The organism is Streptomyces sp. R41 (assembly GCF_041053055.1).
Taxonomy (GTDB): domain Bacteria; phylum Actinomycetota; class Actinomycetes; order Streptomycetales; family Streptomycetaceae; genus Streptomyces.
On record NZ_CP163443.1, the window covers coordinates 904,974 to 1,017,239 of the forward strand.

Genomic DNA, 112,266 nt, shown 5'->3' on the forward strand with positions numbered 1-112,266 from the left:
AGGACACCGCCGAAAGCCTCCTCGCCCATGGCATCGGGACAAAGACCGCCTCGTAACCGACCGACGTGGCAGCCCTCCGTCGGCCGGGTGACGGCGTTGGCGTCGTGGCCGGGGAGAGGTGGCACCCTGCGCACCATAAAGCACTCGACATGGCTTTCAGGGAATTGGCGAGCTCACCAGTTTCAGCAGTTTCAGCCCCGGCTCCCGCCCCGCAGCCGCCGCGGGTGCCAGGTGCAGGCTCGGCGTGATCACTTGAGGAGAGGACTCGCCCGTCCCGATCGAAGCACTGTTGGCGCGGGCGGGTGGTCATCCCGAAAGGGGATCAGGGCGTGTGCCCGCGGGGTGGGCCGCGCGAAGGTATTTCATGGCCGTGACCGGGGACAGCCCGAAGAGCCGGATGAGATGCACTGGATCCCGGGTGTGTTTCGCTTCCTCGAGGATGCGGTCCACGCGCAGGCTAGTGATCTGCAGGCCGAGACGGTGCAGGGCCTTGGTGATGGCCTGCGGGTTGACCTGGGGGTGGGAGTCGTCCGTGGCGGTCCGCGCGGTGACCAGCAGGTGGGGGTTGGTGGTGGTCGGCCATCTCCGGTGACGTTCGGTCAGCCACCGGGTGAGGAGGCGGAAAGTGACTTCGTCCAGGTAGACGGTGTGGTGGAGTCGTCCGGGGCGGCGGACGGTGAGGCGCCCACGGCTGCGGTCTACATCATCGAGCAGCAGCCCGCGCTGGTCGTGACCGCTCAGGGCGTGAACGGCGGCCAGCACGAAACTGAGCTGGTTGCGTGCCTCGGGAAGCTGGTCGAGGACGCCATGGAGGTGGTTGTCGGGCAGCGGGACGGGCAGCCGCCGACTGCCGGACAGCACGATGGAACGGGTGGGATCCCGGAAGATCAGCTTCTCGCGTTTGAGCGCGCGGAAGAGCGAACGCAGCGGCGTAGCAAGGCTCTTGGCCTCCTCGCCCTTCAACGCCTTCAGTGTCTGCTGGACGTGCTCACCCGTTACGGCGCGCAGATCGCCGATCCCGGCCTCGCACCAGGCTCGAAGACACGGCGAGACGCGGCGTGCGTAGGCGCAGACCGTCGTCGGGGCCAGCGGCACGCTGGGCCGGGCCGCCTGGCCGTAGAGGACATCGATCCACCGGTGCACTGCGGCACAGAACGGCTGCGGGGCCATGTCGGCGAGGCGGCGGGCGCGGGCCGAGGCGGCATCGGAGCGGCGGTCGGGGACGAGCCGGCCCGTCACCCGCAGGTAGTTGACGACCCGGGCGCCGTTGAAGTCCTGGCGGCGCGAAAGCAGCCGGACGTCCTCTTCCCGCAGGGGTGTTTCGGCGCCCAGTTGGGCGACCAGGACCCGCAGGGTGCGGATGCTCGTACTGAGGGCCCGCCGCTTCCAGCCGCGCTCGCGGATGTGGGCGACGAAGCCGTCCAGGACCTCCTTCGCCGAGGGAGTCAGCGCCGGAAGCCGCCGTTCGTCGACCCGCGACCAGTCGCGCGCGAGAGGGAACAGCTCCAGCTGCCCGGGCAGCGCGAGATGCGGGGAGACGGGGCGGGCGGCACGCGAGGTCTGGACGGCGGTGCGGCGTTTGGCCTGCAGACGGCGCCGGCCGTAGAGGCCGTCCTGCTCGCCGGATCGGTTGGGGGCGACCCTGAGGTGGGGTGCGAACGGCCCGCCGAACCAGAGCTGGTCGCCGCCGTTGAGAGCGACGCCGTCAAGGTCGTAGTGGGTCTCGGCGAGGAAGAGGACGCACCGGCGGCAGTGGTCGTCGCGCAGCGGCACAACGCGCCCGCAGCGATGGCACGCACCGGCTGCGCGGTCCATACCCCAGCTGAGACAGGGGGCGCAGCGTTGGTCCCGGTCGTTCGTCCAGGCCAGGCACTCCCGGCAACTGCCGTGCCCCCGCGACGTCCAGGACGGTACGAGCCGCGGCCGCCGCCGCGCGAGCAGGCCGGCCCGGCACAGGGCTTCCAGTAGCGTGGGACGCATCTGCGCCAGATGTCCCGCTTCGCCGCCACCCAGCGCAGATTCCACTTCACGGCCTCACGCCTTCCCGCTCAGTCGGCGTACTGCGCGCTGGGACGACTCCAGACTCGCGCGCTCCGGATCCCCCTTCGCCGTCGCCAGGTACCCCACGGTGGTGGTCGGCCACTCGTGCCCCAAAAGCACTTGAACATCCCAAAGCGGCATTCCGACCTCGTAGTTGTGGGTTGCGCACGCGTGGCGCAGGAGATGCGGGAAGAGCACGGTCACCGTGCCCTTCAGATGCGCGAGCGAGGCACGGCGCAGCGACCGGCGGAAGGTGTCGGCGCACATCGCCGGCGCGATCGGCAAGTCCGCGCCGAGCGCGGTGGGCAGCCGCTCGGACGGGAAGAGCGGGGCATACAGATCGAGGCAGTTGTCCGGAAACAGCCCTCGGACGTTCTCGACGTACCACCACAGCAGTTCGCGCCCCTCGGCGAACATGAACGCCTCCCGCTCGCGTGGCCCGGACCCACGGGCGCCTTTGCCTCGGACCAGGAAGCGGCCCCACTGGCCGTTGTCCCAGTGCAGGTCCCCGAGCCGGACCAGACACAGCTCGGTGGCGCGCGTGCCGGAGAGGTAGGCCGTCTTCGCCATCACGTAGTTGCGGACGGCCACCGGATACTTGCGTGCCGCCCCCAGTTCCTGACGCCAGGAGCCGAAGAACGCCTCCATCTCGGCCCGGGACGGAGGAATCCGCAGCCCGAAGTCCCCTCGGTGGCGTGGCTGGTTGAAGGCGTCGACCGGCGACTCGACGGCCGCCCCGAACCTGCGCAGGATCTCGCCTGCCTATCGCTGTTCCAGGAACGCGAAGTACCGGTCGATACTCGTGATCTTCTTGCGGACCGTGGAATGAGCACGCTTGCCGCGCCCGGCGAAGTACTGGTCCAGCATCCGCGACGACAGTTCCCACGGCAGGACGCCGTGGAAGGTGCAGATCTCGATCACGGGCTGCACCAGCTGGTTCAGGGTCGTCGCCGCGAGTCCGGCAACGTCACGGGCCCAGCAGTACTCGGCGAGGGTGTCCTGGTAGAGCGCTTCCTCGGCGTCGCGGGACCAGGGGTGGAAACCGCGGCGTTTCAGGGTGAGGACGTCCGCCAGGCCCTCTTCCTGCCCGGCGGTCCCGCTCGGCGTATCGCGACCGCTGATCAGCGTGAAGCGATGGGTTTCGGAATCCACCACGGGCATGCAAATTACGGAACTATCTCCTGGAATCTGCGAGTTACTGGCACATCTTCACCCATTCGAGTGGTCGACGAGCAGGTGCAATCAGCCAGGGTGAACAGCTCGAACGCCCGCAGATCACCCGCCGACGAACCCGTCGACACTCCACTTGACGCTCGCCGCCATGGCCTGTGCCCTCACCCCGCCCGATCGGCGGACCGTCGTCGACGACTCCCCCGAGGCGATCAAGGCCTTCCTGCCGCCGCGCCCCGTGCGTGAACTGCCCGGCGTCGGCGCGAAGGCGGCCGCCATGCTGGCCGAGTACGGGCTGCACACCGCAGGGGCGTCGCCGACGTCCCCCAGCTCACCCTGCAGCGACTGCTCGGCGCCGGCGCCGGCCGCACCCTCCACGAACGCGCGCACGGCCACGACACCTCCGTCGTCGACCCGGGCCCGGCACCCCCAAGCATCAGCGCCGACCATCCCTTTGCCAGGAGCGCCTGACGGCCAGCGGTCAGGCGCCGCCAGCGTGTGCCGATCTCCAGCCGCCGGGCGATGAGATGACCGGTCAGGTACCTCAGGGTGCGGGTGGACAGATCTATTGATGATGGGTAGGCAAGCACGCGAAGCTCGTGGCGGCACGGGTGATCTTGGTCGAGATACCGTCTACCAGGAGCTTCGTTGCGTCTATGCACTGCTGTCGGCCCTCAACTCCCGTCACCTGCAGTCAGGTCGGAAGTTGATCTCAGTGGGTTGGGCGCTGCGGTGCGCTGGCCACCCCTGTCTCCCGACCGCTGAGCGAGGCGTCCAGGGTCTCCTGGGCCGTGCGCATCGCCTCGGCGTACTTCGGCTCGGACATTCGCTGCCAGGCCAGGTTCGGTGCGATGTGCTCGACCCGGCTCATCACCCACCAAATGTTGCCGAACGGGTCCCGCACCCTGCCGCCGCGATCCCCCCACGCACTGTCAGCAGCCTCGGTGATCACTAGTGCCCCGTGCGCAACAGCAGCAGCCATGGCGGCGTCCGCGTCCGGGACATAGACCCGCAACAGGGAGGGCATCACCGGCCAGTCGGGCCGTCGGTCGAAGGCCAGCACGACCGTGTCGCCGACTCGGATCTCGCCGTGACCGATGGTGCCATCCTCGACCGGCACCCGTGCAATCTCTTCGCCGTCGAACGCGAGGGTGATGAAGTCGAGCAGTGCGCCGGTGTCGTCGGTGACCACCCATGGTGCAACGCTGGTGTAGCCCTCGGGTGCAGTCTGACTCATCGGTCTCGTCCCTTCCTGTAGTTCTTCGTGACGTGACGACATTAGGGATCAACTAGGACAGTTCTGTTCCTAGATGATCCCGGAATCAGCACGACTTTCGTCAGCGCCCTGGTCATAGCCGTTCTCCCTCTAGAACCGCGCGCTGAGGATGAAAAAGGACTCATTCTCGTTCGCTCTGGCGGATTCCCGTCGGGGTGTGCTCTGAGCGGCGACATTGCTTCGTTCGTGGGGTTTGATCTAACCCGGGAGGTCAAGGCCGATCGGCGATGCGGTGCGCCAACCAGGCAAGGGCGGGCGGCATCCGGTACTCGACGGCGTGGTGGCCACCCTCGAACAGCTCGAAATGCACGATGTCGTCGGCCACTCCGACTTCCGTAAGCGCATCACGGAAGGCCAATGCGCCCAGGTCGAGGAACCACTCGTCGCGGGTGCCGGCGTCGATCCAGATGCCGCGCTGGGAGCGGAGGGCGTCGGCGTGCGTGATGGCCATCCGTACCGGATCCCAGGCCAGCCAGCGCTGCCACTCGTTCTCGCGCAGGGTCCCGGTGCGGGGGTCGAAGGGAAGGGTGGGGGATCCGTCGTGGCCTGGGGAAAAGCAGGCGGAGACGCCGAGGATCTCCAGGAGGTTCAGGTCCTCCTCCTTCGTGAAGGCGGCCCGCGAGCGGAAATCATCCCACCAGCGGAAGATGTCGCCGCCGTAGGGCCGCAGTTGGCGGGCCGCGGTGAGGAAGTGCGGGTGGTACTGGGCCTCGGACAGCGAGTCGCCGGAGTGGGTGGCGAAGGCGCCGAACAGATCTGGGCGGAGCATCGAGGTGACTGTGGCGCCGAGTCCGCCGCTGGACTTGCCCGCGATGGCTCGGTGGTCGCGCTCGGGGAGCGTGCGGTAGCGGGCGTCGACGTACGGCACGACCTCTTCGCACAGGTAGGAGTGGTAGCAGCCGGTGCCGGGTGAGTCGATGAACTGGCTGCCGCCGTAGGCGGTCCAGGCGTCCACGAATACCAGCAGCATCCCGGGCGCCTCCCCGCGGGCGAAGATCTCGTCGGCGAGCTCGGGGACTGGCTTCCGAAAGGCCGTGCGGTTGCGCCAGACCGGGAGCGTTCCCGCGTAGCCGAGCAGCAGATACGTGACGGGGTAGCGGCGTTCGGGCGCATCGTCGTAGCCGGGCGGGGTGTAGACCCACAGCGGACGTTGCGCTGGGTCGTCGAGGGGGTTGCCGCGGAGCAACGCGCTGTCGATGACGTGTTCGTCGATGCGGCCGGCGAGCGTGAAGGTCGACATGCCCCGGGACAGTACTACGATTTCAAAATATCTGAATGCATAATTTCTGGAGGGTAGGGTGACGCCGTGACATCACGGCATTCGGCGGCGGAATCGGCGCAGCCACGGGACTCGATCGACCGGCACATCGCCCGCTGGGGGCATGAAGTCCCCGGGCTGGTAGCGGAGTTGGAGGGCACCGTCACCCGCATGCAGACGCTCGTGCGGCACCTGCAGCAAAAGAAGGAGGCCGCCCTGGCACGGCACGGCCTGAAGCTGTGGGAGTACGAGATCCTGTGGCGCCTGCGCTCGGCGGGAGAGCCCTACCGCATGGCACCCACACGTCTCGCTCAGGGACTCGGCGTCCACCCCGCCACCCTCACCAACCGCCTCGACCGACTGCAGTCGGCGGGCCTGATCACTCGCGAGCACGCGCCAGAGGATCGCCGCAGTCTTCTCGTCGGCCTGACTCCCCAGGGGGCCGCAACGTGGGCGGCGGTGATCGACGACCAGCGGGAGGCCGAGGCCACACTGCTCGCGCCCCTGGCCAAGACGGAGTTGGGGCAGCTGGCCGGCCTCCTGCGGGTCGTGGCCCTCGCTGTCGAGGAGGACGGCCCGCCCCTCATGCCGCACGTCGACTGAACCGGTGGTCGGATTGCATGCGGGCTTCATAGACACCGATTTGGCACGCGGCATCGACGCAGAGAAAAGCCGGCCCGCGACGTCGCGGCAACCGCGCTTGAAGGCCTGGAGAACGGTAAGGAGGAGGTGCTGGCGGACGAGCAGTCGCGGCTGGTCAAGAGCACGCTGGCTGCGTAAGTCTCAATCGAGGCCGCTTGTCGATGAGTTCCGGCATCACTCTTCGTCCGAAGAGCACAGGAATGTCGGTGAGAAGTAAGAGCGCCTGCCGTGGTGCGGGCTCTCTATGACCACGTGCGGAGGCAGCCCGGTCCGTGGCAGGATGACGGCATGTTGATCCGAAAGGCCGATGCCACGTAGGCGTCCGAAGGGGCTGCGCGCGAAGCGTTGGCGGCCCAGAAGAGGGATTCCGGTTCGCCGGGTCCGCGGTGTGTCTGCGGCGACTCGCGTAGCGATCCGGAAGTTGGAAGAGGACCGACTATGGCCAGGGGCTGTGGCTGCTGCCCTGGCCGAGTGCCAGTGGTATCTGAAACAGCCAGGGCGCGTGCTGCCGGATCCGGTGATGGCCTGCGAGTGCTGTGATCCTCTCGTGGCGCGAGACCGCCTGGAGGACGTGCTGCTGTGGCTTCCCCGTGGTGCTCGGAAAGACCTTGGCAGGCTCGTCTCCAGGCTCGATTCCGAATTCGACCGGCGAACTGGTCCCCTCCGTCCTCACCTCATGCTGACAGGTTCGTGGGGTGCGTGCGGGTGGTGGCGTCGGCGGCTTCTGGAGAACTGAGAGGCCGGGTGGTGCCTCGCCACTCAGCCGACCGCTTGCTGCTGTCCGGCGCGGGCGCGGGTGGTGGCGAGGCGGTAGGAGTCTGGGCCGACTCCGCATACGCCGGCCAGCTCGTCACCTGGGCCGAGGACTTCCTCCACATCACCCTCAAGACTCTCCCGCCCCAAGGGAGCCAAAGGGTTCGTCGTCTTCCCGCGCCGCTGGCGTGTCGAACGCACCCTGGGCTGGATGATGAACGCCCGCCGCAACGCACGCGACTACGAACCGCTCCCTCAGCATTCCGAGGCCCACCTGAACTGGTCACTCATCACCCTCATGACCAGGGGCTGACGCGCAAGAAGCCCGCCCCCGGCTGGGCGAAGAAGCCGAAGTCGACGGCCTGAACCAGTGCTGTGCGCGGGCGTCATCAGCCACCGCTACCTCCCCAATCCCAGATAGCCCCTGCTCAGACGATGTGGCGGTTGATGAATGTGTACCAGATAGCAGGAGCGTGTTCCGGGGTGCGGCGGTGTCCGCCCGCGAAGCCATGAAGTTCCTTGTCCGGGCTCGCGAAGGCGTCAAACAGCCGGAGTTGCCCCGAACGTGGAAAGACTTCGTCGTCCCACTGCAGATGGAAGAGGACTGGTGCGGTGATCGCTGAGGCATCGTTCAAGACGCGGTCCGGAGCGTGAAGCCCGGGATTGATGATCGACTGCGTACCGAACTTCCCGAACACGGCGCACTTCAGCTCCGGCCCGAGGGCGCGCGCCGCAGCAAGGCCGAAGCGGGTCCCCATGGACAACCCGAAGTAGGCCTGTCGAGTTCGGTCGGCAATACCCGCCCCGGCCAAAGCGTCGCAAGTGGCGACCCAGTCGTCAGCCATGCGGTCCAGCACCTGACCGAGACCCTCTGCGGCCATCCTGCCCTGGTACTCCGTCGGCGTGAGAGGTGATGCCACCCGCTCACCGTGGAACGGACCATCGATCGCTGCGGCCGCGCAGCCAGAAGACGTGACCAGGTCGGCCATCGACAAGATTCGGTCGCTGTGTCGGTGCCCGCTGCCACCGTGTCCAAGCAACACCAGAGGAACTGGCTCCGACCGACCGCTCGGCGCCCATACGGTGCCAGGAACTGCCGAGAGTGGTCGGTTGATCACGAACGAGCGTTGCGTGGAGTGGCCAGAGATCTGATGGCAGTCGTACCAGCCCACATTCTGACTCACATCGTCATCAAACCACGAGGATGTCGAGAGGGACCGGGGATCAAAAACACTCACTAAGCTTGACTCTGTCGGGGATCTTGGAGTTTCTCGGTGCGGCAGCATGGTCAACGGGCATGCTCGGGCAGTTCCGATGACCGATGCAGTTGTCGAGGTGCCCGTTGTCCCTCCGTCCACGTTCCGGTGAGCAGGTCCCGTCTCTGACTGCGCAGGTCGCGCGGGCGAGCAACCCAGGCGGCACGACGGCGATATGGGTGAGAGACCGGCTGGACGGGCTGTGGCATGACGAGGACTTCGCCGACTGGTACCCGCGTGACGGGCGTCCGGGTCTCTCGCCTGCTCAACTGGCTACCGTCTGTGTGCTGCAGTTCCTGCTCGGCCTGTCGGACCGGCAGGCCGCCGAGGCGGTCCGCTGCCGCATCGACTTCAAGTACGCGATGGCCATGGAGCTGGATGACCCCGGATTCCATCACAGTTTGCGTATCCCTGCGTGACGCCTTGCCGCGGCGTGAAAATTAGGTCGGCGGCTGTCCGTCGACGTCGGCAGCACCTTGGGGGGTAGATCCCGCACCACAGTCTGACGCCGGAGCTGGCCTGAGGGGCCGTGCACTGTTGCCTCGAGCACGCCATTCAGCTTTCCGATGTCCCCTCCCGCTCCATGGGCAGCCGCCGCCTGTCCGGCATCCAAGGGGAAGCGAGGTGAGGATGGTGCCGGAGACACAAGAGCTCGGCACGACTGAGGACTTGGTGGAGAGGGTCGCGGCGATTGATGTCGCGAAGGCGTCGGGGATGGTGTGTATGCGCCTGCCCCACAAGACCCGGACGGGACGTCGGGTCCAGGAGGTGTGGAACGTCCCGTCGACCACCACCGCGACTCTGGAGCTGGGCGACCATCTGGTCTGCCAGGGTGTCACCCGGGTGGTGATGGAGGCCACCGGCGCGTACTGGAAGCCGTACTTCTTCCTGCTGGAAGCCCGCGGCCTGGAATGCTGGCTGGTCAACGCCCGTGACGTGAAGAACGTCCCGGGACGGCCCAAGACGGACAAGCTGGATGTGGTCTGGCTGGCCAAGCTCAGCGAGCGGGGCATGCTCCGCCCTTCGTTCGTGCCGCCGAAGCCGGTGCGGCAACTGCGTGACCTGACCCGCCTGCGCGCGGTCCTCAACCAAGAACGCTGTCGGCACAAGCAGCGGGTGGAGAAGATCCTGGAGGATGCGCAGATCAAGGTGACCAGCGTGCTCACCGACCTGTTCGGCGCCTCCGGCCGGGACATGCTCGCCGCCCTCATCGCGGGCGAACGCAGCCCTCGCGTCCTCGCCGATCTGGCCCGCGGCAATCTGGTCCGCAAGAAGGTCGCCCTGGCCGACGCTCTGACCGGGCAGTTCGAGGACCACCACAGCTTCCTCTGTCAGACGCTGCTGGACAGCGTCGACCACCTCACCGGGCAGATCGCGCGGCTGAACGAGCAGATCACCGCCGCTGTTCAGGACCTGCCCGGGCCGGAGGAACACACACGCCCCGGGCCCTCGCTCGTCGAGCGGCTCGATGCCATTCCCGGTGTCGGACTCACCACCGCCCACATCCTGCTGGCCGAACTCGGCCCGGACATGGCCGTGTTCCCCACCGCGGATCACCTGGCCAGCTGGGCCAAGCTCACCCCGCGGACCACGCAGTCCGGTGCCAAACGCGGGTCCAGCCCGACCGGCCGGGGCAACCCCTGGCTCAAGAGCGCCCTCGGTGAAGCAGCCAGCGCCGCTGCCCGAACCGACACCTACCTCGGCGCGCGCTACAGACGCATCGTCAAACGCCGCGGGCGCAAGAAGGCCCTGGTCGCCGTCGCCCGCTCAATCCTGATCATCGCCTGGCACCTGATCAATGATCCCGACACCACCTTCCGTGACCTCGGCCCCGACTACCACCAACGCCTGATCGACCCGAGACGCCGTACCCGCGACCTTGTGCGCCAGCTCAACGCGCTTGGTCACGATGTCACTCTCGCCCCCGCAAGCTGACCGCCATCTCAAGCTCTGGCCAACGAACGCGTCAGCATGCCCGTGATCTGGGGAATTTTCCATTCAGCGTGCTGGCCGATTTCCGCGACCGTCTCGCCGAAGGCGACCGTGCTGACCGCCTCCTCGACCTCGCGCTGGCCCGTCTCAAGGAGGCCGGCCTGGTGCACGAGCGCACCACTCAGCGCACCGACTCCACCCATGTCCTGGCCGCGGTGCGTGACCTGACCCGTCTGGAGCTGATCACCGAGGCGGTCCGCGCGACACTGGAAGAGGTCGCCGGCACCTGCCCTCACCTGCTGGACGAGCTGGTCGATGAGGGCTGGGGGCGCCGCTACGGCCGACCAGTCCCCCTGGGCAAGAACCCCACCAAGCCCAAGACCAGGATCCTTGCCACTGGAAACGACGCCGTCCGGCTCCTGGAACACCTCTACCGGCACGGAGCAGACCGCAGGACACCTGCGCTGGCGCACCGCCGAGAAGGAAGGCGGACCCGGGCTGCCGCCCTCGTCCCGGGCGGTCGTCTCTCCCTACGACGCCTCGGCCCGCTACGCACGGCACGGACACATCATCAGCTGGAAGGGGTTCTCCGCCCACCTGACCGAGACCTGTGCTCCCGACGGCCCCAACGTGATCACGGACGTGGCCACCACTGCGGCCACCACCCACGACAGCAAAGTCCTGCCCGGCATCCACACCCGCCTCTCCCGCCGCGGACTCCTGCCCGCCGAGCACCTGGTCGACGCCGGCTACACCTCCCTGCCCCACCTGGAACAAGCCACCCGTGAACACCAGGTCACCGTCTCTGGACCACTGCGGAGCAACCCCACCCGTCAGCATCGCCGGGACGAGGGCTTTGCCCGGGACGACTTCCACATCGACTACGACCTTCAGCAGGTCACCTGCCCCCAGGGCCAGGTCAGCCAGGGCTGGCACGGCCCCTACCCGACCTCCTCGCCCACCGCGGCCCCGCTGATCGTGGCCAGGTTCACCAAAAGCCAGTGCCAGCCCTGCCCGGCGCGCACCCAATGCACCACCTCCCGCGAAAGCACCCGCACCGTGGGCTTTCCCCCACGAGAACTCCGCGACCTGCAACTTCGCGTCCGCACCGAGCAACAGACGCCTGAGTGGAAGACCCGCTACGCGGTCCGCTCCGGAGTGGAGGGCACAGTTAACGAGTTCGCCCACGGATACGGCATGCGGCGCTGCCGCTACCGAGGACAAGGAAAGGCCCACATCCAGCACGTCCTGACGGCCATCGCCGTCAACATCGAGCGCCTCAGCAGACTGCCACCAACCGAAGAAGCCCCCACGCCCCGCCGACCGACTGCCTTCCAGAACTACCTCGACCAGCGCGAGATACCCCGGCCGAAGTCCTGGCGAACCCTGGGCAGCTGACCCCGCCAACTCCAAGATCCCCGACAGAGTCAAGCTAGGCCTGTGCCGGTACGGGCAGAGGACCCCTCTCAAACGTGGTACCGAGCGGCTCCGCGTACGGTGCGTCGGGTTCAGTCGGTGATGTACCAATCGTTCTTGAGGTACTCCAGGGTGTAGCTGCCGAGGTCGCTCTCGGAGAAGGTGGCGGAGGCCCTTACCGCTTCGACCGGCATCTCGATCTTGTCGGGCGTGCGCACGGCGATGCGCTGCGGGTCGACCGTCGCGGTTCTCAGGGCCTTCTTCTGCGCGGGCGAGATCATCTGGAACACGGCGGCGTACGTCGACGTGCACGGGCCGAGCCCCTGGTCCTGTGCCTTCTTCGCGGCGGGCCCGGCCACTTCGCAGACCGTGTCGATGTCCTCACGGCCCAGGGCGTGGAGGTACTCCTCGTATCGCTGGATCGCGCCCTCCTTCGTCCTGGGCGCGGGCTGGTCGCCGGTCGGCTCGGCCGACGGCTTCTCGGTCCGAGCGGACACGGACGGCGTGGCCGACGGCTCTTCGGCCCGCGTTGACGCGGGCGGCTGCGAAGGCTTCGCGTCCGTGTCCTGCTTCGCCTTGTCCGGACCGCACGCGCACGCCACCAGCGCCACACAGGCCGATACCGCCACGCTCACCATCGTCCGCGCTCTCATTCGGTCCCCTCACCACCAGCCGACAACACGTCAAGAGATCACGCAGGATCCGGGAGAACGGTTCCCGAGCCGGGTCCAGGCGGGACGCCGGCCGGTTCACGAGCAACCCGCCGCAGGGCCATACCCCCCGAGAACGAGTCCCAAGGGCTCAACGAACCTCCATCACCCACACGTCACACCACAACCCAGCCCACCCCCAGAGAAGGCGGATTGCCGCCTTTGCCGTACTGGTGGCAGTAGCTGTGGCTTCTCTGCACTTCAGCCGAACAGTTCGGCCGCGGCGTACGCGTCGCGAGGTGCACCTGCCGCTCCTAGGCTGGCTGTAGGGTCTCGCGGTTGGTGTCGGGGACCGCCCTCGTGACCTGCTGCTTCTTCCGTTGCCTCACGGCGTGTCGGACATCGGAGCCTCAGCTTCGTGTCGCTTCCTCGGCGGTCTGTCCTGATCGGAGCAGACCGCCGGGCCCGTGACCTGGGCTGTCGCGCGCCTTCCGAGTCAGCAGCCCGCAGGTCTCCCACCTGTGCGGTTACCAGGTGGTTTGGGGACGAGCGCGGTGTCGGGCCGCAAGTGCGGTCACGCGTCGACGCCGCCGGCGAGGGCCTGGACGCGAGCTGCCGGAGCGGAACTCGCGTGGACAAGCCTGCGGGTGTGTGACCCGCTCGATCGCGCCGTGCGGTCGATGCGCTTCCCGGCCGGTCGGACGGGCGGATCAGCGCAGTCCGGCGAAGAGATCGTTCTCGGGTATGGCCGCGCCGGTGGCGTCCTGGACACGTACGAATGTCTCCATGCCCATCAACTCGCCGAACCTCTCCTTGCCCATCTTGAGGAAGAAGATGTTCTCGCCCTGACTGGCGTGCGCGGCCAGCGCGTCGAACTTCTGACCGCTGAACGCGGTGGTATCCACCCACGTGGTGATCTCGTCGTCGGGGAGGCCGATCTTGGCCATCGCGGCGGCCTCGGCAGGATCCGGCTCCGGCATGTCCGGATGGAACTCGCGCATGATCTCACCGAACCGCTGCATGGCCGAGCGGGGCATCGTGGTCCAGTACACCTTCGGTGTCAGCCCGGTCAGCTCTAGCGCCGCCATCGTGATGCGGTGGGCCTGGATGTGGTCGGGGTGGCCGTAGAAGCCGTTCTCGTCGTAGGTGACGACCACATCGGGCCGGTAGTGCCGCATGAGTTCCGCGAGGCGGGCGGCGCCTTCCTCAACGGGGGTCCGCCAGAAGGATCCGGGGGCGTCGTTGCTCGGCCAGCCCATCATCCCGGAGTCGGCATAGTCCAGCATCTCCAGACCGCTGACCTTCAGGACCTCGCAGCTCGCCTCGAGTTCCTGACGGCGCATCAGGGCGACGGCCGCCGGATCGTGCCCGGGATCGCCCGGCTTGACACCCCCCGGTCCATCGCCGCAACCGCCGTCGGTACACGTCACGAGAACCGTGCGGATGCCTTCCGCCGCATACTGCGCGAGGACCCCTCCGGTTCCGGTGGCCTCGTCGTCGGGGTGGGCGTGTACTGCCATGAGCGTCAAGGGCCGGTCAGTCATGAAACAGTCCTCCTGTGGAAATACGTCTTGGTCCAAGTAGCGCGGCGGGCGTACCGCGATCCTGGGGCCCGGATCCTGGTGGGGCGGACGACCTTGTGGTCTCCGTGTTCCCCGCCCGTGCGGCGCCGGTCCCTCGGTCGATGCAACCGTGCCGACCGGACCGGCTGTTCCCGGCGCGGCAGCTTGGCCTTCCAGGCGTCGGCGTTCAACGCGAACGAGGTCCAGGCGCGACCTGCATGGCTCAGCGCCACGTCGGATCCGCCTTCCATCCGGCACCTGCCGTGAGATTCCGACACGAAATCTGAGACCTTACACTGGCCTTCTCGGGGCACGTCGCGGAGACACCTCAGGCGTCCAGGCCGTCAAGCGGCAGCGGACCGTGGTCTGCTCCAGTCGAACAAGCTGATCGTCAGGCGCTGGCGAAGGCGGCCTGAAGGCCGAAGCTGGCGGCCCGCGCTGGAAACTGGGGACCGGCGGCGAGATCACCGGCGCCCGTGGTCAAGAACGGCGTCGTGTACGCGTGCAGCAAGGACCGCAGCGTGTACGCGCTGGACGCGGAGAAGGGGACCGGCACGGCCCGTACGAGGTGAGACGGACCGCTCGACCCTCGCCGGGGCGGGTGCGACGGCCGTGGGTAGGGTGGCGGCATGTACACGCGGGGGCGCAGACTCAGATTCACAGCGGTGTCGGCGATGGTCGTGCTGGCCCTGACCGGGTTCTCGTCGGGCCGTGGTCACGGGAGCCGCAGCCATCACAGCGGTGACGGGGGCGGTTGCAGCAGCTCCAGCCAGGACCACGACAGTTCGTCGACGTCGGACAGCGGTGGCTCGCACGGCAGTTCGTCCAGCGGCTCGTCCGGCAGCGACGCGTATGACTCCGTGCCGAGTACCGGTGGCAGCGGCGGCGGTTCGTACCGTTCGCGGCCCACCGACGGTTCCACCGCCACGGCGTCCTCCTCCAGCGCTACCGCCCGGCCCATGAAGGACGGCACCGCCGTGCTCATACACTGCGCGAGCACGGACGACCCGTACGCGACCGTCGAGGTCAGCAACCCGAACGGACGCGAGGGCCTCTTCACTGCGAAGATCAGCTTCAAGAACGAGCACGGCTTCACCATCATCGACACTGGCGATCAGGTGTCGGTGCCCGCGAAGGACAAGGCAACCGTCCGGGTGCCCGTTGCCAGCACGGGGCGCGTGGACGAGATCGATCACTGCGAGGTCAATCCACGGGCCACTGCCGACCGGTGACGGCCCGCGGAGCTCACCGCGTCCGGAGACCGCCTGGGCGCCGCGCGACGACCAGCTCCGCCTGCCGGTCCCCCGGCAGGTTGCCGAGGAGATGGGCGCCGACTCCTGGACGCGGCGCGCCGTACCCCTCGCCCCCACCGCGGACGTCGGCATCGTCGCCGTCACCGCGGCCGCCAAGGACGCGCCGCCATGTTGGCGGCATGCCGACCACCTCCACGCCGCCCCTGCCTTCCCTTATCCGCCCGGGCATGACCTGGCGTCCGCATGCCCGGCAGCTTCGCGGCTCGACGCCGAGCCATCCGGCTCGGCTGACGATGGTCCCCTGGCTCGGTCAGCCCAGAGGCACTGTGGCGAACGACTCCCACTCGTACATCTGGTGGTCGCGGTGCAACACGATGAGTTCCGCGCTGGAGATCCGCGCCCGGGCCGGTGTGAGGTCAAGGCCGGCGAGGGCCTGGGCGACCGGCTCGGCGGGGCCGTCGCCAGCGCTGTAGGCGACAGAGACGTGCGGGGGGAACCCCTCGGCTCGCTCCGGTACCTCGCCGAGGACGTCACCGATCGCGGAGCGGATGCCATCGCGGATCTGGCGTACCGGCCCGTCCGGGTGGACGCGCAGCAGAATGGCCTCGGGATCGATGACGGCAGAGCCGATCTCGATGTTGAAGGCCGGACGGCGGCGGCGAGCCGCTCGCGGGCCGCCTGCACGATTTCCTGGACGTCCGCTTCCTTGGCCTCGCCGACGAAGCCGATCCCCTGCATGGTGAGATGCAGCCACCGGTCCGGGATAAGCGTGACGTGGTTGCCGAGCGGCGCCAGAGCGGACCGGTATTCGGCGGCGAGCCGGTGCACATCGTCCTGGCCCTCGCATGTCAGGTGCCACGTATAGAAGCGACGGCCCGCACTTCAACCGGGCCGCCACCACCAGTGATTCCGCATGTTCTCGGTGTCAGGTGTCATGACCCGAGATCCAATCAGGCTGCGCCCTGCCCTGGCGAGAGTGCGAGATGCCGCGGAGCCGAGCCCAGGCAGAAGTCCTCGACGGCTGCGCGCAGGCCCACCGCAGCCGATCCGGACGACGTCCCGCGGCCGATGCCCGAAGTCAGCTCGTGCAGCCGCTGGGTGACCGGTGCCAGGCGGTGGTCCGGCGGCAGGGCCAACCCAGGCGCCAGCGCCTCCAGCGCCCCCTCGGCTTCCCCGGTCGCGAGGTGCACGGCAGCCCTGCTGATGTGAATCTGGGCCTCGGTGCCGTAGGCGCGCACGGGCTGTGCGGCCAGCAGCTGGGCGGCGTAGTCAACTACGCGCAGGACATCCGGCCGGTTCACCGATCCGCAGGTGGACGGCGGCCGCATAGTACTCCTGCCGGGCGGGCTGGCAGGAGAAGAGCCCTCCCCCACGTCATCGGCATCGCTGATCGCGTCCCTAGAACTGCTGCGCGCGCTGATCGAGGCCGGTTCACACACCGCCCTCTTCAGCCTCGAGCAGCTCCTGGACGAGCAGGGCCGGAGCGACGCCGCGACATCACTGCTGCCCGTCGCCGCGGAGAACGGCAACGACCACGCCGTTGTCGAGCTGGCGTTGCGCTGGTACCGGACCCAGCCCGAGCAGGCTCGGGCCCTGTTGGAGCGCTGCCGACGCACCGGTCGCATCCGGGTCGTGCTGTCGGCTGCGCGTCTGTTGCTGAAACAGCCCTGGCCTGCCGCACGACGCCTGGCCGAGGATTTCCTCAACCACCTGGCCCAGGACGGCTCGACCGCAGCACAAATGACCCTGGCTACGTGGCAGTTGGACCAGTGGCAGCAGAGCGAACCCGCGGCAGGCGCACCCGTGCCGCCGGTCATCCTCACGCTGGTGGAACAGACATCCGCGCACGTGACCGAGGCCCGCCGGCTGCTGGGCCTGCACGCGCTGACCATTGCCGATACGGTGCAGGCTGACCATTGCCGATACGGTGCAGGCGGAGCACTTCTTCCGCGGCGCCATCGACGGCGGTGACTACACCGTGCTGGCCGATCTCGCCCGGCTCCGGCATCCCCACACCCCGGACGAACAAACCCAGTTGATGCGCTACGGCCTGGAAGCCGACGGCACCACCAGCCCGGCGTGGTAGACCGTGCGCGGGCCAGCGCTGCCGCAGGCGGCCCGGCCCGGTCTTCAACGGCACCACACGACGTCGCCGGGGTCGTGGCTGCCGCGTGCGAAGGAACCGTGACGGGGCGCGCGGCAGACGAGAGGTCGGCGCCCGCTGTCGGGCAGGACTGCGAGACCGGCGCGGCAGACGGGCCACAGTTATGGCATCAACGTCGCTGCTCAAGACCCGTGTTCCGGCACGGACAACGTCAACGGCCAGTTCCACTGGGGCTGTTGTTGCTGATCCCCAGCGCTTTAGCCGATATAACGATCTGCCATGACGAACATCGCAGCGCCGAGCGAGACCTTCTGGACGGCCCTGGGCGCGGTGGGTGCCATGCTCGCCCTCCCGACCGCGCTCTTTATCGGATGGCTCGGCTATCGGGCAGTTTGGCCGCGACGGCGCATCGAGTGGTCGGCACGGGTCAGCCCGCTCACGCACACCGCTGCACACGGTGCATTGACCATCACGCACGGCAGCACGACACTGAGCAACCCGCACGTGGTGGAGGTCGACCTGTCCAACGCCGGCAACAAGGACCTGGAGACCGCACACTTCAACGGCCAGCCCATAGAGATCACATCCACAGCCGACGTGGTCGCCGTCCTCAACCAGACGTCGAGGCCTACCTCGCAGCGTGTGCTGCCCGCCACCCGCCACACCAACGTCCTCAGCCTGACTACCGCAACTCCCCTCCACCAGGGCCAGACACTGACGTACGTCATCCTGGTCGACGGTCCCGACCCACAGATCAACCTGCGCGCGTCGGCGAGCAACACCCACATCAAACGCCAGACCCGGCTGACCCCCGACGAGATCATCCGCATGTACTACAGCCGCATGTCCCAGGTCGTGGGGGCCAGCGCTGGAACAGGTGTCCTCTACCTCATCACGCTGCTGATCTTCAGAGCCTGAGCGTGCGAGGAGCAGACCTGGTCCCGCACGGGAGAGGAAGTTCGTTTTGTGGCCTCGCGCTGCTGTGGAGTCCGCGTGGGAAAGGCGCAGACAGTCGAAGATCATCCCGGCAAGGCCATCACTGGTGCTGCGCGGACGAGGGCTCGATGCGTGCAGGCGAGGGGACGAGATGGGCCGTCAAGAGCCTGCCGGGGGGTGGTGTTCGAGGGGCGGGGTTGGCTCGCTTGCGTGGTGAGATCGGCGCGTCGGCTGCGACAATGAGCAGCCGGACGGGGCGGGTGGGCCGACTGTACGGCAGGTGCGGGTGCGAGACCCGTGAGAGTGGTGGGGAACGTGGGGGCGTGGTTTGAGCGCATGGCGGCGATCCCTGGCATCGCCTTCGCCGGGAGCCCAGGGGTCGTGCGTGCGGCGGTTTCGCCTACGTCCCTGTCGGCACTGCCCCCGACCTCGCAGCAGCCACAGCCTGGGCTCACGGACTCAATTCCCACGAATCGACCGATCAAGAGTAGGGCGGCCTCGGTAGAGGCGCCCGGTGCACCAGCGTCGGTTCGAAGGCCGTCTTTCATATCCCGAACACGACGCCTTTGACCGGCCAGGCCAGCGCCCTGCGCATGGTGGTCCGGCATCCTCGGGGTCAGCCGTGGCCGCGCGGTGTTCGGCCTCCGTCCGTGTCGCCGGGCCGTCGATGTCCCGAGTCCGACGAGCCGGTGGCGGAGGGGTGGCGCAGCCTCAGGCTGTTCGCGGAGCGGGGGCTCCCGGCGCTGCAGGATCGAGCCGGGCGATGAGGGTACAGCCGACCCGCTGGAGTGCCTCGTCGTGATCGATGCTGTGGAACCTGCCGCCGCGTCGGGGCTGGGCCAGTTGCTCGCGGAGCAGGGGCAGGGCCGGTGCCGCGAGGGGGCCCATGCGGTCCAGGCAGTCCACGACGTGGTTGGCCGTCGCGGAGTTTTTGGCCATGGCCTGCAGCAGGGCGTCCAGGACAGCCGGTGCCTCGGCCTGGCCGCCGATCTCCCAGAGCGCGGCCGCGCAGTGCACCCGAACCCATTCGTAGTCCTGCGTCAGGAGGCCGCGCAGGCGCGGCAGTGCGACGGAGGCGGGCGGGCCTATCTCGCCGAGCAGATCAGCCGCGTCACTGATCCGGAAGGTGATGCGGTCGTCGAGGAGGCCGAGCAGGAGCGGCATGACCTCGCTCAGGTCACCGCCGACGGCCCACAGCGCGGCGACGGCGGCAGGCCGTACGTGCGCGTCGGTGGCGGTGGTCAGCGACCGGATCGTGTCCCGTGCGCCGGTCGCCGCCGGGCCGAACGCCCCCAGTGCCTTCAGGGCCGATCGCGTGACGCCGTGGCGCTCATGGCGCACCGCGGCGCCGAGCGTGTCCACAACCACAGGAACCGCAGCCGGGTCGCCCAGCGCGGCCAGGGCGGAGAGGATCGCGTTGGCGCTCATCTCGGTCCACTGCTGGGAGAGGTCGATCCGGCGCAGGTGGTCGCAGAGCCGGGGCACCAACTGGTCCGCCGCCTGCGGCAGATGCCCTGCGACCTGGATCGCGCGCCAGGCGTCGACGTCGCTGTCCAGCGCGGCCAGCAGACTCGGCAGCGCGCGTGCGTCGCCGAGGCGTACCAAGGCCCGGACGGCCTCCTGGTGGCTTTTGCGCAGCAGCGCTTGCGGTGCGGCCCATACGTTAGGGCTGTGCGCCGTGCGTTGGGCGTCGATGTGCGCGGCGAGTGCCTCCCGGGCCGGGGCGGCGATCGGGTGGCAGGACTCCAGGACGGCCGCGGCCTCGGCGGCGACCTCCTGGTCGGCCGTGGTGAGTTGGTCGGTGACCAGCAGAAGGAGCCGGGTGTGGTCCCCGCGCCAGGTCCGCATCAGCTCCCCGCTCATACGGACCGCGTCCAGGCGCGAGCCGGGGTCGGGGCTGCTCAGCTGCTCGGCCAGCACAGCGGTGCGCTCGGGCACCTGGGCCCCCAGGGCTTCGTGGAACGTACGCAGTAGGGCCGTGGTCGGTGCGTGCACGCGCGTGTGCCGGTCGAGATCCTCGAAGGCGGCGACGATCTGGGGCGCAACTGTGTCCGCGGGTGTTGCTGGGCGGTTCGGGGCCGGCGCGATCCGCCGCACGGGTAGGGCGCGGGCGGTCTCGCGCAGCAGGCCGACGGCGGCCGGTACGACGTCCTCGCCGATCTCATCCGGGGCGCAGCGGGCCCGCTGGACCAGGGCCGCAAGCCGGGTCGCCGGGCTCTGGGCCGGGTCGGCGGCTAGCACGGCGAGCCAGTCCATCACCTGTTGCGAGACCGCCGGCAGGCGCAGTGCCAGGGTGGCCGCCGCCTCCACGATCCGCAGCCGCGCCGCGATGCCGCGCTCGGCGGCCAGCCGCTCGCGCAGCACCGCGGCGGCCCGGTCGGCGTCGTCGAGGAAAAGCCCGAGCCCGGGAATCGCGGCCAGACGCACGTCCGGGTCGGGGTCGCGGGCGAGTTCGGCGAACTCCACACCCCGCTCGCACAGGAAGGCGACGGCCTGCGCGCAGCCCATCGGCGGGTAGTACTCGATCTCGGTGCCGTCGTCCTCGAAGCCCCGCTCCAGGGACTCCCGGCCGATGCTGACCAGCAGCGCGACGACGGCGGCCCGGTCGGGCGTGGCGACGTCGGCGGCCAGCTCGAACAGGAAGGGCAGGCTGGCTGCCGTGGGCGGGTACACGCTGCCCTGGTGGTGGACCGCGCCGTAGAAGCGGTCGAGGGCCTTGTGGCGTGCCCCGGCGTCCGAGGAGCGCAGCGCCCACAGCAGCGCCGGTACCTCCTCGGCCGAGCCGTACGCGTGCTCCATCGAGGCCCAGTCGATGTCCTGAAGTCTGTCGAACATGATCAGAACCATGCCAGGCGGCACTGACAACAGGGGCGTCCCAAGCCACATCAAGCGGTCGTCGTAAGGGCCTGTTGAACCAGCGTCGCGAGGTGCCGGAGGGGGACGCATGCCTCGGATACAGGCAGCTCCAGCAGCCAGACGGGCTGGTGATGGGCAGCCGAGGGTGTGAAACATCAGGAGAAGTCGAGGCGGTGGAATTCCCAGATGGCGCCGTCGGGGTCGGTCAGTTCGATCCGGCAGCCGCACCCATCGCCCTTCCAGTCCAGTGCAGTCAGGTCTGCTTCGTCCAGAGAGGGAGCGCGAGGAAGCAACCGGGCACGGTCGCTGAGCAGTTCGGCGGCCGCGCTGAGGGCCTGATGGAGATCGACGTGTGGTCCGCGGCAAGACCGACGGGACCGGTTCGGTCACCGCGGGCGCGTGGCGCGCCCGCGCCTCGACGCGCCCGAAGTCCGTCGGTACCGCACGACGGCGAGCCGATCACCGCGAACGATCGAGCCGGCCGCGCGAGCAGTCCTGCTGACCGCTTCGGCGTCCGGGGCTCCCCCGACTCGCTGCAACCGGAGCAAGGAACTGCTGGCCATGAGTAGGGTTGCACGTCGTCGGCAGACTGATCGGCACTTATGTGACCACTGCGGCCCCGGATCCGGACCCGGCCGGTCAATCGCCCTGGGGTGGTGGTCCAGGCGTTCGCGTCGGGTGACTGTCCCGGCGTGGAGAGGACCGTCGCGGTCCGGCGGGGCGCCACGGCGTGTGGGGAAGCGATCGGCAAGGGAAGCGGTCGACGAGGTTCATGTGTCGGTGCGGGCCTGGCCGTGGTCGGCGCGGCGGGCGCTGAGGGCCAGATTGCCTTCGCCTTGCGTGCGGCGTTCGTCTCAATGCGGGTGCGGACCGCCGTGGGGCGCGCGATCCGGGATCCTGGTCGGCCGGGGGTGCGGCCGTGTTGCTGTGTGGGCAGGCGTCCGGCGTTCCGGAGTGGGGCGGCTCGGGCCGCGTCAGCTGTGGTTCAGGGACCACACGACCTGGTCCTCGTACCAGCGGGCGGCGCTGACACCGTGCCACGAGGCCGCTTCGTCGACCTGGTCCTCGTACCAGCGGGCGGCGCTGACACCGTGCCACGAGGCCGCTTCGTCGACCTGGTCCTCGTACCAGCGGGCGGCGCTGACGCCGCGCCACGAGGCCGCTTCGCCCTCGTGGTCCGCAGCCCGTACGTAGCGCACAGTGTCCTGCCCACGGTGGTCGTCGCGGCGGTCGTCGTCCGTATGGCGGCCGACTTGCTCGCTGCTGGTCGCTGAGGTGGCGGACACGTACTGCGTGTGCTGCGCGGGCACCGAAGTCGTGGCTGCCGACGCCGAGCCGCCGGCTCCGAGAAGGGCTCCGCCGGCCAGTGCCGTGGAGGCGAGTGCGATCGAGACGCGCTTGGTCATGCTGTTCATGGTCATTTCCCTTGCGAGACTGCCGCGGTTTCGCCGAACTGGCGGCCGCCGCTTCTATGTGAACCGAGATCCGGAAATCCCGGGTCAGTCGGCTTGCCGCAAGGTCATCCGGAGGGGTGCCTCACGTTCGGCTCTGCCACCGTACCCGAGGGGTGCCTCATGTTTGCGGTGAGGCTCATCACAGCACGTCGGAGGGGTGAGATTGCGATCGGAAACATGACAACTACCGAATCCGAGGGGTGCCTCATGTTACGCTCGAGCCATGAGCCACCACCACGCCCCGTCCGTGAGGGAGACACCGGCGAAACCCCTGCGCCGTGACGCACAGCGCAACAGGGACGCGATCGTGGCCGCCGCCCGCACGGCCTTCTCCGAGCAGGGCCTCGGGGCATCCCTGGAGGGCGTCGCCCGCGAGGCCGGCGTCGCGATCGGCACGCTCTACCGCCACTTCCCCACCCGGCTCGACCTGGTCGAAACACTCTTCAACGCGAAGTACACGGAACTGCTCACCACCGCGGAAGAAGCCGCGGCCATGGACGACGCCTGGGAGGGGTTCTGCCGCTACCTGGAAAAACTCTGCAAGCTGCAGGCCTGCGACCGCGCCTTCAACGACCTGGTCTCGGCACGGCTGCCCCTTCACGTGGCCGGCCGCGAGATGTACGAACGCACCAAGGAACTCGGCATCCAGATCATGCGCAACGCCCAGGAACAGGGCGTCCTGCGCGGCGACGTCACCGCGCAGGACATCGCCTTCGTGATCTGGTCCCAGGCCGGGATCATCCAGGCCACACGCACCATCGCCCCCCAAGCCTGGCGCCGCCACCTCCACCTGATGCTCGACGCCTTCCGCACCGAGGGCGCCCACGAACTGCCCGAACCTCCTCTGACCAGCGAGCAGGTCGACCAGACCCTCGTCACTCTCGAGTGCACCAAAGAGGACTGCCGCGAGCAGTCCTGACCACACGAGAGACGAGGCCGCGGACAACAGCTGCGCATCACACCGGACCGGCGCCACACCGGACCGGTACCTCCGCCGACCGGCCGGGAAGACCCGGACAGCACTCCGGGCGGCAGGACCACGGGCCGTCCGACCGCCGTCTTCCGGCTGCCCCGGCCCGTGCTGTCACACGCCGCCGGCACCTCACAGGGCATCCGCAGACGCCAGCGGCTTAGGGCCTGTCCGATGCGTCGGCAGGGTTCGCTTGCTGCTTTCTAGGCTGGAGCGGTGGACAACGAGCTCGCTCATGAGGGAAACGCCTTCATCAACGGCGCGGTACCACTTGCCCAGGCGGACCGCGCATCCCAGCAGTGGTGAAAGGGGCCCGCCGCGGCATCGGCATGCGAAAGGCGTTACCCGTCGAGGCCACGTCTCGTCACGGTCCGCAGCCCCGCGCGCAGGGCGCGGTCTGCGCCACGTTGCTCCGCTGGTGCCGTCGCGTCCCCGTCGGAAGTGAGCCATGCTGCGGCAGTGCACGTTCGGCGAGACGATTCCTGCGCAGGGCGTGTCGGCGAGTGTCCTCATCAGCTCTCCCCTCGCGGCACGACAAGCGACCGTAGGCACCTGGCGTTGCTACTGGGGAAATTTCGCTGAGACGGGGATGCGTCGAAGACGAGGCTGAGCAGGCGTGCAAAGCAGATTCAGTGAGATTGAGGCTCAGAGGCCTCCAGCTTCAGCGACATGGGAGCAGGTGGCGTGAGACGGAACACCCACCTCCGCAGCACCTCTCTGAGCGCAACCTCCGCACCTGCTATGGCGGTCGGCATGAGAATGACATGGCCTTTCGTCACTCATGCCACTGAACCTGAAAGCGTGATGTCGGTCCCGTTCGTCGGACATCGGGCCCTCCGAGCCGGTAGTCCAGTGCGGGTGAGGTATGCACAGGGCGGCGGGTTGACCGACGCTGGGAGGACAGCGCGGGAGCGTTTGCGGCTGCAGGCCGTCGAGCGTTTCGAGGGCGGGCAGAAGAACGCGGAGATCGCGGTCGCGTTGCGGGTGAGCCTGCGTTCGGTGGAGCGGTGGCGCCGGGCTTGGCGCGAGCAGGGCGAGGCCGGCGTGCTGTCGAAGGGCTCGCCGGGGCGCTCGAAGCTCAGCGAAGCCCAGGTCGTGAGACTGGAACGGGAGTTGGAGCGCGGTCCGCTGGCTCATGGGTGGGTGGATCAGCGGTGGACGTTGGCGCGGATCAAGACGTTGATCGGTCGGTTGTTCCACGTCTCCTACACCGTCGAGGGCACCTGGCAGCTGCTGCGGCGGCACGGTTGGTCATGGCAGCAGCCCACGCGGCGGGCGATCGAGCGTGACGATGACGCGGTCGAGGTGTGGAAGAAGGAGATCTGGCCGCGGGTAAGAGCACCGCGGCGGAGCGCGGCGCCTACCTGGTCTTCGAGGACGAGGCCGGGCAGTCGATGACTCCGCCGCGAGCCAGGACCTGGGGCCGAGTCGGCCAGACACCGGTCGTACGAGTGCGCGGCCGCGGTTCCGGACGGGTGTCGATGGCCGGGATGACCTGCTACAAGCCCGGCGAGCGATCCCGGCTGATCTACGCGATCCGCGAGTACCGGGGCCGCAAGGGCGAGCCGAAGGGGTTCGGGTGGCGCGACTTCCGCGACCTCATCGTCCGTGCTCACATCCAGCTCGGCACCCCGATCGTGCTCGTGTGGGACAACGTACGCCTCCACCTGACCGCTGGCATGAAGGACTTCATCGCCGCGAACTCCGACTGGCTCATCGTGTTCCAGCTGCCGACCTACGCCCCTGATCTGAACCCGACCGAGGGCATCTGGTCGCTGGTGAAGCGCGACCTCGGCAACCTCGCGGCCGCCGACCTCGGCCAGATCACCCGCGCGGTCAAGCGCAAGCTCAAGATGTTGCAGTACAGGCCGCAGGTGATTGACGGCTGCTTCGCAGAAACGGGACTGAGGTTCAGCGAAGCACCCTCGACCGCTGCCCCCGCCTTCGCGACGACGCGGTGAGCGTGCCCATCTTGATCCTGGGCGGCCGGGATGGGCATGGGCAGGGGTAGCGTGTCGTCGTCGTAGAACGACGTGGGCACCAGGGAGGTCTCGGATGCGGGCGGACTATCGCAGCTTGCCGGGCTTCGAGAAGATCCAGCTCGAGGGCAGCTACGTGTTGGGGATCGAAGCCCGCCCGGGGAAGCTGATGTTCAGGCTGGACCTGATGCTCGATCCAGGGCATCCCAACTTCGGCCCGCCGCTGGGAGACGATCGGGCCTGCTTCCGTCCGGCTCTGCTCTGTTTCGACGCCGTCCGCGGCCTCACCTGGACTGACCAGGGGACTCCGCCGGCCCGGGATGCGAGCGGGGAGATCGACTACGGCACCATCGACGAGTTCACGTGGATCGCCGGGGAGTTCGCGCTCGTCGGAGACTGGGGCCGAATTCAGGTGAACTCCCATCAGACCCCGAAGCTGGAGATCGAAGTCGTCCACGGCCCGCGGCCATGACCGCTCCCGGGTGTCTCCGTGTCGGCCAGCCCACCGCCCGGCGCCACTCGTAGATCGTTGAGCTACCGCACCAACACGCGCGCGTCGGCTGGGTGATCGTCACCGACATCACGCTTTCAAGTTCAGCAGCAACGGGTGAGCACCTTCCGTCAGCGCCAATCACGAGGTCGCTGAGCCTGTGCCACTGACACTCAGATGATGATGTTCAACTGACACTCCCCCGCAGACCACCACCCAGGCCGTGGCCGAGGTCTGCGTGGGAGCCCCGCTGCGGGGCACTCGCAACGTCGCCGGGCCCGAGGTCTTCACCCTCGACGAGGTGGGCCGGATCGCCCTGGCCGCCCGTGGTGACCAGCGCACCGTCATCACCGACAACAACGCGGGCAAATACGCTGTCGCCTCGAGTGACGTTCTCATCGTCAAGGGTGACGCCGTCATCGCCAAGACCACCTATCGGGACTGGCTCGCGCGGTGACTGAGACGGAGCCCGCAGGACCTCCGTGGTGCGGCGCCCCGGCCGTACAGTCGACCGGTCAGGCTGTGCGCCCAGAATCGCAGCACCCATCCTCAAGCTAGGCGAATCCGACCGTGCTGCGGCGGCTTGAGTCGGGCTTCGCGGTGATCGGCGATGTTCAGTTCCTGCCCGGGTACTCAGTTCTCCTCGTGGACGAGCCGGGTGTTCAACGGCTGTACGACCTGTCGAGGGCCAAGCGGCTTTCGTTTCTGTCCGACATGGACCAACTCGGAGAAGCGGTTGAGCGGGCCTGTCGGCTGCTGGACCCTGATTTCCGCCGGTCAACCTGGAGATCCTCGGCAACACGGACCCGTTCTTGCATGCCCATGTCTGGCCGCGGTTCGAGTGGGAGCCGACTGAGTTGGTAGGCAGGCCGGTGGCTGTATCCGCGTGAGCGGTGGAGTGAGGAGCGGTTCAGGCTCGGTCCGCAGCATGATGTGCTGCGGGATGCGATCGGCAGTGAACTGGACGAGTTGCGTTTGAGAACCCATCTTTGAACCGGCCCTCCGGGCCCTCCGAAGCAGTGCCGCTCCGCCGACCTGATCGGCTGCAGCGTCATGGGTTTTCTCGATACTCCACAGCGCGGCCGATGAGTTTGTGGCTCCCAGCCGGTCCAAGCTCGTGACACCTAGGAAAGGACACCGCCATGTCGGAGCTTCTCGTCGACTTCATCACCTCCCTCGACGGCCACGCATCGGGAGAGGGATGGCCCGGGTTCTGGGGCCTCGAGGGCCCGGAGTACCTCGCATGGCTCGGCGAGCAGCCCGAGGCCACCTACCTGATGGGAGCGAACACCTACCGCCTGATGTCGGGCTTCGCCGCAGGCGAGGTCCCGAATGGCCAAGACGAGTTCAGGCCCGAAGAAGAGGCGTCCGTCGACGAGCTCACGCAAGCGTCCAAGGTGGTGTTCTCCTCCTCACTCGAGGAGCCACTGACGTGGGCCAACTCCACGCTCGTCCGCGACGACGCCGTCGAGGCGGTCCGCGCCATGAAGTCGAATGGCTCGGGGCTCCTCAGCACGATCGGCAGCCTCAGCCTGTGCCGGTCCCTGCTACGAGCCGGACTCGTCGACCGCTTCCGGGTCGTGATGTTCCCGGTGATCACCGGGGCCACGGGCGAAGAGCGCATCTACGACGGCTATCCGGACGTTGCCCTCGAGATGATCGAGCACCACACCTTCGACGGCCGCATCCAGCTGGTCGAGTACAAGCCGCGCGTGCTCGAGCACCCGCCGCTCGGCGTCCCTGCGTGACGTCGCCCCGTCCGCCGGTCTGGACGGCCGCCAGGCCGGCGCCGGCGGGCGCGGAGCAAGACCTAATAGGGGGCGAACGGCCAACGTCAGGACGCCCGGTCCAGGTCGTGGCGCGGTTGAGGGAGACAGGGTTCTTCTCGCACCCGGAGGTGATCGCGGCTGTTGCCCGGGATCATCCAGCGCGGCAAGCCGGGCGCGGTGCTGGTAGTCGCGCCGCGCGAACTGGACGTCATCGAGAACGATCCACCGGTCTGCGGCATACAGCTTGGCCAGCGTGGACAGCCGCGGGAACAGATTCGGTTGGTGGATGGCGCACACCCCGCCGGGCGTCCCAGACCGGCGGGTGTCAGCTGTTGATGAGGCGGCTGTCGAAGCCGGCGCCCAGGAGGCGCTCGTAGGCGTCAACCACATCCCCCGGTACGTCCTGCGCGACGGCGAAGCCGAGCTTCGGGTACTCGATCACCCGTTGCAGGTCGCCGGCGAGCATGTCGACGACAAGCTTCTCGTCACCGATGAACTTGATGTAGTCGTCCAACTCCAGCGGTTCGGAGGCGCACACGACGTCCACCTCGGGCCACAGCTTGCGGCAGGTCGCGTACGAGCGGCGCTCCATGTACGGCTTGGAGATCAGCAGCAGCGACTCCACCTGCACGGCGGCCTCGGTCAGCAACTCACGGGACAGGGTGATGTTCTGCCCGGTGTTCGCGGCCTTCGACTCGACCAGGATCGCCTCGTCCGGGACGCCCAGGGCGAGCGCGTGCTCGCGGTAGTGGACGGCCTCGCCGCGCGGGAAGCGGGCGCGGGTGGTGGGGCTGTTGCCGCCGCTGAACACCAGGACGGGAAAGAGGCCGGCACGGTAGAGACCGGCCGCCGTGGTGGCCACACCGAGGTCGTGGCTGCCCAGACCGATCGCCGCCGAGCAGGGGCGCACCTCGTGGCCCATCTGATGGTAGTCCCAAATCAACGTCGCGTCGTGGAACTGCTCGTCGGTGATCTGCCGCTGCTGCTCCGGCACTGGCACTCCCTGACTCATCCCTGCTGGCCCCTTCCGATGCCCAGCTGGTGACTCAGCCCGAACTGCCGGGCCACCAGTGCCGCCTGGTCCAGGACGGACAGCCCATCATTGCGGGTTGCCGCATCCGACAGAAGGATGCACCCGTACGCGGTGTCCAGCCGCACACGCTGCATCGGGGAGTCGACCGTGCCGGCGGTGCGCGCGATGTCGATGTAGTGCAGGGCCTGCTTCAAGTCGCCAGCGCCGCGGTGGGCCAGGGCCAGTTTCTGGTGGGCGACCGACCAGTCCTCCGGCTCGCCCAGGTCCTCGAAGGCGCGGGTGGCGGCCGTCATCACGTTGGTGGCGTACTCGTTGTTGCCCTCCTTACTCAGGGCCGTACCCACCCAGAGCCGAGCTCTGGCCCGGTCGCGGGGGCTCAATCGCTCGTCGGTGGCGAGGAGTTGGTACTGGCGGGCGGAGGCTTCCAGCTGCCCGGACATCTCCTGGACGACGGCGAGGGAGAGTTCGATCTGGGCCACTCGGCGCGGGATGTCGAGTTCGGTGAACAGGCCGCGGGCAGTCCGGTAGGAGAGCGGGCCGAGGATTGCGCCTTGGTCCCGTTGGAGGTCGCCGAGGAGCGCGGCAGCCGGGCCAGATTCTTGATCCGTGACCGGGACTCGAAGTTCACGGCCGCCTTCGACGCCTTGCTGGCCGACGCCGGGCTGAAGGTCGTCACCACCGGCATCCAGATGCCGCGCATGAACTCCCTCATGGAACGGTGGATACAGACCTGCCGGCGCGAGCTGCTGGACCGCACCTTGATCTGGAACCAGAGCCACCTGATGCACGCGCTCCGCGAGTTTGAGAATTTCTACAACTGGCATCGACCGCACCGAACGCTGAAGCCAGCCGCGCCGCTTCGCCCACGACCCGAACCGATCCACGTGCCAGCGCACGTCAGGCACCTGGACGTCCGTCGACGAGACCGCCTCGGAGGAACCCTGCACGAGTACCAACATGCCGCCTGAACAGGCCAGATGATTAATCGGCACCCGCAGAGACAAGGGCTATCGAGGCGCAGGCGGCACGGTCCGCACCCCCTGCTGGGGACGGTGGGAGACCCTTTCCAGTGATCAGAAGGCCGTGAACCGGTCCCACGCGAAGATCCGCGCACTCGTCGAGCAAGCCGTGGCCACCCTCAAGTCCTGGCGGCTCCTTCGGAAGCTTCGGTGCTCGACCAGCCGGATCACCACCCTCGTCCAAGCCGCCCTCACCCTCCATCTGGCCAGCTCAGACCGATGATGGCAAAACCTCGCTGACAGTGGGTATTGCGGATCGTGTCCGCGCGGAGGGGCACTGAGTGGTGGCTCGTCCGGTGCAGCCAGGCGGCCCCCTCACCCTTCGGGCGTCCGTTGAAGCCTCTTGAGGAGACCTCCGCCGGCAGTTGGCACATCGTAGTGGCGGGCGGTTTCTACCGACCCGGTCAACCCGAGACCGAGCAGTCCAGGATCCGCCCGTCCACCGTCCCCACGACCAGCCGCTGTTGCTCCGCCCGGTACGCGGCGGACACCGGCGTGACCGGGTGGCCGTGCGCGCGCAGGGTGTGCCGGGCTCGCACCTCGCCCGTCGCCGTGTCCAGGGTCTCCACCTCACCGGTGAGATACACGACGTACACCCTCCGCTCGTCGCCGTCGAGATCGGCGAGCGGCTTGTCGGTGCCGTACACCCAGCGTGCCTCTCCGTCCGGCAGCCGGCGACTCACGACGTACGTGCCCTCGCGGGCTTCCACGTAGGTGGCGCCCTGTTCGTACGACCGGCCCGCGTGGACGAGGGTGTGTGTCAGCTCGACGGCCGGGCCGTACCAGGGCTGGAGTGCGGACGCCGGGTCCCAGCGCAAGGGGAAGAGGGCGCGCAGAGTGGCGGGGCCGTGGGCGCCTGGAGGATCGATCGCGTGGATCCACGGCGCGTCGTCGTCCGGGCCGGGGCCGTCCACATACAGCAGACGGGCGCTGTGTCTGACGTGCAGCGCCGGGGAGTTGGAGCGGCTGGGGGCGAGGCCGAGGCGTGCCGCCTCCTGATGCGTGGGGGCGAGCAGCAGCGCGGCGTGTGCCTCGCGCCCTTGCGGGCGCAGGGCGAGCCAGCCTTCGTCCGCGGCGCACAGTGCGGGGACCGACGGCACGTCCACGCAGTCCACCGCACCGCCATCCGCCGTCGATATCCGCCGAACAGTGGTCGCGCGGTCAACCGGGCGACCCGTCACCTCGTCGCGCCGGTAGCCCCGGTACGTCACCCACGCCGACTCGTCGTCAGGGGCCGCCTCGACCCGGACGCTCCCCTCCCCGTCCGCAGGAAGAGCCCACCTCAGCGCGCCCGACGGATCCCAGCATTCGAGGTCCGTGTGCCAGCCGGTGGCGAGCACCCGGCCGTCGGCCAGCACCGCCAGGTCCCGCACCTCCGCCCGCCGCCGCCACCGGCCCTCCGTCAGCCGCGCGAGGGTGTCCTCCACACGCGGGTCGTAAAGGAGCCCGCTCTCGACCATCGGATGGCGTGTGTCGTCGGGGTCGACCAGACCGGCCGGAGCAGACAGCCAGTCGTCCACCGCGACGGCCAGCTCGAAGCCCTTGCGGAAACCGCCGTCCTTGTCCTCGGGGGAGAGCAGCATCGCGAGCCTGCCGTCCTCCAGCCAGCGCAGGTGGCGCACTTGGCGGCTCTTGCTCAGCAGGTTCGTCACGCGCCCGGTCTCCAGGTGCAGCAGGAGCAACTGTCCCTGAAAGTCCCACGAGCCGTCGTAGCGGCCGGTGCCGACGGCGACGAGCGGCAGCTCGGGGTGAGGCTCGATGGCACATACGGAGTAGCGGGAGGCGACGACGTGGCGCGGACGGAGGGTGCCGGCCTCGTACACGCCGATCCGGTGGCCGAGCCAGTGGCCCGTACCGCGCCACATGACGTGCCCGAGGTCACCGGCCGCGATGACGCAGCCGTGACGTGCGTCGGTCACCGCCCACACGGGCCGGCCGATCTCGGCGAACGGCTGGTCCCCGAGTATCCGGCGGACGGTCAGCTCATCCGGCACGACAATCTCTCTCCCCCCAGGTGGCGCACAGTCTGCCAGGCCCGGCGCTTTCCTGCGGTCTTCCGAGGGAATCGACTCGTCCGTGTACGTGATCGGGAACGGATCCACGAGGCACGCGTACCGAGGCGAGCCAGGTCGCAGACTCACCTTGCCGTCGACAGCCGACCACGGCGCCTTCCGCACCGAGGGCGCCCACGAACTGCCCGAACCTCCTCTGACCAGCGAGCAGGTCGACCAGACCCTCGTCACTCTCGAGTGCACCAAAGAGGACTGCCGCGAGCAGTCCTGACCACACCAGAGACGAGGCCGCGGACAACAGCTGCGCATCACACCGGACCGGCGCCACACCGGACCGGTACCTCGGCCGACCGGCCGGGAAGACCCCGGACAGCACTCCGGGCGGCAGGACCACGGGCCGTCCGACCGCCGTCTTCCGGCTGCCCCGGCCGTGCTGTCCCACGCCGCCCGCACCTCACAGGGCATCCGCAGACGCCGGTGGGTTAGGGCCAATGCCGTGACTCCGTTGGTGATGTTGGTGGGGTCATGCGGCCGCAGTGCACGAGCGCGGAAGCGGCTCGATCGGCGGCGGGCTGTCGGTGGAGTGTTGATCCAGTCGGCGATGCGGGCGACGTTGCAGGCCAGTGCGGTGAGGACGTGCTGGACGTGGGTCTTCGCCAGGCCCCGGTAGCGGGAGCGGCGCAGGCGGTGGGCGCGAACGTTCTGCGAGGGGTGGCTTCGATGCCGGCTCGGATCGCATAGCGGCACTGCCACTCTTCGGTGGCCTGCTCCAGCCGGTTGCGCAGCTGGATCTCGTGGAGTTCGCGGGTGGGCAGCAGTGCGAGGGCACTTGGCCGGGTGACGGAGGTGGTGCACTGCGGGCGGACCGGGCAGGCCAGGCAGTCGGCCTTGGCGAACTTGACCTGGATGTAGCCGTGTCCGCTGATCCGCAGCGGCCTCCACTCCCGGCTGACCGCGCCTGGGGGCAGGTGGCCCGTCGGCGGTCCCAGTCGACGGGGAATGATGGTTTAGCAAAACCCGAACCGGCCTTGGCCTGACGGCTGTTGTCGGCCACGACGGGGCCGAGCAGGGTGACGCCGTGCACCCGGGCGGCGGCCCGCTCGATATGCGCCGGGGTGACGTAGCCGCTGTCCACGACGTGCTCGCACGGCAGTAACTCCCGCTCGGCGAGGTCGTCATGGATGATCCCGGTCATCTCGACGTCTTGCACCGTGGAGTGCGTCGTGGCCACGTGGACCACAAGCTCGGGGCGCTCTTGGTCGCAGGACTCGGTCAGGTGGACGCGGTAGCCGCTCCGGGCGGTGTCCCGTTTGACGCAGTAGTGTGCCTCGGTGTCGTAGGGGGAATCGAAGCGCAGGTGAGCCGGTGGCAGGGCGTGGCCGTCTCGCCAGCGCAGCCGCCCGTGCGCATCCCAGTAGTAGTGGTGGTGGACCCACGCCTGGCGCAGGATCTCGAACTGCGGCAGCAGCCGCAGGTGAGGCGGGCCGGATGCGGCCCAGGCAGCGGCGAGGATCTACGCGAGTGGTCACCCCTGGAGGGCACCCTGGTGGTCGTCGAGGTTGACCTCCTGCGGTCCGAGTCTGAGCAGCGCGACTGCGTCGAGAAGCGCCGCGCCTACGCCGAGGCCGGCATCCTCGTGTACCTGCTCGTTGACTGCGACACCTGCGAGGTCGTCGTCCACTCCGAGCCGGACGGCAAGCGCTACGAGACCACCGTCCCCCTTCGGCGAGCAGGTCGTACTGCCCGAGCCGGTCGGCGTCACGCTGGACACCGAGCCGCTCAAGGACTGGGTGCACTGACGCTCACGCGTCCTTTGTCCGCGCTGCGAGCGCCTGTCACGGGCCGATAGCATTGCGCCGTACAGCTTGTGGATGCGCGATGACAAGGCGTGACGGTGTCGCTTCAGCGCATACCCGCACCCCGGCTCGAAGGGCATCCGATCATGGCGCCTATCCTCCAGGTCGTCGAAGTGGACGAGCCTGCCGAGCAGAGGAAGCCGGGAGCGGTTGCGCCAGCTGCTCCAGCCGCGCTCAGCGCATGCGAGGCGGTCTTCCTGCCCGGAGATCCGGCCAGGGAGGGCCGCGTGGCGTTTTGGCGGGCGGACGGCGGCGAGCTGCCCGACTGCGATGTGGAGCCAGAGGAGCTCACCGTCGTGCGGCCGCACGGAAACGGGGTCCGGCGGCGGAACGTGACCGCGGTGCTGCTGCCGATCGCCCAGGCGGTGCCCGTACTCACCCGCGCTCGCGCCATGGTGCAGAGCGCCAACGCCTCCGCCTCCGTCTCCGCCGCGTTGTGGGGAGCAGGAGCCCTCATCGCGCTCCAACTCGCCGCGCGGGGGCGGCTGCTGCCGGGGCTGAGCCCCGCCGGGTTCGACGCCTGGCGGCTCGGTCCGCTGGACGGCGGCGACGTGCGCCGGATCCGCGACCTCGCGGCGGCGATGCCGCCGGAGGCGCGCGCGGTCCCGCTGCCGGGCTCGTCGCCCGTAGCGCTGCCCGCCGCCGAGCCTCTGCTGCGCGCCTTTCTGGACGCGGTCGCGGACGGCCTGCCGCGCTCCCCGGCGGCGCGCCACCTGACCGCCGGTCCGGCCTTCGCCGCTCGGATGCCGGTACCCATCCCCGAACAGCGGGAGTGGGCGGCCGAGGTGGCCGCCGGAATGGACGCGGGCGTGCGCGTCTCCCTGCGTCTGGAGGAAGACAGCGACGCGTGGGGCGGCAGCTGGGACGGCGAAGACTACGGCGGCGCCGGGCCGGAGTTCCGGGCCGTGGTGCAGCTGCACAGCCTCGCCGACCCCACCCTGGTAGTCGACGCGGCCGAGCTGTGGGCCGGGGATGCAGCCGCCCCGGAGCAGTTCGGCGCCCGTACCCGTATCGACGCGCTGCTGGCGCTGCGCCGCGGCGCGAAGGCATGGCCGCCGCTGTCGCGCCTGCTCTCCGCCGCCGCGCCCGATGTGCTGCAGCTCGCCGACGACGAGCTGCTGGACCTGCTCGGCGAGGCCGCGGAGCGGCTGGCCGCCGCCGGAATCCAGGTCCACCTGCCAAAGGGCCTGGCGAAGGAGCTGACCGCGACCGGCCTGCTGGAGCCGCCCCAGCGCAAGAAGACGCAGTCGGACCTGGAGACCTTCCTCTCTTCCGGTCAACTCCTTCAATTCAGCTGGCAGTTGGCGTTGGGCGGGGAGCCGCTGACCAAGGAGGAGATGGACCGCCTGGTCGAGGCGCACCGCCCGGTGGTGCGCCTGCGCGACCAGTGGGTGGTGGTCGACCAGGCGCTGGTCCGCAAGGTCCGCAAGCAGCGCGGCCGCGAGCTCACCGCGATCGACGCCCTGGGCGCGGCGCTGACCGGCGAGGTAGAGATCGACGGCAAGTCCGTACCGGTCACCGCGGGCGGCGCCCTGGAGCAGCTGCGCGCGCGGATCGCCGAGCCGGAGGCGGGCCCGGACGCCGCATCGGTCACCACCAGCCAACCCGCCATGCTCGCAGCTACCCTGCGCGACTACCAGCTCCGGGGCCTCACCTGGCTGGACCGGATGACCTCCCTCGGTCTGGGCTGCTGTCTCGCCGACGACATGGGCCTCGGCAAGACGATCACCCTGATCTCCCTCCACCTGCGCCTTCACGAGCGATCGGCCCACGGCCCCACCCTGGTGGTCTGTCCGACGTCTCTGCTCGGCAACTGGGAGCGCGAGGTGCAGCGCTTCGCACCCGGCATCGCCGTACGCCGCTTCCACGGCCCGGGCCGCACCCTGGACGACCTCGCGCCGAACGCCTTCGTCCTCACCACGTACGGCACATTGCGTCGCGACGCCCAGCGTCTGGCCGACACCGCTGTGCCGTGGGGCCTGCTGGTCGCGGACGAGGCGCAACACGTCAAGAACCCGTACTCGGACACCGCGCGGGCGCTGCGCACCGTCCCCGCCGCCGGGCGCATCGCTCTGACCGGCACCCCGGTTGAGAACAACCTCTCCGAGCTCTGGGCCCTGCTCGACTGGACGACACCCGGCCTGCTCGGCACGCTCACTGCCTTCCGCGACCGCTACGCCCGCGCGGTCGAGGCCGACGGCGACCAGGAGACCGCGAACCGCCTCGCCCGCCTGGTGGGCCCCTTCCTCCTGCGCCGCCGCAAGTCCGACCCCGGCATCGCCCCCGAACTGCCGCCCAAGACCGAGACCGACCAGCCCGTCTCGCTGGCGAAGGAGCAGGCGTCCCTGTACGAGGCGCTGGTGCGCGAGTCGCTGGCGGCGATCGGCGAGGCGGACGGGATGGCCCGGCGCGGCCTGGTGATGAAGCTGCTCACCGGCCTCAAGCAGGTCTGCAACCATCCGGCGCAGTACCTGAAGGAGAAGAACGCGAAACTCGCCGGCCGCTCCGGCAAACTGGAGCTGCTCGACGAGCTGCTGGACACGATCATGGCTGAGGGCGGCTCGGTGCTCGTCTTCACCCAGTACGTCGAGATGGGCCGGCTGCTGGAGCAGCATCTCGCCGCCCGCGGCACCGCGGCGCAGTTCCTGCACGGCGGGACGCCGGTGAAGCAGCGCGAAGAGATGGTCGACCGCTTCCAGCGCGGCGAACGGCAGGTCTTCCTGCTCTCCCTCAAAGCCGCTGGCACCGGCCTCAACCTGACCCGCGCCGGCCACGTCATCCACTTCGACCGCTGGTGGAACCCGGCGGTCGAAGACCAGGCCACCGACCGTGCGTACCGCATCGGCCAGACCCAGCCGGTGCAGGTGCACCGGCTGATCGCGGAGGGGACGGTCGAGGATCGGATCGCGGAGATGCTCAAGCAGAAGAAGGGGCTCGCGGACGCCGTGCTCAGTCATGGCGAGGCGGCACTCACCGAACTCTCCGACGCCGAGCTAGCCGAACTGGTAACGATGCGCCACAACGCCACGCCCTGGAGCACGGCCCGTCAGAGCACCACGCGCCAGAGCACCACGAGGGGAGGCCGCAAGTGAGCCCGCGCCCGACGAAGCCCAAGCAGCGGGCCCAGGATCAGCTCGCCCGCACTTTCCCTCCCTTCCCTCCGGCTCCCGGCCGCCGGAGCAGTTTCGTCTCAACCTGGTGGGGCGAGGCGTGGGTGTTGGCGCTGGAGGAGTGCTCACTCGATTCCGGCCGCCTCACCCGCGGTCGCACCTACGCGCGGCGCGGATCCGTGGGCGAGATGACGGTGGTCCCGGGCCGGATCAGCGCCCCGGTGCAGGGCAGCAGGCCGCGGCCCTACCGTGTGTCATTGGCGATCCCCGTCCTAGGCGACGCGGAATGGGACCTGCTCCTCGACGCAGTGGCGGCGCGCGCCGGGCACATCGCCGCGCTGCTGGACCGCGACATGCCCACCGAGCTGGTGCAGGACGCGCTGGCAGCGGGCGTGCGGCTGCTACCGTCCGCGAACGACCTGGAGCCGTCCTGCTCCTGCCCCGACTGGGGCTACCCGTGCAAGCACGGCGCCGCGCTGTGCTACCAGGTCGCACGCCTGCTGGACGAGGACCCCTTCGTGCTGCTGCTGATGCGCGGCCGCGACGAACAGCAACTGCTGGACGAGCTCGCCCGCCGCAACGCCGCCCACGCGGCATCGGAGGCGGCGGCCTCGGCGTCAGCGTCGGTTCCGTCCCCGCGCACTCCAACCGCACCGACAGGTACACCGGCCCGGGAGGCCTTCGCGGCGCGCGCCGACCTGCCACCGCTGCCCGGGCCGCCGCCCCTGCCCGAACGCGCCGGGCGCCCGCCCGTCTTCGCAACGTCCCGGCCCGCCGAACCGGGCATCGATCCGGAGGCGCTGGAGACCCTGGCCGCCGACGCGGCCGAGCGAGCCCGTCGCCGGCTCGCCGCCGCGCTGGCGGACGACGCACCACTGACTCCGGCTGACCTGACGGAGTGGCAGGATGCTGTGCGCATCGCCGCCGAGCACATGCAGATAGAGGTCTTCGCCCGGATCGCCGAGAGCACCGGTCGCCCGCTGTCCGAGCTCGCCCAGGCGGTACGGGCCTGGCGCCACGGCGGCACGGCCGCACTCGCGGTCCTGGAGGATTCCTGGACCCCGGACCCGTCCGTACTCGCCCGCGCCCGAGCCTCCCTCGCCGAAGACTGGGCGGACGGACGGCCTCCTCAGCTGCGCGCGTGGCGCAACCGCTGGACCGTCGTCGGCCGCGACCGCCAACTGCGCTACGGCCGCGACGGCCGCTGGTATCCGTACGGGAAGGAGGACGGCGCCTGGTGGCCCATCGGTCAACCCGACCCTGACCCCGCCACGGCCCTCGCAGCGCTGCTCGTGCTCCAAGATCGCCACTCATCCCCGTCTGGCGCCACCACCCGTTCTTCACCGACAGCCCCGCCCCAACGCTCCAGGCCGAGCGGGTACACCGCCACCATGCCGTCGTCGAGCAGGTCATCGCCGACAGCAAGGCCTCAGCCCTGGCTCACCTGCCCTCGGGACACTTCAGCGCCAACGCCGCATGACTGACGCTGTGGGCGATGGCCTACCGCCCCTCCACGCTCACCGAGGACGACTACCAGCAGCTCAAGGCGGTGCTGAACGGCTGTCCCGAACTGGCCACCGCGCACCGGCTGGTCCGCGAATTCGGCGACATGCTCACCCATCAGACCGGCGTCCTGCTGCCCGCCTGGATCGAGGACGCCGTCGAGGCGAACCTGCCCGGACTGACCGGCTTCGCCCGCGGCCTCGCCGCCGTCACCGCTGGACTCGCCCTCCGCTGGAACTCGGGCGGCACCGAGGGCGCCGTGAATCGCATTACCAAGATCAAAAGGCAGCGTGTCGATGAGTTGCTTGTGGAGCTGCTGGGCTTGGTCGGTCACGATTTCCTCTCCAACAGGTCTGCCAGGGCTGCGCACATCGGCAGGCCGGATTCGGGTTCCCGGCAAGCCAACCCTCTCGACGGGCGCCTGCTTCACCTACACCTTCTCCCTCGGCGGCGTGCTCGCCGCCGGGCGAATCAGCGACCCGATCCGGGCCTGGCAACTCGTCGTCCTCGCCGTCACGTCCATGGGACGTATGCGGAAGGAGCGTCCTGGACGTTCGCCCAGTTCAGAGGCATATTTCCGTACTCCTGGCGCCTGCCCTCCGGAGCCGCTGCACCACAGCAGCGAAGTACGGCAGCCACCGCAAGGCCATGCGAGCTTCAGTTGCTTGGCGTCAGCCCCCGAGCGGCCGACATGACGGATCGCTGAGCGTGACAGTGTCGGAGCGGGGGTCGCTCATGTGCATCCGGGGTCGTTTTTCGGCCGCAGGCCCGGCTCACGGACCATCGCGGTGATCTCGGCGGCGGCACGCTCAGCACGGCCTGGGCGGCGCAGCCGTCGCTCCAGCGGCGGGAAGCCGACACTGCCGACGCGGGCGTCGTCAACATTGGTGCGGCAACGGACGATCAGCTCACCTTGGGGGGTGTAGACAGCGCCGATGACATCCGCCCACGGGAGGTGGGCAGTACGCCACAGGCCGCGAACGTGCAGTCCCTTGGAGTCGGCGGTGATCCGCCAGATCATCATCCGGAGGCAGACGCTCACCCAGTACAAACCACCTACCGACCAGAAGGGCAGCTGCCACCACGTAGGGGAACCCGTGAAGAGCGTCCCCAGCAGCATGATGGCCACGACGATCAACGCCGCTCCGACGGAGCGCGCCACCGGACCTGCCTGCCACCGGACCGGTCCGGTAGCAGGGGTCATCGCGGCGAGGGCGTCTTGGACGCGGGCCTCAGCGGCCCGGCGGTGTGCGGCCGTGCGTGCTGTGCCGGGAGGGTATGCCCCGGGCTTGCCCATGCCGTCGGGAGAACCGTGCCGTATCGGGGACGCGGTCCCCTCGACGAGCCACTGCCCGGACTCCGTTGCGCTCGCCAGAATCAACTCACCTCCCTCGCGAGGTGCACCGTAGAGCAGGGCTTGGCGCAGTGCCGTGCGGGTACCGATGTGGGGCTCGTAACTCAGCACCGGACGCAGGGTGGCGGTGTCGTCGGCGGCGAATATCTCCGTACGCCCCTGATCGTGACGGGTCAGGACGCGCAGTACCGGGACCGGGGCGCGGTGCAGCGCCACCGCCCGGCGGCGGGAAAGCAGGCCCGAGCCAAGCACGGTGACACCGAGCCCGGCGAGGACGAGTGCCAGCGCCTGACGGCCGGTGCGGTCGCCGTAGGGCTCAGTGGCGAGCCGCATCCAATCGCCGTGCATCAGCACCGGCACGCTACTACCGACCCGATAGCTGCCCTGCGCGTCGAACCTGTGTCGTGTGTTATCGGAGAGGCGGACGGTGACGGTGTAGTCGTCAGTGTTGTAGGCCACGACTCGGGAGTTCTCCGACGTGGCCGTACGAGCCAGGCGGTCGTCTGCCCGGTCGTCCACGACGACGGTCGTAATCAGGGCACCGGCCACCGCGCACAAGATCGCCCCCACAATGCCGCGGACCAAGCCCCGGCGCCAAGGGCGGACGTCGTCCGTCGCCGGGGCAGGCACCGTGATGCCGCCGGCCGCGTCGAGCACGAGCGACCGTTGGCGGCCGCGCGCCCGCAGCCGCGCCACGACGGCCGCCCAGCCCCAGCACAGCCCCGCCACAACGACAGCGTCCGCGAACTTCTCGGCCGGCCCACCCAGCCAAATATCGGGATTGCTCATCCAGATCAGCAGCAACGGAGCGGACACGAGCGCGAGTTCCGGTAGCACAAACAACCACACCAGGTGCGGCAGGAAGAGCATCGATCCGGCCGCATCGAGCCAGTCCGCCACACAGGGCGCTGCCACCGTGCACATCGAGTCGGGCGAGAACATCACCGCCGCCATGACCACCGCCACCAGCAGCACCACAGCCGGCCCCACCGGCCGCGCCCACGCGGGCACCCGGACGTCCGCCCACCGCCTGGCATCGGCGGACACCCAGGGGCGAGCGGGAACATCCGCATACGGCACTGAACTCGTCGTCACCCGCGCATTATTCGTCACGGTTGTATGCCCCCTGCGCCTGGGGCCACCCCGAGTAGTACGCCCGGTGGCGAGCGCCGATCGATACTGCCGTTGCTCTCAGTTCCGGTCTCATTCACTGACGGTCGCGAGTGTTCGCGACCGTTCGCCGCTCCCCCGCGCTCCTCACGCGCGGACGGGCGGCACGTCGGGGGGCTGTCGCCCCAGGACAGCCACACTGGACGAGTCCCGCCCAAGTTGCTTGGGGACAAGGCAGTCTCTGGCCCACGGCGCCCAGAGTCTTTGTCCACACGTGGGAATGGGCCAGCACAGCGTCCAGTCCTGGGCTCGCTGCGACACAGCTCCGACACAGTGTGTGTATCCGTACCACAAGGGACTGGCTCCCGCGCAGGTCAGGCGGGGTGCGAGGCTCGATCGGCGCAATCACTCCGGAGCCGTGTGCGCAGGTTCGAATCCTGCCGGGGGCACCCTGTATGAGGTGCCCAAAGACCCCGTCACCAGCGGAAACGCTGAGGCCGGGGTCTTCGCGTATGTGCAGACGAGTGCAGCCCGAAGCGGCTCCATGTCGGGGTCTGTGGACGAGGCGTGGACGGGATCTTGGCCCATCGCCGCAGGTCACTGTCGGATTCCGGGGGCAGCCGGCTCACCCTCCCTCCTCAGCCGCCGCGGCGTCGTGCGGTGCTCGACTGCTTAGATCATCGGCATGACGGACTGGTCTCGGCTCCACCACGCGTACGGCACGGCAGAAGACGTCCCCGGCCTGCTTGACGCAGTGGGTCCTGACACGCAGGACCCCGGCTGGAACAAACTCTGGTCCCGACTGTGCCATCAGGGCACCGTCTACTCGGCGAGCTACGCGGCCTTGCCCGCTCTGACCGAGATGGCGCGTCAGTGGTCAGCGGTGAACCGGAGGATGGCCCTCTACCTGGCCGGCTCCATTGTGGCCAGCACAGATCAGCCGTACGGCGATGAGGATCCCCAAGTGACCTACGCCTCCCAGATATCCGACCTGGCGCATCTCACCGAGGAAGCCCTCCAGGACCCGGGACTCTCCGCCAACCCCACGGCTTACGTCGACTTGCTGGGCACACTGCTGAGTTTCCAGGGCGTCGAGGTCTGGGGCGAGCAGTTCGACGGCCTGAACGACGAGGAGTACGAGGTGCCCTGCCCCACGTGCGGCACGGAGAACTTCATAGTCCTCGGCGAGTACGGCTTCTTCTCGACCACAGACAGCATGTACATGAAGTCCTCCACCTCGGCGAGACAGGTGTCGTTGCGACCTCAGGCCCCCGGAGCCTTGGATGGGCTGGCCCAAAGACTCCACTCCCGCGCACTCGCAGACGGCCAGCCGGACATCGCCCGCAAATTGACCTACGTCTTCGGTAGCGCGCAGTGCGCCGAGTGCGATGCGGTCTTCAGCGTGGAGGAAGCCGTTGTCGCCCAGTGGGGCTGATGAGACCGCAACTGCCCACCACCACGAGCCGTACCGATTGGCGTCATCGCGAGAACAGCACCCTGCGTCGGAGACCATGGACCAGGCATGGGTGGGATCTTGGGGCATGAGACAAATTGAAGCCAGGTAGGCCTGCTCCTCGCTATCGTCCCGGTCTTGGACCGTGCCGCGGGTGGGGAGCCTGAGCGTTGCTGGGGCCGTCGTGCCGACTTCAGCGGCGGCCCACGGGCAGATGAAGGACGAGTTGGGGGGATCTCGTGGACGTGACCACGCTTGCCGTCGCGCTCATCGGCGTCGGGGGAACGCTGGGCGGAACTCTGGGTGGAGCAGTGCTTAGCCAGCGCGTCACCCGGGAGCAAACCCAGCGTGCCGATCGTGAACGGGCAGAGGACCGCCACGACCGAGCGCAGGAAGCCAGACGGGATCTCTATGCCCGTCTGAACACCACGGCTCGCGCTTACCGGGTCGCTGCCCGAGACGCAGTCCGAGCCCGGCGGTCACGGCCTGAGCCAGCAGTTCAGGCAACGGCCGCGGCGCTGTGAGACCGGCGTCGCTGTCTCGGTACGGGCCGGAGGTCGTCGAGGCGGCCATGTCCACGCTGTCGCGTCTGCCTCATCTAACAACCTACGTCGCGGCCGAGCGGCAAGCCGGGAACACCGCCTCTCCGCTCACCATCCTCCTGACCCGGCCCGAAGCCGCCTGTCCCGCGTGGGCCGCGGACGGCTTGCGTCAGGTCTGGGAAACCTTCCTACTCGAAGGGCTGCGCCGCAGCGGCCTGTTCACGATCCGGTCCGGTGAACTCGGTTTCGCTCATCACACGTTGCAGGAATATCTGGCCGCCTGCTATATCGGAGGTGACCCCCCGGCCAGCAAGCGGGCGGTGAAGGATCTCTTCCAAAAACGCCTGAAGCGGCCCCGCTTCTATCTGCCAAGGATGTGGGATCCCCCTTACGAAGACGACAACGACTCCTTTCTGGGCTTCCTCATCGACGCCTGGTCAGAATCCAGCAGCAAGGTTGCAGTCGAATCTGCACTGCTGCGCATCGCCACCCGCGGCGGCGACGATTGGATCGTGGAACAGGCGATGATAGGGACCCAGTTACCGAAGGATGCCGTAGCCATCGTGGCAGATATTTTTGTCGCACTGCCGAGCGAATTCAGCGATAGCTACTGGAACGTCACCTGCGCAAGCCAGGTGGCCAAGCTCGGAGACAGCCGCGGCTTCGAGACCCTTGCCCGTCTGGTCAGGGAGCCGTCGCTCGACGACGAGGACCGCTTCAAGGCCGCTTGGGAACTCGCCTACCTCTGCGATCAGCGAGGCATCGCCGGCCTCAGAGCGATGGCCGACAACACCGCGACCGCGCCCGAACCTCGGATTCGCGCAGCATGCGCCCAGCTGGAGTTCGCCGACCCCTATGGCGCCCAGGCGCTGGCCACCCTGGCCTGCGAGGATCGTGGCTCCGCGCCCTGGGCGCCCAAGCCAGAGCCGGTCCCCCGCACCGAGCTGGAACAGTTCGAACAAATGCGCCGCATAACCAATACCCTTCACCGGCACGCGAGCCAGATACGTTCGGATGAGGAGACCCAGCTCATGGTGGTTGCGGCCTTGTCATGGTCGAACGAACCACGCGACCGGGACACGCTCAGTGCCCTGGCCTGCGACCCCACCCTCAGCCCCAAAATCAGGATCATGATGGCGGCGGTGCTGGCCCGACTCGGGGACGCCCGGGGGCGGGACACCCTGGAGACGCTGGCCAGTGACAAGTCAGCCAGCGAGTTTGAACGGCTCGATGCCGCTGACGTGTTGGCGGAATGCGCCGATCCCCGCTATCAGCCGATCCTCGAGCAACTTGTGACCAGTTCCTCAACGGGGCATCCGTTGATGACAGGTGATGAGGGATTCCAAGCGGCCCGGCTGCTCATCCACCGCGGCGGCGAAGAGGGACTCAACGCTGTCCACCAACTCGCCGTCAACCCCGCCGTTCACGCCGCGATACGGCTCAAGGCCTCGATGGTGCTGACAGAAAGCAACGACTGGCGAGGGCTTCAGGCGCTGGAGATCCTCTCGCACGACCCGCTCGCCCGCCCCGAGGACCGCACCTGGGCAAAACGCCAACTCCGAAACGCGACACGTTCGCAAGGCCGGTGATCTAACCAGGGATGCGTGCTCGTGCCCGGCGAGCCCAAATAGGAGGTCCCCGGCGATGGTGTCCGGGACGACTGCCATCGGGTCAGCCGATCACGGTGTGGCAGACCACGAATGCCGTCGCCGCAGCACCGCACCAGGCCAGGGCGGCCGACGGCAGGGAACGGGTGGCTGCTTGGGTCAGGAGCCCCGCGCCGATGCCGCTGAGCGCAGCCAGGAGGATGATCAGTACCGGCCGCACCGACATGAGCATCTCAGGCGTTTCGGGGTTGCGAGTGGTGCGAGGGTTGATTCATGTCTCCTCGTGGTCTGCGTCTGCCGCTGATGTCTGCTGCGCCGGGCTGTAGGTCGGCGCGCGACGAGACGCTAACGCGTGAGGCGAAACAGTCTTCTTGTCGCAGCCGTTAACTCTGCGGCGAGCTCTGGCCTAGGAGCGGTCTGGGGGCTGTCGGCAGTTCCCGTGAACGAGTGGGAGGGTCGGCTCATGACTGGAGCGGGAGAGCTGGGTCGAGCGGCTCCTCGCACAAGCACTTCCAAGGCACGTCCACCCGACACACCCGGACCGGGGTAAAGTGAGCAATACCCGCTCTGCGGATCTTCGAACTCGCAGGCGGGCAAGGGAACTCCCCACACACGTGGGGGTTTGTCCTGCGAGGAGCACGCTCCCGTCGTATTCGATGAGTCTTCCCCTCGCACGTGAGGGTCTGTCGTTCCGAGGCTGGGAACGCCTGACCGCCCAGTAATATTCCTCCCCACGCACGTGAGGGTCGTTCTATAGCCGCGATGGCCTCCGAGGCTGCGCTGAGATCTTCCCCAAGCACGTGAGGGGGTGCTCGAGACGAATGTCCGCGTCGCGCCCTGTGCCCTCGTCTTTTCGACGCGCGTGAGGGTCTCTTTTCCCGGCGTCGGGGGTCGCGTCCCAGGGCAAGCTGGCCCACCGAGCTGTCTGGAGGCGTGCGGAGCAGGCTCCAAGTGGCCCTCGTCGGCGGACTTGCTGGCGTGATCTTCTACCCACTCCCCGGCAGTTGGTCGCTGCAGTGCCGCACCACTCCAGCGTCACCGGAAGCTCTGACATCATGCTGCCGATGAGCTGCAAGGTACGCATGTCCGCGTCTGGCGTTCACCTGTTCGACCGCGTTTCCGGGGTGAACGTGCTGCTCGACGAGGTGCCTGTTCCCGCCGAGCTCTTCTCCCGCGCTCCGCGGTACCTGTCCGTCGCGCTGACGAATGCGTGCGAGCTGCACTGCGCCTACTGCTACGCACCCAAGCATGCCGCCGCGCTCGACAGGAAGCGTGTGCTGGCATGGGCGGCCGAGCTCGACACCGCCGGGTGCCTCGGTGTCGGCTTCGGAGGCGGAGAGCCGACTGCGTACCGACGCTTCGCCCAACTGTGCTGGGACATCACCAAGTCCACGTCTATGGCGGTGACCTTCACGACGCATGGGCACCGGCTCACCCCCGAACTTGTCGGTTCGCTGCGCGGGGCCGTGCACTTCGTCCGTCTGTCCGTCGACGGGGTCGGAGCCACCTACGAGCGGCTCCGCGGCCGGCCGTTCGCGGCCGTGGTCCACGCGGCCGGGTTGCTCACCTCCCTCGCTCCGTTCGGTATCAATGCGGTCATCAACGCCGACACGATCGGTGAACTGGACGACCTCGCCGCGTTCGCCGCCGAGGTCGGCGCGTGCGAACTGCTGCTCCTGCCGGAGCAGCCGACCGCCGCAACCCCCGGCATCAGCGACACCGATGCACAGCGCCTCGTGGAATGGGCCGCGACCGCCCAGACCGGCGTTCGGCTCGCCATCTCCCGCACCAGTCTGGAAGCCGCCCTGCCCACCGCGGAGGCCATTCCCGGCGAACTCCCCCTGGACGCGCACATGCACCTGGACGCGGCCGGCGTCCTGCGCCCCCACGCTTACGCGTCCACGGGAGTGCCGGTCGAAGGCTTCATCATGGAAGCCGTACAGGCGTTGAGGGAGAGAGAATGAGGATCTGGAACGGCTACGGCTCGGAGCATTCGATGAACCTGGTTCTGATCGGCCGATTCCAGACAGTCACCGGTGCGCAGGCAGCGGAGGAACGTATGGAGGCTCTGCGGGCCCTCGCCGAGGCCGCGTGGTCCGACGACGACTGGCGGGGTTATGACGAGCGCATGCCTCGCGAACTCGCTGACGAGCTGGTCAAGTTGAAGCTCTACGATCTGGGCCGATCCGACGTTGACATCTACGCTCTTGACCACAGCGTCACCCGTGAGGCGGAGACGGTCCGCGTCTGGACTGAGGAGTCCGACGTCCAGGGTTTCTTGAAGGTGCTCCTCCACTACGGCGCGAAGGTCGAGGTCTTCTCCCGCCACGAATGGGATGAGGACGGGAGTGAGCGGTCGGATGCGAGCAATCGGAGCGACGGTGGATCTGACTGATCTAGCACGCCTGCCTGGCGCCGTCGACCAGAACTTCGAAGCGCTCACGCGGGCCGTCGTCTCCCGCCGATACGGGGCGCTAGGCACGATGCGGGAGCGCCGCAACCAGCCCGGGGTCGAGTTCTACCTGCCCGTCGACCATGCCGGCGGTCTGGGTGATCCCGGCCGGGTCTGGGGGTGGTCGTGCAAGTGGTTCATCCTGAACAGCAGGAACGAGTTCAGCGCGGGCCAGCGCACGCAGATCGAGGACTCCCTCACTTTGGCGATCAAACACGTCGCCGGGCTGACCGACTTCGTGCTGTGCCTTCCGCAGCGGCCCGCAAAGGGCGACGAGCAGTGGATCAACGGGCTCGCCCGGCAGGACGTCAAGGTCAGGCTGTGGTCCGGCGAGAACTTTGACTCCGAACTGGCCGGACACGATGAGCTCCGCTCCACCTTTTTCGGTGAACTCGTCCTCACCCCCGAGGCGCTGACGCGAGCTCACGAGCAGTCTGTGGCGCCGATCGCGGCCCGGTGGGCACCGCAGCTGCACACCGCGCACCACGTGCAGCACCGCATCGAGCGGGCCTTGCTGCGCCCGGCGTCGTTCGAGTGGCTGCAGCAACGCACCGACGACATCACGGCCCGGCTCCAGGCACTGCGCGCAGGCCTCGGCGGTCTCGACGCCGCGGTCCGGGAGGACGGCGAGAGGATCGCAGACGATGGGGAGGGGTTCGTCGATTACCTGCGCGCTGTCGTGGACGCTGGCAGGGGGCTTCGGCCCTGGGAAGTGCGTGAGCTCCTCGCCGACCAGCAGCCACCGCGAACCTCTCCGCGAACACTGCGTCGCCTCGTGCTCAAGCTCAGGCAGCGCCATCTTGCCCAGGCGCCACTCGTCACCGGTCTCGCAGCGGAGATCCGCGACATCGTCCAGTGGCTGACCGCGATGCAGTCGGATGTTGAAGCCCCGCTGCTCGCGGTTGTCGCCGCCGCGGGACAGGGCAAAACACACCTCGCCGCGCAGATCACCTCGCAGGCAGACCAGCCGACCGCCGGGGTGTTCATCCAGGGAGCGAGCCTGCACACCGGCGACACTCTCGATGATCTCGCGCGGCAGGTCCCCGGTCTCAGGGTCGACCGCTTCGACGATCTCCTGGAAGCACTCAACTCGGCCGGAGGCCGAGCCGGCTGCCGGATACCGCTGGTCATCGACGGACTGAACGAGGCCGAGCGGCCCCTGCAATGGCGGAACCTCATCGCCAGGCTGGTCCCAGCCCTGGACCGCTATCCCCACGTCACGGTGATCGTCACCCTCCGCGAGGTCCTTGCCGACCAGATCCTCCCGCAGACCACCGTGTCCCTGGAACTGGAGTGGCACCGTGCGGAAGTCGACGACATCCTGCGCGCTTACTTCGGCCACTACCTCATCAACCCAGGTGACGCGTGGCTTCCGCTCGACACTTTCCACAACCCGCTCTTCGTCCGCATGTATTGCGAGGCCGCCAACCACGACCGCCGGCAGCCGGTAGGAGCGGAGGCCCTGCCCCAGTCCCTCATCGGCGTCTTCGAGCGGTACCGCGAGGGTGTGACCGAGCGGCTGGCCCTGGACCCGGCCCGCATGCCGGTGCCGGCCGACCAGATCAAGCGCCGCCTCGCCACGCTGGCAAGGCACCTGTGGACGCACAATGTCCGCCGGCTCCCATTCGACGAAGCGCGAGAAATCCTCGACGCCGGCCAACCGGACTGGGCCGAAAGCCTCCTCCGGCGCCTCGTCGAGGAAGGAGTGATCTTCCGCGAGGAAATCAGGGGTTCCGACGACACCGAGTGCGGCTTCGTCTTCGACCGCCTCGCCGGATACCTGATCGCCGACGCGCTCTTGGTGCGCATGCGCTACGACGACGTCAACGAGCAGCTAGCGGAGGCGACGCTGTGGCAGTCCCTCCTGGGCGAGCAGACGCACTCACTGGGCGAAGACGTCCTCATAGCCCTCATCTCACTGGTGCCACGCCGCTTCACCGGACACCACCTGTGGCGCGTCGCCCCGGCTGAGCACCGTGCGTTGGTGCTCGCACAAGAACTCTTGACCGAGTCGCGGTTCCTCGACGACGAGACGGTCGACGCTCTGGCAACCGCGCTCATCACCGCCCCTCCCGGCACCAAGAGGGGACGTCCTGCATTCAGCCGTCTGTGGGAAGTCCGCAGGTCCGCGCCGCACCGCTTGAACGCTACCTTCCTCGACCGGGTCCTGCGCCAACTGCCCCTTGCCCAGCGTGACCTGAGCTGGAGCGAATGGGCCCGCGGCCGGGCCGAGAACCGGCTCACGGCAGATGTGGCACAAGCAGTCGATAGGTGGAGCAGGAGCAGCAGTCGCTCCGAGAGCGACGACCTCAACGCCCTGGCCATCGGCTGGCTGCTGACCTCCACGGACACGAGCATGCGGGACCTGGCGACGAAAGCCCTCCAGCGCTATGGCCGGCCCGAACCACAGCGGCTGTTCGACCTCGCCGCCCGGATGCTCGACGTCGACGATCCCTATGTCGTCGAACGCCTCGTCGCCGCGGCGTTCGGTGCGGCCAGCACCCACCAGATGCCCGACCCCGGCGGACCGCTGGAACAGGCTTTGCGGGACTGGCTGGTGCAACTGCGCGACCGTTTCCTGGACGGCGAGAGCACACCCACCTCGCATGAACAACTGCGCGGTTACATGCGGGCCACCTACGAATTCGCCGGCACTCTGCACCATGCCAGCGTCCCGAACGGGGTCGATGCCTTCGCGCTACGGTTCGCCGCCGCGGGACCCGCCGACGTGATGGAGGACGACGACCCCAACGCCGAGGAGTGCAATAGGACCTTCGGCCTGGACTTCGAGAACTACGTCATCGGGGGCGCCATTACCGGCAGGCGCAACTACGACTTCAAGCACCCCGCCTTCCTCATCGCCCGCGCCGAGGTCAGGGCCCGGGTATGGGAACTGGGCTGGCGGGAGAAGGACTTCGGCAGCATCGACCAGGCCATTTCCTCAAGCACCGACCATGCCTACGGCACTCGCAGGAAGGTAGAGCGCTACGGCAAGAAGTATGGGTGGATCGCCTATCACGAAATGGTCGGCCGTCTCGTAGACACCGGCCGGTCACCGTCGCCATTCGGGGAAGCGGAGCGCCTGATGCCCGACCTCGACCCGACCTTCCCGGACAGGCCCCCGGTGACGCCCATGCCCCTTCCTGCCTGGGCGCCCGCGGAGCCGACGGACGACCAACGCTGGCTCGTGTCCGGCACGGTTGCGGTGCCGGACCAGCTATGGTCGCCCGAGGAGCTCCATTCAGTGGACGGTGGCTGGCTTCTGGTCGAGGGATATCTGAACCACCGTCGTGACGGGCGGACGGTGTTCGGGTTCTTTCGCACTCTCCTGCTTGAGCCGCAGGACACGGTCCTCGCACAACAACTCGCTAACGAACGCCCGTATCCGGGCAACGACTTCTTTCCATCGCTGCCGACGGTCCGCGACGTACTGGCCGGGGAGAGGCCATCGCCGCGGTGCGCCCGCAGGTGGTACTGCTGGACATCCAACTGCCGGACGTCAGTGGGTTGGACCTGATACCGCAGATCATGAGCCTGAGTGAAGGCGTCTGCATCGTGTTGGTCTCCACGCGCGACGCGGCGGACTACGGACGGCGCGTGGCAGACAGCGGCGCCGCCGGGTTCATCCCCAAGGCCGAGCTGTCGGTGGCGACCCTCACCGAGGCCATCGGCAGACCATGATCGCGCCTCGCCGCCCCCGCATCGCGCCGTTGGGCCTCGGCCTGGTCTCCGGCGCTCTCGTTGCCGGCGGCTTCGCCTGCGGCGTCTTCGTGCCCAATCTCCACAACGGGCTGATCGCGGCGACGTTCACAGCCGTCGGAGTGTTCGTACTCGACCGGCGGCCGGGACATCGCGAGGGCTGGCTGTTCCTCGCAACCGGCGTCGCGCACGCGGTCATGTTCTTCGGGCGCCAGTACGCGGCCGGGTCCGCCGGCACAGGCGAGCCGAGCGCCGTGTGGCTCGGCTGGCTGGGCACCTGGCCGCTCGCACCGGTGCTGGCACTGTTCGGCGTCACCATGCTCTGCTTCCCCCACGGCGCGCTGCCCTCGTCGCGTTGGCGGGTCGTGGTGGCAGCGATGGTGCCCGCGGCCGCCCTGCTGTCGCTGACCTCGGCGCTGTGGCCGGTCGAGTACCCCGACAACGGCCTTGCCATCGCGCACCCGTTTCACCTCGCCGGCTACGAGACGGCACAACACCTGTGGAACGTGCTGGGGCCCACGGCCTATCTGCTGTTCCAGCTGGTGTGGGTGATCGGCGCCGTCGTCCGGCTCCGCCGCGCACACGGCGACGAGGCACGGCAGTTGCGCTGGGTCGCATACGCCGTGGTCATGGGTGGTCTCGCCATGGGCGCCGGGCTTGTCGCGTTCCGCACCCCCGCGCTCGGGCTGCTGGCCGTGCCGCTGGTGGCCGTCGCGGCGGCCGTCGCGATCGTCAAGTACCGGCTGTACGACATCGACCTGCTGATCAACAAGACCGTGGTGTACGGCGCGATGGCCGTCATCATCACGGTGGTGTACGTGGCCGTCGTGGCCGGGATCGGACGGCTCATCGGCGTTGGCGACGCCCACGGCCCGTGGTTGCCGCTGGCGGCCACGGCCCTGGTCGCCGTCGTCTTCGAACGGGTGCGGCGCCGCGTTCAGACGGCCGCGGACCGGCTCGTGTACGGGCGCCGGCTCACGCCCTACGAGTCGCTGGCGCGCTTGTCCACCCACGTCAGCCGCGGCGGCCACGACGCCGCCCTGTTCACCGGCCTCGCCTCGACCATCGCCGACGGCGTCGGCGCCGCAGAGGTCACTTTGTGGGTGGGCGCCGAGGCGGAACTCGTGGCGGTGGCCACTTGGCCTCCGGCGGCCGTCCCCGCCACGCCCGTCGTCACCGCGCCGACCACGCTCGCGGCGCTGGACGACGGCGGACGCACCCACGTGCGAGCTATCGACAGCCGAGGCGCCGTGCGCGGCGCGGTGACGCTGACCAAGGCACGCGGCGAAGCGCTGACCGTCGCCGAAGACCGGTTGCTGCAGGACCTGGTGGCACAGGCCGAACTCGTCCTCGACAACATAGGACTCGGCGAAGAACTAAGGCGCCGGCTGCACCAGATCGCGGTGCAGGCAGCCGAGCTGCAAGCGGCGGCACAACGCATCGTCGCAGCGCAGGACGAGGCACGCCGCCGTCTGGAGCGCGACCTCCACGACGGCGCCCAGCAGCGCCTGGTCATTCTCGCGCTCACCCTCCAGGCCATAGCCACGCAGGCGCCACCCGACACGGCCCTCGCCCACGCGATAGAGGACGCCCGCCACCAGCTGACCCTCGCACTGACCGAGCTGCGGGAACTCGCACGCGGCATCCACCCGGCCGTCCTCACCCGCGAAGGACTCGGCGCGGCCCTCGACGCCCTCGCCGAACGCTCACCGATCCCGGTCACCGTCGACGTACCCCTCGCCACGCGACTGCCGGGCGAGATCGAGGCGACCGCCTACTTCATCGTCAGCGAGGCCCTGACCAACGCCACCAAACACTCAGGCGCCACGACCATCGCAGTCACCGGCCAGCTCACTGACAGCCGACTGTGCGTGGAAGTGACCGACGACGGTAGGGGCGGCGCGAACGGACGGTGGGGCAACGGACTCCAAGGCATCCGCGACCGCCTCGCCACGCTCAACGGCCGGCTGACCGTGCACAGCCCCGCCGGCAACGGCACCCGACTCCGAGCGGAGATCCCATGCGCGTGGTAGTCGCCGACGACGCCGTCCTCTTCCGCGAGGGCGTGGCCCGCATCCTGGCTGAGGCCGGCTTCGACGTCACCGGCCAGGCCGACGACGCCGCCGAACTGATGGCACTCGTACGACACGAACCACCCGCCGTCGCGATCATCGACATCCGGATGCCACCCGGCCACGTGGACGAGGGAATGCAGGCCGCCATCCAACTCAGGCGCGCACACCCCGACGTCGGACTGCTGCTGCTGTCGCAGCACGTCGAAACGTCCTACGCCATGCAACTGATGACCGAATTCGAATCCGGCGTCGGGTACCTGCTCAAGGACCGGGTCGCCGACCTGCAGACGTTCGCCAACGACGTGCGGCGGGTCGCGAATGGCGACTGCGTACTCGACTCCGAACTCGTCGCCCGCCTCCTCGGCCGCAAGCGCGTCCACGACCCGCTGACTGCGCTCACCCGACGCGAGCGACGGGTCTTGGAACTCATGGCCCAGGGCCGCTCCAACCTCGCCCTGTCCGCAGAACTGTTCCTGAGCCCCAAGACCGTCGAAGCGCACGTCCGGAGCATCTTCACCAAGCTCAACCTCCCCCAGGACGCCGCCGGCCACCGCCGCGTCCTCGCCGTCCTCGCATACCTCCGCGCTTGTTGAAAGGCTCGGTGAAAGACGCAAGCGCACGGCGGCCTGCCGGCACGACCGGCTTTCAAAGTCAGTAGTTGCATTCCTGAACCAGTCACGCTGATGCGTGTGGCCGGGTCCCTTCCGCTCTTGAACACGCGAGGCCGCTGACGACGGAGGGCAGGACGGGCGGCTCGGCCGCAGGCACGCTGGAAGCCCTCGACCCGCCGCTGGCCAAGCGCTCGCGCTGACCGACCCAATGAGGGGCTCCCACACTCGTGGGCCCCTCATGCCTCCCTGGACACCGCCTCCGCCCTCCTCGCAACCGCCTCCGCCGCTGGCAGGATCTCGTGGACCAGGCTCGCCGACTGCCCGGTGAACGGCACGTACTCGTCATCCATCAGGTGACCCTGACCGTGACCGCCGAATCGCCCGACGCGGCTTCCACGCCAGTCCGGCTGACCACCAGAGGCGATGACCTCGTCGGCCAGGTCGTCGTTCCCTCGCCAGGGCACGCATCTCCGGCACGCCGAGCAGTTGGCCGCCGGTCAGTTCGGGGCTGGCGACGTCGACCACGACCCGCACCGAGCTGCGCCTGGTGGAGTGCTTCGCGGGCCGGGTCGACGCGCCGCAGGTCCTCGCCGACCGCCTCGCCCGGCGCCTGGACGAGCAGATGCGGCTGGGTGCGCCGATCACGAATCCGGTGGGCTGGCTGGTCAGCCGCGCCCTGTCCCAGCGCCAGCAGTGCGGCGACAAGCTCTGTGACGACCGCATGCTGCTCGACTCGGGCCGGGACTGCCCTCGGTGTGAGGACCGGCAGGCCAGCAGTCGTGCCCAGCGGCACGCGGTGGCGGCCGCCGTCGAAGACGCGATGCCGTACGCCTCGCCCGAGGAGCGCCGTACGGCGACCGAGTCGCAGCTGCACGAGGCCGTGACCACCCAGGCGTGGGCCCGCGAGCACCGCTGGGAGCAGGAGCGCGCTCGGAAGGCAGCGGCCGCCAAGGCTCGTACCGAAGCCGCGGCCACGCGGCCCGCCCTCGATGAGCCGGCCGCGCCGCAGGCCACGGTTGTGCTGCCCGCTCCCCGCCCAGCACCCGCCGTGCCGGAGCCGGAGGCCGACGTCGTCGACCAGGAGCTGGTTCTCGAGGAGCTGAGCCGCGAGCAGGTCGTGGACTGGCGCAACCGCGCCGCGACGGACCACCAGGTGGTGTTCGACCACATAGACCTGTACGGCGAGGTGTCGGCGAGGCGCCTGTTCACGAGCACGTTCGTCGACCAGGTCACCCGCCTGTCTCGCTTGGGGCACCTCTCCCTCGGCTACATCACCTGGGAGCGGTCATGAGCGGGCAGGAGCCGTCCGGCCTCGACCTGGCGCGCGTCGTGCTGCGGTCCGCGATGGAGACGGCGCGCAAGAACGGCAGCCGTACGACGAAGGTGAAGACGAAGCCGGGTATGTCGTCGGTGGTCTCGCGGCGGGCGGGAGCCGATGAGGATGGGCGACGCGATCGGCATGCTCGCCACCGAGCGGGCCTGGGAGCTTCCGGCCGCCGGCGCGTCCCTGCGGCAGCGGTGGGCGGTCATTGCCCCTAACTTCGCCGGGTACGTCGGTGCCGTCAGCTACGACACCGACTCCGGCTGGCTCACCGTGTGCCCGGAGTCGGCGGCCTGGGCGACGAAGCTGCGCCTGGAGCAGGCCCGCGTCATCAAGGCCGCGAACGAGTCGGCAGGCCGGACGGTCGTGCGCGGCCTGCGGATCCTCGCGCCCGGTTCCGTTCCCGCCCTCGAGCCGGCCGACGTCCCCTCGGCCGCGTTCACGGTCCCGGTGAAGACGCGGGAGACGGCCAGCGAGGGCTACCGCCGCACCCTCGAAGCCCATCTGCAGACGGGGCCCCGCCACATAGGGAAGATCCGGCCATCGCAGAGGCAGTTGAGCGGCAGACTCGCGCCCTGCGCGAACTGAGCGAGCGCGCATTCGGCGACGAACAGGACGCCGCGGCTACTGCCGGGGCAACGCCCATCGAGGACGCCCAAGCCGAGCGCCGCAGGACAGCGGCAGCTGTGCACGATGGTGTCCCTTGTCGTGGTGTACGGGATCAGTGGCTGGGAGTGCGCGGGCGTCTGCCCGGGGCGCACTTCCACGGGTGAGGACCGCTCCCTGAACAGGAGGTGGGCCATCGCGTAACTCTCCTTGGTGAACGCCCAGTTCAACCACGAGGAGTGCACGATGGCCCTGTCCCAGTCTGAACTGATACGGCTGCTTGAGTCACTACGCTCGACCGACGGAATCGAGCTCATCCGCGCCATCGCCGAGCGAATGGTGCAGGAGTTGATCGAGGCCGAGGCGAGTGCTCACATCGGTGCGGAGTGGAACGAGCGCACGCCGACGCGGACCAACGTCCGCAACGGGCACCGCGAGAAGGTGCTGACCACGCTGGCCGGCGACCTGGACCTGGAGATCCCCAAGGTCCGCACCGGCAGCTTCTTCCCCAGCCTGCTGGAGCGCCGGCGCCGCATCGACCAGGCCCTCTACGCGGTCATCATGGAGGCATACGTGCATGGCGTCTCCACTCGCAGCGTCGATGACCTGGTCAAAGCCCTGGGCGGGGACAGCGGGATCTCCAAGTCCGAGGTCTCGCGGATCTGCACGATGCTGGATGAGCCGCTGACCGCATTCCGCACCCGCCCGCTGGACCACGTCCGCTTCCCCTACGTCTACTTGGACGCGACCTACTGCAAGGCGCGGGTGAACCATCAGATCGTCTCCCGGGCCGTGGTCGTCGCCACCGGCATCACCGAGGACGGCAACCGCGAGGTCCTGGGCCTGATGGTCGGCGACAGCGAGAGCGAGGCGTTCTGGAAGGAATTCCTGCGCTCGCTGCGAGAGCGCGGCCTGTCCGGGGTTCGCCTGGTCATCACCGACCAGCACGCCGGGCTGGTCGCTGCGGTCCGCAAGGTGATGCTCGGCGCCGCCTGGCAGCGGTGCAGGGTTCATTTCCTGCGAAATGCCTTCAGCGTGATCGACCGGGATTCCGGTGAAATGGTCGCCGCGACGATCCGCACGATCTTCACCCAGCCCACCGCCGGCCTCGTGCGCACGCAGCTGGACACCGTCGCAGACATGCTCGGCACCCAGTTCCCCAAGGTCAAAGCGATGCTGCTGGAGGCGAAGGAGGATCTGACCGCGTTCGCGGACTTCCCGCCGCGGCACTGGAAGAAGATCCAGTCGACGAACCCGCTGGAACGGGTGAACCGGGAGATCAAGCGCAGGATCGATGTCGTCCAGGTCTTTCCCAACGACGACGCGCTCATCCGGCTGGTCACCGCCGTGCTCTTCGAGATGCACGACGAATGGATCGCCTTTCCCCGCCGCTACCTCCCCGAAGGCAGCATGGGCGAGATCTACCGCGAACTCCCCGAAAGCGACCCGGCGCTGCCCAACACTCCAAACACGCCCGCCAGTTGATCCCCAACACCACGACGAGGGACACGACCGATCCGCATCGCAGCCGCGTCTGGCCTGAAGCTGAGCCCCTACCAGCTGGAACGGTGGCGAGCCGCCGGGCTGGTCCCACGGCCCGGGCCAGACACGCTGTTGAAGATCGGCAGCATCAAGGTGCATACCCCGCAGACAGTCGTTCTTGTTGCGGGGCTCCTGGCATGCGCCCCGCTGTGCAGGACCAACGACGACCTGGCGCTTCTGGCGTTCTTCAACGAGGTACCGCTGCCCCTCGCTCCCGTACGCGCAGCACTTCTCAAGGCCTACTTCCCTGAGTACAGCAAGGCCCGGGAGCGAAAGGGCGAGGCATTGCAGAAGATCCCGGCGGAGCACCGCGGCCAGGAGGGACGCTGGTACGACTGTGCGGAAGCGGCAGCCTTTGTGGACATGGAGAACCGAACGGCTGTCCAGCAGATGAGGGACAATCTTCGACGCCGCCACGACCTGGCAACAGCATCGCGCGCCGAGCTCGACCAACGCGTCTGCGGCGTACTGATCTGGTTGAACGCTCCGGCCTTGCCGACGGACGACAGCGTGTTCATGGCGGACCTGCGCGCGGCCATGGCGTTCGCCGACCCGCCCGAACAGTCCCGCGCAGCGTGGCTGCTCGCAGCGCACTGTCACAGCGAACAGCTCGCTGAGCGCACCGAAACATCCGGCATGGAGCGGCTGGAAGCCTTCCTGGCAGTGTCGGACGAGGAGTTGCAGTTTCTGCGGGAGCAGGTGCGAGAGTCTCTGGACGCCATGTGGCACATGGCGTCGGAGGGCCGCTGCCGCCGGTTCGACGTGGGCTCTGTTTCGACGGCCCGTATGGCGGGCCGGATGCTTGTGGAGTGGACCACCGCTCGCCGGGCGCACCCTCCAGGATCACGCCCTGCCCAGGTATTGGTGGACAGTCTGCGCAGCTTGTGGTCACTCTGCTCGACCGACTCCGTCGGGGAAGGGCGCGCCGCATTCCAGCGCAGGGTCGAACCCAGGCGGTAGCAGTCGAGAACCCACGTCACACGCCAGCTACAGCGGCATCCCGTGAGGCCGGGGCAGCCGACGACCGGATCGCCTGGGCGAGGAAGGCCGCGGACACACCCGCCGCAGGACCTGATGGCAGAGCGAGGGATTGCGCTGCGCAGTTCCGTCGCTGCCGACGCAACCATTGAAGCAGGCTCGACCCTGACGGACTGCTCCGGCTGGCCTAGGCGTCCGAACCTGAGGCCGAAGACGGCTTCTGCATAAGGCGGATGTCGGGGAATTGGTATTCGTCCGCGCTCCACGGGACAGTCCAGGGCTGGTTACTGACGTTGTCGCTGTGATGTCGTCAAGGTGAGGCCGGTTTCGGCGAGGCATCCGTCGATGCGCTTGCTGCGGTACTGAATCTGGCGGAGACCGTGCCGAAGCGTGCTGATGAGGTGGTCGGGGTCGGTGAAGGCGGTGTTGGTCTGGCTGCTGCGCCGCAGCAGGGACCAGATGCCCTCGACGGGGTTGAGGTCGGGTGCGTAGGCCGGCAGAAAGTAGCAGGTGATCCAGTCGTGGGTGTCGATGAACTCCCGTAATCGGCGGTCTTTGTGGACGTTGAGGTTGTCCCACACCAGCACGATCGGTGCGCCGAGTTGCCGGTGGGCGGCGATGAGCAGGTCGCGATAGTCGGTCCAGGTGAAACTGCGTCTGCCACCGCGTTTGTGATCGAGATGCCGTTTGGGCCGGTAGATCAGCCGTGAGTGTTCGCCCTGCTTGTAGCAGGCGAGCGCGGCAACGGAGAAGCGGCGCTGGGAGCGTCCCCGGACCCGGATGACGGGTGTGTGGCCGCGTCGGGCCCAGGTCCGTGCGGTGGGCGGCGTCATCGAGAACCCGGCTTCGTCTTCGAAGCACAGCCAGGCGTCGAGCGCCGCCACGGCCCTTCCACCTGCGGCCAGGTCTCCTTCACCCAGCCCGCCACGGCCTCCTCGTCGCGCTCGATGGCTCGGCGGGCTGGGACCTGGTGACTGAAGCCGTGCCGGTGCAGCATCCGCGCGATCGCCGACAGCGTCATGCTTTTGTGGAACCGGCGCCCGATCAGCGTCTTGATCCGCGCCAGCGTCCACGTCTGGTCCGGCCAGCCATGGGCGACCGGCCCTTTGGCCAGCTCCTGCTCGAGCACGGCGAACAGCTTCTCGCTCAGCTTGGGCAGCGATACCGGTCCGGCAGACCGCAGCCCCTCCGCGCCGGCGTCGTGCCAGGCCCGGCGCCAGCGCTGCACCGAGCGCACACTCACCCGTAATTCCTTGGCGACCTCGGCGGTGGAGGCACCGACTGCGAAGCGCTCCGCGGCCTCCAGCCGGATCCGCTCGCGAAACGCCTGCCGTTCAGGCGTCAGCCCACCACCCTGCGGATATCTCACACAACCGGCATACCGCGACGATCACACATCGTCATCCCTCAACGACATCACGCCGCAAAAGTCAGTAGTGCCGTCACGCAGGAGCGTGACGATGTTGCGGCCGTCGTACAGCTCCTCGAGGGGCCGCCCCGTCACAAAGGACAGGACCTGTGCGTAGTGGCTCAGGTCAAAGGGGTCGAAGACGGGTTTGGCAGACAGTCCCGCGATGGGCAGGGTGAGGATGCCGACATGGTCCTCGGCGGCATGCATCAGGTGCTTGGGGACACGGTTGAACAACGTGGTCATGTAGGCGGCCAGCGCCGCAGTTTCACGGAACTGTTGTGGGTGGAGATCCAATTGCTTGGCGGCCTCCAGGCCGGGAACGGTTACGGCTTCGGCAAGCGCTCCCCAGTCCTGGAGTACGGCGACGACTGCGGTGGCGCCTGCGCGTACAGCGAAGAAGGGGAAGTTGATGATGTCGACGTAGTCGAAACGGCCGCGCGGATGCGTGGGTTCCTGCGTCCGGAACACGAAGATGGACGCCGGATGCTGATCTGGCTGCCAGCGAACGACTCCGCGTGCGGCTTGCATCAGCAGGTGATGGGTCTTGAAGCTGGCCAGGAATTCGGGCGTCATGATGGTGCCGGCTTGCGCGTCCCGTCGGTCAACCAGCAGGGAAAGCTCCCGGAACATCAGGCCGTAGTAAATCTTTCCCATCCACAGGAACAGCGTGGTCGCATCCAGTGCCGCGACTGCGTCGGGTCCTTCGGCGAACGCGTCGCCCACGGCCTGCTCTATACGCGACAGGTGCTCGTTGTTACAGCTGCTGCAGCAAGGGATCCTCATCTGCGCGTACGGCATCAGCGTGCCGTTCAGCAGCGTGATCTTTTCGTTCCACAAGTCGAACCGCCGCAGCAGCCACTGAGGGAACACGTGCTCGTCCGTCCGGCCTCGGGTGAGGTCGGCTCCACACAGGAAGCAGCGGTCATGGGTCAGGGCCTGATCGTGGCCCCACTGGTAGATGAACCCAGGCATGCTCCCCAGGTCGTAGTCGCTTGACACAGGGAGAAGCCTAATGAGTGGTGTGCATCGTGAAGTTGCAGGTCACGGATCTGGTGTGAGGGGCGGGTTGGATACTCACGCGGGTCGTCGGCGGGTGTCCACGGCGAAGATCGTCTGACCTGTCGGCCGGGGCCGTATGTCGAGGACGATCGCGTCGTAGTTGTTCTCCCGGGTCAGCCACAGCCCATCCACCCCGTTGAGGGCTACGTCGACGGCGAAGCCCTCGGCCTCCAGACCGTCCCTGACTCCGGCGGCGAGCCGATCCTCGTCCTTGACCAAAGAGACAGGAGCACCCCCGGGGGCTGGACAGACGGCGAGGAAGCCGCGCATCGCTGACCTTGAAGGTCAGTTCGTCGCCGCCGAGTGGGTGGTAGTGGCGGGCGAAGCCGATGCGGCTGGAGAAGGGGCGACGTTCCACGTCCAAACGGTGCCGCCTTTGCCGGCGGCGGCGAGGGTGCCGTCGGGGCTGAACGCCATGCTTTCGAAATCGCCGATGGAGCCGGAGGCGGTGGCGGTGAAGTGGCCGGGGGCCAGGCTCACCAGCGTCACCGGGCCGCCGCCCGCCGACGTGGCGAGGGTTTTGCCGTCGGGGCTGAACGTTCCGCCATTGCCATCGGTGAGGGTGGCGGTGGTCTTGCCGGTGGCCACCTCCCACAGCCGCACCGGGTTGTCGTAGGGATCGCCAGCAAGGGTGCTGGCGGTGGCGAGGGTCTTGCTGTCCGGGCTGAACGCCCAGCTGACGCCAGCTGGGTGGCCGGTGCGGATGACCGTAGTTTTGCCGGTGGCCACGTTTCGCAGCCGCACGGTGATGTTGTCCGTTCTGTCGGCGTCCTGGGTGGCGATGGTTTTCCCGTCCGGGCTGAACGCCACACCGTTGCCCTTGGCGGTTTGCCCGGTGAGGGTGGCGGTGGTTTTGCTGGTGGCCAGGTTCCACAGCCGCACTGTGTCGTCGCTGCTGGTGGCCAGGGTTTTGCCGTCCGGGCTGAACTCGGCCCATGAGCCGGCGCTGGGGAGGGTGGCCGGGTCAGTTACCTGTGGAGCGTAGCGCGATGGACCTTCACCGCTACCGCTCGTCGTCGAATCGGATCCTCCGCGTGTGGACAGGAGTACGGCGATGACGGTCGCCGTCAGGACCAGGAGCGTGGCGCCTGCAGTGAGTACCTTGGATCGGCGGGTCCGTGGAAGGAGGCGTGGCCCACGGCCGGTGCCGGTGTCGGGGCCCGGTGCGTCGGGGCGCGCGGTCGTCGGTGCGTCGGGGCGGGGCCGGCTCTCCGACACGGGCGCGGTGGCCGCGAGAGAGCGTGGTCCCTCCGGGGGCCTGGTCGACTCAGATGCATGCGTCGGCGGTGTGGGCTGGGCCGATGACGGGCCGCTGCCTGCAGCGGTGGCGGGAGTACGGTCGTGGCTGTTGCGGTCCGGGGCGGGAGACACGCCGGGCGGCGTCGTGGCCGCCTGCTGCGGTGGCTGAGGAGTTCGTCCGGCTGATTCCGCGCTGGGTGTTTCGGGCGAGCCCGATGTCTCAGGCGGGCCCGTTGTCTGCGGCGGTCGGGGAAGTACGGACCGCAGGCCCGCGGCGGCGGCAGCGGAGACGAGTTTGCTGTCGTCGTCGACGAGACGGCGGATTTCGTCGAGGACCGAGGTGCGGACGACGTCGTTGCCGATCCGGTACAGGTGGGCGAGCCCGTCGAGGGCGCCGAGCCGGTCGTTGGCGATCGGGCTGCCAATGGCGTTGCGCAGGTAGGCCGGGAGCGTCCAGTTGATGTTTTTGGCGATGACGGTGCGGCCCTCGACGTTGTCCTGTTTCTTGGGTCGCTGCTGCGGCATCTCCTCGACGACCCGATCGCGAACGTAGCTGTACAGCTCGTCGAGGGTGATGTCGCCATCCCCGTCGAGATCCGCGCTGCCGTCCCGCAGTCCCGCCACGAGATAGCGGGTGAACACGGATTGTGGGGCCTGGCCGTGTAGCTGGTTGCCTTCGAAGGAGTACTGGGTGGCGTCCGATGCGGTCAGCACGGTACGGCCGCGGCCCTGGAAACGTTCCAGCGCGTGTATCGCGGTGTCGGCCTTGGCGATCCGCCCGGCCGGGAAGGCCCCGCTGTAACAGCAGTCGAGAATAAGTACCTTCTGCCGTGAGGAAGAGCCGCCCATCGCCTGATCGACGTGCTCCGCGGACAGCGCGGTGAACAGCAGGCTGTCGCGGCGGGTGTTGCTCATCGCCAGGTACAGCCGACCGTCGTCATCCTTGAGGCCGTGGCCGGTGAAGTACAGCAGCGTCAGGTCGTCGCGGCGCCGATCGCGATAGAAGTCGCCGATGGCCTCGCCGACGAGGTGGTGCGGTTCGTTGACCAGCGTGGTGACCTCGAATCCGGCGATGGCCGGGTCCCGCAGCACTGCGGCGAACGCCTCCGCGTCGTGCGCCGGAGCGGTCAGCCGCCGCAGGCCGGTGTCCTGGTAGTCGTAGGTGGCGATCAGCAGCGCCAGTCGGCGTCCCATGGCTAACTGCCGGTGTGGCGACGGACGAACGCATCGACCAGGTCTCGCCGTTCGGCGTCGGACGCACGCTCCAGTTCGATCGTGTCACCGTCGATGGTCAGCGAGACACGGTGCCGGGCAGAGGACCTGCCGAGCCAGTCGCGCACGGTCTCGACGAGCGCGGTGAACACGCCACCGGACGCGCTCAACGCCACGACGACTGCCCCGAGAGTGACCGCGTCGGAGCCCTTCGCCCCGTCGAGGCACTCGGCGGGACAGCCGATCGTGGCCGGCTGGGCCTACTCCTGGCTCGCCGGCCTGGAGTTGACGACGAACTCGTGGACCGCTCCGGTCGATGCCCGGCGCCTGGTCCCGGGCGAGAACCCGAGCACGGTCGCCGCCCGACAGATCCGCGGCCTGCTGCAACAGAGTCCTGAACTGGGCCTGCAGACACCGCTGTTCGTGTTCGACGGCGGCTACGACTCCGTGCGCCTGGCCCTCGAGCTCACCGCCGCCCCGGCTCAGGACGGCTGCCGGGAGGCCGCGCCGCCACGGCGCGAAATTCGCCTGCCCCGACCCCACCACCTGGCCGGCCCCGGACGCCGTCCACACGTGCACGGACGAGCAGTACGGCGCGGTGACCGTGCAGATATGGCACCGCTTGCACGCCAAGACCCAGCAGCACGACGGCCACGGCAGCCGCGGCCCCCGCCCCATCGTCCCCGGCACCCTGGTCCGGCTCACCGTCGACCGGCTGCCCGGCCGGAGCCGGGCACCGAAGATCTTGTGGCTGTGGTAGACAGGACCACCCGGCCACACCCCCAATCCGGACCTGCTCTGGCGGGCCTACACCCGCCGCTTCGACATCGAACACACCTTCCGCTTCGCCCGCCAGACTCTGAACTGGACCCTGCCCCGGCCCCGCACTCCCGAGCAGGCCGACCGGTGGACCTGGCTGATCATCGCCGCCTACACCCAACTTCGCCTCGCCCGAACCCTGGTGGCCGACCACCGACTGCCCTGGGAGAAACCGCTGCCGCCTGCCCGGCTCACACCTGGCCGTGTCCGCCGACGATTTCGTCACGTTCAGGCAGCAGTGGGAACACCAGCCAAGCCGCCACAACCCTTCGGACGCTCCGCAGGCCGTCCACAAGGCACCCGGCGAGGACCCGCACCCCGCCACCCCGCGGTCAAAACAGCTGCAAGACCCGCGACCCACCACCCTCAGGGATAAAAGCGAAGAAAGCATCCCAGAACACCAACTACCTAGATCAGATGCTCTCTAAGCCTGGCGCTGTTCTCGCCGTGGATCCTCGGATGTGGCGAGCTACCGGAGACCGGTCGCGGCCATGCCCATGAGTCGGGCCAGTTCCTCCCGGATGAGCGAACCGCGGCGCTGCAGATCCTCTTCGTCCAGCGCACGGTGGAGATCGGAGGTCAAGTCCAGCAAGCGGTTGGCCAGGCTGGACAACCCAGGGTCGTCGGCCAGTAGTTGGAGCTGGAACATGGCGTGCCAGGCGACAGCCCGGTTGCGATGCGCCTCGGATCTGGCCTCTATGAGCACGGGCTCGGGAGAATTCGCGTGGCGCTGTTCCCAGCGAGCGAACTCTGCCCTCCGGTAGGTCATGATCGCTTTGGCGAAATCGCTGTACGCCAGCATGCGGTCCTGTCGGAGCCGCTCGGACCGGGCGAAAAGCTCCGCACGATGCGCGACCCGGCTCTGGAGGAAGTGATTTGCCACTGCGCCAGCCAACGTTCCGAAGATCGCCAGACCGGCCGCGACGAGAGTGTCCATTCGCTCAGTTGTACACGGTGAGAGGATGCCCGGAGGGGGAGTCGCGCGACAGCGGCGACGGCTACTTCGCCCTGCTGACACACCCGTCCGGCGTGGGTAGCCTGAGGGAAGAATCCCGTTGCGCGGCAGTGGGGTTTGTCGACGTCACTGGGGGGTCTGTTGCGCATCATCGGGCGGCACTCACAGGTGTCGGTGGGTGACGTAAGAAGGCTCGTCAGAAGCACTTTGGAGGGTATCGGTACGAGTGGTGCCGATACGACGGATGATCGCCTGGTGCGCCTTCTCCCTGGAGGCTATTCGGGCTCACTTGTGGCGCTGGTCTGGACAGGATATATCGACCCCATAGTCCTCAAGGCCGGGCCCGTTCAGGAAATCGAGGCGGAACACAGTCACAGGCAGGATTACACCGGGGGTGACCCCTGGTTGACGGCGCACAGTCTTGACGGCGTGCACGGCCCCATTGAGATCGAGGTCGACGATCGGCCGGTATTGTGGGCGGTGATCGCGTACCGCTACATCGGCGGTAAGTCTTTCGAGGATCTCGACAATTTCAGCGACTTCGAGCGACTCATGCAGACGTATTTGTGGAACGTGAATCGCGATGAATCACCTTCGGAAGTGACGGTTCGAGAGTGTTTCCGGACCATCGCGACAACCCTGGCGGACGGTCGATCCACTCACTCTGCCGCGGGCACCGCTCCACTGATCACGTATCTCCCACCTGTCCGATGGGAGACGGGGATCCTGGCCGCTCTCAACACGGCCCGCTCGTTCTGTCCCGATCTGCCGGAGCTCATCGGATTCCGCGACTGGTGGGAGGAGAGCATCGCGTCCGTCAGAATCGCGCCGGTGCACGATGATCGCCTCCTGCACGGCGACATCCGATTCGCGAACATTCTCGTGGACGCGGTTCATTCCGATGTGCACTTCATCGATTTCGGCAGCGGACGCCGAGGGCATGTTTTCGAGGATTTCGCTCGATTTGAAATGGACCTCCTGTTCCGCGCGATCCCGCACATCACCGGCGGCGATGGCGGCCTGGACCGGTCGATCCTGCTGGAATCGATGGAATTCATTTTGCGGGACGAGGTGAACCTTGGGAAGAGGGAAGAGAGGGGCAACCGCCTGATGCGATGTCTCGACATCTGGCATCAGGTGATGTTCCAGGCGTTCCCTCAGATGACACGACCCGGCGCGCTCGTCATGTACAGATGGTTCCTACTCAGGGAATGCCTCAAGAGAACGCGGTGGACGAGTGGCGCAATGGCCGGTGCCGAGGAACCGGACGCGGCCTCACTCATCTACACCATCTGCGCACTCCGGCAGAGCCTCTCAGGAAAGAGGGTGGCCGGAACCTGGATCTCGACCGCCCCGCAGGTACTGGCCTCCACACTCCACTGCCGAGCGGCATTCGTCCCCACCCGCGGCTCGGAACGCCTAGTCAACAAGCAGCGAAACGAGGCGAAGAAGGCAGCACTCCGTGAATCCGCGGTCAAGATATCCACGGTCCGTCTACTCGCCGAAACCGGCCAGTCCTACCTCTCCGCAAGGGGCGCATTCAACGGTGAGGTCCGTGATGTGCTCTCCGCTGGCGCTGCCGTGATGATCGCCATCTGCAACCCCCACGTTCCCGAATACTACGGCCTTTCGAAATCCTACGATGCGACAGAGGACATCGAGCAGCCGTTGAGTGCGATCCCACTCAGAAAGACCGAGGAGAGCATTCGGGGATATCGTGCGCTACGCGAGGAATTTGGTTCCCTGATCGAAGTGAGATTGTGTCGGTTCGGAGTGGGGTCCACCATCCTGCTCACCGACCAGGCGACATTCTTCGAGCCATATTTCCGCACCCGGCGCACGAAACGAGAGGCTCTCCTGTTCGACTCCTTCGAGCTTCAATTCGAGTCGTCGGGCCTCCACAGCACGAGCCTCCTCCAGGAGACCTTTGAATTCCATTGGAGAAATTCGGATCACATAGACGATGCCTCGGCTCGCCCCGCGGGATACGAGGCCCTGCGCTCGGCATTCCTCAACCTGTGGAGGTGACCGGTCCGGTGCGGGAGCCGCAGCGAACGCCACCGTTGATCGCCGAACACGACACCTGGATCAGCCTGGACCCCGTGGTCGGCTGTCCGGCCGACTGCGGATACTGCTATCTCGGCACCATGGGGCTACGAGCGACCAAGCCCATGAGGAGGGCGACTCCGCGCCGTCTGGCCCACGAACTCCACAGTTACTTGAACGGGCGCCGCGCCGAACTCATCCACCCCCTGGACGATCCCACGCCGCTGTGCTTCGGAAACTACACCGACATGGCGATGACGCCGGACAACGCCTCCATGATCGTCGCTGCCCTCACGGAGTTGGCCGAGCTCATCCCGCCGAGGCCGACCGTGCTCATCACCAAGGCCACGGTGACCGAGAACCTGGTCGCCGAACTCGATGCGCTGGAATGGCCGATCGTCTGGTTCTTCAGCCAGTCGTTCGCAAGGGATCAGGGGATCACGCTCGAACGGGGACGGATTGCCGACTTTGAGACCACGCTCAGGAACGCGCATCTGGTCAGCTCCTCGCGCTGGCAGTCCGCTGTCCACTTCTGGCGCCCGTTCGTCCCCGAGCTCTCTCACCCGCTGCCCGACTACCAGGCGGTGGTCCGACGCCTTCAGGACGTCGGCGTGGACGCCTCGGTCGTGGCAGGGATGAGGCGGGGGCCTGGAGTTCCTGTGGACGACCCGCGCGTGCTTGCGAGTCTGCCGTCGTGTGCCGAGGCGCCATCGGAGCAGCGGGAGGTGTTCGATCGGGCGGGATGGGAGGAGTTGCGCGCGGCGGCCAGGACAGTGGGGTATCCGGTCTACCGGCACAGCTCGTGTGCGCTCGCCCTCGTCCGCTCCGCGCGTGAACACCTGGGGACATGGCGCACGGAGGTGTTCGCCGACCGCTGCCTTCCCTGCTCGTGCCCCAAGCCGCAGCGATCCAGGTGCGGGCCGGCTCGCACCGGCGAGAAGGACCTCACCGAAGACGCGGACGACTTCTGCGCACGGTTGGCGGCGTTCCTCGGGTTGAGCCGCGAGGCCATCTCCTTCGACGCTGGCACGGGATGCGTCGAGATCTTCGCGGAAGTGTCGGATCTCGAATACAACACGATCCTGCACGCGGCGCGCGGCAGGTACGTTCCCGTCCTGAAATCGGTCGGCTTCGAGAGGGCGTGGCGGAGCGCCTGGTCACTCAAGGCGCGACAGTTGTTCGAAGACAAGCCCGTAGGTGGCCCTGAGTGACGTCCGAACGGATTGCGCGCCTCCGTTACATCACGGGATTCGCCACGACGTACGGTGAGGAAGTTGACCCCCGGGTCTCGGTTTTCGCAAGGATCTGGCACGTGCAGAGGGTGGTCTCCGTTGCCGGAAGACTCTGCGACACGACGAGAGGCCTGGACCGCGCGCGGATCCAGAAGTTGGCATGGTGGCACGATCTGAACAGATGGCCCTTCGCGCATAATGCGGAGAAGGAGAATTTCGATCAGGCCGCGAACGTTCGAGAGTACTTCTCGTCCTTTGCCAGCTGTACGGAACGGGATCTGGCGGACCTGCACGGCATTCATACCAAGGAAGCGATCGGTCTCACGGACGAGGCGCGGATCGTTCTGGTGGCAGATCTACTCACGGGCATCATCGAGGATCCCCTGCTGGCCGTGACCGGCATCAACGTGAACCCTCGGCTCATCCCCGCCGAAGTCGAGGAGGCACTTGGCTTCTCCCTCCGTGAGGAGCCATGGCGCAGTCAATGCGTCGACCTGGCGAGGGAGTTTCACGGTGCGGAACACCCTTCGCCCGCGCGCTTCCACGAGCGGTTCGAAGCGCTCTTCGACAGACTCACACAAAGGGTCCTGGCTCTTCATCGGTGGACCGACCAGAATGATGCTCTGTCAGCGTTCTTCGGCCTCGCCCGGACCGTCCGGGAGACCTTCATTCGCCCCGTGATCTTCCCTCTGAACAACGAGAAGGTCTGCCATGCTTCGTGGCTGCGGCAGGAAGTCATTCCGTGGTACTGCGGGCACGTGGACGACGCTCGCCGGCGACTGCTTCGGATCGATGAGCGCGACTTCGTCGCGGACCTCATCGGCATCCCGGGTTCGCCCTACGCGCCGCACCAGTTCCATCCGGACGTGGGGTACGTGGCGCGAGAGGAACCCGAGATGGCGTTCATCCACCGTCCTCACGTCGGCTGACCCTCAACGCACGTCAGCAACACCTCGATGCGCCGATGCGCGAGACATCGACACGGCGCGTGTCGTCGCCCAATACGACCAGATTGGCGCGTTTGCTGGGAGCGAGTTGCCCGCAGTGTGCGCCCAGTGGCAGGCGCCGGCAACCATGTGGACGTGCAGGGCCTCGTCGGTGACGGCCTCGGCCGGGCCCGATGGTTCGGCCGGACTCGGAGGCGCGTTCGACCATGAACTGGATAACCCGGAGCGGGGAGCCGTCCGTCACCGGTCGGTCGAAGCTACCGACCAGGAGGATGCTGTGGTCAAGGAAACTCCTGCCCCGGTACAACCACTCCCGTGATCGCCGCGCAGTTGTCACCGAAGTAGCGCAGGGGGTTGGGCTGGACGACCGTTCCAAACGTCCAGGGCCACGTCGGCGGCGCGATCGCCGATGGCGTGTACGGCGGCTGGTACTCGCCGAGATGGCCGTCCACGATGATCTGCGCGAGCACCTCGGGTTCGTCCTGCAACTGCCCGCTGCGGTCGTGTAGAGCTGGCAACACGATCATGAAGGCGCCTTATTGAGGCGTCGCCAGCAGGTCAGGCTGCAGGCCAGGGAGACGAAGACGTCGTGGAGTTCGGTGCGGCGTTCCCATCGGACGGCGAGTCGTTTGAAGTGGTGGAGCAGGGCGAAAGTCTGCTCGACGCGTAGCCGGCCTCTCGTAGCTTCTCCACCTGCATTGGGTAGGCCGTACCCTCTGACAGATCATCAGCGCCTTCGAAGATTTCTTCGAAGTCTTTTTCGGGCATGCTAAACCTCTCCGTCTCTCGGAGAGGGTGCCGTCGGCCGACGGCACCGCGTGGGCGCTGGCCCTCATAGCCACGCCCCAGAAGATCCTGGCCTGGACGACCGCTTGAAGCAGAGAGTTGGGTCAATTCCACACTAAAGTGGCCCGTTTTGTGGCCAGCGCCTACGTGTCGGTCGTTGGGGAGGGCCAGCGGGTCAGTAGCGGTCGGCGGGGCCATCGTGTGGAGGACAGGAGCCATCTTCGGCCGAGTCCACATCCGGTAGCCCCTCCCGCTTCCCCCGGTGTCCGCTGAGACCAATCATCCGTCCCGAGATATCTTCAACACGCTGAACTTGACAGGGAACACACCCTGTCCACGTACAGCTTCGTCGTCAGCTGCCGGCCACAACCGCCAAGCCAGCTCCCACACCAGAACGCCTCGCCCTCGTACTGCTTGCGGAACGCATCCAGCCCGATCGCCTCCAACGGCAGCACCAGAGACTCCTGGGAGTCCACCGCCCCCAGCACCGCCGGATGAATCTGCCGCCGGTCCGCACCCGACAACCCGCCACTACGCAACGCCATGCCCCCGTCCCGCTTCGGCTCATCTCATCGTGCCACCAGCCCTGTTGGCCCTCCAGACCCCACGAAGGAGTGGCCCCAGGGGTGCATCTGACGGCGTATTACACCGCGCGCTGACGGTGGGTGGGCAACCCGCCGGTGCTGGTGCGGTCGCTCCTCACGCGTGCGAGTCCGACACTGTTTGGCCCGCGGCTCTATGGCCGACTTGCCGTTTCGTGTCCGATGTCGTTGAGGGTGAAGAGCGTCAGCGGATCGCTCCGCTGAGGTGGCACCGGGCCTGAGGGCTCGGTGTCTTCCCGTTTCATCGTCTCCTGCCGTCCGGCCCGTGGGTCGGACAGTCTTACGGGGGCTCGGCGGGCGTTTTGTGTCACCCCGCTACCGGGCAGCGACGGCGTGCCGCGTGAACGCCTCCTGGGCCGGGGTGGGATCCAGCGCGAACTTGAACGCCCGAAGGATCTCCTGCCGCACCTGCCCCCTCAACTCTCGGCTGCGAAGGCGTCGTTGAGGACTGTAGAGGCCAGCACTGACAATCCGTCTGGCCCGCGCGTTTACGCCGTACGCCGGCCCACCGTGCTCTGCGGTGTGTCGGCTGAGGCGCTTGCCCGTTTGGCTCGTTCCTCTCGTGCCCGGCGCACCGCCATGGCGTGCACAGGGTCGTGTCCCTCGTCGTGGTGTTGGGGATCAACTGGCGGGCGTGTTTGGAGTGTTGGGCAGCGCCGGGTCGCTTTCGGGGAGTTCGCGGTAGATCTCGCCCATGCTGCCTTCGGGGAGGTAGCGGCGGGGAAAGGCGATCCATTCGTCGTGCATCTCGAAGAGCACGGCGGTGACCAGCCGGATGAGCGCGTCGTCGTTGGGAAAGACCTGGACGACATCGATCCTGCGCTTGATCTCCCGGTTCACCCGTTCCAGCGGGTTCGTCGACTGGATCTTCTTCCAGTGCCGCGGCGGGAAGTCCGCGAACGCGGTCAGATCCTCCTTCGCCTCCAGCAGCATCGCTTTGACCTTGGGGAACTGGGTGCCGAGCATGTCTGCGACGGTGTCCAGCTGCGTGCGCACGAGGCCGGCGGTGGGCTGGGTGAAGATCGTGCGGATCGTCGCGGCGACCATTTCACCGGAATCCCGGTCGATCACGCTGAAGGCATTTCGCAGGAAATGAACCCTGCACCGCTGCCAGGCGGCGCCGAGCATCACCTTGCGGACCGCAGCGACCAGCCCGGCGTGCTGGTCGGTGATGACCAGGCGAACCCCGGACAGGCCGCGCTCTCGCAGCGAGCGCAGGAATTCCTTCCAGAACGCCTCGCTCTCGCTGTCGCCGACCATCAGGCCCAGGACCTCGCGGTTGCCGTCCTCGGTGATGCCGGTGGCGACGACCACGGCCCGGGAGACGATCTGATGGTTCACCCGCGCCTTGCAGTAGGTCGCGTCCAAGTAGACGTAGGGGAAGCGGACGTGGTCCAGCGGGCGGGTGCGGAATGCGGTCAGCGGCTCATCCAGCATCGTGCAGATCCGCGAGACCTCGGACTTGGAGATCCCGCTGTCCCCGCCCAGGGCTTTGACCAGGTCATCGACGCTGCGAGTGGAGACGCCATGCACGTATGCCTCCATGATGACCGCGTAGAGGGCCTGGTCGATGCGGCGCCGGCGCTCCAGCAGGCTGGGGAAGAAGCTGCCGGTGCGGACCTTGGGGATCTCCAGGTCCAGGTCGCCGGCCAGCGTGGTCAGCACCTTCTCGCGGTGCCCGTTGCGGACGTTGGTCCGCGTCGGCGTGCGCTCGTTCCACTCCGCACCGATGTGAGCACTCGCCTCGGCCTCGATCAACTCCTGCACCATTCGCTCGGCGATGGCGCGGATGAGCTCGATTCCGTCGGTCGAGCGTAGTGACTCAAGCAGCCGTATCAGTTCAGACTGGGACAGGGCCATCGTGCACTCCTCGTGGTTGAACTGGGCGTTCACCAAGGAGAGTTACGCGATGGCCCACCTCCTGTTCAGGGAGCGGTCCTCACCCGTGGAAGTGCGCCCCGGGCAGACGCCCGCGCACTCCCAGCCACTGATCCCGTACACCACGACAAGGGACACCATCGTGCACAGCTGCCGCTGTCCTGCGGCGCTCGGCTTGGGCGTCCTCGATGGGCGTTGCCCCGGCAGTAGCCGCGGCGTCCTGTTCGTCGCCGAATGCGCGCTCGCTCAGTTCGCGCAGGGCGCGAGTCTGCCGCTCAACTGCCTCTGCGATGGCCGGATCTTCCCTATGTGGCGGGGCCCCGTCTGCAGATGGGCTTCGAGGGTGCGGCGGTAGCCCTCGCTGGCCGTCTCCCGCGTCTTCACCGGGACCGTGAACGCGGCCGAGGGGACGTCGGCCGGCTCGAGGGCGGGAACGGAACCGGGCGCGAGGATCCGCAGGCCGCGCACGACCGTCCGGCCTGCCGACTCGTTCGCGGCCTTGATGACGCGGGCCTGCTCCAGGCGCAGCTTCGTCGCCCAGGCCGCCGACTCCGGGCACACGGTGAGCCAGCCGGAGTCGGTGTCGTAGCTGACGGCACCGACGTACCCGGCGAAGTTAGGGGCAATGACCGCCCACCGCTGCCGCAGGGACGCGCCGGCGGCCGGAAGCTCCCAGGCCCGCTCGGTGGCGAGCATGCCGATCGCGTCGCCCATCCTCATCGGCTCCCGCCCGCCGCGAGACCACCGACGACATACCCGGCTTCGTCTTCACCTTCGTCGTACGGCTGCCGTTCTTGCGCGCCGTCTCCATCGCGGACCGCAGCACGACGCGCGCCAGGTCGAGGCCGGACGGCTCCTGCCCGCTCATGACCGCTCCCAGGTGATGTAGCCGAGGGAGAGGTGCCCCAAGCGAGACAGGCGGGTGACCTGGTCGACGAACGTGCTCGTGAACAGGCGCCTCGCCGACACCTCGCCGTACAGGTCTATGTGGTCGAACACCACCTGGTGGTCCGTCGCGGCGCGGTTGCGCCAGTCCACGACCTGCTCGCGGCTCAGCTCCTCGAGAACCAGCTCCTGGTCGACGACGTCGGCCTCCGGCTCCGGCACGGCGGGTGCTGGGCGGGGAGCGGGCAGCACAACCGTGGCCTGCGGCGCGGCCGGCTCATCGAGGGCGGGCCGCGTGGCCGCGGCTTCGGTACGAGCCTTGGCGGCCGCTGCCTTCCGAGCGCGCTCCTGCTCCCAGCGGTGCTCGCGGGCCCACGCCTGGGTGGTCACGGCCTCGTGCAGCTGCGACTCGGTCGCCGTACGGCGCTCCTCGGGCGAGGCGTACGGCATCGCGTCTTCGACGGCGGCCGCCACCGCGTGCCGCTGGGCACGACTGCTGGCCTGCCGGTCCTCACACCGAGGGCAGTCCCGGCCCGAGTCGAGCAGCATGCGGTCGTCACAGAGCTTGTCGCCGCACTGCTGGCGCTGGGACAGGGCGCGGCTGACCAGCCAGCCCACCGGATTCGTGATCGGCGCACCCAGCCGCATCTGCTCGTCCAGGCGCCGGGCGAGGCGGTCGGCGAGGACCTGCGGCGCGTCGACCCGGCCCGCGAAGCACTCCACCAGGCGCAGCTCGGTGCGGGTCGTGGTCGACGTCGCCAGCCCCGAACTGACCGGCGGCCAACTGCTCGGCGTGCCGGAGATGCGTGCCCTGGCGAGGGAACGACGACCTGGCCGACGAGGTCATCGCCTCTGGTGGTCAGCCGGACTGGCGTGGAAGCCGCGTCGGGCGATTCGGCGGTCACGGTCAGGGTCACCTGATGGATGACGAGTACGTGCCGTTCACCGGGCAGTCGGCGAGCCTGGTCCACGAGATCCTGCCAGCGGCGGAGGCGGTTGCGAGGAGGGCGGAGGCGGTGTCCAGGGAGGCATGAGGGGCCCACGAGTGTGGGAGCCCCTCATTGGGTCGGTCAGCGCGAGCGCTTGGCCAGCGGCGGGTCGAGGGCTTCCAGCGTGCCTGCGGCCGAGCCGCCCGTCCTGCCCTCCGTCGTCAGCGGCCTCGCGTGTTCAAGAGCGGAAGGGACCCGGCCACACGCATCAGCGTGACTGGTTCAGGAATGCAACTACTGACTTTGAAAGCCGGTCGTGCCGGCAGGCCGCCGTGCGCTTGCGTCTTTCACCGAGCCTTTCAACAAGCGCGGAGGTATGCGAGGACGGCGAGGACGCGGCGGTGGCCGGCGGCGTCCTGGGGGAGGTTGAGCTTGGTGAAGATGCTCCGGACGTGCGCTTCGACGGTCTTGGGGCTCAGGAACAGTTCTGCGGACAGGGCGAGGTTGGAGCGGCCCTGGGCCATGAGTTCCAAGACCCGTCGCTCGCGTCGGGTGAGCGCAGTCAGCGGGTCGTGGACGCGCTTGCGGCCGAGGAGGCGGGCGACGAGTTCGGAGTCGAGTACGCAGTCGCCATTCGCGACCCGCCGCACGTCGTTGGCGAACGTCTGCAGGTCGGCGACCCGGTCCTTGAGCAGGTACCCGACGCCGGATTCGAATTCGGTCATCAGTTGCATGGCGTAGGACGTTTCGACGTGCTGCGACAGCAGCAGCAGTCCGACGTCGGGGTGTGCGCGCCTGAGTTGGATGGCGGCCTGCATTCCCTCGTCCACGTGGCCGGGTGGCATCCGGATGTCGATGATCGCGACGGCGGGTGGTTCGTGTCGTACGAGTGCCATCAGTTCGGCGGCGTCGTCGGCCTGGCCGGTGACGTCGAAGCCGGCCTCAGCCAGGATGCGGGCCACGCCCTCGCGGAAGAGGACGGCGTCGTCGGCGACTACCACGCGCATGGGATCTCCGCTCGGAGTCGGGTGCCGTTGCCGGCGGGGCTGTGCACGGTCAGCCGGCCGTTGAGCGTGGCGAGGCGGTCGCGGATGCCTTGGAGTCCGTTGCCCCACCGTCCGTTCGCGCCGCCCCTACCGTCGTCGGTCACTTCCACGCACAGTCGGCTGTCAGTGAGCTGGCCGGTGACTGCGATGGTCGTGGCGCCTGAGTGTTTGGTGGCGTTGGTCAGGGCCTCGCTGACGATGAAGTAGGCGGTCGCCTCGATCTCGCCCGGCAGTCGCGTGGCGAGGGGTACGTCGACGGTGACCGGGATCGGTGAGCGTTCGGCGAGGGCGTCGAGGGCCGCGCCGAGTCCTTCGCGGGTGAGGACGGCCGGGTGGATGCCGCGTGCGAGTTCCCGCAGCTCGGTCAGTGCGAGGGTCAGCTGGTGGCGGGCGTCCTCTATCGCGTGGGCGAGGGCCGTGTCGGGTGGCGCCTGCGTGGCTATGGCCTGGAGGGTGAGCGCGAGAATGACCAGGCGCTGCTGGGCGCCGTCGTGGAGGTCGCGCTCCAGACGGCGGCGTGCCTCGTCCTGCGCTGCGACGATGCGTTGTGCCGCCGCTTGCAGCTCGGCTGCCTGCACCGCGATCTGGTGCAGCCGGCGCCTTAGTTCTTCGCCGAGTCCTATGTTGTCGAGGACGAGTTCGGCCTGTGCCACCAGGTCCTGCAGCAACCGGTCTTCGGCGACGGTCAGCGCTTCGCCGCGTGCCTTGGTCAGCGTCACCGCGCCGCGCACGGCGCCTCGGCTGTCGATAGCTCGCACGTGGGTGCGTCCGCCGTCGTCCAGCGCCGCGAGCGTGGTCGGCGCGGTGACGACGGGCGTGGCGGGGACGGCCGCCGGAGGCCAAGTGGCCACCGCCACGAGTTCCGCCTCGGCGCCCACCCACAAAGTGACCTCTGCGGCGCCGACGCCGTCGGCGATGGTCGAGGCGAGGCCGGTGAACAGGGCGGCGTCGTGGCCGCCGCGGCTGACGTGGGTGGACAAGCGCGCCAGCGACTCGTAGGGCGTGAGCCGGCGCCCGTACACGAGCCGGTCCGCGGCCGTCTGAACGCGGCGCCGCACCCGTTCGAAGACGACGGCGACCAGGGCCGTGGCCGCCAGCGGCAACCACGGGCCGTGGGCGTCGCCAACGCCGATGAGCCGTCCGATCCCGGCCACGACGGCCACGTACACCACCGTGATGATGACGGCCATCGCGCCGTACACCACGGTCTTGTTGATCAGCAGGTCGATGTCGTACAGCCGGTACTTGACGATCGCGACGGCCGCCGCGACGGCCACCAGCGGCACGGCCAGCAGCCCGAGCGCGGGGGTGCGGAACGCGACAAGCCCGGCGCCCATGGCGAGACCACCCATGACCACGGCGTATGCGACCCAGCGCAACTGCCGTGCCTCGTCGCCGTGTGCGCGGCGGAGCCGGACGACGGCGCCGATCACCCACACCAGCTGGAACAGCAGATAGGCCGTGGGCCCCAGCACGTTCCACAGGTGTTGTGCCGTCTCGTAGCCGGCGAGGTGAAACGGGTGCGCGATGGCAAGGCCGTTGTCGGGGTACTCGACCGGCCACAGCGCCGAGGTCAGCGACAGCAGGGCGGCCGCGGGCACCATCGCTGCCACCACGACCCGCCAACGCGACGAGGGCAGCGCGCCGTGGGGGAAGCAGAGCATGGTGACGCCGAACAGTGCCAGCACCGGTGCGAGCGGCCAGGTGCCCAGCCAGCCGAGCCACACGGCGCTCGGCTCGCCTGTGCCGGCGGACCCGGCCGCGTACTGGCGCCCGAAGAACATGACCGCGTGCGCGACGCCGGTTGCGAGGAACAGCCAGCCCTCGCGATGTCCCGGCCGCCGGTCGAGTACGAACACTCCGACGGCTGTGAACGTCGCCGCGATCAGCCCGTTGTGGAGATTGGGCACGAAGACGCCGCAGGCGAAGCCGCCGGCAACGAGAGCGCCGGAGACCAGGCCGAGGCCCAACGGCGCGATGCGGGGGCGGCGAGGCGCGATCATGGTCTGCCGATGGCCTCGGTGAGGGTCGCCACCGACAGCTCGGCCTTGGGGATGAACCCGGCGGCGCCGCTGTCTGCCACGCGCCGTCCGTAGTCCGCCGCGTCGCGCGTGGAGACCAACACGATGCAGACGCCTTCACTCAGGCTCATGATCTGCGGTATCAGGTCCAACCCACTGACGTCCGGCAGTTGGATGTCCAGCAGTACCACCTGCGGGCGCACCGCGGCGATGGCCTCGAGCGCGGTCCGCCCGTCTGGGCACAACGCCGCCACCCCGAGCCCTGCCGCCGACACGAGTTCGGCGGCCAGCGCCCTGAACTCGGCGTGGTCGTCCACGATGACGGCGTTGCGGGGCATGCACAGATGCTCGCACAACCGCACCCGCCCCCGCCTGAGGGCTAGCCCTTATCAGCTGCAGGGCTGGCCTCGATGAACGTCCACGCCACAATTCCTACGGTTGCGGTAGTCGTTCGTCCATCCGGAAGGATGTCCCATGTCAACTACGTCAGTCCCCGCGCCTGTTGCCCGGGCCAAGGCAACGATCACCGGGTGGTTGTTGCTCGCCGGCGGCACCGCCTTCCTCGTCGGCGGCGGCATGCACCCGAGGGTCGACGCGCCCGATGGCGGCGCCAAGGAACGGTTGCGGATCATGTTCGAGGACGGGGGCTGGTACCCGTCGCAGGCGCTCATGCTGGCCGGCACCGCTTGCATCGCGGCCGCACTGATCACGCTCGTACGGCGCCGCCTGCCTGCAGGGGCACCGTCGGTGCGGTACGCGGCCATGGTCGCGGCGGTGGGGGCGGCACTGGCCTCGGTGGCATTGCTGGTGCACCTGCTCGCCGCCGGTGAGGCGGACCGCCTCGTCGGCGGCGGTGCCACGCCGATCACCGACACCCTGGTCGTGGTCGACACGATTGCCATTCCCCTGTTCGGCCTTGCCATCGCGGCGCTCGCGCTGGCCGGTGCGCTCACGCGGTCCCTCGGCAACGTGGTCGTCGCGATTCCCGGTGTCGTCGGCGGGGTGGGTTACGCCTTCGCCGCCGGAACCATCCTGATCTCCGACCGCCTCGACGGGCTCTTCCCTACCGCTATCGGTATCGCGCTGTGGGCCGCAGCGGTAGGCGTGCAGCAACTGCTGCGAGAGCGCCGCGCCACCGTCACGGCCTAGCGGCACCGCGCCGGGCCGGCCACGGGAGGGGGTGGCCGGCCCAGCGGTGACGCGGCCGACTCGCTGCGGGCGGCGCTGCAGAGGCGCTGCCTGAGAGGAAATCCCGACCGGAACGGAAAACGGCACTCAGACACGCAAGGCCCCGAAGTCCGGTGCTCTGACCGCCGTTCATGACCGAATGACCCTAAAAGAAGGGGTGTTCCCAGTGTGCACTTCACGGGCCGCTCACCGGCCAGCCGCTCACACGCGACGGACGTCCAGCCCGATCCGTCGCCCGCCGGTTGCCGCACCTGTTGCGCTCGCGCTGCATGCCGTGTTCGGTGCGGGCGACCACGATCATGCCGGTGATGCGGCGGTCGGTGGGTCACGGCGCGGTCAACATGCCCCCCTTCCAGCCGGGCCGCCCCCACAACCAGTCGACGCACATCGCCAGGGTGCTGGACGTGACAGCGCACAGCGGCGCCATCGGACTCGGCGCAGAACTTCGGCCGGGCGGCCGTCGACCCTCGCGCGCACGGCCAGGCTGTCGATGTACTTCAGGGCGGCCCGGGTGACGGTGTCGTGCGTCTTCGGCCGGAACAGCAGGGCCGGGCGTGCGGGTCCGCTGACTGTCGCCTGGCGGTCTGTCACCGATGCTCCCCTGGACCGCAGATGGAGGCACTCACCGAACCCGCATAGAGGGAGCCGGTCCGGAGACGATGGAGCGGCGCGGGCCCGGACGTGCGCGAGGCCCGCACCCCATGGGAAGGGAGTGCGGTCCTCGGTTCGCCAGCGGGAGGTGCAGCATCGGTGGCCCCTGACCTTGCACGGCCGGCAGGTCCCGACGGTGACGAGGCGCCGCCTTGAGCTGCCGGAGCTTGCGGCCTCGACGACCGGACGGACGCTGCCTCACGGCGACAGTCCAGGAGCCCGGCAATGGCTCCGTTATGCGCCGCAATCAGGAGTAACGGGGCGGGTGTGCGGGCACCGTCGGGATGCTGTCGTCAGCTGGGGTGGGGGGTCGCGGTGACAGGTGCGGAGATCGCAGTTGGCTATGTGTTCGCCTGGCTGACGGGCAAGGCCCGGCGGGTGGCGAACCGGGCCGACGCGGAGGTCGACCGGAGCCTGGACGCCGGGATGGAGCGGCTGCACAACCTGGTCAGTGCCAAGCTCGGACAGGACCCGGCACTGTGGCGTGCCGGGGACGAGGCCGCAGCCGGGCAGGCCGAGCTCTCGCAATACACCCGGCGGTGGTTGACGGACACCTTGCGGGATGCCTCCGAGCACGACGCGGCCTTCGCCGCCGCCCTGGAGAACCTGGTAAGGGCGCTGCAGGCCGCTGCCGCTCTCGGCAACCGTGCGGTGGCCGCGTCCGGTGACGGGCCGGCCGTCGGCGGGCACGTGGACATCCGCGCCGAGGGCGGGTCTGCGGCCGCGCTGACGATGGGGGACGTGACGATCGGGTCCGCCCCAAACCCTCGCACGCCGGGTCCGGACCAGGGCTGACCGCACCCGGCGCACCCCCAAGCCCGCCCGGTAGCGTCGGTGGCACGGCCATCACCGCCTTGAGCATCGGCCAGCTTCACCAGCACCGGTACGAATACGCCGCACCGCCCACCCCGGCATCACCCCAACGCTCCCGGGCCACGCCGCCCGCCGCGGCACCACCCCAACGGTCCCCGGAAGAAATCGTCCCCCCGCCGCACAGGACGATCGCGCTCACGGTCGTGACACTGTGCATCGTCACAGCCACGCTCATCTGGGCCGCGACAGGCGGCATGGGCTCGTTGAATAACGCCTTGGGGGGCGCCACGGGGGCCGTCTCAGGGGGCGCCTCGGAGACCGCCTCAGGGGACACCTCGGGGATCGCCCCGGAGGACCCCGCGGAGGACACCTCACCGAAGCAGATCACCGTGCGCGCCTCGGGCCCGCCACCGTGGAGCGTGTCAGGATACGGATGGACCTACACGGTGAAGTCGGTCACTCGGACCACCAGCACATGGCAGTTCGACAAGCGCCCGTCTTTGACCATCACCGCGGACGTCGAGCGCAGCAGCGCAAGCGACCACGCCCACATGGAGTACCAGATCAGCGGCGAGGACACCGGTGCCCTCTTGGACACGGTGCCTTTCGAGGACCGCGTCAAAATCGGCGACAACGGAACCCCACCAGTACACCAGCACAGGCAACTCGTACACGTGGTGTGGGACGCAAACCCACAGGCGCGGCATCTGACGATCACACTGCACGACTTCTATGCGCCTGACGGACAGGACCTCGTTCTGAAAGGCGTGCCTGTCCCCTCCAAGACCTGACAGGGCCCTTGGGGAGCTTTCCAGCTGGGAGGCAAGCCCGTCCACCACGACACCTGGATGAACAGCTCGGAAGAAACCCAACGGCAGTGGCAGCTCAGCTGTCTGGCCACCGAGAGCCTGCGCTACCTCCAGCTAAAGGAAGCACTCGGACAGCCGCCGACCGCCAAGGAGTTCGGCGCCCAGCGTCTGACCTGGCCCTGGCCCGGCGAGGAAGCCGAAGGCTGGCCCATCCTCCAGCGCGTCCTGGCAACGCTGACCCGTACCAGCCTGGCCCCGGCCACTACCCACTCCCCCACCAGCCCGCTACCCGGTGAGGAGAGCCGCACCCTGCAATTGCGGACGAAGAGAGCCACCGAGGCCATCCGCACCGAGCCGACGACGGTCCGCATCACCTGCCCCGGCGCACCCGTTGACGTGCCCGCTGTGGGTGAGGGAATTACGCTCGGATGGTTCGTCGGGTCTGTCAAACGAGCGCTGTAACTGGGGTTGTTGGTTACTGACGGGCTGCTGAGAGTCGGCCGTCGAAGGTGATGTCGAAGGCGTTCAGCGCGGTCTTCCATCGCATGGCCCAGCGGGCCTGGCCTTTGCCGGTGGCATCGAGCGACATGATGGCCATGTAGACGCACGTCAGGGCGGCCTGCTCATTGGGGAAATGTCCGCGGGCTTTGACGGCTCGCCGGATGCAGGCGTTGACCGACTCAATCGCATTCGTCGTGCAGACGATGCGGCGGATCTCAGTGTCAAAGGGCAGGAACGGGGAAGCCCTTCCTGCATCGCCCCAACGCCCGATCCCTTACATCGCTTCTCCCCGACCGGGTCGCCCTGCAAGCACTCGCCATCGGCGAGACCGCCTATGTGAGGGACGACGTCGTGCGGGACTCCCCGCCACCTGAGTTGATCTCTGCATGACGAGTACAGCGCAACTCGGCACACTCGTTGCTGCCCCTGTGCCGCGGCCGCGCAGCGGCCCGACCATGACGCCGTGGGGGGGGACGCCCCTGTCTCGACCCACCAAGGTCTCCGACGTGGTCGGTAGTCTCAGCCCCGGACAGATCGTCGCGATCGAGTGCACGGTCTCACGCTCGTCCAGACCGCAAAGACGCTGGAATCGTGGGCGTGACAGTAGAGGTCGTCGGGATCGCGAGGCGATGACGGAAGCCGATGCCCGGCCGGAGTTCCGTGCGGCCGCATAGCAGCAGCGAAGTTAGCGGCCAGCCCGAGTCTCGCCTCACGCGGCAACGTCATTCCCAGGCGAGTTGCCCTCTCAGGGTCTGGGAGTGAGGGGCAGGTGCAGCGGCGTCGGTGTGGGTGATGCGGTATGTGAGGGCGGTGTTGCGGCGCTGGTTGCGGTTGTTGGCGATGGCCCGCTCGACGGCTTCCCTCTGGCCGATGAGCATGACGCCGTTGCGGGCACGGGTGACGGCGGTGTAGAGCAGGTTGCGCTGGAGGAGCATCGTCCCGGCGGCGTTGACCATGGGGACGATGACGTACAGGTATCCGCTGCCCTGGGAGCGGTGCACAGTCAGCGCGTAGGCGTGGACTAGGCACTGTCCGCCGGATCATGTGGCCGTGATGGCACCAAGTTAGTTCTCGCGGGCCGGACTGCGCCCGGTTGCGAGGCGTTTCTGCCCCTCGGGCATGGGCAGGACCGCCAGTGCGGTGTTTGCAATGTTCCGCAGCGTCTCCGGGTCCAGGCCGGCCTTGCCTACCGCCTCGATACCTCGGACCACCGTCAGCAGCAGTGCCGCCAACCGCTCCGGATCCGCAGCGCCATCGATGTCGCCGTGACGCTGGGCGGCGCTGATCTCCGTCCGCAGCAGGGTCAGCAGTGCCGTCATGGTCTCGGCCGACCGTCCGGCGACCGTCGGATCGTGCTGGGCCAGTTCCGCCGCGCCCTTGGCCAACAGGCACCCGCGGCGCTTGGTGTCGGAGGCGGTGTTCTCCGCCATTAGGTGCACGTATCCCGACAGCCGGGCCAAGGCCTCTGCGTCCGGGCCACCTGCCAGCCGCGCTTCGGCCACCTCAACGACTGCGGTGCACCAGTCGCCAAACACACGGTGGAACAGCTTGCCCTTGTCGCCGAATGCGCCGTACAGGCTGCCCTTGCCCAGGCCGGTCGCCTGGGCGATGTCGTCCATCCGGGTTCCTGCATAGCCCGTCGCCCAGAACTGTTCCCGGGCCCGCTCCAGGACTTGGCGTTCGTCGAATGCGCGTGGTCTCGGCATGGTGTCAGCCTATCCATTCTTGACTCGATCGTCCATTACTGCCTACGTTATGGACGATCCATTCCACAACTGAAGGGGTTCGACATGCCAGGCGTGCTGCAGGAGAAGGTGGCCGTGATCACCGGAGGGACCAGCGGGATCGGGCTGGCCATCGCCCACCGCTTCGTCCGGGAGGGCGCACGGGTCTTCGTGACCGGCCGGGACATCGACCGCCTCGAAGCGGCAGTCAAGGAGATGGGCCCTGCGGCCACCGGCGTACGATCCGACGTCTCGGTCCTGGCCGACCTGGACGCGCTCTACGCGCGAGTCCGCGAGGAGGCCGGACGCATCGACGTGCTGGTGGCCAACGCGGGAATCGTCGCGGACGCCTCGCTCGGCGCCCACACCGAGGCGAACGTCGACCTGACGCTCGCCGTCAACGTCAAGGGCCCACTTTTCACCGTTCAGAAGGCGCTTCCGCTGCTGGCGGAGAACGCCTCCATCCTGGTCGTCGGCTCGAGCAACAGCGTGCGGCCCAATGAGCAACTCGAGGTCTACAGCGCCTCGAAGGCGGCGGTGAGCAACCTCGTGCACAACTGGGCCCGGCAGTCGCGGGAGCGCCGATTCCGGGTCAACGTGCTCAGCCCGGGACCCACGCGGACCCCTGGCCTGCTGGGCGCCGCGGGGCCGGACGTCGACCGGTTCGCCGAGGCCGTCGTGCCACTGGGGCGGCTGGCCGACGCCGAGGAAATCGCCGAGGCCGCCCTCTTCCTGGCTTCGGACGCCTCGTCGTTCGTCACCGGCGCCGAACTCTTCGCCGACGGCGGCTACACCCGGGCCTGAACCACGGCCGGTGGTGCACATCCGGTTCCCTAGAAGCGATGGGTGCACTCCCGCGCGTGTGCGTCGTACGAGGCCCAGTGCGCCGGGAGCAACGAGATCGTGGCCGCGGCCTCTTTGGATGACGTCGGCCACCACCCCGACTGCCGCTCCGGCAACGCCAACCTCCGCTGGATGCTCATCGTGAGGGAGCTGCTTGACGGGGCGAAGGGGTACTACTAGGTCTCTCCGGTGGGTCGCGACCGGAGCCAAAGTCGGATCGAGGCAACGGTGACGGCGCCGTAGAAGACGTAGGCGCGTTTGTCGAACCTCGTCGCCACAGCCCGGAAGCTCTTGAGGGCATTGATCGTCCGCTCTACCTCGTTCCTGCGTTTGTAGATCGTCCTGTCGAAGCCAGCGGGCCGACCGCCCCTGCTGCCTTTGTGCCGTCGGTTGGCTCGCTGGTTCTTCGGTTCGGGGATCGTGTGCTTGATCTGGCGTCGCCGCAGGTAGCGGCGGTTGCGACGGGATGAGTAAGCCTTGTCTCCGCCGAGGTGGCCAGGCCGAGTCCGCGGTCGCCCGCCATCCCGGCGGGCGACACGGACACGCTCCATGACCGGGATGAGCTGCGGAGCGTCGCCCCACTGCCCCGGGGTGATCAGCAAGGCGAGTGGGCGGCGTCCGCCCTCACCGGCAGGGTGGATCTTGCAGGTCAGGCCGCCCCGTGAGCGTCCCAGGCCCTCATCGGGGCGGTGCTGCAGGGGCGTGTGTCCTTTCCCGGAAGCCGCGGGGGTTTCTTACGTGCTCCCGCGGCGTGTTGGTGGGCCCGGCAGGAGGTGGAGTCCACGCTCACCATGGACCAGTCGATGCGGCCTTCCGCGTCAGCATCGGCGAGGACAGCCGCGAAGAGCTTGTCCCATGTGCCATCCGCTGACCAGCGCCGATGCCGCTCGCACACGGTCCTCCACCGACCGAAACGCGCAGGCAGATCCCGCCACGGTACCCCGGTGCGCTGCCGGAACAGAATCCCGTTGATCACCCTGCGATGACTCTCCCAACGGCCCCCGCGCTGACCGGACTTCGGTAGATGCGGCTTCAGCCGGGCCCATTCTTCATTTGTGAGATCTCCCCGCCCCATGAGCATGCCAACGAACCGAGGCTGGGGCAGTCACAAGATCCGCCGGACACGGCCTAGCTCGTCAAGGTCGGTGAAGGGGTAGGTGGCCGCCTCGCCGTCGTGGAAGGTAACGGTGAGTTGGTGGGCTTCGACATCGACGGCGGTGATGGTGCCGCTGCTGCCGTTGAAGACTCCGGCTTCGCCGCGATGGGGGTTGTTGCGGACCTGCTGGACGCGGTCGCCGAGCCGGAAGGCGGCCCCGCCGTGGTAATGCTGGGGCTTGTCGTCGGAGGGCGGGTTGAGGCGCTCCTGCAGACGCAGGTTGAGATCGGTCATGCCGGCGATGTTCTTCTTGCCCGGGCACAAGACCTGGATGTCCTGCGGGCGGGCCCCGAAGTGCTGCGGCATGATGTCGCAGACCAGGTCCACCACTCGCTGGGCGATGTCGTCGGCGCTGGGTAGGGGTCGGTTCCAGAACGCCTTGGGGTCGTCTGTGGGGAGTTCGCCGCGCAGGATGCGGTGGGCGTTGATGACGATCGCGGCGCTGTCGTCGTGTTGGCGGAAGACCTTGGTCAGTCGGGTGCGCGGGATGTCTTCGACGTCCAGGAGGTCGCGCAGGACGCGGCCGGGGCCGACGCTGGGGAGCTGGTCGATGTCGCCGACGAGTAGCCGGTGGCAGCCGTTGCGGACGGCGGCGAAGAGCCTGCGGCCCAGGGCGAGGTCGAGCATCGATGCCTCATCGATGCTCACGAGGTCGGCGGTTTCCAGGACGTTGGCGTGGTCGAAGAGGGAGTCGCCGTCGGGCGGCCGGATCAGCCGGTGCACGGTCATCGCCGCCTGGCCGCAGGTCTCTTCCAGGCGCTTGGCGGCTTTCCCGGTCGGGGCGGCCAGGGCGATGACCGCGCCGGCCTCGTCGGCGATCTCGACCAGGGTGCGCAGGGTGTGCGTCTTGCCGCAGCCCGGTCCGCCGGTCAGGACGGACAGGGGGCGGGTCAGGGCGGTGAGGATCGCCTGGTACTGCTCGTCGGTCAGCCCGGCCGTCTCCTGGCTGGTCAGCGCGGACAGCCGCTCCGCCCACGAGGCAAGCCTGGTCAGCGGGGACGTGGAGCGCAGCAGGCGCCGTACGTGGAGGGCGAGTTGTGTCTCGTCGTGGTGTCGGTGCGCCAGCATGGCGATCTCGGTGTCGGCCAGCGTGTCGGTGCCATCCAGCACAGACAGCGGCAGCGTCTCGGTGACCACTTCGCCCTGACCACGCAAGGCCTTAAGAGCGTGGCGCAGCACCGCGTCGTCGAGGATCTCCGTGGTCGCGGGGTCGTCATCGGTGAGCAGCTGACGGGTGCGGGCGATCAGCAGGCGCACCGGCAGGTGGCAGTGGCCGCTCCCCGCGGCCTGGTCGAGTTCGTGCAGCAGGGCGGCCTGGAGGCGGGCGTCGCTGTGTTTGGGGATGCCGACGGCGAGGGCGATCCTGTCGGCGTTGTGGAAGCCGACACCGCGTACGTCCTGGCACAACCGGTAGGGGGTGCGGCGGACGATGCACATCGGGTCGTCATCGGTGTCGGCGTACGCGGTATAAACCTTCACGGCGAGCGCCGGGGTGATCTTAAGGCCCTGCAGGAACACCATGATCTCGGCGATGGCCTTCTGCTCTTGCCAGGCCGTGCAGATCCGGCCCAGCCGGACCTGGCCGATCCCATGCACCTCAAGAAGCCGCTGCGGCCCGGCGTCGATGACCTTCAGAGTCTGCTCGGCGAAGGCATCCACGATCGCGGAAGCAAGAATCGGCCCGATCCCACGGATCATGCCCGAGGCGAGATAGAGGCGGATCGCACGTTCATCGGCCGGCACCGTCCGCTCGCACTGCTCGGCCTTGAACTGCCTCCCATGGCGCGGATGGTGGACCCAAACGCCGTAAAGCCGCAGACTCTCCCCAGGCCGCACTCCGAAGAGGGCCTTACCGACCGCGGTGATGCTCTCCTCGTCGCCCGTGGTGGCGGTCAGCCGCAGCACCGTGCGCTCGTCGTAGCTGACGTGCAGCAGATGATCGGCCACACCCTCGACCATCTCCGGGGCGTCCGGGGGCACTTGACTAAGCACGCTCACCTTCTCCAGAGATTGCACACGGCTGCGGATCACCTGATGTGGCCAGGGGTAGGGAAACATCACCATGCGTCCTCAAGCAGCGCCCGTCACGCACTTGAAGGATCTGCTCACCCCAACGAGCAACAAGACCGCCAGGCCGAGGCCGTGCAACGGCACGACAAAAGAGCAGCCGAGGCCACCGCGAGGCAGACCCGCCCCGCGTCTTCGTGTTCGCCGGTAGCCTGCCGGTATGTCCGCCAAGCGCCACCGCACCACTGCCTGGGCCCCACCCGCTCCCGACGAGGCGGCACGGGAACTGGAACAACTCGCGGCCGCCTACCCCCAGGACCGCGAGGAGATCCTGCTGGAGGCAGCCAACGCCTGGTGCGAGGCAGCCGAGCACGACCGCGCCCTGAGCCTGTACGAGCAACTCCTCGCCGACGACGCCGCATGCGACGCACCCCACATGGTGGCCGCCTACCGCATCGGCGTCCTCTTCGACGCCGGGCGCGAAGCCGAAGCCCGCGACGCCGCCCGCGAGCTACGCGGCCGGCATCCACACGACGCCATGGCCTGGCACTACGTCGGCGAGAGCTTCGAAGCCGCCCACGACCCGCACACCGCAGCCAACTGGTTCACCGCCGGCATCACCCACACCCTCGGCGCCACCGTCGACCTGAGCGCCGACACGGTCGAGGCCGGGCCACCAGGCCTGGACATGCTGCTCACCAGCCGCCACCGGGTGCGCCGCCTCCTGGGCGACGTACACGACGACTGGGACGACGTCGCCGACGAGGTCCACGCCCAAGGCCCGGCCCTGCTGCGCGGCGCCCGCTCCCTCGACGAACTCCACGCCCCGCAACGTCTGGCCCACGGCGAGAGCGCCGACCCCGAAGAGCTGCTCCTGGACGCAACGCGCGCCGAACACGCCCGGCTCACCGAGCAGGTCCAGCAGCGCCGTGCCGCCCTCCACGCCCCCGAGACGACCTGCGCACTGTTCTGGCCCGCGCAAGAGTTCGCCCAGCTCCTCGACCGCTGGCCCGTCTTCGCCGACGACTACGGCACCGACCACGCCGTACACCTGCGCCAGGTCGAACAGCTCCTGCGCACCTACTCGGACTCGGGCATGCCCCGCCTGGGCACCGCCCGCGGCACCCTCGACGACTTCACCGCCTATGCCCGCGACGAGAACCAGGACCCCACGGCCCGCGGACTGCGCGCCTCCTACGCCGCCGACCTGGCCGCCCGCGGCCAAGCCCATGCCTGGCCACCACCCCGCAACGGCCCCTGCTGGTGCGGCGCAGAGCGCAAGTACAAGAAGTGCCACGGCAACCCCGCCTTTCACCCACATCTAGCCAGGATGCCCCGGCCTTCAGGCTGGGGAGGAATGGCTTCCTCGGTCTTGCGGCGCGGAGCGCCGCAGCATCGCTGCGCAGCACAAAGCCCCCAGGGCGGCCCCGAGTTGACCTACTTTGTTCGGGCTTACTAGGGTCTTCTGTGTGAAGATTGTTGCGCAGGTGAAATTGCGGCCCCGGTCGGCTTATGACGCCGACACGCTGGCCGCGACCCTGCGTGCCTGCAACCGAGGTGCCAACTGGGTCTCCACGGTGGCGTTCGACAAGGGCCTCAAGCGCCGCAACGAGTTGCAGGACGAGGTGTACTACGACCTCAAAGCCACCTTCGATCTGTCGGCGCAACCGGCGGTGCGAGTGGTGAAGAAGGTCGTGGACGCCTACGCGACGATGGCCGGGAACATCAAGGCCGGCCACCTGACCGGCAAGGCCAGGCGCAAAGCGGAGTCCAAGCCGATCGTCTTCCGCGAGGACGCGGCCCAGCCGTTCGACGACCGGTGCCTTACCTGGAACCTGGACGAGAAGACCGTCTCCATCTGGACCGTCGCGGGCCGGATCAAGGGCGTGCCGTTCGTGTGCTCGCCCGAGGCACTGAAGATGCTCCAGTACCGCAAGGGCGAGTCCGACCTGATGCTGCGTGACGGGACGCTCTATCTCGTCGCCACCATCGACCTGCCCGAACCCGCAGCGTATGAGCCTGACGGCTTCCTCGGCGTGGACCTCGGCATCGTCAACATCGCCACCACGTCGGACGGAAAGATCATGTCCGGGCGGAAGGTGAACCGCTACCGGCGGCGCATGAACCGCCTGCGCCAGAAGTTGCAGGCCAAGGGCACCAAAAGCGCCAAGCGCAGGCTGAAAGGCATCCGCCGCCGCGAGGCCCGGTTCGCCGCCGACACCAACCACCACATCGCCAAGACAATCGTCAAGACCGCTGAACGCACCTCGCACGGGGTCGCCCTGGAAGAGCTGAAGGGCATCCGGCAGAGGGTCACGGCCAAGAAGGAACAGCGGTACCGGCTGCACTCGTGGGCCTTCGCCCAGCTCGGCGCGTTCGTCGAGTACAAAGCACGGCGGGCAGGTGTGCCCGTGGTCTTCGTCGACCCGCGCAACACCTCCCGCCAGTGCTCCGAGTGCTGGCACACCCACCGCACCAACCGGGTGTCCCAGGCCTGGTTCGCGTGCCGCTCCTGCGGAGTGGTGATGCACGCGGACCGCAACGGCTCCCGCAACATCGCCCACCGTGGCGAGGCTGTGTGGCAGCGGGGCGCAGTCAACCGCCCCAACACCGTCAAGGTGTAGGACGTAGGCCAGACGCCACAGCCAGTGGCGGACAGGACTTACAAGCCTCGGGCTTCAGCCCGAGGTAGTTGACCTGACACCGCGCAAACCCCGCACGGCAAGCCCCACAGGCGAACCACCGCCACGCCGCAAGTCTCCTGCCGCTCCGACGGCGACCGGGGCCCGCAGCCCGCCGAAGAGGTCGACGAGGCCACGCGCGAAGCATCCTCTTCACGATTCCAACACCAAGCCATCACTGGCTGATCACCGATTGGATATGCTGCTGGCGCTCCATTCGCACCACTGAGGGGGGATTCCTCATGTCCATGCGCCACGCCCTGGCTGCTGCCGCCGCTGCAGGCACGCTCGCCGTCGCTGCTGCCGCACCGGCCCAGGCCACCGAGTACTCATCCGCGTTGAAGGTCAAGGGTGTCCAGTACGACGCACCCGGCACCGACTCCAACAGCTGCTCCACCGGCAACACCAAGGACGAGTACCTGACGATCAAGAACTACTCGTCCAGCACGACCGTCAACCTCAAGGGCTACGTCGTCAAGGACGCCGCCGGCAACCACTTCACGTTCCCCGCCAGCCACTATCTCCAGCCCGGCGACTACGTGAAGCTGAGGGGCGGCCGCGGCACCGACTCCGACGCCAACAACGTCGTCTACCGCCAGAACTGCAACTTCATCTGGAACAACGACAAGGACACCATCTACCTCTACAAGCCCTCCGGCAGCAAGGCAGACGTCCACTCCTACACCAAGACCGGCTCCGACCCCGACCGCAACGGCTACGTCACCTTCCACGGCTGACACGCCACCAGCACTCCCGGACGCGGCCCTCAGGTGGCCAGCCCGGGACAGGCTGACCACCCGCCCTCCGGAAGAAACCACGTACGGTCCGAGACAGCGACCCTCGGCAGCGGCAGCACTGTCGCCGTCTTATACGGGATGGCATCCGGCCGCACACGAGACGCCCCACGGCACTGAACGATCGGACTACCTGTGAGTGCTGCTGGCTCCGGCGGGCGGATCCAGCCCGCCCGGTCCGGTGATCCCTCCCGCGTCGGCCCTTACCGCGTCGTCGGCCGGCTCGGCGCGGGCGGCATGGGCACTGTGCACGCCGCAGTCGCCCCCGACGGGGTACGGGTGGCGGTCAAGGTGATCCACTCCGTGCAGGCCCAGGACCCGGAGTTCCGTGCCCGGTCCGGTAGGGTCCGGTCTCCCGACCGGCCGTACCAGCGGCTTCCCAGGTTCAGAGAGCGATTCGCATGACCAGCCAGCAACCAACAACGACCCTGTGGCGCCCCACCGGCCCCAAGGAGCTGGACCTGGTCCGCGATCTGAACTGGCGTGCGTGGCCGCCCCGGCTTCCCGAGCAGCCGATCTTCTACCCGGTCCTCAACGAGGACTACGCGATCAGGATTGCGCGGGACTGGAACGTGAAGCACGACGGTGCCGGCTTCGTCACCCGATTCGAGGTCGAGTCGGAGTTCTTGAGCCGGTATCCCGTCCAGCAGGCCGGCGGGCGGACGATCCTCGAGCTCTGGGTTCCGGCTGAGGAGCTGGACGAATTCAACGCCCACATTGCCGGCGAGATCCAGGTGGTCCACGAGTTTCGCTGAAGTAGGGAGGCTTGCTGACGGGGCATGCCGGCCCGGTGCGATGATCGCGGCGTGACTGCTGTGATCACGGCGTCGGAGCCGTCTTGGATAGCCCCGTTCACCGGACTGAGCCCTCGCCAATTGGGCAAGTTGGTGACCGCGCTGCGGCGCGACGCGAGGACGAGTGCCCACGGGTGGTAGTTCCGAAGCCGGCGCGGGATGACGTGTCTGACGGCTGCGGAGGTCGTTGAAGAAGGCAGCGCGCACAGGCACCCCCCGGCAGATGCGCGGCATGTGAGGGCCCGAACCCCCGCCCGGATTCGGGCCCTCACCTGCGTGGTCGCGCTGGCGTGGGGGCTGCTGTCGGCCTGAGAAGCCGTATCTGAACCGAACATGATCGCTTGATTTCCGCTGGTCAGGCATGGTCTAGTTCGGAATGAGGGAGGCATGCGGCGTCTTGTTTCGGCTCCGTGATCGAGGGGTGCGCGATGGCGTCGGTGCTGGGAATGCTGGAGGAGCGGGAGACAGCGGCCCGGGTGCGGGTGGAAGGGCTGCGGGAGGAAGTCGCGCGGCTGGCCGGGGTGTTGGAGGCCGCGGAGATCGAGCTGGACCGGCGGGTCATCGCGCGGGAGGAATTGGTCGAGGCGCTGGCGGTCTCTGCGGCGGAGTCCGGGACCGGGACCGAGGCGGAGGAGGAAGCGGCGCCGTCGCTCGCGCCGGTGCCGGGCTCGACGGTGCCGCCCTGGAGGGAGGGGCTGCCGGTGACAGTTCTGGCGCCGGACTATCAGCGGATTCTGGGCGTGCTGGACCAGCAGCGGTCCACGGGTCACGGGCCGCTTCGAGCCAAGGAGATCGCGGTGGAGCTGGGCCTTGGGGCGACGCCGGCGAAGGCCGAGGGGTTGCGGTCGAAAGCCCGGCGCCTGGCGGAGCGCGGTTGGCTCCTCCTGGAGGCGTCGGGGGCGTGCAGTGCCGGCCGGCGGCCCGTGGCCGTGCCAGACGCCGGCTCATCCGTGTGATCATCGACCACCGGATCATCGCCTCGCTGGTAGCGGGCAGAGTCTCGTAGTCCCGGGCCAGACGGCGGGAGTTCATCAGCCAGGCGGATGGGTCGGCCGCACGGTGAGGGGTCTGCCGTAGCAGGTCCTTTTCCGCGCGGCCTCCCGCCGAACCGGACGTGACGGTTTCCCGTCATCCGGCTCTCCAGTGACTACAGCGTGAGCGATTCAGGCTGCTCGCGCAGGACACACAGCGCCGTTGCGGCGATCTGCATTTCGCATACCTCCCGGGTCTGGTGTGTCCGAGTCACCTGGCCCCCTTCGCCCGATGTGGACGGCTTTCAGTCAACGGGAAGCCCACATCACCTGGACCTTCATCACCCTCATGGTCCGCCGCCTCACCAAGCCTCCCCGACCACCGCGCACGTCATCCCACCCCGTCGAGCCGGTGAAGGCGGCCGGCAAGCCCAGGCCCATACGCATTCGGATGCAGCAGCCACAGACGATCCGCCTGGCCTCCGCCGCCTTGTGCTGAAGCCCAGGTTCCGTCAGCGGAGACATGCACCCGGGGACGCGAACCGATACCCCTTCATGCAGAAAGTGCCTTCGACTCGGGCCGACAGAACCCCTCGACAGGGTTCATCGTCCCGGCTCAGGAGGCACTTTCGCGTTTCCGGCCGCCGCTTGACTCCGCCCCAACCTAAATGGCGAGGTCAGCGGACCGCCGCTTTCAGCGCCGCCTCGATGGCATTGGTCAGCGTGTCCAGATACTCATCGTCGCTGCTGCCCTGTAGGACCAGTACGCGGAATGCGAGCGGTGCGATCAGCAGGTCGGTGCCGAGATCTAGATCCAGGCCGGGGGGGAGCTCGCCGCGGTCAATCGCGGCCTGCAGGATGGTGCGCGCCGCCGCGCGCCGCGGTGCGGTCACTCCGGTGTAGAGCCCCTCCGCCAGAGCGTCGTCGTGACTGGCCTCGGCGAGCAGTCCGGCCCAGATCCGGGCGAGCAGCGGATTGGCCAGTTGACTGCGGAAGGTGGCAAGCAGCTCGCGGAGGTCACTGTGCAAGTCGCCGGTGGACGGCGTGTGTGGGAGTGTGTGGGTGACCCTGCTGCGGATCAACTCGGCGATCATCGCCTGCTTCGAGGACCAGCGCCGGTAGAGCGCGGCCTTGCCCACACCGGCACGCCGGGCCACCGCCTCCATCGACATCCGCGCATACCCGGCCTCGGCGAGTTCGGCGAAGGCCGCCTCGGTGATCGCGTCGGTCACCCGCTGCCGCAGGACCGCTCCTCCGGTCGCCGGCCGTCCCTTCTTCTGTTGCTCTGCCATGCGCCCAAGCATAGCGAACGGAACGGTCCCGTTCCATGTGTTACTCTATGAGTAAGACGGAACGGTTCCGTTCCGTTCATCGAAGGGAGCCGGAGATGAAGTTCCTCTACGACGACGAGTCCTTCTCCTTCGAGGCACTGCGGGCCGCGGGCTACGCCGCCTACGCCGGCGCCGACCTCGGCGAAGTCCTTGTCACCTGCCGGCAGATCCCAGAGGGAGACGAGGAAGCCTGGTCGGCCCAGTGGGCCTCGACGGCGGCGCGCATCGAGCGCACCGGCCGGGACGCGCTGGCCGCCGGTCACCGGGTCAGCGCCCGGGAGGCGCTGCTGCGCGCGTCGAACTACTACCGGACCGCGGACTTCTACCACCGCGAGGACCCCGCCAACGACGCCGAGTCGGCGCGGCTGGCCAAGGCCTCCCAGCAGACCTTCGCCGACGCGGCCGCCCTGCTCGACACGCCGGCCCGCGCCCTGCGCATCCCGTACGAGGACACCACGCTGCCCGGCTACCTGTTCCTCGTCGACGACTCGAGCACCCCTCGCCCGACCCTCATCTACCACGGCGGCTACGACTCCACCCTGGAGGAGAACTACTTCGCGCTGGCTGCCGGCGCGCTGCGGCGCGGCTACAACGTCCTCACCTTCGACGGCCCTGGCCAGGGCAGCACCGTCCGCGACCAGGGCCTGCACTTCCGGTACGACTGGGAGGCCGTGGTCACCCCGGTCGTCGACTTCGCGCTTACCGTGCCCGAGGTGGATGCCGAACAACTCGTCCTGGTCGGCACCAGCCTGGGCGGCTACCTCGCCGCCAGGGCGGCCGCCTTCGAGCACCGCATCGCCGCGCTCGTGCTGCACGACGGCGTCGACGACTTCCACGAAGTCGCCCAAGCAACCGCCCACCGCGCCGCCGCGACCCCCGGTGGCATCGAGGCGCTGATGGCGCAGAACACCATGGTGCGATGGGTGGTACGCAACGGCCGCTGGACCTTCGGCGTGCCCGACTTCGACCAGCTGGTCAAGGCGACCGAGGCATACACCCTGGCGGGCATCGCCGACCGCATCACCTGCCCGACCCTCGTCCTCGACGCCCTGAACGACGTGTTCTTCAAGGGGCAGCCGCCGCGTCTGCTCGACCAGCTGACCTGCCAGAAGGAACTGATCTCCTTCCGGGAGGACGAAGGTGCCGGCGAGCACTGCCACGAGGGCGCGATCTACCTGTTCCACCAGCGCACCTTCGACTGGCTCGACACCGTGCTCGCCAGCTGACCTCGCAGGCCGCTCCGAGGGCACGGGGACGATCTCTCTCGGTGTCATCGCCTCCACGCCCCGCCCGCGCGCCTTGCCACTCAGGGGTAGGGGGATTCCGGGGCCGTGTCACGGGGCCAGCTCGCCTTGCGTCGTCTCCGCCACGGTCACCCAAAGCCGGGTGCGGGAAGCAGGCCCGCGAGTCAGAAGACCCTGCGGATACGCGTGGTCAGCGGAGACATGAACCCGGGGACGCGAACCGATACCCCTTCATGCAGATTCACTCACGGAACGTCACAGATCAGCGGTTCTGAAACAGCTTCTGAGCTTGTTCTTTATCAACGACGGCCGAAGCCTCTGTTGCTGTGTGGTGGTGTTCAGCGATGTGCGTCCAGGTATGCGTCGTGCTCGGCGTAGTGGATGACTGCCTGGCATTTCTCCAAGGGGCTGGGCCGGGCTCCGTGCCGCCAGGACGACCACACGTCGAGGACGTCTTGGGCCAGTTCGACTTCGAGTAGATAGGCAAGGTCGTGCGGCGGCGCGTCGAATGCTGCGACGGCCGCGTCTGAGGCGGCCGTCCATGGCTTGGCCGCGTAGATGACCGCTTCGGCAGGCTGTTCTTCAAGGGACTGCAGAAGGTCCAGGAGAGAAGGCACGCTGAGAGAGTAAGACGCTCGTCTCGAACTGCTCCCCGAACGAGGTCACCCACCTGGGGATTCGCCGGACGTGGGGGCGGCCTTCATCTGATCATGTGCTCCGACCAAGGTGCACGTGACCACGATGAAGGCCGTGAGGGTGAGTCTGCTGCCGGATGCTGTCCGGAGGGAAGCGTTCGCGGAGGCGTCACGCTTCCGGGGCGAGTTCTACGAGTGTCTGACCGCCCGGCGCGACGAGTTGTTCGAGCTGGTGGACGCGGTGCTGTGTGCGGACGGTGCGGTGAAGTCCCCGGTGGACTTGACGCTGCTGCCCGAGCATCGTCGCGGGCACGGAGCGATGTACGGCGGTCTGAACCACGGCCGGATCGACGTCGACCGCCTGCGGACGGTGCTGGCCGGCCTGCCGCTGCCGCGTTTCGACGGCGGGCGCCTGGTCCTGGCGGTCGATGTGTCGCCGTGGCTTCGCTCGGACGCGCCGTGCTCAGCGGAGCGGCTGTTCTGCCACGTCTACGGCCGGGCGAAGACGGCGTCGCAGTTCATCCCGGGCTGGCCCTACTCCTTCGTCGCCGTGCTGGAGCCGGGCGCCACGTCCTGGACCTCGATCCTGGACGCGGTCCGGCTCGGCCCAACGGACGACGCGACCGCGATCACCGCCGCCCAGCTCCGAGGAGTCGTTGAACGGCTCATCACCGCGGGCCAGTGGCAGGCCGGGCCTTCTCGCCTGCACCCCTGTCGCGGCCGCCGCTACGGACACCGATTCCGCCCACGCCAAGGGCAGAGGCCGGGTCATCACAGTCATCGGCCACCTCGCGCAGCAGACCCGCTTCCCCGTCAACCCCGGCGGCGCCCCCGCCCAGGGCGATCGGACCGCCTTCCGCTCGATCCTCTTCGACAAGGACGACAAAAAGCAGGTCGGCGAGACCAACGGCACCTGCACCACCACCCGGGTCGACAACGGCGGAGCGGAGGAGTGCGTCGTGACCTACAACCTCCCGGGCGGCCAGCTCACCGTGCAGGGGATGGTCTTCGGCATCCTCACCCAGGGCCTCCCGACGATCCCTCCCCCTTCGTTCGACAACGCGATCACCGGCGGCACCGGGGACTACGACCGGGCTCGTGGCTCGGTCCACGCCGACACGATCGCTACGGGCACGAGGCGCTTCACGATCGACCTCGACTGACTGACCCTGCCCCCGCCCGGTGAGAAGTCTGGCGGGGGCTCCTTTACGTGACGCAGTCTCAGCAGTGGCGATCCCAGACGTCGCCGCGTACGGCATGGCCAGCCCTCGTTGACCCCCCGCCGCACCATCAGCACCCGGCCCTCACGGACCTCGATCACGGCGGCGTCTCCCGGCATCCCTCCGCGGTCGTCGACCCGGTCAGTCACCCCGGCCGGTAGGCGGGCCCCTCCTCGATAATTGCCGCATTCGCTGACCCGGGCAGAAGGTCGGCCATCATCACGGCACCGAGGAAGGCCCACCCGCTTACCCGGGTGGTGTCAGTTCTCATCGACATTTTCCGACACCGCGATCGACAAGCGCTCTCCGAAGTCGTCGACAAGTGCTGCCCGTTCTCGGTTCAGGCACACATTCCGTGAGGACACCGGTCAGGGGGACGAGTGTTCGAAGTCGTCCCACTTCCATCCACTGTCGGGGAACTGCTCAAGCAGGGCAGCCAGCGAAGCCGCCTGGTGGATGGCGGACCACGCTGGGTACGATGCTCGGCGAGTTCCGCCAAGTGCGGGCCAAACTGAGCGTGCCGATCGCCGGGAAGTCCGGCGCCGAGGGCCTGACGGTGGTCGAGAGCACGATGGACCTGCTGTGGACGGGGCAGACCAGCCGTCACGGCAACCTGCAGGAGACTCGGGAGGAGACCGTGCAGGAGGCGGTCATGGCGGTGCACCTCGCCGCGAGTCTGGTGCAGTTCTTCGTGTCGGGGGCCGTGCAGCGCTCCTGACCCGCGTGCCGTCCAACTGCGGGCCGCCAGGACATCGTGCCCGTGTCCTGGCGGCCCGCAGTGTTCGCACGGCCCCGCCATCCTGTGCAAAGACTGCCCGTTGACCTATTCGGCATCTGGACAGATCAGGACGACCCCGGTCCCCGGGAAGCCGGAGACCTCGACGCCGAGCCGTCCCGCTGACTCACCCCTTGCGCAGCTGCAGGTGCGGCCGGATCCAGCTGAACCTGGTCACAGCCGCAGGTGAACGGCCCGCACTGCCGACGAAGCCACATCACGTCCACCATCGGCAGGTCCCTGGTCTCGTTGCTCAGCGTGGCTCATCGATGAAGCGCGGTGCAGCACCTAGATTTGCCCCGCCCTTCCAGTCTGCGTCGGCTACGGGTTGCAGTGGGCTGCTCTGACGGCAGGAGGGCTGCCACACCCGTCGATTCGGACGCACACCTCTGGGAGAGGCCATGACGACAACTCCTGGCGGGGAACCCATTCCCCCCGTCGCTCACGACCCGGCCAGCCGTCGCAGCTTCCTGAAGTACTCGGCACTGGCAGCGTCGGTACCCGCGCTGCAGTCCGTACTCGCAAACCCCGCTGCGGCCACTGCCGCACCGGGCGCGTACGCGCCCGTTCCGCCCACCGCAATCGGTCCGCAGATCCCCGCGAAGGGCTATCTGGTCCAGGAGATCGGCACGCGGCTGTACTGGCTGACGGACGGCTTCTACCAGATCATGTTCCTGGTGACCAAACGTCACCAGGACAAGAGGCAGCGTGTCATCGTCGTGGACGCTCCCCCGACGCTGGGGGGCAACATCCTCCGCGCGATCGAGGAGGTGGCACCGGGTGCCCGTATCAGCCACCTGGTGTACTCCCACTACCACGCGGACCACATCGGCGCGGCGGACAAGCTCCGCGACGCGAGCCTCCCGAAGCTAGTGATCATCGCTCACGAGCAGACCGCCCACCTGCTGAAGCAGGTACCCGAGTCCAGCCGGCCGCCGATGCCGAACCGCTCCGTCTCCAGCCGCTACCGTCTAGAGGTGGACGACCAGGTCCTGGAGCTCCACTACAAGGGCCCCAACCACAGCCAGGACAACCTGTTCATCTACGCGCCGCGGCAGAGGGTCCTGAACGTCGTGGACATCGTCTACCCCGGCTGGGTCCCGTTCAGGAACCTCGTCGTGTCCACCAACATCCCCGGCTGGCTCAACGCGCACAACCAGCTCCTGGAGTTCGACTTCAAGACCTACATCGGCGGGCACCTGACCCGTCTGGGTACCCGGCAGGACATCAAGATCCAGCAGGAGTACCTGCGCGACCTGGAGCACTACGGCAGGAAGGCCATCACCGAATTCGTCAACGTGGGACCCCTCTTCGCCAAGTACCCGGGCAACCCCTGGGCCGTGTTCAAGGAGTACCTCGACATCCTCACCCAGACCACGGCCGACGCCGTCACCCCGGCCTGGACCAGCCGGCTCGGCGGCGCCGACGTCTTCACCTTCGACAACGCCTGGACCATGGTCGAATCCCTGCGGCTCGACCACAAAGTCCTCGGCCCCTTCGGCACCCTCCCCTGAGCCCGACTCTGCCAGGCCGACAGTGGGTTCGAAGAGATCTCCTCGTGCGGGGGTAATCCCCCCGTTGGTGGTATCGCCCGGGCAGCGAATACTGTCTGCCAACACACGGCCGCGACCAGCAATTGGCCCCCGCGAGGCCCGCCGTCCCGGAACTGGCGGGCCAGCGCCCCGAAAGGCGCCGTCGCGGGGTAACCGGAACCTACGCCTCCGCTAGTCAAAACGGAAGACCCCTGTTTTCCGCAGCGGCCGGGCCCCACTCATGGGCGGCTGGGCCGGAGTCTCAGCACAGTTCTCCGAGCTCGCACGTCACTACCCTCCGAAGCCTGGCTGTCCCACGCCCAGACCAGCATCTCGCGCCACAGCCTCGTTAACGTGGGTAGACACCTTGTAGAACAGCGGGTGACGCGGGGATGGCGCATCACGTTTCCGGCGTCACCAATCAGGAGTCGGTTACTCATCTCCATCTTGCTGCATCGCCAGAGCAAATGCGGGCATTGGCGACTTCCTCGTGACCATCGATACATCCGTGGTATCGCCGGTGGATCACCTCCGGGGAGTTGCCGACACGCCGGGCCACTTCCGCGATCGGCACGCCGGCGTTCAGCCACCCGATGGTGTCCCTTGTCGTGGTGTACGGGATCAGTGGCTGGGAGTGCGCGGGCGTCTGCCCGGGGCGCACTTCCACGGGTGAGGACCGCTCCCTGAACAGGAGGTGGGCCATCGCGTAACTCTCCTTGGTGAACGCCCAGTTCAACCACGAGGAGTGCACGATGGCCCTGTCCCAGTCTGAACTGATACGGCTGCTTGAGTCACTACGCTCGACCGACGGAATCGAGCTCATCCGCGCCATCGCCGAGCGAATGGTGCAGGAGTTGATCGAGGCCGAGGCGAGTGCTCACATCGGTGCGGAGTGGAACGAGCGCACGCCGACGCGGACCAACGTCCGCAACGGGCACCGCGAGAAGGTGCTGACCACGCTGGCCGGCGACCTGGACCTGGAGATCCCCAAGGTCCGCACCGGCAGCTTCTTCCCCAGCCTGCTGGAGCGCCGGCGCCGCATCGACCAGGCCCTCTACGCGGTCATCATGGAGGCATACGTGCATGGCGTCTCCACTCGCAGCGTCGATGACCTGGTCAAAGCCCTGGGCGGGGACAGCGGGATCTCCAAGTCCGAGGTCTCGCGGATCTGCACGATGCTGGATGAGCCGCTGACCGCATTCCGCACCCGCCCGCTGGACCACGTCCGCTTCCCCTACGTCTACTTGGACGCGACCTACTGCAAGGCGCGGGTGAACCATCAGATCGTCTCCCGGGCCGTGGTCGTCGCCACCGGCATCACCGAGGACGGCAACCGCGAGGTCCTGGGCCTGATGGTCGGCGACAGCGAGAGCGAGGCGTTCTGGAAGGAATTCCTGCGCTCGCTGCGAGAGCGCGGCCTGTCCGGGGTTCGCCTGGTCATCACCGACCAGCACGCCGGGCTGGTCGCTGCGGTCCGCAAGGTGATGCTCGGCGCCGCCTGGCAGCGGTGCAGGGTTCATTTCCTGCGAAATGCCTTCAGCGTGATCGACCGGGATTCCGGTGAAATGGTCGCCGCGACGATCCGCACGATCTTCACCCAGCCCACCGCCGGCCTCGTGCGCACGCAGCTGGACACCGTCGCAGACATGCTCGGCACCCAGTTCCCCAAGGTCAAAGCGATGCTGCTGGAGGCGAAGGAGGATCTGACCGCGTTCGCGGACTTCCCGCCGCGGCACTGGAAGAAGATCCAGTCGACGAACCCGCTGGAACGGGTGAACCGGGAGATCAAGCGCAGGATCGATGTCGTCCAGGTCTTTCCCAACGACGACGCGCTCATCCGGCTGGTCACCGCCGTGCTCTTCGAGATGCACGACGAATGGATCGCCTTTCCCCGCCGCTACCTCCCCGAAGGCAGCATGGGCGAGATCTACCGCGAACTCCCCGAAAGCGACCCGGCGCTGCCCAACACTCCAAACACGCCCGCCAGTTGATCCCCAACACCACGACGAGGGACACGACCAGCCACCCCGTGATGCACGCATGCCGCAGGTCATACGGGCGCCCGGCCAACGGCGATTCGACCCGCTCCGGCGGGAGGGCGTACTCCCGCGCTTCCTCCCACACGCGCCAGTATGTGGATGAGCCGACGACTCCCCCGCGCTCGTTACCGAACACCCGCCCTTCCTTGGCAGTCCCGAACTCCTTCCGGTGCGCCCGGAGGATGGCGACAAGGACGGGCGGGATGGGGACCGGACGGTCCGCGGCTGCCTCACGCACCTTCAGGCCCCGGCGGTCGTGGCGCGCTCCACCTGGACGCCATGAACCACGCCCGCTCCACGGTGTGTGGGCCGACGGCGGACGGGATGGAAGCTGGGGTAAGTGGTGGGTTGAGGCAGGGCGGTGGCGATGGTCTTGCCGCTCCGGTTCATGCCGCCAGTCGACTCACGGATCAGAGAATCGGCTGGCGGGCTCGGGCCGCCTCGATGTCCGGGACATGCACTTCGGCCCAGAGTCGTACGGCGCGGAGTGGGATGAGCAGAGAGCGGCCCAGCGGTGTCAGGGCGTACTCGACTCGGGGCGGGTTCTCGTCGTACTCGTGGCGGCTGATCAAACCGTCGGCTTCCAGGGAGCGCAGGGTTTCGGTCAGGACCTTCGGGGTGATGCCCTGGATATGCCCCTTCAGTTCGGTGAAGCGGCGAGGTCCGTCGTCGAGGGCGTTGACGACGAACACCGTCCAGCGGGCGCCGATACGGTGCAGCACCGTGCGGCTCGGGCAGGTCGCCGCCATCACGTTGTACGCCTTGCCCATTGCTGCTCCCAGTTCCGTTGAAGATACCGGTATCAAATCCATACCGTTACACCCGATCCTACGAGAGGGAGTGAGACGCATGGAGCGGATCCTGGTCATCGGCGGTGCACGGGCGCTCGGCGCGGCCGTCGCGAGGCGTGCGGTGGAGGACGGGTACGACGTTGTTGTCGGTGCCCGCGATCTGGCTGCGGCCGACGTGCTGGCGCGCGAGATCGGCGCCACCGCGGTGCGGGTCGATCTGCAGGACGAGTCGACGCTCGCGGCCGCGGCGGAGCGGCTGAAGGAGGGAATTGACCACATCGTGACGACCGGTTCGGCGCCGCACGATGTTCGCGCGACCGAGCTGGATCGCGACAAGCTGCTGGCTGCGTTCACGGCGAAGGTGGTCGGCCCGATGCTGGTCGCCAAACACTTCGCATCGGTACTGCGGCCGACCGGGTCAATGGTGCTGTTCTCCGGTGTTGTCGGCTGGCGCCCTGGGCCGGGATCACTCGTCAAGGGGGTCACGAACGGTGCGGTCGAGTACGCCGTGCGCCACCTTGCAGCGGATCTAGCGCCGGTACGGGTCAATGCCGTCTCGCCTGGTGTCGTCGACTCGGGCGCATGGGATCGCCTTGGTGACAACAAGACAGGCTTGTTGAGCAAGAGCGCGGCCGGGACCTTCGTCGGACGCTACGGCGAAACCAACGACGTCGTCGACACGGTGGTGTGGCTCCTCCGTGCGGGTTTTGTCTCCGGCGAGACGATCCACATCGAGGGCGGCGCCCGCCACAAATCCGCCTGATGGCTAGCTGGCGAGTGCTTTCGAGCTCGCGAGATCCGCACTGTCCGCCCAGGTGGGCGTTTCGCAGGTCAGAGCGGCACTCGCCTCACCTCGCTCCTAAAGCGGGGATCGTGGGCCGCCGGTCTGGCCGTACAGCAGCGAGGTACAGCAACCGTCCCGACCGGACCCAACCGCGGCAGCGCCGCATGACCGTCTGATCAGCCGAGCGGGCCCCAGCGACCGCCCCGCCGGTAGCTCGCATCGAGAGGGTCAGGGACTTCGCAGGCCCGTCAGCTGCAGCGCGCTGGCTTGTCTGAGCCATCGACGCTTCACCACCCTCAGCCTTTCACCTCGAACGAGCTGATCCAACTCTGTGGAACGTGCATGGTGTTGGTGCAAAGGTGACGGAATGACGCGAGCCGAGACTGCTTACCACGGAGAACTGGGCGACTACTTCGCAGCCCTTGCCACGAACAACGCCTCCAACGCCCACACCGATCGGCCGGCCATGCTCAAACTGGCCGGGGACGTGGGCGGGATGCGGGCACTGGACGTCGGATGCGGAGCCGGGCACTACGCAGCCGAGCTGCGGAACCGCGGGGCGGCGAAGGTGATCGGGGTTGAGGGCAGCGAGACACTACTGCGCGCCGCGCGCGAGCGGCTCGGGAAGGGGGTCGAGCTGCACCACCATGACCTGGAGGAGCCGTTGACGTTCCTGAAGGACGCCTCGTTCGACCTTGCGGTGATGGCGCTGGTCTATCACCACATTGAGGCGCGCAAGCAACTGCTCGCCGAGCTGCGGCGCGTGCTGCGCCCCGGTGGAGCGCTGCTCGTATCCACCACGCACCCGGCCGCTGAGTGGACATGGTTCGGGGGCTCGTATTTCGCCAACGAGCGCGTCGAAGCCCCTCTCGACGGGGGGTTCACCATCCACTATCGGCGGATGACGCTGGAGAAGTTCCTCGGGGAGCTGCTCGGCGCCGGGTTCGTGCTGGAGCAACTGGTGGAGCCGCGGGCCATGGAGGAGGCGCGCGAAATCGATCCGCGCCGGTACGAGAAGACCCATACCGTGCCCTACTTCTTGGCCGTCCGGCTACGCCGCCCTTAGCTGCTCCGTTTCCCTCACCAACACTCGACACCCCCACTCGGGCCGCTCCTGGGCCGTCCGAGGGGGCTTGTTGGTCGGAGGGGCACAGTCAGAGACCCGACCCCTCACTTCTTCGGCTTCTAGTCAGAGCCGAACTTGCTGTTCATGGCTCTTCCTCAAGGACGTGAACATGATGTCGTTACGACTGCTTGCGGCTTGCGGCTGATGACATCAGCGGCTGACACCAACAAGCACGAACAGCGGCGGTCGAGGCCGGACCCCAGGGGATGATCAGCCGAGGCGCAGGGGCCGTTGGCCGACGTTGATAGGCCCCCGTGATGGACCTGATAAGGATGAGGCCAGACTTCAAAGCCTTCGTACCGCGCGGGCGCCGTCCTCAATCGATGGGCGGGGCCCCGCTGTTTGACTCGGTCATTGAGTACCCATCGGCAACAGCACCCCGACGGCATGCTCGCTCTGCCGTACCCAGTCGCCGGGTCGGGCCCCCGGGCTACCCTGCACGTTCGCGTCGGGGAACCCAACACTCTCGCATGCCAGCTCGGCGGCGCCTGACACCTCGGCCAGCCGCGGCCTGGCGGAGGCCGGGGCCTGCCACAAAACTGCGCCAGGATCGTCCGAATTCACTTCGAGGACCGCCAAGTCCCAGTCCGGATCGTCGGCCACCACACGCATCGGCACCCACGGCGCGACAGCTTGCCCGGCCAAGTCCATGCCAACTCGGCGCACGATTCGTGCCAGCACCCGGACAGGCGACCCCTTGCCCACCACATGCAGAGCGGTGAGCACACCAGCGGCACCGAAAGCCACCCCCGAGCCGGACCGACCCGGCGCAGCCCATACCTCGACGAGCCGGTCCTCCCACAACGAGTCCGTCATCGTGCCGCTACCTGGGTGGCACGGGCTGCTGGCCGTGCACCGTCAACGACTTGCCGTCCATGAGCGGTTCCAGCGACAGCACGAGCGTTTGGGTCCGCTCGCCGCCGGCCTTCACCCCACCGCCGGCCTCCACGACATACCAACGGATCCTTCCCGAGCCGTCCTTCTCCTGCCGCGTCACGGTCTCCAGGGTGAGCGTCACCCCGGTGACCTGGAACCGCACCTCGCGGTCCCGGCCCGTTCGCCAGGCCTCCTCAAGCTCGTCGCGCAGCCCCTCAAGCACGACTGCCAGTCCCGGTTCGTCCGCCACGAGCGCCTCCCACCTGATGAGCTACCTGAGCCCCATTTACTACCCGCTCGATAGCACTACACAATGGCTGACAGTTCATCAGTATCAGCGCATGACTGCAGCTATCGCCATTTTCCGGTACAAAACAACAGAAAAATGCTCCAGGGTTGTTACTCCTCTTGAGAAGTTGCTGAGACCCCAGGCCAGCGGCGCACGCAGGCCGGTCGTTAGGAGCAGAACCCGCCAGCAGTTCCCTGCGCCTAACCCACCACGTCTGTCCTGCCGCGTTCACACCACTCGCCGATGGTGGCGTCATGCAGGAGCACTACTCCGGCCCCGGGACTGGGCCCGTAGGTCCTCGTCGATGACGATGGCGTTTCCATCCTCGGGAAACCAGCTGCCGGGCAGCTCGGTGTTCGTCGACAAACTGAGCTGGCGGGCCTTGTACACGGACCGCTGCGATCCATGGACCGCCGTTTCTGTTTTCCGACCGTCAAGCCCCTGGCAGGCGGCCCGGGAGGTCGCCATGTGCGCGATCTGCCAACCGGGTTATCCCAGGCCGCTGGGGCACTGGATAGACGCGGAGTGGTCTCTTGAACTGGGACGGTAGGGCTCGTCCAGCCACCTGGGCCGACGCGACAGCAACAGGCGACGCGGGACCCAGGCACTGATGCCCTGGCCCCGGAACTTGATCGAATAGGGCGGCTTGCTGAGCGCCTTCACGATCTCGCGCTGCGAGAACTCTTCACCGGCCACGCGTCTCCGAGCCTCGGCCCGCCCTTTCAGCGCGCGCAGCTCTGATCGAGATCGGCGGCGCGCTGATGTTCAGAGCTGTTTCCGCAGCCCGCGTGTCGGCCGTTCAGCCGAGACCAAGACTGCTGAGTGCCGTAGTCCAGTCGGTGACGATGGCCTGCTGCGCGGCGGTGAGGGTGACCTTGCCGGAGCAGACCGCGGTGTGCAGTTTCGTCTCCACTGGGTCCTTCTTGTTGTTGACCCCGATCCCCGACTTGTGCCCGGGGTCCGGGGGTTCGACCCACAGGTTCCGCGGGTCGTTGGGGTCGCCGCCGAGCTGAAGGCTGATCAGGTGGTCGTACTCGGCATCCCCCAGGCGCCCGGTGTAGCCGTGGGAGGCGGCGTTCAACTCCTTCTCCTTGCCGGTGACGGACGTAGAGGGGCGGATGCCGGAGGTGTAGCCGCCCTTGCGGCAGATCGTGGTCCTCAGGTTCGCCTGAGTGACGGCAGGGGAGATCGCGCCGGGCGTGCACTTCGGATCCTCCAGCGGCTCCCCCTTTTCGTACCGGTAGTGGCAGGAGCCCGCATCCGGCTGCTGCTGCACCGTGTACGTCTCCTGCGGCCCGGCCCCGACCGCGATGCCCGATCCGGATGCTCCGCCCGCGCCGCGGGTTCCCGACGGGCCTGCCGCCGGCGTCCCGTTCGGGGACGCGGTCGTTCCACCGAGCGAGCCAGGCGAGCAGCCGGCCACGCATACGGCGGCGAGCAGCATGGACGACGCGGCGCGGGCAGTGGAACGCATGACGACCCCTCACGAGCAGGCAACGGCTGAACGTATGCTGCCCCAGCCGATCGTCACCACACCGCGCGGGGTGCCACGCGAAGGAGCACACACTCCGTCTCCGTAGGACGCGCAGACGGTAATTCACACCGCGTCTGATCCTGCCGCCCGCGCCCGTGTCAGGAGACTGGAAGTTGACCGAGCTGCCGTCCCCGGTCGGCCTCTGCCGCCGCGAGATCCGCCAGTTCGCCTGCCTCGGTGAAACACGGCCCGTTCCAGGTGTCCGGGGCGGCGATCACCTGCACGCGCACCGCGGTCCCGAACCGCTGCGCTGCCTCGTACAGGCGCTGCAGGACCTTGAGCGCCCGGACATCGAGCGCGCCAATGTACGTGCACCACGTCCGCGAGGCGCGGTGGAAAGCGGCGACGGAACGCAGCAGTTGACGCTGCTCTTCGAAGGCGGTCGGGTCTGCGGGGGCTGCGGCGGCGGTGACCTCCAGCAGCCACCGTGCTGAATTGGAGTGAGGGATCGACGTCATACCGCGGACCGTAGTGGCCGGCACTGACAAAGCCGCCAAAGGGCAGTGCTCCGCACGAAGCAGATCGACGGACAGAAGTACAGCGACCCGCGGCGACGTGGCGTTGTTTTCGAGGCGCCGAAACCGCCCCGAGCGTGTGCGGCCCCTTTGAGTGCCAGCACCCTGAAGGCGACTCGCGAGTGACCCCGGAGACGCGGAAGACACGGTTTACATGGTGGTGGATCCGGGCCAGGAGCAGAATCGAAGCGACCTCAGGGCACTCACAGAGGAGGCGCCCATGACCGATCTTCCGGTTTCCCACGCCGCGATCACCCGGCTGATCACCTACCCGTTTCCCCCAGGGCAGAGCTCCCGATACGGCATCGGCTCCGTGCAGCAGGCGACGGCAGCACTTCAGCAACCTGCGGATATCGCACAGATGCTGAGTGCTGCCGCCGCGACCACGCTCGGCATCGTCATCTTCAGGCAGCCCGCCGCTGACGAACTTCGCGACCCAGAGGTGTCGGCGAAGATGCTCGACATCAACCGTGCCACCCTCGACCGCTGGAGTTCAGGCCTCACCAACTCCGAACGCATCACGGAGATCATGCCAAAACCGGTGAAAGGCCACTGGGAGTGGACCGGGGCCGGATACATCTTCCACCCAGACCTACCGCGCGGTGGCCCGGATCCCGGGCCAGACCCTGACCACCCGGAGTACGGTGAGTACGGCATTGAGGGCGTCATCGCTTCTGGAGCGCAGTGCATCACGGTCGCCGAGACGCTCGAGGACGGACCCCTTCAGACCGTCATCAACGACGTAGGAGCGCGCCTCATCGAGTTCGGCACACCCCGACTCGGCACGTAGCTTCCCTGGTTCCGTGCGTCAGCGTGGCCGTCGCGGGGTGACTGAGAACCGCACTGCGAACGTAGTCGAAGGGCAGCACGCCGTCGGGTGTGCGGCCGACAACTGCGGTCGTTCTCTCTTCACTTGTTCCTGTGACCCCGATATCCGTGGGCCTCGGCTGTGCTGCTGGCAGGCCGGGGCCCGCACCGTCTTTCGTCATGTCGCTGTCCACGGGCGAATGTCGGCTCCATGTTCCTGACGTGGTCTCCTCATTCCTGCGCAAGCGCCAGGCCCCGTAGGGCCGGCACACCCCGAACCTGTGGCCCGTCTGGATCGCCACGCCGCTGGCGCTTGCGGCCGACGGCGCCCTTGGTTGGGCGATGCAGCTACGTCTACGACCACGTCGCCCAGGCGGCCGCTGACCACAGGCGCCGCCCTCGTCGGCACGGCGAGTTCAGCCGCCTCCGCGTTGGTCGACAGCAGCCGCTGTTGTCCGCGGGCGAGTCCGACGGCCGCCGCGGTGTCACGGATCAAGTGCGGCTGGTGCGGTCCGACGCACGTAAGCGGAACAGAAATGGGTGGTTGAGCGTTCATCCATACGTGGCTGCGGAGGGGACAGTGTCCCCGGGCCTACCCACAGCCCATGGGGACGATCGTCCGGCTGAAGCCCCATGGAGCCTTCCGCCGCGAGGCGACCGCCCTCCGCACGTCACCACCTACGCCCCGGCTGGCCTCCCCCGTCCAGCCGGGGCTTCGCGTTGCGCCGTGCCGCACCCCAAGTCCACCGCGCAGCGCACCCCGGCGGCCACTGCGAGCGTGAGGGCGGGGCCTCGCGTCGCCATGTACAGAGCCGTTCTAGGTGCGCGATATGCCCGCCTTTTCATGTGTCTGTTCGATCATGCTAGCCTCCGCGAAGATCAACACCTGGGCGGACTGACCAACTGCGCAGGCACACAACAGAATTGAGGGGGAAACGCGTGAAGCTCACCAGGGCGAGCTGGATCGCCTTTGGCATAGCGGGCCTGCTGGGAACGGCACTTGCTCCCAGCGCCGCCGCGAACGAGGAGCCGCACGACGGGGGGCGTGTCGTCTGGACGCGCTCGGCCGAACCGGAAGCGCCGTTGCCGATCGGGAGCCTGTACGCGGTACGGACGTCGAAGGTCGGCGAGTCCACGGCCCATCACGGGGACGTACGCGGAGGATCCCGGCGCCGTGCCAACAGGCATGGAGCGCGAGGAGGAGCTGGCCCGCAAGGGCGGCCAGACCTATGTCGCGGACGGAACCGGTCCGGTGGCGGTCCGGCGGCTGCAGCGGGCGGGCGGCGTCATCGACTTCGCCGCGTGCGAAGCCAACCAGGCAGCTGGCGGAAAGGCGGGGGTGGTCCTTGACCACTTCAACTTCTGCCGGCACGGATTCAACACCCTGACGAAGCTCGACGGCCAGGGTCGCGTCGAGGGCCAGGTGAAGTTCACCGAGATCGAGGTGGGCACAGGCATGTCCGGTGCCCGGAAGGCCACGATCTATGTGAAGACCAAGGACCTGCGCGCGTATGGCGTCTTCAGCCCGTCCTTCGGAACCAAGATGACCATCAAGCCGGGTTCCGGCGGCAGCCCGGCGCATCCCGGATCGTGCGTGGCCAAGATGGACACCGGGGCGACCTACACCGATGTCATCGGGGCCTGGGGCGACAAGTTCCTGGCCTACGACGTCCAGTCGCCCGAGGCGAACGCCAGCACCAGCCGGATCGACAAGGTGGCCGCCTGCACGTTCCAGACTCACTACAAGGTCGAAGGCAGCCGCGGCGCCTCCCCGTGGAGCAACGGCCCGGACGGCGGCCTGCGCTTCGACTCGGCCGACTACCTCGCCCCCTACGGCACGCAGGGCGCCATCTTCGACCGCATCACCCCGGTCATGCACTACAAGCGCACCGACACCGAGGTGAAGGCCGTCGCCGAGCACGTCTTCGACGCCATCCATGCCCCCCAGCTGACCTACCCGCAGAAGAGTGACAAGGACATCCCGGGCAGCATCTGGAACGGGCAGTGGCAGCCGCTGCACCGCAACTACCCCAAGTTCAACCAAGCCTCCAAGGACATCTCCACGAAGAACCGCACGGCCAAGGACGCCGCCTGCGCCGGACTGACCAAGGGGGAGAACGAGCAGTGCGACGAATTCCCCCTCGCCTCCACCAAAGAAGGCGCCGGCAAGGGCGACGGCAACTTCTCCGTCAGATACGTCCCGCAGTCTGACAACTCAAAGGCAGGCGCCCGGCTGAGCAAGTGGTACGGCCAGGACCGCATCCTCGACGGCGACGCCTACGGCATGGCCGTCGACTAACCCAGGCGTTGGGGGCCTCCCAGCATGCTGGGAGGCCCCACACGTCAGCCGCTCATGCCCGCGGGACGAAGAGGAAGTGATAGGCCTCCAGCCCGGTGATCGGATACTGATGGCCCATCAGCTCATCGAACCGGGCCGCCGCGCTCGCGCCTCCCGAACGAAACACCCGCAATACGAAACGGCTGTCGGCGGGCACGGCGAACGAGAACTCGGGCCCGTCGATCGTGCAGACCACCAGGTCGCCGCTGCCACTGTGATACGGCCACTCCCCCAGCAGTTCGAACTCCGCGCCCATCGGCTTGGAAAGCTCAGCGCCCATCTCCAGCGTCACTTCCACATCGTGCGCCTGCGCCTCGCTGCGCACCAGGACCGTGCCGTGGCTGACCTGTACAGGCCCGGCATCGACGGGAAGATCGGTCCAGAACGGCCGCTCCGGCTCGCCGGGCCGCCGGCTCTCGTCGATACCGAAGATCGAACGGTCAATCTCTACCGTGCCGGACACACGGTCAGTGCTCACACCCATGCGACCGAGCCTATAACTGCCTCTACAGCATTGATCACGGCGTGACTTACCCGCCGAAGGGGCCCCAGGGCATGATCCTGCCCGAACCAGGCTGATGCTCCAACGTGGAAGGAGTTAGTCGAGGTGCTGTTATCGTCCACTGCGTGGCGAGCGACGATGAAATCCTGGACTCGATCCGGCGGGAGTCTGCGCTCGCTGAGTTGCTATGGCAGGTTTGCGAATTCGATCTCACGCGTGGCGATCACGGTGAGGCTGTCCGGCTGTCGCCCGGGGTTGGCCTGGACGGCATTGCCGGCGACTTCACCGGCGGGACGTTCTTCCTCTGCGGTGATCGCGGCACAGCTCGGCCCGTGCTGTATGCCACCTCCGAGGGACAGGCCGGGCTGATCGGCCAAAGCCTGGCTGAAGCACTGGAGATCATGATTGGACTGCCGTCCTGGCGGGACTGCCTGAAGTTCTCCGGATCCGGTGATCTAGAGGTAATGCGGACGACCGCAGCCCACCTTGGCCTCGACGAGCTCAGGGATGAACCGGAAATCGGCGCTGAACGAGTGCGCCTGGCGGCGGCGCTGGACCTCAAGCTCGGGTCCGTCCCGGTTTTGCTGGCTCGCCTGCATGCAGCGGTTTCCGCCACCCCACCTGATTTTGTACTCACCGTCAAGACCGGCGACGAGTACGAGTCCCTGTTCGGGCCATGGCTGCCGAGCCGCAATCCCGCCTGGCGGTGAAAGGCAAGGCTGCGCGGTTCGGGATCGACGATCAAGACGGTGGATCAGCCACCCTCAGGCGGCCATCAGTTCCCGAAGCCCGCAGACGCCAGTCATCACGAGATCCCCGACAGAGCCCGTAATTCCCCAGGTCTGACGTCACATAATTCCTCAGGTCTTGGCCGCGGTGTCGGTCTAGGTTGGCTGGCATGGCAGTGCCGGGACGGAGATATCGCTATGTCGGGCCCATTGATCTGAAGGGTCTTGTCCGGTCGGGTGGAGAGGGCGCGAGCATCCGCGCGGCAGCGGACTTCGCCCGATGGGTGTCGGCTCGCAGCGTGGAGGAGTTGGCCGAACCGTTCACCTTCGTGGTCGATGCCGAGGGCGTGCTCCGCTTGGCGCCGCGCCGCAGCGAGCATGTGGTCTGCGCGGGTGGGGGGACGGTGCTGAGTGCTGGTGAGATGAGCTTTCGCGAGGAGTCCGGGCGGTGGGTGGTCGACGAGGTCAGCAACCAGTCGACCGGATACTGCCCGGCCGTCAGCTCGTGGTCGGCCGTTGCGGAGGCTCTGGACCAGGTCGGGCTTGTTCGCCCCCGCGGGTTCACCCACGAGGTCGTGTTCCGTCGCTGCGTGTCATGTCAGCAGGTCAACGTCGTGCGTGAGGGCGACTTCGTCTGCGTCTTCTGCGATGCGGCCCTGCCGTCTGACTGGAACGTCGATCAGCGTCGGTGCTAGGCGGCCGGTGGCTTGCTCGCGGGGTTCTTGGGCCGCTTGTTTGGGCGGTAGCTGCGGCCGTTCATGATGACCTGGTGGCTGGCGTTGATCAGCCGGTCCGGCAGGGATTCGGCGACGACGGGGTTGGGGAAGAGGGGACACCAGTCGCTGGGCGCCCGGTTACTGGTGATGATCAGGGACCGTCCCTGCCGTTCGGAGACGAGTTCGTAGAGGTCGTCGGCCTGTGGTGCGGTCATCTGGCGCATGGCGAAGTCGTCGAGGATGAGCAGGTCGGGGCGGATGAGTTCGCGCGTCCGCTTGTCCCAGGTGCGATCCGCGTGGCAGCCGGCGAGCTCAGCCAGAATCCGGCTGGTCTTGGCGAAGCGGACATGGGCGCCCTGGCCGATGCGAGGTGCCCGAGGTCTTGGGCGACGTGGGTCTTGCCGACCCCGACCGGGCCCAACAGGATGACGGACTCTCCGGCGTGGAGCCAGCGCAGGGCGGCCAGGTCGCGGATCTGGGCGGCGGGCAGCTTCGGGGAGGCGTTGAAGCCGAACCCCTCCAGCGTGGCTTGCTGCTCGAACTTCGCTTTGCGCAGGTCGTGTCCCTCGTCGTGGTGTTGGGGATCAACTGGCGGGCGTGTTTGGAGTGTTGGGCAGCGCCGGGTCGCTTTCGGGGAGTTCGCGGTAGATCTCGCCCATGCTGCCTTCGGGGAGGTAGCGGCGGGGAAAGGCGATCCATTCGTCGTGCATCTCGAAGAGCACGGCGGTGACCAGCCGGATGAGCGCGTCGTCGTTGGGAAAGACCTGGACGACATCGATCCTGCGCTTGATCTCCCGGTTCACCCGTTCCAGCGGGTTCGTCGACTGGATCTTCTT

Annotated in this window: 103 protein-coding genes and 22 pseudogenes (2 of these 125 running past the window's edge); 69 read left to right on the forward strand and 56 right to left on the reverse strand. The window is 68.1% G+C overall.

Annotation, left to right across the window (positions count from 1 at the left end; genetic code table 11):
* Positions 1–56, forward strand: partial view of an SDR family oxidoreductase gene (locus tag AB5J53_RS04405; RefSeq protein ID WP_369244331.1) — the final stretch only. It extends 979 nt beyond the left edge of the window; only the last 56 of its 1,035 coding nucleotides appear in the window; the start codon falls outside the window, past its left edge; it ends in the stop codon at positions 54–56.
* Positions 57–306: 250 nt separating this feature from the next.
* On the opposite strand, the gene AB5J53_RS04410 is transcribed toward AB5J53_RS04405, so the two are convergent.
* The 3 genes from AB5J53_RS04410 to AB5J53_RS04420 form a co-directional block, all read right to left on the reverse strand.
* On the reverse strand, positions 307–2,025 hold the full coding sequence (locus AB5J53_RS04410) for a hypothetical protein (protein ID WP_369244332.1): 1,719 nt from the start codon (positions 2,023–2,025) through the stop codon (positions 307–309).
* A gap of 9 nt (positions 2,026–2,034) precedes the next feature.
* Positions 2,035–2,688 (reverse strand): site-specific integrase, encoded by a 654-nt coding sequence (locus AB5J53_RS04415; protein WP_369244333.1) that lies wholly within the window; start codon positions 2,686–2,688, stop codon positions 2,035–2,037.
* A gap of 114 nt (positions 2,689–2,802) precedes the next feature.
* Positions 2,803–3,201 carry a hypothetical protein gene (locus tag AB5J53_RS04420; RefSeq protein ID WP_369244334.1) on the reverse strand — a complete coding sequence of 133 codons (399 nt, stop codon included), beginning with the start codon at positions 3,199–3,201 and terminating at the stop codon, positions 2,803–2,805.
* A 160-nt stretch (positions 3,202–3,361) separates the two neighbouring features.
* Between AB5J53_RS04420 and AB5J53_RS04425 the strand changes: the two are divergent.
* A pseudogene (locus AB5J53_RS04425) lies at positions 3,362–3,463 on the forward strand (hypothetical protein); the annotation flags it as partial.
* A gap of 205 nt (positions 3,464–3,668) precedes the next feature.
* On the opposite strand, the pseudogene AB5J53_RS04430 reads toward AB5J53_RS04425, so the two are convergent.
* The 3 genes and pseudogenes from AB5J53_RS04430 to AB5J53_RS04440 form a co-directional block, all read right to left on the reverse strand.
* Positions 3,669–3,800, reverse strand: a pseudogene (locus tag AB5J53_RS04430) (IS5/IS1182 family transposase); the annotation flags it as partial.
* A gap of 122 nt (positions 3,801–3,922) precedes the next feature.
* Positions 3,923–4,447 (reverse strand): VOC family protein, encoded by a 525-nt coding sequence (locus AB5J53_RS04435; RefSeq protein ID WP_369244335.1) that lies wholly within the window; start codon positions 4,445–4,447, stop codon positions 3,923–3,925.
* A 250-nt stretch (positions 4,448–4,697) separates the two neighbouring features.
* Complete coding sequence (locus AB5J53_RS04440; protein WP_369244336.1) at positions 4,698–5,726, reverse strand: alpha/beta hydrolase; 1,029 nt, start codon at positions 5,724–5,726, stop codon at positions 4,698–4,700.
* Positions 5,727–5,792: 66 nt separating this feature from the next.
* Here AB5J53_RS04440 and AB5J53_RS04445 point away from each other — a divergent pair, with 66 nt between their 5' ends.
* Positions 5,793–6,347: a MarR family winged helix-turn-helix transcriptional regulator gene (locus AB5J53_RS04445; protein WP_369244337.1), complete on the forward strand. Its 555-nt coding sequence runs from the start codon at positions 5,793–5,795 to the stop codon at positions 6,345–6,347.
* Positions 6,348–7,145: 798 nt separating this feature from the next.
* Here the strand turns inward: AB5J53_RS04445 and AB5J53_RS04450 are convergent.
* Complete coding sequence (locus tag AB5J53_RS04450) at positions 7,146–7,340, reverse strand: hypothetical protein (RefSeq protein ID WP_369244338.1); 195 nt, start codon at positions 7,338–7,340, stop codon at positions 7,146–7,148.
* Here AB5J53_RS04450 and AB5J53_RS04455 point away from each other — a divergent pair.
* Positions 7,291–7,505 (forward strand): annotated as a pseudogene (locus AB5J53_RS04455) (IS5/IS1182 family transposase); the annotation flags it as partial. The gene AB5J53_RS04450 and the pseudogene AB5J53_RS04455 sit on opposite strands and share 50 nt — an antisense overlap.
* A gap of 62 nt (positions 7,506–7,567) precedes the next feature.
* Here the strand turns inward: AB5J53_RS04455 and AB5J53_RS04460 are convergent.
* Positions 7,568–8,128 (reverse strand): dienelactone hydrolase family protein, encoded by a 561-nt coding sequence (locus tag AB5J53_RS04460; RefSeq protein ID WP_369244339.1) that lies wholly within the window; start codon positions 8,126–8,128, stop codon positions 7,568–7,570.
* Between the two features lie 446 nt (positions 8,129–8,574).
* Between AB5J53_RS04460 and AB5J53_RS04465 the strand changes: the two genes are divergently transcribed.
* Complete coding sequence (locus tag AB5J53_RS04465; protein ID WP_369244340.1) at positions 8,575–8,814, forward strand: transposase; 240 nt, start codon at positions 8,575–8,577, stop codon at positions 8,812–8,814.
* Positions 8,815–9,025: 211 nt separating this feature from the next.
* Positions 9,026–10,330, forward strand: coding sequence for an IS110 family transposase (locus AB5J53_RS04470; RefSeq protein ID WP_369252048.1), 1,305 nt, complete (start codon positions 9,026–9,028; stop codon positions 10,328–10,330).
* Positions 10,331–10,338: 8 nt separating this feature from the next.
* Here the strand turns inward: AB5J53_RS04470 and AB5J53_RS04475 are convergent, their stop codons facing one another.
* Positions 10,339–10,767, reverse strand: coding sequence for a hypothetical protein (locus tag AB5J53_RS04475; protein ID WP_369244341.1), 429 nt, complete (start codon positions 10,765–10,767; stop codon positions 10,339–10,341).
* Between AB5J53_RS04475 and AB5J53_RS04480 the strand changes: the two genes are divergently transcribed.
* Positions 10,718–11,725, forward strand: a complete 1,008-nt coding sequence (locus tag AB5J53_RS04480; RefSeq protein WP_369244342.1) for a transposase — start codon at positions 10,718–10,720, stop codon at positions 11,723–11,725. The genes AB5J53_RS04475 and AB5J53_RS04480 overlap by 50 nt on opposite strands.
* 110 nt (positions 11,726–11,835) lie before the next feature.
* Here AB5J53_RS04480 and AB5J53_RS04485 read toward each other — a convergent pair whose 3' ends face one another.
* Together AB5J53_RS04485 and AB5J53_RS04490 are read right to left on the reverse strand one after the other, a co-directional pair.
* Positions 11,836–12,396, reverse strand: coding sequence for a hypothetical protein (locus AB5J53_RS04485; protein WP_369244343.1), 561 nt, complete (start codon positions 12,394–12,396; stop codon positions 11,836–11,838).
* 707 nt (positions 12,397–13,103) lie between these two features.
* The gene (locus AB5J53_RS04490; protein ID WP_369244344.1) at positions 13,104–13,937 is read right to left on the reverse strand and encodes a PIG-L family deacetylase; all 834 of its coding nucleotides are present in this window, start codon (positions 13,935–13,937) and stop codon (positions 13,104–13,106) included.
* A 430-nt stretch (positions 13,938–14,367) separates the two neighbouring features.
* Between AB5J53_RS04490 and AB5J53_RS04495 the strand changes: the two are divergent.
* Positions 14,368–14,527 (forward strand): annotated as a pseudogene (locus AB5J53_RS04495) (PQQ-binding-like beta-propeller repeat protein); the annotation flags it as partial.
* A gap of 161 nt (positions 14,528–14,688) precedes the next feature.
* Here the strand turns inward: AB5J53_RS04495 and AB5J53_RS04500 are convergent.
* Positions 14,689–14,916: a hypothetical protein gene (locus AB5J53_RS04500; RefSeq protein WP_369244345.1), complete on the reverse strand. Its 228-nt coding sequence runs from the start codon at positions 14,914–14,916 to the stop codon at positions 14,689–14,691.
* On the opposite strand from AB5J53_RS04500, the gene AB5J53_RS04505 reads away from it, so the two are divergent.
* Positions 14,915–15,187, forward strand: coding sequence for a hypothetical protein (locus AB5J53_RS04505; protein ID WP_369244346.1), 273 nt, complete (start codon positions 14,915–14,917; stop codon positions 15,185–15,187). The genes AB5J53_RS04500 and AB5J53_RS04505 overlap by 2 nt on opposite strands.
* A gap of 13 nt (positions 15,188–15,200) precedes the next feature.
* Here AB5J53_RS04505 and AB5J53_RS04510 read toward each other — a convergent pair whose 3' ends face one another.
* The 3 genes from AB5J53_RS04510 to AB5J53_RS04520 all read right to left on the reverse strand — a co-directional run bounded on the left by AB5J53_RS04510 (position 15,201) and on the right by AB5J53_RS04520 (position 16,536).
* The gene (locus AB5J53_RS04510; RefSeq protein WP_369244347.1) at positions 15,201–15,389 is read right to left on the reverse strand and encodes a hypothetical protein; all 189 of its coding nucleotides are present in this window, start codon (positions 15,387–15,389) and stop codon (positions 15,201–15,203) included.
* 129 nt (positions 15,390–15,518) lie between these two features.
* The gene (locus AB5J53_RS04515) at positions 15,519–15,962 is read right to left on the reverse strand and encodes a 2'-5' RNA ligase family protein (RefSeq protein ID WP_369244348.1); all 444 of its coding nucleotides are present in this window, start codon (positions 15,960–15,962) and stop codon (positions 15,519–15,521) included.
* A gap of 196 nt (positions 15,963–16,158) precedes the next feature.
* The gene (locus AB5J53_RS04520) at positions 16,159–16,536 is read right to left on the reverse strand and encodes a hypothetical protein (protein ID WP_369244349.1); all 378 of its coding nucleotides are present in this window, start codon (positions 16,534–16,536) and stop codon (positions 16,159–16,161) included.
* Here AB5J53_RS04520 and AB5J53_RS04525 point away from each other — a divergent pair.
* The 3 genes from AB5J53_RS04525 (at position 16,520) to AB5J53_RS04535 (ending at position 18,230) form a co-directional block, all read left to right on the forward strand.
* Entirely contained in the window at positions 16,520–17,179 is a 660-nt protein-coding gene (locus AB5J53_RS04525) for a hypothetical protein (protein ID WP_369244350.1), read from the forward strand. The genes AB5J53_RS04520 and AB5J53_RS04525 overlap by 17 nt on opposite strands.
* Positions 17,136–17,294, forward strand: a complete 159-nt coding sequence (locus AB5J53_RS04530; protein ID WP_369244351.1) for a hypothetical protein — start codon at positions 17,136–17,138, stop codon at positions 17,292–17,294. The genes AB5J53_RS04525 and AB5J53_RS04530 overlap by 44 nt, the downstream gene beginning before the upstream one ends.
* A gap of 297 nt (positions 17,295–17,591) precedes the next feature.
* Positions 17,592–18,230 (forward strand): hypothetical protein, encoded by a 639-nt coding sequence (locus tag AB5J53_RS04535; RefSeq protein WP_369244352.1) that lies wholly within the window; start codon positions 17,592–17,594, stop codon positions 18,228–18,230.
* A gap of 729 nt (positions 18,231–18,959) precedes the next feature.
* Here the strand turns inward: AB5J53_RS04535 and AB5J53_RS04540 are convergent.
* Complete coding sequence (locus tag AB5J53_RS04540; protein ID WP_369244353.1) at positions 18,960–21,083, reverse strand: HEAT repeat domain-containing protein; 2,124 nt, start codon at positions 21,081–21,083, stop codon at positions 18,960–18,962.
* Positions 21,084–21,898: 815 nt separating this feature from the next.
* Here AB5J53_RS04540 and AB5J53_RS04545 point away from each other — a divergent pair.
* Positions 21,899–22,033: pseudogene (locus AB5J53_RS04545) on the forward strand (hypothetical protein); the annotation flags it as partial.
* Positions 22,034–22,078: 45 nt separating this feature from the next.
* Here AB5J53_RS04545 and AB5J53_RS04550 read toward each other — a convergent pair.
* Positions 22,079–22,519, reverse strand: coding sequence for a hypothetical protein (locus AB5J53_RS04550; RefSeq protein WP_369252943.1), 441 nt, complete (start codon positions 22,517–22,519; stop codon positions 22,079–22,081).
* 262 nt (positions 22,520–22,781) lie between these two features.
* On the opposite strand from AB5J53_RS04550, the gene AB5J53_RS04555 reads away from it, so the two are divergent.
* The 7 genes and pseudogenes from AB5J53_RS04555 to AB5J53_RS04585 all read left to right on the forward strand — a co-directional run bounded on the left by AB5J53_RS04555 (position 22,782) and on the right by AB5J53_RS04585 (position 27,745).
* Positions 22,782–23,477 carry a TetR/AcrR family transcriptional regulator gene (locus AB5J53_RS04555; RefSeq protein ID WP_369244354.1) on the forward strand — a complete coding sequence of 232 codons (696 nt, stop codon included), beginning with the start codon at positions 22,782–22,784 and terminating at the stop codon, positions 23,475–23,477.
* 909 nt (positions 23,478–24,386) lie between these two features.
* Positions 24,387–24,926, forward strand: coding sequence for a winged helix-turn-helix domain-containing protein (locus AB5J53_RS04560; protein ID WP_369244355.1), 540 nt, complete (start codon positions 24,387–24,389; stop codon positions 24,924–24,926).
* Positions 24,923–25,489, forward strand: a complete 567-nt coding sequence (locus AB5J53_RS04565) for a transposase (RefSeq protein WP_369252050.1) — start codon at positions 24,923–24,925, stop codon at positions 25,487–25,489. Before AB5J53_RS04560 ends, AB5J53_RS04565 begins: the two co-directional genes overlap by 4 nt.
* 94 nt (positions 25,490–25,583) lie before the next feature.
* Positions 25,584–25,979: a hypothetical protein gene (locus tag AB5J53_RS04570; RefSeq protein ID WP_369244356.1), complete on the forward strand. Its 396-nt coding sequence runs from the start codon at positions 25,584–25,586 to the stop codon at positions 25,977–25,979.
* Between the two features lie 241 nt (positions 25,980–26,220).
* On the forward strand, positions 26,221–26,454 hold the full coding sequence (locus tag AB5J53_RS04575; protein ID WP_369244357.1) for a hypothetical protein: 234 nt from the start codon (positions 26,221–26,223) through the stop codon (positions 26,452–26,454).
* A 113-nt stretch (positions 26,455–26,567) separates the two neighbouring features.
* Positions 26,568–26,990 (forward strand): annotated as a pseudogene (locus AB5J53_RS04580) (diadenosine tetraphosphate hydrolase).
* 149 nt (positions 26,991–27,139) lie between these two features.
* Positions 27,140–27,745 carry a dihydrofolate reductase family protein gene (locus AB5J53_RS04585; protein WP_369244358.1) on the forward strand — a complete coding sequence of 202 codons (606 nt, stop codon included), beginning with the start codon at positions 27,140–27,142 and terminating at the stop codon, positions 27,743–27,745.
* A 159-nt stretch (positions 27,746–27,904) separates the two neighbouring features.
* Here the strand turns inward: AB5J53_RS04585 and AB5J53_RS04590 are convergent.
* From AB5J53_RS04590 to AB5J53_RS04600, 3 genes and pseudogenes are all read right to left on the reverse strand, one after another.
* Positions 27,905–28,156 (reverse strand): annotated as a pseudogene (locus AB5J53_RS04590) (WbqC family protein); the annotation flags it as partial.
* Positions 28,092–28,778 carry a YdcF family protein gene (locus AB5J53_RS04595; RefSeq protein ID WP_369244359.1) on the reverse strand — a complete coding sequence of 229 codons (687 nt, stop codon included), beginning with the start codon at positions 28,776–28,778 and terminating at the stop codon, positions 28,092–28,094. The pseudogene AB5J53_RS04590 and the gene AB5J53_RS04595, both read right to left, overlap by 65 nt.
* Positions 28,775–29,380 (reverse strand): annotated as a pseudogene (locus tag AB5J53_RS04600) (hypothetical protein); the annotation flags it as partial. The gene AB5J53_RS04595 and the pseudogene AB5J53_RS04600, both read right to left, overlap by 4 nt.
* On the opposite strand from AB5J53_RS04600, the pseudogene AB5J53_RS04605 reads away from it, so the two are divergent.
* Positions 29,372–29,767: pseudogene (locus tag AB5J53_RS04605) on the forward strand (integrase core domain-containing protein); the annotation flags it as partial. The pseudogenes AB5J53_RS04600 and AB5J53_RS04605 sit on opposite strands and share 9 nt — an antisense overlap.
* Before the next feature lie 31 nt (positions 29,768–29,798).
* Positions 29,799–30,041 (forward strand): annotated as a pseudogene (locus AB5J53_RS04610) (transposase family protein); the annotation flags it as partial.
* A gap of 181 nt (positions 30,042–30,222) precedes the next feature.
* On the opposite strand, the gene AB5J53_RS04615 reads toward AB5J53_RS04610, so the two are convergent.
* Positions 30,223–31,812 carry a hypothetical protein gene (locus tag AB5J53_RS04615; RefSeq protein ID WP_369252945.1) on the reverse strand — a complete coding sequence of 530 codons (1,590 nt, stop codon included), beginning with the start codon at positions 31,810–31,812 and terminating at the stop codon, positions 30,223–30,225.
* A gap of 148 nt (positions 31,813–31,960) precedes the next feature.
* On the opposite strand from AB5J53_RS04615, the gene AB5J53_RS04620 reads away from it, so the two are divergent.
* The gene (locus tag AB5J53_RS04620; RefSeq protein ID WP_369252947.1) at positions 31,961–32,101 is read left to right on the forward strand and encodes a hypothetical protein; all 141 of its coding nucleotides are present in this window, start codon (positions 31,961–31,963) and stop codon (positions 32,099–32,101) included.
* Between the two features lie 341 nt (positions 32,102–32,442).
* Here AB5J53_RS04620 and AB5J53_RS04625 read toward each other — a convergent pair.
* Positions 32,443–32,583, reverse strand: a pseudogene (locus AB5J53_RS04625) (transposase); the annotation flags it as partial.
* A pseudogene (locus AB5J53_RS04630) lies at positions 32,553–32,834 on the reverse strand (transposase); the annotation flags it as partial. The pseudogenes AB5J53_RS04630 and AB5J53_RS04625, both read right to left, overlap by 31 nt.
* 173 nt (positions 32,835–33,007) lie before the next feature.
* On the opposite strand from AB5J53_RS04630, the gene AB5J53_RS04635 reads away from it, so the two are divergent.
* From AB5J53_RS04635 to AB5J53_RS04655, 5 genes and pseudogenes are all read left to right on the forward strand, one after another.
* A complete protein-coding gene (locus AB5J53_RS04635; protein WP_369244360.1) occupies positions 33,008–33,679 on the forward strand; it encodes a Uma2 family endonuclease in 672 nt (223 codons plus the stop codon).
* A gap of 234 nt (positions 33,680–33,913) precedes the next feature.
* Entirely contained in the window at positions 33,914–36,778 is a 2,865-nt protein-coding gene (locus AB5J53_RS04640; protein WP_369244361.1) for a DEAD/DEAH box helicase, read from the forward strand.
* 371 nt (positions 36,779–37,149) lie between these two features.
* Positions 37,150–37,272: pseudogene (locus tag AB5J53_RS04645) on the forward strand (SWIM zinc finger family protein); the annotation flags it as partial.
* A gap of 842 nt (positions 37,273–38,114) precedes the next feature.
* Positions 38,115–38,273 (forward strand): annotated as a pseudogene (locus AB5J53_RS04650) (IS1380 family transposase); the annotation flags it as partial.
* Positions 38,274–38,291: 18 nt separating this feature from the next.
* Positions 38,292–39,005, forward strand: coding sequence for a hypothetical protein (locus AB5J53_RS04655; RefSeq protein WP_369244362.1), 714 nt, complete (start codon positions 38,292–38,294; stop codon positions 39,003–39,005).
* A 27-nt stretch (positions 39,006–39,032) separates the two neighbouring features.
* Here AB5J53_RS04655 and AB5J53_RS04660 read toward each other — a convergent pair whose 3' ends face one another.
* Positions 39,033–40,748: a hypothetical protein gene (locus AB5J53_RS04660; RefSeq protein WP_369244363.1), complete on the reverse strand. Its 1,716-nt coding sequence runs from the start codon at positions 40,746–40,748 to the stop codon at positions 39,033–39,035.
* Positions 40,749–41,448: 700 nt separating this feature from the next.
* Between AB5J53_RS04660 and AB5J53_RS04665 the strand changes: the two genes are divergently transcribed.
* Together AB5J53_RS04665 and AB5J53_RS04670 are read left to right on the forward strand one after the other, a co-directional pair.
* Positions 41,449–42,198 carry a hypothetical protein gene (locus AB5J53_RS04665; protein WP_369244364.1) on the forward strand — a complete coding sequence of 250 codons (750 nt, stop codon included), beginning with the start codon at positions 41,449–41,451 and terminating at the stop codon, positions 42,196–42,198.
* A 589-nt stretch (positions 42,199–42,787) separates the two neighbouring features.
* On the forward strand, positions 42,788–44,347 hold the full coding sequence (locus AB5J53_RS04670; RefSeq protein ID WP_369244365.1) for a hypothetical protein: 1,560 nt from the start codon (positions 42,788–42,790) through the stop codon (positions 44,345–44,347).
* Between the two features lie 82 nt (positions 44,348–44,429).
* Here AB5J53_RS04670 and AB5J53_RS04675 read toward each other — a convergent pair whose 3' ends face one another.
* Positions 44,430–44,585: a hypothetical protein gene (locus tag AB5J53_RS04675; protein WP_369244366.1), complete on the reverse strand. Its 156-nt coding sequence runs from the start codon at positions 44,583–44,585 to the stop codon at positions 44,430–44,432.
* Positions 44,586–45,429: 844 nt separating this feature from the next.
* On the opposite strand from AB5J53_RS04675, the gene AB5J53_RS04680 reads away from it, so the two are divergent.
* The 10 genes from AB5J53_RS04680 to AB5J53_RS04725 all read left to right on the forward strand — a co-directional run bounded on the left by AB5J53_RS04680 (position 45,430) and on the right by AB5J53_RS04725 (position 57,631).
* Positions 45,430–46,329, forward strand: coding sequence for a radical SAM protein (locus AB5J53_RS04680; RefSeq protein ID WP_369244367.1), 900 nt, complete (start codon positions 45,430–45,432; stop codon positions 46,327–46,329).
* Positions 46,326–46,760, forward strand: a complete 435-nt coding sequence (locus AB5J53_RS04685) for a DUF6375 family protein (RefSeq protein WP_369244368.1) — start codon at positions 46,326–46,328, stop codon at positions 46,758–46,760. Before AB5J53_RS04680 ends, AB5J53_RS04685 begins: the two co-directional genes overlap by 4 nt.
* Entirely contained in the window at positions 46,747–50,334 is a 3,588-nt protein-coding gene (locus AB5J53_RS04690; RefSeq protein ID WP_369244369.1) for a hypothetical protein, read from the forward strand. The genes AB5J53_RS04685 and AB5J53_RS04690 overlap by 14 nt, the downstream gene beginning before the upstream one ends.
* Complete coding sequence (locus AB5J53_RS04695; RefSeq protein ID WP_369252052.1) at positions 50,286–50,498, forward strand: response regulator; 213 nt, start codon at positions 50,286–50,288, stop codon at positions 50,496–50,498. Before AB5J53_RS04690 ends, AB5J53_RS04695 begins: the two co-directional genes overlap by 49 nt.
* Positions 50,495–52,549 (forward strand): sensor histidine kinase, encoded by a 2,055-nt coding sequence (locus AB5J53_RS04700; RefSeq protein ID WP_369244370.1) that lies wholly within the window; start codon positions 50,495–50,497, stop codon positions 52,547–52,549. Before AB5J53_RS04695 ends, AB5J53_RS04700 begins: the two co-directional genes overlap by 4 nt.
* A complete protein-coding gene (locus AB5J53_RS04705; protein WP_369244371.1) occupies positions 52,537–53,184 on the forward strand; it encodes a response regulator transcription factor in 648 nt (215 codons plus the stop codon). Before AB5J53_RS04700 ends, AB5J53_RS04705 begins: the two co-directional genes overlap by 13 nt.
* 565 nt (positions 53,185–53,749) lie before the next feature.
* Positions 53,750–54,493 (forward strand): hypothetical protein, encoded by a 744-nt coding sequence (locus AB5J53_RS04710; RefSeq protein WP_369244372.1) that lies wholly within the window; start codon positions 53,750–53,752, stop codon positions 54,491–54,493.
* Positions 54,494–54,643: 150 nt separating this feature from the next.
* On the forward strand, positions 54,644–55,111 hold the full coding sequence (locus AB5J53_RS04715; protein ID WP_369244373.1) for a DUF721 domain-containing protein: 468 nt from the start codon (positions 54,644–54,646) through the stop codon (positions 55,109–55,111).
* 264 nt (positions 55,112–55,375) lie between these two features.
* Positions 55,376–56,614 carry an IS256 family transposase gene (locus tag AB5J53_RS04720; protein WP_369251977.1) on the forward strand — a complete coding sequence of 413 codons (1,239 nt, stop codon included), beginning with the start codon at positions 55,376–55,378 and terminating at the stop codon, positions 56,612–56,614.
* 129 nt (positions 56,615–56,743) lie between these two features.
* Complete coding sequence (locus AB5J53_RS04725; RefSeq protein ID WP_369244374.1) at positions 56,744–57,631, forward strand: hypothetical protein; 888 nt, start codon at positions 56,744–56,746, stop codon at positions 57,629–57,631.
* A 302-nt stretch (positions 57,632–57,933) separates the two neighbouring features.
* Here AB5J53_RS04725 and AB5J53_RS04730 read toward each other — a convergent pair whose 3' ends face one another.
* The 6 genes from AB5J53_RS04730 to AB5J53_RS04755 all read right to left on the reverse strand — a co-directional run bounded on the left by AB5J53_RS04730 (position 57,934) and on the right by AB5J53_RS04755 (position 62,746).
* Positions 57,934–58,482, reverse strand: a complete 549-nt coding sequence (locus tag AB5J53_RS04730) for a transposase (RefSeq protein WP_369251986.1) — start codon at positions 58,480–58,482, stop codon at positions 57,934–57,936.
* Entirely contained in the window at positions 58,479–59,018 is a 540-nt protein-coding gene (locus tag AB5J53_RS04735; protein ID WP_369243776.1) for a transposase, read from the reverse strand. The genes AB5J53_RS04730 and AB5J53_RS04735 overlap by 4 nt, the downstream gene beginning before the upstream one ends.
* A gap of 21 nt (positions 59,019–59,039) precedes the next feature.
* Positions 59,040–60,059, reverse strand: coding sequence for a hypothetical protein (locus AB5J53_RS04740; RefSeq protein WP_369244375.1), 1,020 nt, complete (start codon positions 60,057–60,059; stop codon positions 59,040–59,042).
* A 75-nt stretch (positions 60,060–60,134) separates the two neighbouring features.
* On the reverse strand, positions 60,135–60,338 hold the full coding sequence (locus AB5J53_RS04745; RefSeq protein ID WP_369244376.1) for a hypothetical protein: 204 nt from the start codon (positions 60,336–60,338) through the stop codon (positions 60,135–60,137).
* A gap of 66 nt (positions 60,339–60,404) precedes the next feature.
* Positions 60,405–62,552 carry a caspase family protein gene (locus AB5J53_RS04750; protein ID WP_369244377.1) on the reverse strand — a complete coding sequence of 716 codons (2,148 nt, stop codon included), beginning with the start codon at positions 62,550–62,552 and terminating at the stop codon, positions 60,405–60,407.
* 2 nt (positions 62,553–62,554) lie between these two features.
* Positions 62,555–62,746, reverse strand: coding sequence for a hypothetical protein (locus AB5J53_RS04755; RefSeq protein ID WP_369244378.1), 192 nt, complete (start codon positions 62,744–62,746; stop codon positions 62,555–62,557).
* A gap of 422 nt (positions 62,747–63,168) precedes the next feature.
* Here AB5J53_RS04755 and AB5J53_RS04760 point away from each other — a divergent pair, with 422 nt between their 5' ends.
* The gene (locus AB5J53_RS04760; protein WP_369244379.1) at positions 63,169–63,330 is read left to right on the forward strand and encodes a hypothetical protein; all 162 of its coding nucleotides are present in this window, start codon (positions 63,169–63,171) and stop codon (positions 63,328–63,330) included.
* A gap of 528 nt (positions 63,331–63,858) precedes the next feature.
* Here the strand turns inward: AB5J53_RS04760 and AB5J53_RS04765 are convergent.
* Entirely contained in the window at positions 63,859–64,326 is a 468-nt protein-coding gene (locus AB5J53_RS04765; protein ID WP_369244380.1) for a hypothetical protein, read from the reverse strand.
* A gap of 273 nt (positions 64,327–64,599) precedes the next feature.
* Here AB5J53_RS04765 and AB5J53_RS04770 point away from each other — a divergent pair, with 273 nt between their 5' ends.
* Genes AB5J53_RS04770 through AB5J53_RS04780 form a run of 3 tightly spaced genes read left to right on the forward strand, consistent with a single transcriptional unit; the run spans position 64,600 to position 68,551 of the window.
* Positions 64,600–66,372: a phosphotransferase gene (locus tag AB5J53_RS04770; protein ID WP_369244381.1), complete on the forward strand. Its 1,773-nt coding sequence runs from the start codon at positions 64,600–64,602 to the stop codon at positions 66,370–66,372.
* Positions 66,369–67,601 (forward strand): hypothetical protein, encoded by a 1,233-nt coding sequence (locus tag AB5J53_RS04775; protein WP_369244382.1) that lies wholly within the window; start codon positions 66,369–66,371, stop codon positions 67,599–67,601. The genes AB5J53_RS04770 and AB5J53_RS04775 overlap by 4 nt, the downstream gene beginning before the upstream one ends.
* On the forward strand, positions 67,598–68,551 hold the full coding sequence (locus AB5J53_RS04780) for a hypothetical protein (RefSeq protein WP_369244383.1): 954 nt from the start codon (positions 67,598–67,600) through the stop codon (positions 68,549–68,551). The genes AB5J53_RS04775 and AB5J53_RS04780 overlap by 4 nt, the downstream gene beginning before the upstream one ends.
* Here AB5J53_RS04780 and AB5J53_RS04785 read toward each other — a convergent pair.
* The 7 genes and pseudogenes from AB5J53_RS04785 to AB5J53_RS04815 all read right to left on the reverse strand — a co-directional run.
* Positions 68,539–69,066, reverse strand: a pseudogene (locus tag AB5J53_RS04785) (amidohydrolase); the annotation flags it as partial. The gene AB5J53_RS04780 and the pseudogene AB5J53_RS04785 sit on opposite strands and share 13 nt — an antisense overlap.
* 1,512 nt (positions 69,067–70,578) lie before the next feature.
* The gene (locus AB5J53_RS04790; RefSeq protein WP_369251977.1) at positions 70,579–71,817 is read right to left on the reverse strand and encodes an IS256 family transposase; all 1,239 of its coding nucleotides are present in this window, start codon (positions 71,815–71,817) and stop codon (positions 70,579–70,581) included.
* 264 nt (positions 71,818–72,081) lie between these two features.
* Positions 72,082–72,549 carry a DUF721 domain-containing protein gene (locus AB5J53_RS04795; RefSeq protein ID WP_369244373.1) on the reverse strand — a complete coding sequence of 156 codons (468 nt, stop codon included), beginning with the start codon at positions 72,547–72,549 and terminating at the stop codon, positions 72,082–72,084.
* A gap of 150 nt (positions 72,550–72,699) precedes the next feature.
* On the reverse strand, positions 72,700–73,443 hold the full coding sequence (locus AB5J53_RS04800) for a hypothetical protein (protein ID WP_369244372.1): 744 nt from the start codon (positions 73,441–73,443) through the stop codon (positions 72,700–72,702).
* 565 nt (positions 73,444–74,008) lie between these two features.
* The gene (locus AB5J53_RS04805) at positions 74,009–74,656 is read right to left on the reverse strand and encodes a response regulator transcription factor (RefSeq protein WP_369244371.1); all 648 of its coding nucleotides are present in this window, start codon (positions 74,654–74,656) and stop codon (positions 74,009–74,011) included.
* Positions 74,644–76,698, reverse strand: coding sequence for a sensor histidine kinase (locus tag AB5J53_RS04810; protein ID WP_369244370.1), 2,055 nt, complete (start codon positions 76,696–76,698; stop codon positions 74,644–74,646). Before AB5J53_RS04810 ends, AB5J53_RS04805 begins: the two co-directional genes overlap by 13 nt.
* The gene (locus AB5J53_RS04815; protein WP_369244384.1) at positions 76,695–77,054 is read right to left on the reverse strand and encodes a response regulator transcription factor; all 360 of its coding nucleotides are present in this window, start codon (positions 77,052–77,054) and stop codon (positions 76,695–76,697) included. The genes AB5J53_RS04810 and AB5J53_RS04815 overlap by 4 nt, the downstream gene beginning before the upstream one ends.
* 136 nt (positions 77,055–77,190) lie before the next feature.
* Between AB5J53_RS04815 and AB5J53_RS04820 the strand changes: the two genes are divergently transcribed.
* The 4 genes from AB5J53_RS04820 to AB5J53_RS04835 all read left to right on the forward strand — a co-directional run bounded on the left by AB5J53_RS04820 (position 77,191) and on the right by AB5J53_RS04835 (position 80,639).
* A complete protein-coding gene (locus AB5J53_RS04820) occupies positions 77,191–77,865 on the forward strand; it encodes a hypothetical protein (protein ID WP_369244385.1) in 675 nt (224 codons plus the stop codon).
* A gap of 1,005 nt (positions 77,866–78,870) precedes the next feature.
* A complete protein-coding gene (locus AB5J53_RS04825; protein ID WP_369244386.1) occupies positions 78,871–79,350 on the forward strand; it encodes a hypothetical protein in 480 nt (159 codons plus the stop codon).
* A gap of 407 nt (positions 79,351–79,757) precedes the next feature.
* Positions 79,758–80,159 (forward strand): hypothetical protein, encoded by a 402-nt coding sequence (locus tag AB5J53_RS04830; RefSeq protein ID WP_369244387.1) that lies wholly within the window; start codon positions 79,758–79,760, stop codon positions 80,157–80,159.
* A 57-nt stretch (positions 80,160–80,216) separates the two neighbouring features.
* Complete coding sequence (locus AB5J53_RS04835) at positions 80,217–80,639, forward strand: hypothetical protein (RefSeq protein ID WP_369244388.1); 423 nt, start codon at positions 80,217–80,219, stop codon at positions 80,637–80,639.
* Between the two features lie 13 nt (positions 80,640–80,652).
* Here the strand turns inward: AB5J53_RS04835 and AB5J53_RS04840 are convergent.
* The 3 genes and pseudogenes from AB5J53_RS04840 to AB5J53_RS04850 all read right to left on the reverse strand — a co-directional run.
* Positions 80,653–80,916: pseudogene (locus AB5J53_RS04840) on the reverse strand (transposase); the annotation flags it as partial.
* 484 nt (positions 80,917–81,400) lie between these two features.
* Complete coding sequence (locus AB5J53_RS04845) at positions 81,401–81,685, reverse strand: ATP-binding domain-containing protein (protein WP_369252054.1); 285 nt, start codon at positions 81,683–81,685, stop codon at positions 81,401–81,403.
* 57 nt (positions 81,686–81,742) lie between these two features.
* Positions 81,743–82,384: a TetR/AcrR family transcriptional regulator gene (locus AB5J53_RS04850; RefSeq protein ID WP_369244389.1), complete on the reverse strand. Its 642-nt coding sequence runs from the start codon at positions 82,382–82,384 to the stop codon at positions 81,743–81,745.
* Between the two features lie 84 nt (positions 82,385–82,468).
* On the opposite strand from AB5J53_RS04850, the gene AB5J53_RS04855 reads away from it, so the two are divergent.
* Positions 82,469–83,206, forward strand: a complete 738-nt coding sequence (locus tag AB5J53_RS04855; RefSeq protein WP_369244390.1) for an SDR family NAD(P)-dependent oxidoreductase — start codon at positions 82,469–82,471, stop codon at positions 83,204–83,206.
* A gap of 42 nt (positions 83,207–83,248) precedes the next feature.
* Positions 83,249–83,425 carry a hypothetical protein gene (locus AB5J53_RS04860; protein ID WP_369244391.1) on the forward strand — a complete coding sequence of 59 codons (177 nt, stop codon included), beginning with the start codon at positions 83,249–83,251 and terminating at the stop codon, positions 83,423–83,425.
* Here the strand turns inward: AB5J53_RS04860 and AB5J53_RS04865 are convergent.
* A protein-coding gene (locus AB5J53_RS04865; protein WP_369252056.1) for an IS5 family transposase occupies positions 83,422–84,320 on the reverse strand; the annotation gives its coding sequence in 2 pieces (ribosomal slippage) (positions 83,422–83,954 and positions 83,954–84,320; 900 coding nt in all). The two genes, AB5J53_RS04860 and AB5J53_RS04865, sit on opposite strands and share 4 nt — an antisense overlap.
* Before the next feature lie 30 nt (positions 84,321–84,350).
* A complete protein-coding gene (locus AB5J53_RS04870; RefSeq protein ID WP_369244392.1) occupies positions 84,351–86,393 on the reverse strand; it encodes an AAA family ATPase in 2,043 nt (680 codons plus the stop codon).
* A 235-nt stretch (positions 86,394–86,628) separates the two neighbouring features.
* Here AB5J53_RS04870 and AB5J53_RS04875 point away from each other — a divergent pair, with 235 nt between their 5' ends.
* From AB5J53_RS04875 to AB5J53_RS04905, 7 genes and pseudogenes are all read left to right on the forward strand, one after another.
* The gene (locus AB5J53_RS04875; RefSeq protein ID WP_369244393.1) at positions 86,629–87,867 is read left to right on the forward strand and encodes an SEC-C metal-binding domain-containing protein; all 1,239 of its coding nucleotides are present in this window, start codon (positions 86,629–86,631) and stop codon (positions 87,865–87,867) included.
* A 10-nt stretch (positions 87,868–87,877) separates the two neighbouring features.
* A complete protein-coding gene (locus tag AB5J53_RS04880; RefSeq protein WP_369244394.1) occupies positions 87,878–89,032 on the forward strand; it encodes an RNA-guided endonuclease InsQ/TnpB family protein in 1,155 nt (384 codons plus the stop codon).
* 299 nt (positions 89,033–89,331) lie between these two features.
* Entirely contained in the window at positions 89,332–89,826 is a 495-nt protein-coding gene (locus tag AB5J53_RS04885) for a lamin tail domain-containing protein (RefSeq protein ID WP_369244395.1), read from the forward strand.
* 192 nt (positions 89,827–90,018) lie between these two features.
* Positions 90,019–90,219 (forward strand): annotated as a pseudogene (locus tag AB5J53_RS04890) (serine/threonine protein kinase); the annotation flags it as partial.
* A gap of 65 nt (positions 90,220–90,284) precedes the next feature.
* Positions 90,285–90,638, forward strand: coding sequence for a hypothetical protein (locus AB5J53_RS04895; protein WP_369244396.1), 354 nt, complete (start codon positions 90,285–90,287; stop codon positions 90,636–90,638).
* 51 nt (positions 90,639–90,689) lie between these two features.
* Positions 90,690–90,788: pseudogene (locus AB5J53_RS04900) on the forward strand (IS5/IS1182 family transposase); the annotation flags it as partial.
* A 317-nt stretch (positions 90,789–91,105) separates the two neighbouring features.
* A complete protein-coding gene (locus AB5J53_RS04905; RefSeq protein ID WP_369244397.1) occupies positions 91,106–91,633 on the forward strand; it encodes a hypothetical protein in 528 nt (175 codons plus the stop codon).
* Here AB5J53_RS04905 and AB5J53_RS04910 read toward each other — a convergent pair.
* Together AB5J53_RS04910 and AB5J53_RS04915 are read right to left on the reverse strand one after the other, a co-directional pair.
* Positions 91,611–91,715: pseudogene (locus tag AB5J53_RS04910) on the reverse strand (IS5/IS1182 family transposase); the annotation flags it as partial. The gene AB5J53_RS04905 and the pseudogene AB5J53_RS04910 sit on opposite strands and share 23 nt — an antisense overlap.
* 610 nt (positions 91,716–92,325) lie before the next feature.
* Positions 92,326–92,940, reverse strand: coding sequence for a TetR/AcrR family transcriptional regulator (locus AB5J53_RS04915; RefSeq protein ID WP_369244398.1), 615 nt, complete (start codon positions 92,938–92,940; stop codon positions 92,326–92,328).
* A gap of 95 nt (positions 92,941–93,035) precedes the next feature.
* Between AB5J53_RS04915 and AB5J53_RS04920 the strand changes: the two genes are divergently transcribed.
* A complete protein-coding gene (locus AB5J53_RS04920) occupies positions 93,036–94,205 on the forward strand; it encodes an alpha/beta hydrolase family protein (protein ID WP_369244399.1) in 1,170 nt (389 codons plus the stop codon).
* Between the two features lie 356 nt (positions 94,206–94,561).
* Here the strand turns inward: AB5J53_RS04920 and AB5J53_RS04925 are convergent, their stop codons facing one another.
* Positions 94,562–94,840: a hypothetical protein gene (locus AB5J53_RS04925; protein ID WP_369244400.1), complete on the reverse strand. Its 279-nt coding sequence runs from the start codon at positions 94,838–94,840 to the stop codon at positions 94,562–94,564.
* 124 nt (positions 94,841–94,964) lie between these two features.
* Here AB5J53_RS04925 and AB5J53_RS04930 point away from each other — a divergent pair.
* The 5 genes and pseudogenes from AB5J53_RS04930 to AB5J53_RS04950 form a co-directional block, all read left to right on the forward strand.
* Positions 94,965–95,543, forward strand: a pseudogene (locus AB5J53_RS04930) (transposase); the annotation flags it as partial.
* Entirely contained in the window at positions 95,515–96,021 is a 507-nt protein-coding gene (locus AB5J53_RS04935; protein WP_369244401.1) for a hypothetical protein, read from the forward strand. The pseudogene AB5J53_RS04930 and the gene AB5J53_RS04935, both read left to right, overlap by 29 nt.
* A 535-nt stretch (positions 96,022–96,556) precedes the next feature.
* Positions 96,557–96,796: a hypothetical protein gene (locus AB5J53_RS04940; protein ID WP_369244402.1), complete on the forward strand. Its 240-nt coding sequence runs from the start codon at positions 96,557–96,559 to the stop codon at positions 96,794–96,796.
* 458 nt (positions 96,797–97,254) lie between these two features.
* Complete coding sequence (locus tag AB5J53_RS04945) at positions 97,255–98,367, forward strand: MBL fold metallo-hydrolase (protein WP_369244403.1); 1,113 nt, start codon at positions 97,255–97,257, stop codon at positions 98,365–98,367.
* 770 nt (positions 98,368–99,137) lie between these two features.
* Positions 99,138–100,376 (forward strand): IS256 family transposase, encoded by a 1,239-nt coding sequence (locus AB5J53_RS04950; RefSeq protein ID WP_369251977.1) that lies wholly within the window; start codon positions 99,138–99,140, stop codon positions 100,374–100,376.
* Positions 100,377–100,404: 28 nt separating this feature from the next.
* Here AB5J53_RS04950 and AB5J53_RS04955 read toward each other — a convergent pair.
* Positions 100,405–100,686: pseudogene (locus AB5J53_RS04955) on the reverse strand (site-specific integrase); the annotation flags it as partial.
* Between the two features lie 148 nt (positions 100,687–100,834).
* Positions 100,835–101,194, reverse strand: a complete 360-nt coding sequence (locus AB5J53_RS04960; RefSeq protein WP_369244404.1) for a winged helix-turn-helix transcriptional regulator — start codon at positions 101,192–101,194, stop codon at positions 100,835–100,837.
* Between the two features lie 79 nt (positions 101,195–101,273).
* Here AB5J53_RS04960 and AB5J53_RS04965 point away from each other — a divergent pair, with 79 nt between their 5' ends.
* Complete coding sequence (locus AB5J53_RS04965) at positions 101,274–101,978, forward strand: SDR family NAD(P)-dependent oxidoreductase (RefSeq protein ID WP_369244405.1); 705 nt, start codon at positions 101,274–101,276, stop codon at positions 101,976–101,978.
* A 388-nt stretch (positions 101,979–102,366) separates the two neighbouring features.
* Positions 102,367–103,065: a methyltransferase domain-containing protein gene (locus AB5J53_RS04970; protein ID WP_369244406.1), complete on the forward strand. Its 699-nt coding sequence runs from the start codon at positions 102,367–102,369 to the stop codon at positions 103,063–103,065.
* Between the two features lie 411 nt (positions 103,066–103,476).
* Here the strand turns inward: AB5J53_RS04970 and AB5J53_RS04975 are convergent, their stop codons facing one another.
* From AB5J53_RS04975 to AB5J53_RS04990, 4 genes are all read right to left on the reverse strand, one after another.
* On the reverse strand, positions 103,477–103,941 hold the full coding sequence (locus tag AB5J53_RS04975; RefSeq protein WP_369244407.1) for a trypsin-like peptidase domain-containing protein: 465 nt from the start codon (positions 103,939–103,941) through the stop codon (positions 103,477–103,479).
* Positions 103,942–103,948: 7 nt separating this feature from the next.
* A complete protein-coding gene (locus AB5J53_RS04980; RefSeq protein WP_369244408.1) occupies positions 103,949–104,251 on the reverse strand; it encodes a trypco2 family protein in 303 nt (100 codons plus the stop codon).
* A gap of 838 nt (positions 104,252–105,089) precedes the next feature.
* Positions 105,090–105,764: a hypothetical protein gene (locus tag AB5J53_RS04985; protein WP_369244409.1), complete on the reverse strand. Its 675-nt coding sequence runs from the start codon at positions 105,762–105,764 to the stop codon at positions 105,090–105,092.
* Positions 105,765–105,922: 158 nt separating this feature from the next.
* On the reverse strand, positions 105,923–106,282 hold the full coding sequence (locus AB5J53_RS04990; RefSeq protein ID WP_369244410.1) for a hypothetical protein: 360 nt from the start codon (positions 106,280–106,282) through the stop codon (positions 105,923–105,925).
* 277 nt (positions 106,283–106,559) lie between these two features.
* On the opposite strand from AB5J53_RS04990, the gene AB5J53_RS04995 reads away from it, so the two are divergent.
* Positions 106,560–107,129: a hypothetical protein gene (locus AB5J53_RS04995; protein WP_369244411.1), complete on the forward strand. Its 570-nt coding sequence runs from the start codon at positions 106,560–106,562 to the stop codon at positions 107,127–107,129.
* A gap of 1,191 nt (positions 107,130–108,320) precedes the next feature.
* A complete protein-coding gene (locus AB5J53_RS05000; protein ID WP_369244412.1) occupies positions 108,321–109,445 on the forward strand; it encodes a NucA/NucB deoxyribonuclease domain-containing protein in 1,125 nt (374 codons plus the stop codon).
* A gap of 52 nt (positions 109,446–109,497) precedes the next feature.
* Here the strand turns inward: AB5J53_RS05000 and AB5J53_RS05005 are convergent, their stop codons facing one another.
* A complete protein-coding gene (locus tag AB5J53_RS05005; RefSeq protein WP_369244413.1) occupies positions 109,498–109,968 on the reverse strand; it encodes a Haze protective factor 1 in 471 nt (156 codons plus the stop codon).
* Between the two features lie 143 nt (positions 109,969–110,111).
* Here AB5J53_RS05005 and AB5J53_RS05010 point away from each other — a divergent pair, with 143 nt between their 5' ends.
* A complete protein-coding gene (locus tag AB5J53_RS05010; RefSeq protein ID WP_369244414.1) occupies positions 110,112–110,696 on the forward strand; it encodes a hypothetical protein in 585 nt (194 codons plus the stop codon).
* A gap of 188 nt (positions 110,697–110,884) precedes the next feature.
* Complete coding sequence (locus tag AB5J53_RS05015; protein ID WP_369244415.1) at positions 110,885–111,409, forward strand: hypothetical protein; 525 nt, start codon at positions 110,885–110,887, stop codon at positions 111,407–111,409.
* Here the strand turns inward: AB5J53_RS05015 and AB5J53_RS05020 are convergent.
* Both AB5J53_RS05020 and AB5J53_RS05025 read right to left on the reverse strand, forming a co-directional pair.
* A pseudogene (locus tag AB5J53_RS05020) lies at positions 111,406–111,986 on the reverse strand (ATP-binding protein). The gene AB5J53_RS05015 and the pseudogene AB5J53_RS05020 overlap by 4 nt on opposite strands.
* A gap of 28 nt (positions 111,987–112,014) precedes the next feature.
* On the reverse strand, positions 112,015–112,266 hold the 3' portion of the coding sequence (locus tag AB5J53_RS05025) for an IS256 family transposase (protein WP_369251977.1). 987 nt of this gene lie beyond the right edge of the window; the window shows 252 of its 1,239 coding nt (coding positions 988–1,239); its start codon lies beyond the right edge, outside the window; its stop codon occupies positions 112,015–112,017.

Excerpts from the sequence above, each read along its gene's own strand:
- AB5J53_RS04920 (WP_369244399.1), top strand. The coding sequence starts at position 93,036 with ATGAAGTTCCTCTACGACGACGAGTCCTTCTCCTTCGAGGCACTGCGG.
- AB5J53_RS04815 (WP_369244384.1), bottom strand. The coding sequence starts at position 77,054 with ATGCCCCGCAACGCCGTCATCGTGGACGACCACGCCGAGTTCAGGGCG.
- AB5J53_RS04960 (WP_369244404.1), bottom strand. The coding sequence starts at position 101,194 with ATGGGCAAGGCGTACAACGTGATGGCGGCGACCTGCCCGAGCCGCACG.
- AB5J53_RS04500 (WP_369244345.1), bottom strand. The coding sequence starts at position 14,916 with ATGGGCCGGGCGGTAGCGCTGGAGGAGGACGCCGTGGCGGTGGAACCG.
- AB5J53_RS04635 (WP_369244360.1), top strand. The coding sequence starts at position 33,008 with ATGGATGATCCCGGTCATCTCGACGTCTTGCACCGTGGAGTGCGTCGT.
- AB5J53_RS04440 (WP_369244336.1), bottom strand. The coding sequence starts at position 5,726 with ATGTCGACCTTCACGCTCGCCGGCCGCATCGACGAACACGTCATCGAC.
- AB5J53_RS04945 (WP_369244403.1), top strand. The coding sequence starts at position 97,255 with ATGACGACAACTCCTGGCGGGGAACCCATTCCCCCCGTCGCTCACGAC.
- AB5J53_RS04965 (WP_369244405.1), top strand. The coding sequence starts at position 101,274 with ATGGAGCGGATCCTGGTCATCGGCGGTGCACGGGCGCTCGGCGCGGCC.
- AB5J53_RS04720 (WP_369251977.1), top strand. The coding sequence starts at position 55,376 with ATGGCCCTGTCCCAGTCTGAACTGATACGGCTGCTTGAGTCACTACGC.
- AB5J53_RS04765 (WP_369244380.1), bottom strand. The coding sequence starts at position 64,326 with ATGGACACTCTCGTCGCGGCCGGTCTGGCGATCTTCGGAACGTTGGCT.
- AB5J53_RS04950 (WP_369251977.1), top strand. The coding sequence starts at position 99,138 with ATGGCCCTGTCCCAGTCTGAACTGATACGGCTGCTTGAGTCACTACGC.
- AB5J53_RS04655 (WP_369244362.1), top strand. The coding sequence starts at position 38,292 with ATGGCCTACCGCCCCTCCACGCTCACCGAGGACGACTACCAGCAGCTC.
- AB5J53_RS04550 (WP_369252943.1), bottom strand. The coding sequence starts at position 22,519 with ATGAACAGCATGACCAAGCGCGTCTCGATCGCACTCGCCTCCACGGCA.
- AB5J53_RS04460 (WP_369244339.1), bottom strand. The coding sequence starts at position 8,128 with ATGGCCGACCTGGTCACGTCTTCTGGCTGCGCGGCCGCAGCGATCGAT.
- AB5J53_RS04835 (WP_369244388.1), top strand. The coding sequence starts at position 80,217 with ATGAACAGCTCGGAAGAAACCCAACGGCAGTGGCAGCTCAGCTGTCTG.
- AB5J53_RS04585 (WP_369244358.1), top strand. The coding sequence starts at position 27,140 with ATGTCGGAGCTTCTCGTCGACTTCATCACCTCCCTCGACGGCCACGCA.
- AB5J53_RS04855 (WP_369244390.1), top strand. The coding sequence starts at position 82,469 with ATGCCAGGCGTGCTGCAGGAGAAGGTGGCCGTGATCACCGGAGGGACC.
- AB5J53_RS04470 (WP_369252048.1), top strand. The coding sequence starts at position 9,026 with ATGGTGCCGGAGACACAAGAGCTCGGCACGACTGAGGACTTGGTGGAG.
- AB5J53_RS04885 (WP_369244395.1), top strand. The coding sequence starts at position 89,332 with ATGTCCATGCGCCACGCCCTGGCTGCTGCCGCCGCTGCAGGCACGCTC.
- AB5J53_RS04505 (WP_369244346.1), top strand. The coding sequence starts at position 14,915 with ATGAAGGACGGCACCGCCGTGCTCATACACTGCGCGAGCACGGACGAC.
- AB5J53_RS04875 (WP_369244393.1), top strand. The coding sequence starts at position 86,629 with ATGTCCGCCAAGCGCCACCGCACCACTGCCTGGGCCCCACCCGCTCCC.
- AB5J53_RS04565 (WP_369252050.1), top strand. The coding sequence starts at position 24,923 with ATGACTCCGCCGCGAGCCAGGACCTGGGGCCGAGTCGGCCAGACACCG.
- AB5J53_RS04705 (WP_369244371.1), top strand. The coding sequence starts at position 52,537 with ATGCGCGTGGTAGTCGCCGACGACGCCGTCCTCTTCCGCGAGGGCGTG.
- AB5J53_RS04820 (WP_369244385.1), top strand. The coding sequence starts at position 77,191 with ATGTCAACTACGTCAGTCCCCGCGCCTGTTGCCCGGGCCAAGGCAACG.
- AB5J53_RS04665 (WP_369244364.1), top strand. The coding sequence starts at position 41,449 with ATGACGGACTGGTCTCGGCTCCACCACGCGTACGGCACGGCAGAAGAC.
- AB5J53_RS04895 (WP_369244396.1), top strand. The coding sequence starts at position 90,285 with ATGACCAGCCAGCAACCAACAACGACCCTGTGGCGCCCCACCGGCCCC.
- AB5J53_RS04905 (WP_369244397.1), top strand. The coding sequence starts at position 91,106 with ATGGCGTCGGTGCTGGGAATGCTGGAGGAGCGGGAGACAGCGGCCCGG.
- AB5J53_RS04570 (WP_369244356.1), top strand. The coding sequence starts at position 25,584 with ATGCGGGCGGACTATCGCAGCTTGCCGGGCTTCGAGAAGATCCAGCTC.
- AB5J53_RS04750 (WP_369244377.1), bottom strand. The coding sequence starts at position 62,552 with ATGGGACGCCGACTGGCGCTGCTGATCGCCACCTACGACTACCAGGAC.
- AB5J53_RS04670 (WP_369244365.1), top strand. The coding sequence starts at position 42,788 with ATGTCCACGCTGTCGCGTCTGCCTCATCTAACAACCTACGTCGCGGCC.
- AB5J53_RS04805 (WP_369244371.1), bottom strand. The coding sequence starts at position 74,656 with ATGCGCGTGGTAGTCGCCGACGACGCCGTCCTCTTCCGCGAGGGCGTG.
- AB5J53_RS04595 (WP_369244359.1), bottom strand. The coding sequence starts at position 28,778 with ATGAGTCAGGGAGTGCCAGTGCCGGAGCAGCAGCGGCAGATCACCGAC.
- AB5J53_RS04990 (WP_369244410.1), bottom strand. The coding sequence starts at position 106,282 with ATGACGTCGATCCCTCACTCCAATTCAGCACGGTGGCTGCTGGAGGTC.
- AB5J53_RS04730 (WP_369251986.1), bottom strand. The coding sequence starts at position 58,482 with ATGACGCCGCCCACCGCACGGACCTGGGCCCGACGCGGCCACACACCC.
- AB5J53_RS04700 (WP_369244370.1), top strand. The coding sequence starts at position 50,495 with ATGATCGCGCCTCGCCGCCCCCGCATCGCGCCGTTGGGCCTCGGCCTG.
- AB5J53_RS04850 (WP_369244389.1), bottom strand. The coding sequence starts at position 82,384 with ATGCCGAGACCACGCGCATTCGACGAACGCCAAGTCCTGGAGCGGGCC.
- AB5J53_RS04435 (WP_369244335.1), bottom strand. The coding sequence starts at position 4,447 with ATGAGTCAGACTGCACCCGAGGGCTACACCAGCGTTGCACCATGGGTG.
- AB5J53_RS04915 (WP_369244398.1), bottom strand. The coding sequence starts at position 92,940 with ATGGCAGAGCAACAGAAGAAGGGACGGCCGGCGACCGGAGGAGCGGTC.
- AB5J53_RS04520 (WP_369244349.1), bottom strand. The coding sequence starts at position 16,536 with ATGCGGCCGCCGTCCACCTGCGGATCGGTGAACCGGCCGGATGTCCTG.
- AB5J53_RS04535 (WP_369244352.1), top strand. The coding sequence starts at position 17,592 with ATGACGAACATCGCAGCGCCGAGCGAGACCTTCTGGACGGCCCTGGGC.
- AB5J53_RS04995 (WP_369244411.1), top strand. The coding sequence starts at position 106,560 with ATGACCGATCTTCCGGTTTCCCACGCCGCGATCACCCGGCTGATCACC.
- AB5J53_RS04810 (WP_369244370.1), bottom strand. The coding sequence starts at position 76,698 with ATGATCGCGCCTCGCCGCCCCCGCATCGCGCCGTTGGGCCTCGGCCTG.
- AB5J53_RS04715 (WP_369244373.1), top strand. The coding sequence starts at position 54,644 with ATGGGCGACGCGATCGGCATGCTCGCCACCGAGCGGGCCTGGGAGCTT.
- AB5J53_RS04795 (WP_369244373.1), bottom strand. The coding sequence starts at position 72,549 with ATGGGCGACGCGATCGGCATGCTCGCCACCGAGCGGGCCTGGGAGCTT.
- AB5J53_RS04555 (WP_369244354.1), top strand. The coding sequence starts at position 22,782 with ATGAGCCACCACCACGCCCCGTCCGTGAGGGAGACACCGGCGAAACCC.
- AB5J53_RS04790 (WP_369251977.1), bottom strand. The coding sequence starts at position 71,817 with ATGGCCCTGTCCCAGTCTGAACTGATACGGCTGCTTGAGTCACTACGC.
- AB5J53_RS04420 (WP_369244334.1), bottom strand. The coding sequence starts at position 3,201 with ATGCCCGTGGTGGATTCCGAAACCCATCGCTTCACGCTGATCAGCGGT.
- AB5J53_RS05005 (WP_369244413.1), bottom strand. The coding sequence starts at position 109,968 with ATGGGTGTGAGCACTGACCGTGTGTCCGGCACGGTAGAGATTGACCGT.
- AB5J53_RS05015 (WP_369244415.1), top strand. The coding sequence starts at position 110,885 with ATGGCAGTGCCGGGACGGAGATATCGCTATGTCGGGCCCATTGATCTG.
- AB5J53_RS04970 (WP_369244406.1), top strand. The coding sequence starts at position 102,367 with ATGACGCGAGCCGAGACTGCTTACCACGGAGAACTGGGCGACTACTTC.
- AB5J53_RS04975 (WP_369244407.1), bottom strand. The coding sequence starts at position 103,941 with ATGACGGACTCGTTGTGGGAGGACCGGCTCGTCGAGGTATGGGCTGCG.
- AB5J53_RS04685 (WP_369244368.1), top strand. The coding sequence starts at position 46,326 with ATGAGGATCTGGAACGGCTACGGCTCGGAGCATTCGATGAACCTGGTT.
- AB5J53_RS04940 (WP_369244402.1), top strand. The coding sequence starts at position 96,557 with ATGCTCGGCGAGTTCCGCCAAGTGCGGGCCAAACTGAGCGTGCCGATC.
- AB5J53_RS04680 (WP_369244367.1), top strand. The coding sequence starts at position 45,430 with ATGAGCTGCAAGGTACGCATGTCCGCGTCTGGCGTTCACCTGTTCGAC.
- AB5J53_RS04985 (WP_369244409.1), bottom strand. The coding sequence starts at position 105,764 with ATGCGTTCCACTGCCCGCGCCGCGTCGTCCATGCTGCTCGCCGCCGTA.
- AB5J53_RS04510 (WP_369244347.1), bottom strand. The coding sequence starts at position 15,389 with ATGCCGCCAACATGGCGGCGCGTCCTTGGCGGCCGCGGTGACGGCGAC.
- AB5J53_RS04415 (WP_369244333.1), bottom strand. The coding sequence starts at position 2,688 with ATGGAGGCGTTCTTCGGCTCCTGGCGTCAGGAACTGGGGGCGGCACGC.
- AB5J53_RS04490 (WP_369244344.1), bottom strand. The coding sequence starts at position 13,937 with ATGACTGACCGGCCCTTGACGCTCATGGCAGTACACGCCCACCCCGAC.
- AB5J53_RS04540 (WP_369244353.1), bottom strand. The coding sequence starts at position 21,083 with ATGTTCGACAGACTTCAGGACATCGACTGGGCCTCGATGGAGCACGCG.
- AB5J53_RS04485 (WP_369244343.1), bottom strand. The coding sequence starts at position 12,396 with ATGAGAGCGCGGACGATGGTGAGCGTGGCGGTATCGGCCTGTGTGGCG.